Source organism: Streptomyces sp. NPDC017991 (genome assembly GCF_044328075.1).
In the GTDB taxonomy this organism is placed as follows: Bacteria; Actinomycetota; Actinomycetes; order Streptomycetales; family Streptomycetaceae; genus Streptomyces.
The window spans coordinates 657,304-770,034 of sequence record NZ_JBIRGP010000003.1; the positions used below are offsets into that span (position 1 = coordinate 657,304).

The 112,731-nt window shown below is 70.3% G+C and carries 100 protein-coding genes, 2 tRNA genes, 1 pseudogene and 1 riboswitch (1 of these 104 only partly in view); of the genes and pseudogenes, 59 read left to right on the forward strand and 44 right to left on the reverse strand.

Features of this window, described 5'->3' with window-relative positions; all coding sequences use genetic code 11:
* Window positions 1–167: 167 nt before the first annotated feature.
* The 5 genes from ACH4DZ_RS11440 (at window position 168) to moeZ (ending at window position 6,840) form a co-directional block, all read left to right on the forward strand.
* Complete coding sequence (locus ACH4DZ_RS11440; RefSeq protein WP_398286797.1) at window positions 168–2,012, forward strand: DUF3492 domain-containing protein; 1,845 nt, start codon at window positions 168–170, stop codon at window positions 2,010–2,012.
* A 563-nt stretch (window positions 2,013–2,575) separates the two neighbouring features.
* A complete protein-coding gene (locus ACH4DZ_RS11445) occupies window positions 2,576–3,730 on the forward strand; it encodes a hypothetical protein (RefSeq protein WP_398287077.1) in 1,155 nt (384 codons plus the stop codon).
* Window positions 3,731–3,901: 171 nt separating this feature from the next.
* A complete protein-coding gene (locus tag ACH4DZ_RS11450; protein ID WP_398286798.1) occupies window positions 3,902–4,861 on the forward strand; it encodes an NAD-dependent epimerase/dehydratase family protein in 960 nt (319 codons plus the stop codon).
* On the forward strand, window positions 4,849–5,598 hold the full coding sequence (locus ACH4DZ_RS11455) for a spherulation-specific family 4 protein (protein WP_398286799.1): 750 nt from the start codon (window positions 4,849–4,851) through the stop codon (window positions 5,596–5,598). Before ACH4DZ_RS11450 ends, ACH4DZ_RS11455 begins: the two co-directional genes overlap by 13 nt.
* Before the next feature lie 63 nt (window positions 5,599–5,661).
* Window positions 5,662–6,840 carry an adenylyltransferase/sulfurtransferase MoeZ gene (gene moeZ, locus ACH4DZ_RS11460; protein WP_398286800.1) on the forward strand — a complete coding sequence of 393 codons (1,179 nt, stop codon included), beginning with the start codon at window positions 5,662–5,664 and terminating at the stop codon, window positions 6,838–6,840.
* Between the two features lie 95 nt (window positions 6,841–6,935).
* Here the strand turns inward: moeZ and ACH4DZ_RS11465 are convergent, their stop codons facing one another.
* From ACH4DZ_RS11465 to ACH4DZ_RS11475, 3 genes are all read right to left on the reverse strand, one after another.
* Window positions 6,936–8,495 (reverse strand): alpha/beta hydrolase, encoded by a 1,560-nt coding sequence (locus ACH4DZ_RS11465; protein WP_398286801.1) that lies wholly within the window; start codon window positions 8,493–8,495, stop codon window positions 6,936–6,938.
* A 128-nt stretch (window positions 8,496–8,623) separates the two neighbouring features.
* On the reverse strand, window positions 8,624–10,174 hold the full coding sequence (locus ACH4DZ_RS11470) for an alpha/beta hydrolase (RefSeq protein WP_398286802.1): 1,551 nt from the start codon (window positions 10,172–10,174) through the stop codon (window positions 8,624–8,626).
* Between the two features lie 136 nt (window positions 10,175–10,310).
* Complete coding sequence (locus ACH4DZ_RS11475; RefSeq protein ID WP_398286803.1) at window positions 10,311–13,157, reverse strand: YbhN family protein; 2,847 nt, start codon at window positions 13,155–13,157, stop codon at window positions 10,311–10,313.
* A 185-nt stretch (window positions 13,158–13,342) separates the two neighbouring features.
* Between ACH4DZ_RS11475 and ACH4DZ_RS11480 the strand changes: the two genes are divergently transcribed.
* The 5 genes from ACH4DZ_RS11480 (at window position 13,343) to nudC (ending at window position 23,764) form a co-directional block, all read left to right on the forward strand.
* Complete coding sequence (locus ACH4DZ_RS11480) at window positions 13,343–13,747, forward strand: MGMT family protein (RefSeq protein WP_398286804.1); 405 nt, start codon at window positions 13,343–13,345, stop codon at window positions 13,745–13,747.
* A gap of 266 nt (window positions 13,748–14,013) precedes the next feature.
* Complete coding sequence (locus tag ACH4DZ_RS11485) at window positions 14,014–17,565, forward strand: ATP-dependent helicase (protein ID WP_398286805.1); 3,552 nt, start codon at window positions 14,014–14,016, stop codon at window positions 17,563–17,565.
* Window positions 17,566–17,777: 212 nt separating this feature from the next.
* Entirely contained in the window at window positions 17,778–21,308 is a 3,531-nt protein-coding gene (locus ACH4DZ_RS11490; protein WP_398286806.1) for a UvrD-helicase domain-containing protein, read from the forward strand.
* Between the two features lie 10 nt (window positions 21,309–21,318).
* Window positions 21,319–22,722, forward strand: coding sequence for a dipeptidase (locus ACH4DZ_RS11495; RefSeq protein WP_398286807.1), 1,404 nt, complete (start codon window positions 21,319–21,321; stop codon window positions 22,720–22,722).
* Window positions 22,723–22,816: 94 nt separating this feature from the next.
* Complete coding sequence (nudC, locus tag ACH4DZ_RS11500; RefSeq protein ID WP_398286808.1) at window positions 22,817–23,764, forward strand: NAD(+) diphosphatase; 948 nt, start codon at window positions 22,817–22,819, stop codon at window positions 23,762–23,764.
* 31 nt (window positions 23,765–23,795) lie between these two features.
* Here the strand turns inward: nudC and ACH4DZ_RS11505 are convergent.
* Window positions 23,796–23,876 (reverse strand): annotated as a pseudogene (locus ACH4DZ_RS11505) (NrdH-redoxin); the annotation flags it as partial.
* 20 nt (window positions 23,877–23,896) lie between these two features.
* A complete protein-coding gene (locus ACH4DZ_RS11510; RefSeq protein WP_398286810.1) occupies window positions 23,897–24,151 on the reverse strand; it encodes a mycoredoxin in 255 nt (84 codons plus the stop codon).
* A gap of 226 nt (window positions 24,152–24,377) precedes the next feature.
* Between ACH4DZ_RS11510 and ACH4DZ_RS11515 the strand changes: the two genes are divergently transcribed.
* The 4 genes from ACH4DZ_RS11515 to ACH4DZ_RS11530 all read left to right on the forward strand — a co-directional run bounded on the left by ACH4DZ_RS11515 (window position 24,378) and on the right by ACH4DZ_RS11530 (window position 27,950).
* Window positions 24,378–26,609 carry an ATP-dependent DNA helicase UvrD2 gene (locus ACH4DZ_RS11515; protein ID WP_398286811.1) on the forward strand — a complete coding sequence of 744 codons (2,232 nt, stop codon included), beginning with the start codon at window positions 24,378–24,380 and terminating at the stop codon, window positions 26,607–26,609.
* Window positions 26,610–26,771: 162 nt separating this feature from the next.
* A complete protein-coding gene (locus tag ACH4DZ_RS11520) occupies window positions 26,772–27,086 on the forward strand; it encodes a hypothetical protein (protein WP_398286812.1) in 315 nt (104 codons plus the stop codon).
* 175 nt (window positions 27,087–27,261) lie between these two features.
* Window positions 27,262–27,630 (forward strand): WhiB family transcriptional regulator, encoded by a 369-nt coding sequence (locus tag ACH4DZ_RS11525; protein WP_398286813.1) that lies wholly within the window; start codon window positions 27,262–27,264, stop codon window positions 27,628–27,630.
* A complete protein-coding gene (locus ACH4DZ_RS11530; RefSeq protein ID WP_398286814.1) occupies window positions 27,627–27,950 on the forward strand; it encodes a hypothetical protein in 324 nt (107 codons plus the stop codon). The genes ACH4DZ_RS11525 and ACH4DZ_RS11530 overlap by 4 nt, the downstream gene beginning before the upstream one ends.
* Before the next feature lie 114 nt (window positions 27,951–28,064).
* Here ACH4DZ_RS11530 and ACH4DZ_RS11535 read toward each other — a convergent pair whose 3' ends face one another.
* Both ACH4DZ_RS11535 and ACH4DZ_RS11540 read right to left on the reverse strand, forming a co-directional pair.
* The gene (locus ACH4DZ_RS11535; protein WP_398286815.1) at window positions 28,065–29,453 is read right to left on the reverse strand and encodes an ABC1 kinase family protein; all 1,389 of its coding nucleotides are present in this window, start codon (window positions 29,451–29,453) and stop codon (window positions 28,065–28,067) included.
* Entirely contained in the window at window positions 29,446–30,639 is a 1,194-nt protein-coding gene (locus ACH4DZ_RS11540) for a TOMM precursor leader peptide-binding protein (protein ID WP_398286816.1), read from the reverse strand. Before ACH4DZ_RS11540 ends, ACH4DZ_RS11535 begins: the two co-directional genes overlap by 8 nt.
* Window positions 30,640–30,860: 221 nt before the next feature.
* Between ACH4DZ_RS11540 and ACH4DZ_RS11545 the strand changes: the two genes are divergently transcribed.
* From ACH4DZ_RS11545 to ACH4DZ_RS11560, 4 genes are all read left to right on the forward strand, one after another.
* Complete coding sequence (locus ACH4DZ_RS11545) at window positions 30,861–31,457, forward strand: M48 family metallopeptidase (RefSeq protein ID WP_398286818.1); 597 nt, start codon at window positions 30,861–30,863, stop codon at window positions 31,455–31,457.
* A gap of 151 nt (window positions 31,458–31,608) precedes the next feature.
* A complete protein-coding gene (locus ACH4DZ_RS11550; protein ID WP_398286819.1) occupies window positions 31,609–33,324 on the forward strand; it encodes a TerD family protein in 1,716 nt (571 codons plus the stop codon).
* Window positions 33,325–33,337: 13 nt separating this feature from the next.
* A complete protein-coding gene (locus ACH4DZ_RS11555) occupies window positions 33,338–34,018 on the forward strand; it encodes an AIM24 family protein (protein ID WP_107020137.1) in 681 nt (226 codons plus the stop codon).
* A 17-nt stretch (window positions 34,019–34,035) separates the two neighbouring features.
* The gene (locus ACH4DZ_RS11560; protein WP_398286820.1) at window positions 34,036–34,791 is read left to right on the forward strand and encodes an AIM24 family protein; all 756 of its coding nucleotides are present in this window, start codon (window positions 34,036–34,038) and stop codon (window positions 34,789–34,791) included.
* Between the two features lie 152 nt (window positions 34,792–34,943).
* Here the strand turns inward: ACH4DZ_RS11560 and ACH4DZ_RS11565 are convergent, their stop codons facing one another.
* Together ACH4DZ_RS11565 and ACH4DZ_RS11570 are read right to left on the reverse strand one after the other, a co-directional pair.
* On the reverse strand, window positions 34,944–35,465 hold the full coding sequence (locus ACH4DZ_RS11565) for an NUDIX hydrolase (RefSeq protein ID WP_398286821.1): 522 nt from the start codon (window positions 35,463–35,465) through the stop codon (window positions 34,944–34,946).
* Window positions 35,462–36,913 (reverse strand): zinc-dependent metalloprotease, encoded by a 1,452-nt coding sequence (locus tag ACH4DZ_RS11570; RefSeq protein WP_398286822.1) that lies wholly within the window; start codon window positions 36,911–36,913, stop codon window positions 35,462–35,464. Before ACH4DZ_RS11570 ends, ACH4DZ_RS11565 begins: the two co-directional genes overlap by 4 nt.
* A gap of 190 nt (window positions 36,914–37,103) precedes the next feature.
* Here ACH4DZ_RS11570 and ACH4DZ_RS11575 point away from each other — a divergent pair, with 190 nt between their 5' ends.
* From ACH4DZ_RS11575 to ACH4DZ_RS11590, 4 genes are all read left to right on the forward strand, one after another.
* Entirely contained in the window at window positions 37,104–38,267 is a 1,164-nt protein-coding gene (locus tag ACH4DZ_RS11575; RefSeq protein WP_398286823.1) for an SDR family oxidoreductase, read from the forward strand.
* Window positions 38,268–38,501: 234 nt separating this feature from the next.
* The gene (locus ACH4DZ_RS11580) at window positions 38,502–38,963 is read left to right on the forward strand and encodes a molybdenum cofactor biosynthesis protein MoaE (RefSeq protein WP_398286824.1); all 462 of its coding nucleotides are present in this window, start codon (window positions 38,502–38,504) and stop codon (window positions 38,961–38,963) included.
* Window positions 38,964–39,067: 104 nt separating this feature from the next.
* Complete coding sequence (locus ACH4DZ_RS11585; RefSeq protein ID WP_189773698.1) at window positions 39,068–39,232, forward strand: hypothetical protein; 165 nt, start codon at window positions 39,068–39,070, stop codon at window positions 39,230–39,232.
* Between the two features lie 69 nt (window positions 39,233–39,301).
* On the forward strand, window positions 39,302–40,390 hold the full coding sequence (locus ACH4DZ_RS11590) for a PDZ domain-containing protein (RefSeq protein WP_398286825.1): 1,089 nt from the start codon (window positions 39,302–39,304) through the stop codon (window positions 40,388–40,390).
* A gap of 42 nt (window positions 40,391–40,432) precedes the next feature.
* Here the strand turns inward: ACH4DZ_RS11590 and ACH4DZ_RS11595 are convergent, their stop codons facing one another.
* Window positions 40,433–40,990, reverse strand: a complete 558-nt coding sequence (locus ACH4DZ_RS11595) for a PPA1309 family protein (RefSeq protein WP_199854920.1) — start codon at window positions 40,988–40,990, stop codon at window positions 40,433–40,435.
* A gap of 137 nt (window positions 40,991–41,127) precedes the next feature.
* On the opposite strand from ACH4DZ_RS11595, the gene ACH4DZ_RS11600 reads away from it, so the two are divergent.
* From ACH4DZ_RS11600 to ACH4DZ_RS11615, 4 genes are all read left to right on the forward strand, one after another.
* Complete coding sequence (locus ACH4DZ_RS11600) at window positions 41,128–44,103, forward strand: UPF0182 family protein (RefSeq protein ID WP_398287078.1); 2,976 nt, start codon at window positions 41,128–41,130, stop codon at window positions 44,101–44,103.
* A gap of 54 nt (window positions 44,104–44,157) precedes the next feature.
* A tRNA-Met gene (locus tag ACH4DZ_RS11605) sits at window positions 44,158–44,231 on the forward strand.
* Between the two features lie 240 nt (window positions 44,232–44,471).
* Window positions 44,472–46,277: a sel1 repeat family protein gene (locus tag ACH4DZ_RS11610; RefSeq protein ID WP_398286826.1), complete on the forward strand. Its 1,806-nt coding sequence runs from the start codon at window positions 44,472–44,474 to the stop codon at window positions 46,275–46,277.
* Window positions 46,278–46,506: 229 nt separating this feature from the next.
* Window positions 46,507–46,580: transfer RNA gene (locus tag ACH4DZ_RS11615), tRNA-Met, on the forward strand.
* Between the two features lie 102 nt (window positions 46,581–46,682).
* Here the strand turns inward: ACH4DZ_RS11615 and ACH4DZ_RS11620 are convergent.
* Window positions 46,683–47,099 (reverse strand): Fur family transcriptional regulator, encoded by a 417-nt coding sequence (locus ACH4DZ_RS11620; RefSeq protein ID WP_210880449.1) that lies wholly within the window; start codon window positions 47,097–47,099, stop codon window positions 46,683–46,685.
* Window positions 47,100–47,255: 156 nt separating this feature from the next.
* On the opposite strand from ACH4DZ_RS11620, the gene ACH4DZ_RS11625 reads away from it, so the two are divergent.
* Window positions 47,256–48,707 (forward strand): catalase, encoded by a 1,452-nt coding sequence (locus ACH4DZ_RS11625; protein WP_398286828.1) that lies wholly within the window; start codon window positions 47,256–47,258, stop codon window positions 48,705–48,707.
* Between the two features lie 102 nt (window positions 48,708–48,809).
* Here the strand turns inward: ACH4DZ_RS11625 and ACH4DZ_RS11630 are convergent, their stop codons facing one another.
* The gene (locus tag ACH4DZ_RS11630; protein WP_398286829.1) at window positions 48,810–49,202 is read right to left on the reverse strand and encodes a cyclic nucleotide-binding/CBS domain-containing protein; all 393 of its coding nucleotides are present in this window, start codon (window positions 49,200–49,202) and stop codon (window positions 48,810–48,812) included.
* Between the two features lie 1,077 nt (window positions 49,203–50,279).
* Between ACH4DZ_RS11630 and ACH4DZ_RS11635 the strand changes: the two genes are divergently transcribed.
* Both ACH4DZ_RS11635 and ACH4DZ_RS11640 read left to right on the forward strand, forming a co-directional pair.
* The gene (locus ACH4DZ_RS11635) at window positions 50,280–50,873 is read left to right on the forward strand and encodes a helix-turn-helix domain-containing protein (RefSeq protein ID WP_398286830.1); all 594 of its coding nucleotides are present in this window, start codon (window positions 50,280–50,282) and stop codon (window positions 50,871–50,873) included.
* Window positions 50,870–51,349 carry a hypothetical protein gene (locus ACH4DZ_RS11640; protein WP_398286831.1) on the forward strand — a complete coding sequence of 160 codons (480 nt, stop codon included), beginning with the start codon at window positions 50,870–50,872 and terminating at the stop codon, window positions 51,347–51,349. Before ACH4DZ_RS11635 ends, ACH4DZ_RS11640 begins: the two co-directional genes overlap by 4 nt.
* 140 nt (window positions 51,350–51,489) lie before the next feature.
* On the opposite strand, the gene hisN is transcribed toward ACH4DZ_RS11640, so the two are convergent.
* Entirely contained in the window at window positions 51,490–52,290 is an 801-nt protein-coding gene (gene hisN, locus ACH4DZ_RS11645) for a histidinol-phosphatase (protein WP_398286832.1), read from the reverse strand.
* A gap of 531 nt (window positions 52,291–52,821) precedes the next feature.
* On the opposite strand from hisN, the gene ACH4DZ_RS11650 reads away from it, so the two are divergent.
* Window positions 52,822–53,433: a TetR/AcrR family transcriptional regulator gene (locus ACH4DZ_RS11650; protein ID WP_398286833.1), complete on the forward strand. Its 612-nt coding sequence runs from the start codon at window positions 52,822–52,824 to the stop codon at window positions 53,431–53,433.
* A 94-nt stretch (window positions 53,434–53,527) separates the two neighbouring features.
* On the opposite strand, the gene ACH4DZ_RS11655 is transcribed toward ACH4DZ_RS11650, so the two are convergent.
* From ACH4DZ_RS11655 to ACH4DZ_RS11670, 4 genes are all read right to left on the reverse strand, one after another.
* Window positions 53,528–53,851 (reverse strand): multidrug efflux SMR transporter, encoded by a 324-nt coding sequence (locus ACH4DZ_RS11655; protein ID WP_267027172.1) that lies wholly within the window; start codon window positions 53,849–53,851, stop codon window positions 53,528–53,530.
* Between the two features lie 201 nt (window positions 53,852–54,052).
* Window positions 54,053–55,063 carry a ribosome small subunit-dependent GTPase A gene (gene rsgA / locus ACH4DZ_RS11660; protein ID WP_398286835.1) on the reverse strand — a complete coding sequence of 337 codons (1,011 nt, stop codon included), beginning with the start codon at window positions 55,061–55,063 and terminating at the stop codon, window positions 54,053–54,055.
* A 16-nt stretch (window positions 55,064–55,079) separates the two neighbouring features.
* The gene (gene aroA, locus ACH4DZ_RS11665; RefSeq protein WP_398286836.1) at window positions 55,080–56,396 is read right to left on the reverse strand and encodes a 3-phosphoshikimate 1-carboxyvinyltransferase; all 1,317 of its coding nucleotides are present in this window, start codon (window positions 56,394–56,396) and stop codon (window positions 55,080–55,082) included.
* Between the two features lie 227 nt (window positions 56,397–56,623).
* Entirely contained in the window at window positions 56,624–57,355 is a 732-nt protein-coding gene (locus ACH4DZ_RS11670) for a M50 family metallopeptidase (RefSeq protein ID WP_398286837.1), read from the reverse strand.
* A 356-nt stretch (window positions 57,356–57,711) separates the two neighbouring features.
* Between ACH4DZ_RS11670 and ACH4DZ_RS11675 the strand changes: the two genes are divergently transcribed.
* The 4 genes from ACH4DZ_RS11675 (at window position 57,712) to rsrA (ending at window position 60,551) form a co-directional block, all read left to right on the forward strand.
* Window positions 57,712–58,527 carry an SOS response-associated peptidase gene (locus ACH4DZ_RS11675; protein WP_398286838.1) on the forward strand — a complete coding sequence of 272 codons (816 nt, stop codon included), beginning with the start codon at window positions 57,712–57,714 and terminating at the stop codon, window positions 58,525–58,527.
* Window position 58,528: 1 nt separating this feature from the next.
* Window positions 58,529–59,278, forward strand: coding sequence for an alpha/beta family hydrolase (locus ACH4DZ_RS11680; protein ID WP_398286839.1), 750 nt, complete (start codon window positions 58,529–58,531; stop codon window positions 59,276–59,278).
* Window positions 59,279–59,556: 278 nt separating this feature from the next.
* Window positions 59,557–60,237 carry an RNA polymerase sigma factor SigR gene (gene sigR / locus ACH4DZ_RS11685; protein ID WP_398286841.1) on the forward strand — a complete coding sequence of 227 codons (681 nt, stop codon included), beginning with the start codon at window positions 59,557–59,559 and terminating at the stop codon, window positions 60,235–60,237.
* Entirely contained in the window at window positions 60,234–60,551 is a 318-nt protein-coding gene (gene rsrA / locus ACH4DZ_RS11690) for a mycothiol system anti-sigma-R factor (protein WP_398286842.1), read from the forward strand. The genes sigR and rsrA overlap by 4 nt, the downstream gene beginning before the upstream one ends.
* Before the next feature lie 235 nt (window positions 60,552–60,786).
* Here the strand turns inward: rsrA and ACH4DZ_RS11695 are convergent, their stop codons facing one another.
* Window positions 60,787–61,152, reverse strand: a complete 366-nt coding sequence (locus ACH4DZ_RS11695) for a hypothetical protein (RefSeq protein ID WP_398286843.1) — start codon at window positions 61,150–61,152, stop codon at window positions 60,787–60,789.
* A 163-nt stretch (window positions 61,153–61,315) separates the two neighbouring features.
* Here ACH4DZ_RS11695 and ACH4DZ_RS11700 point away from each other — a divergent pair, with 163 nt between their 5' ends.
* From ACH4DZ_RS11700 to ACH4DZ_RS11740, 9 genes are all read left to right on the forward strand, one after another.
* Window positions 61,316–61,681 carry a hypothetical protein gene (locus ACH4DZ_RS11700; RefSeq protein ID WP_398286844.1) on the forward strand — a complete coding sequence of 122 codons (366 nt, stop codon included), beginning with the start codon at window positions 61,316–61,318 and terminating at the stop codon, window positions 61,679–61,681.
* Window positions 61,678–62,856, forward strand: a complete 1,179-nt coding sequence (locus ACH4DZ_RS11705) for a DUF4388 domain-containing protein (RefSeq protein ID WP_398286845.1) — start codon at window positions 61,678–61,680, stop codon at window positions 62,854–62,856. Before ACH4DZ_RS11700 ends, ACH4DZ_RS11705 begins: the two co-directional genes overlap by 4 nt.
* A 1,026-nt stretch (window positions 62,857–63,882) precedes the next feature.
* Window positions 63,883–64,272, forward strand: coding sequence for a roadblock/LC7 domain-containing protein (locus ACH4DZ_RS11710; protein WP_107021406.1), 390 nt, complete (start codon window positions 63,883–63,885; stop codon window positions 64,270–64,272).
* A 266-nt stretch (window positions 64,273–64,538) separates the two neighbouring features.
* Window positions 64,539–65,942 (forward strand): HD-GYP domain-containing protein, encoded by a 1,404-nt coding sequence (locus ACH4DZ_RS11715; protein ID WP_398286846.1) that lies wholly within the window; start codon window positions 64,539–64,541, stop codon window positions 65,940–65,942.
* Between the two features lie 185 nt (window positions 65,943–66,127).
* The gene (locus ACH4DZ_RS11720) at window positions 66,128–67,381 is read left to right on the forward strand and encodes a metal-dependent phosphohydrolase (protein WP_398287079.1); all 1,254 of its coding nucleotides are present in this window, start codon (window positions 66,128–66,130) and stop codon (window positions 67,379–67,381) included.
* A 117-nt stretch (window positions 67,382–67,498) separates the two neighbouring features.
* On the forward strand, window positions 67,499–68,506 hold the full coding sequence (locus tag ACH4DZ_RS11725) for a tetratricopeptide repeat protein (RefSeq protein WP_398286847.1): 1,008 nt from the start codon (window positions 67,499–67,501) through the stop codon (window positions 68,504–68,506).
* 161 nt (window positions 68,507–68,667) lie between these two features.
* The gene (gene def, locus ACH4DZ_RS11730; protein WP_398286848.1) at window positions 68,668–69,318 is read left to right on the forward strand and encodes a peptide deformylase; all 651 of its coding nucleotides are present in this window, start codon (window positions 68,668–68,670) and stop codon (window positions 69,316–69,318) included.
* 360 nt (window positions 69,319–69,678) lie between these two features.
* A complete protein-coding gene (cyc1, locus tag ACH4DZ_RS11735; protein ID WP_398287080.1) occupies window positions 69,679–70,734 on the forward strand; it encodes an epi-isozizaene synthase in 1,056 nt (351 codons plus the stop codon).
* The gene (locus ACH4DZ_RS11740; protein ID WP_398286850.1) at window positions 70,731–72,101 is read left to right on the forward strand and encodes a cytochrome P450; all 1,371 of its coding nucleotides are present in this window, start codon (window positions 70,731–70,733) and stop codon (window positions 72,099–72,101) included. The genes cyc1 and ACH4DZ_RS11740 overlap by 4 nt, the downstream gene beginning before the upstream one ends.
* Before the next feature lie 35 nt (window positions 72,102–72,136).
* Here ACH4DZ_RS11740 and ACH4DZ_RS11745 read toward each other — a convergent pair whose 3' ends face one another.
* On the reverse strand, window positions 72,137–73,102 hold the full coding sequence (locus ACH4DZ_RS11745) for a helix-turn-helix domain-containing protein (protein WP_398286852.1): 966 nt from the start codon (window positions 73,100–73,102) through the stop codon (window positions 72,137–72,139).
* Window positions 73,103–73,195: 93 nt separating this feature from the next.
* Between ACH4DZ_RS11745 and ACH4DZ_RS11750 the strand changes: the two genes are divergently transcribed.
* A complete protein-coding gene (locus ACH4DZ_RS11750; RefSeq protein ID WP_398286853.1) occupies window positions 73,196–73,450 on the forward strand; it encodes a hypothetical protein in 255 nt (84 codons plus the stop codon).
* Here ACH4DZ_RS11750 and ACH4DZ_RS11755 read toward each other — a convergent pair.
* The 9 genes from ACH4DZ_RS11755 to ACH4DZ_RS11795 all read right to left on the reverse strand — a co-directional run bounded on the left by ACH4DZ_RS11755 (window position 73,363) and on the right by ACH4DZ_RS11795 (window position 84,464).
* Window positions 73,363–74,409 (reverse strand): ribonucleotide-diphosphate reductase subunit beta, encoded by a 1,047-nt coding sequence (locus tag ACH4DZ_RS11755; RefSeq protein WP_398286854.1) that lies wholly within the window; start codon window positions 74,407–74,409, stop codon window positions 73,363–73,365. The two genes, ACH4DZ_RS11750 and ACH4DZ_RS11755, sit on opposite strands and share 88 nt — an antisense overlap.
* Window positions 74,409–76,835, reverse strand: a complete 2,427-nt coding sequence (locus ACH4DZ_RS11760; protein ID WP_398286856.1) for a ribonucleoside-diphosphate reductase subunit alpha — start codon at window positions 76,833–76,835, stop codon at window positions 74,409–74,411. Before ACH4DZ_RS11760 ends, ACH4DZ_RS11755 begins: the two co-directional genes overlap by 1 nt.
* A gap of 137 nt (window positions 76,836–76,972) precedes the next feature.
* A riboswitch (cobalamin riboswitch) is annotated at window positions 76,973–77,194 on the reverse strand.
* A 40-nt stretch (window positions 77,195–77,234) separates the two neighbouring features.
* Window positions 77,235–77,813, reverse strand: a complete 579-nt coding sequence (locus ACH4DZ_RS11765) for a GNAT family N-acetyltransferase (protein ID WP_398286857.1) — start codon at window positions 77,811–77,813, stop codon at window positions 77,235–77,237.
* 66 nt (window positions 77,814–77,879) lie between these two features.
* Window positions 77,880–78,869, reverse strand: a complete 990-nt coding sequence (locus tag ACH4DZ_RS11770; protein ID WP_398286858.1) for a nucleoside hydrolase — start codon at window positions 78,867–78,869, stop codon at window positions 77,880–77,882.
* Between the two features lie 155 nt (window positions 78,870–79,024).
* Window positions 79,025–80,653, reverse strand: a complete 1,629-nt coding sequence (gene mctP, locus ACH4DZ_RS11775) for a monocarboxylate uptake permease MctP (RefSeq protein ID WP_398286859.1) — start codon at window positions 80,651–80,653, stop codon at window positions 79,025–79,027.
* A complete protein-coding gene (locus ACH4DZ_RS11780; RefSeq protein WP_398286860.1) occupies window positions 80,650–80,943 on the reverse strand; it encodes a DUF3311 domain-containing protein in 294 nt (97 codons plus the stop codon). The genes mctP and ACH4DZ_RS11780 overlap by 4 nt, the downstream gene beginning before the upstream one ends.
* A 136-nt stretch (window positions 80,944–81,079) precedes the next feature.
* A complete protein-coding gene (locus tag ACH4DZ_RS11785; RefSeq protein WP_398286861.1) occupies window positions 81,080–81,289 on the reverse strand; it encodes a YbdD/YjiX family protein in 210 nt (69 codons plus the stop codon).
* Complete coding sequence (locus tag ACH4DZ_RS11790; protein ID WP_398286862.1) at window positions 81,261–83,414, reverse strand: carbon starvation CstA family protein; 2,154 nt, start codon at window positions 83,412–83,414, stop codon at window positions 81,261–81,263. Before ACH4DZ_RS11790 ends, ACH4DZ_RS11785 begins: the two co-directional genes overlap by 29 nt.
* Window positions 83,415–83,699: 285 nt before the next feature.
* Window positions 83,700–84,464, reverse strand: coding sequence for a GntR family transcriptional regulator (locus ACH4DZ_RS11795; RefSeq protein WP_398286864.1), 765 nt, complete (start codon window positions 84,462–84,464; stop codon window positions 83,700–83,702).
* 418 nt (window positions 84,465–84,882) lie between these two features.
* On the opposite strand from ACH4DZ_RS11795, the gene ACH4DZ_RS11800 reads away from it, so the two are divergent.
* The 4 genes from ACH4DZ_RS11800 (at window position 84,883) to ACH4DZ_RS11815 (ending at window position 89,597) form a co-directional block, all read left to right on the forward strand.
* On the forward strand, window positions 84,883–86,160 hold the full coding sequence (locus ACH4DZ_RS11800) for an extracellular solute-binding protein (RefSeq protein ID WP_398286865.1): 1,278 nt from the start codon (window positions 84,883–84,885) through the stop codon (window positions 86,158–86,160).
* A gap of 87 nt (window positions 86,161–86,247) precedes the next feature.
* Window positions 86,248–87,270, forward strand: coding sequence for a carbohydrate ABC transporter permease (locus tag ACH4DZ_RS11805; RefSeq protein WP_398286866.1), 1,023 nt, complete (start codon window positions 86,248–86,250; stop codon window positions 87,268–87,270).
* On the forward strand, window positions 87,267–88,097 hold the full coding sequence (locus ACH4DZ_RS11810) for a carbohydrate ABC transporter permease (protein ID WP_398286867.1): 831 nt from the start codon (window positions 87,267–87,269) through the stop codon (window positions 88,095–88,097). Before ACH4DZ_RS11805 ends, ACH4DZ_RS11810 begins: the two co-directional genes overlap by 4 nt.
* Window positions 88,098–88,106: 9 nt before the next feature.
* Window positions 88,107–89,597: a glycoside hydrolase family 3 protein gene (locus tag ACH4DZ_RS11815; RefSeq protein WP_398286868.1), complete on the forward strand. Its 1,491-nt coding sequence runs from the start codon at window positions 88,107–88,109 to the stop codon at window positions 89,595–89,597.
* A 324-nt stretch (window positions 89,598–89,921) separates the two neighbouring features.
* Here the strand turns inward: ACH4DZ_RS11815 and nagB are convergent, their stop codons facing one another.
* Window positions 89,922–90,707: a glucosamine-6-phosphate deaminase gene (nagB, locus tag ACH4DZ_RS11820; RefSeq protein WP_398286869.1), complete on the reverse strand. Its 786-nt coding sequence runs from the start codon at window positions 90,705–90,707 to the stop codon at window positions 89,922–89,924.
* A 561-nt stretch (window positions 90,708–91,268) separates the two neighbouring features.
* Here nagB and ACH4DZ_RS11825 point away from each other — a divergent pair.
* Window positions 91,269–92,735 (forward strand): sensor histidine kinase, encoded by a 1,467-nt coding sequence (locus ACH4DZ_RS11825; RefSeq protein ID WP_398287081.1) that lies wholly within the window; start codon window positions 91,269–91,271, stop codon window positions 92,733–92,735.
* Window positions 92,736–93,001: 266 nt separating this feature from the next.
* On the opposite strand, the gene ACH4DZ_RS11830 is transcribed toward ACH4DZ_RS11825, so the two are convergent.
* Together ACH4DZ_RS11830 and ACH4DZ_RS11835 are read right to left on the reverse strand one after the other, a co-directional pair.
* Window positions 93,002–93,259, reverse strand: a complete 258-nt coding sequence (locus ACH4DZ_RS11830) for a WhiB family transcriptional regulator (RefSeq protein ID WP_016639615.1) — start codon at window positions 93,257–93,259, stop codon at window positions 93,002–93,004.
* Window positions 93,260–93,576: 317 nt separating this feature from the next.
* Window positions 93,577–94,545 carry a diacylglycerol/lipid kinase family protein gene (locus ACH4DZ_RS11835; protein ID WP_398286870.1) on the reverse strand — a complete coding sequence of 323 codons (969 nt, stop codon included), beginning with the start codon at window positions 94,543–94,545 and terminating at the stop codon, window positions 93,577–93,579.
* 158 nt (window positions 94,546–94,703) lie between these two features.
* On the opposite strand from ACH4DZ_RS11835, the gene ACH4DZ_RS11840 reads away from it, so the two are divergent.
* Window positions 94,704–95,153, forward strand: coding sequence for a hypothetical protein (locus ACH4DZ_RS11840; protein ID WP_398286872.1), 450 nt, complete (start codon window positions 94,704–94,706; stop codon window positions 95,151–95,153).
* A gap of 117 nt (window positions 95,154–95,270) precedes the next feature.
* Here ACH4DZ_RS11840 and ACH4DZ_RS11845 read toward each other — a convergent pair whose 3' ends face one another.
* The 3 genes from ACH4DZ_RS11845 to ACH4DZ_RS11855 form a co-directional block, all read right to left on the reverse strand.
* Window positions 95,271–96,416 carry an RNA polymerase sigma factor SigF gene (locus ACH4DZ_RS11845; protein WP_398286874.1) on the reverse strand — a complete coding sequence of 382 codons (1,146 nt, stop codon included), beginning with the start codon at window positions 96,414–96,416 and terminating at the stop codon, window positions 95,271–95,273.
* The gene (locus ACH4DZ_RS11850) at window positions 96,413–96,826 is read right to left on the reverse strand and encodes an anti-sigma regulatory factor (protein WP_055512819.1); all 414 of its coding nucleotides are present in this window, start codon (window positions 96,824–96,826) and stop codon (window positions 96,413–96,415) included. The genes ACH4DZ_RS11845 and ACH4DZ_RS11850 overlap by 4 nt, the downstream gene beginning before the upstream one ends.
* Window positions 96,827–97,077: 251 nt before the next feature.
* Window positions 97,078–97,338 (reverse strand): UBP-type zinc finger domain-containing protein, encoded by a 261-nt coding sequence (locus ACH4DZ_RS11855; protein ID WP_387326983.1) that lies wholly within the window; start codon window positions 97,336–97,338, stop codon window positions 97,078–97,080.
* Between the two features lie 61 nt (window positions 97,339–97,399).
* Here ACH4DZ_RS11855 and ACH4DZ_RS11860 point away from each other — a divergent pair, with 61 nt between their 5' ends.
* Window positions 97,400–98,995 carry a Na+/H+ antiporter gene (locus ACH4DZ_RS11860; protein ID WP_398286875.1) on the forward strand — a complete coding sequence of 532 codons (1,596 nt, stop codon included), beginning with the start codon at window positions 97,400–97,402 and terminating at the stop codon, window positions 98,993–98,995.
* A gap of 15 nt (window positions 98,996–99,010) precedes the next feature.
* On the opposite strand, the gene ACH4DZ_RS11865 is transcribed toward ACH4DZ_RS11860, so the two are convergent.
* From ACH4DZ_RS11865 to ACH4DZ_RS11875, 3 genes are all read right to left on the reverse strand, one after another.
* A complete protein-coding gene (locus tag ACH4DZ_RS11865; RefSeq protein WP_398286877.1) occupies window positions 99,011–99,943 on the reverse strand; it encodes a 1-aminocyclopropane-1-carboxylate deaminase/D-cysteine desulfhydrase in 933 nt (310 codons plus the stop codon).
* Between the two features lie 89 nt (window positions 99,944–100,032).
* Window positions 100,033–100,623, reverse strand: coding sequence for an N-acetylmuramoyl-L-alanine amidase (locus tag ACH4DZ_RS11870; RefSeq protein WP_398286879.1), 591 nt, complete (start codon window positions 100,621–100,623; stop codon window positions 100,033–100,035).
* Between the two features lie 119 nt (window positions 100,624–100,742).
* Entirely contained in the window at window positions 100,743–100,976 is a 234-nt protein-coding gene (locus tag ACH4DZ_RS11875) for a hypothetical protein (protein WP_149511585.1), read from the reverse strand.
* A 243-nt stretch (window positions 100,977–101,219) separates the two neighbouring features.
* Here ACH4DZ_RS11875 and ACH4DZ_RS11880 point away from each other — a divergent pair, with 243 nt between their 5' ends.
* The 3 genes from ACH4DZ_RS11880 to ACH4DZ_RS11890 all read left to right on the forward strand — a co-directional run bounded on the left by ACH4DZ_RS11880 (window position 101,220) and on the right by ACH4DZ_RS11890 (window position 104,701).
* The gene (locus tag ACH4DZ_RS11880) at window positions 101,220–102,626 is read left to right on the forward strand and encodes a family 2B encapsulin nanocompartment shell protein (RefSeq protein ID WP_398286881.1); all 1,407 of its coding nucleotides are present in this window, start codon (window positions 101,220–101,222) and stop codon (window positions 102,624–102,626) included.
* 132 nt (window positions 102,627–102,758) lie between these two features.
* Complete coding sequence (locus ACH4DZ_RS11885; RefSeq protein WP_398286882.1) at window positions 102,759–103,901, forward strand: family 2 encapsulin nanocompartment cargo protein polyprenyl transferase; 1,143 nt, start codon at window positions 102,759–102,761, stop codon at window positions 103,899–103,901.
* A gap of 191 nt (window positions 103,902–104,092) precedes the next feature.
* Complete coding sequence (locus ACH4DZ_RS11890; protein ID WP_398286883.1) at window positions 104,093–104,701, forward strand: GNAT family N-acetyltransferase; 609 nt, start codon at window positions 104,093–104,095, stop codon at window positions 104,699–104,701.
* 54 nt (window positions 104,702–104,755) lie between these two features.
* Here ACH4DZ_RS11890 and ACH4DZ_RS11895 read toward each other — a convergent pair whose 3' ends face one another.
* Window positions 104,756–105,346, reverse strand: coding sequence for a TetR/AcrR family transcriptional regulator (locus ACH4DZ_RS11895; protein WP_398286884.1), 591 nt, complete (start codon window positions 105,344–105,346; stop codon window positions 104,756–104,758).
* Window positions 105,347–105,465: 119 nt separating this feature from the next.
* Between ACH4DZ_RS11895 and ACH4DZ_RS11900 the strand changes: the two genes are divergently transcribed.
* Together ACH4DZ_RS11900 and ACH4DZ_RS11905 are read left to right on the forward strand one after the other, a co-directional pair.
* Window positions 105,466–106,050: a dihydrofolate reductase family protein gene (locus tag ACH4DZ_RS11900; protein WP_398286886.1), complete on the forward strand. Its 585-nt coding sequence runs from the start codon at window positions 105,466–105,468 to the stop codon at window positions 106,048–106,050.
* A 55-nt stretch (window positions 106,051–106,105) separates the two neighbouring features.
* The gene (locus ACH4DZ_RS11905) at window positions 106,106–106,324 is read left to right on the forward strand and encodes a hypothetical protein (protein ID WP_398286888.1); all 219 of its coding nucleotides are present in this window, start codon (window positions 106,106–106,108) and stop codon (window positions 106,322–106,324) included.
* 78 nt (window positions 106,325–106,402) lie between these two features.
* Here ACH4DZ_RS11905 and ACH4DZ_RS11910 read toward each other — a convergent pair whose 3' ends face one another.
* From ACH4DZ_RS11910 to ACH4DZ_RS11920, 3 genes are all read right to left on the reverse strand, one after another.
* Window positions 106,403–106,813: a VOC family protein gene (locus tag ACH4DZ_RS11910; protein ID WP_398286889.1), complete on the reverse strand. Its 411-nt coding sequence runs from the start codon at window positions 106,811–106,813 to the stop codon at window positions 106,403–106,405.
* Between the two features lie 4 nt (window positions 106,814–106,817).
* Window positions 106,818–107,231 carry a helix-turn-helix transcriptional regulator gene (locus ACH4DZ_RS11915; RefSeq protein ID WP_210889873.1) on the reverse strand — a complete coding sequence of 138 codons (414 nt, stop codon included), beginning with the start codon at window positions 107,229–107,231 and terminating at the stop codon, window positions 106,818–106,820.
* A gap of 120 nt (window positions 107,232–107,351) precedes the next feature.
* Window positions 107,352–108,110, reverse strand: a complete 759-nt coding sequence (locus tag ACH4DZ_RS11920) for a GAF and ANTAR domain-containing protein (RefSeq protein ID WP_398286891.1) — start codon at window positions 108,108–108,110, stop codon at window positions 107,352–107,354.
* Window positions 108,111–108,694: 584 nt separating this feature from the next.
* On the opposite strand from ACH4DZ_RS11920, the gene ACH4DZ_RS11925 reads away from it, so the two are divergent.
* On the forward strand, window positions 108,695–109,081 hold the full coding sequence (locus ACH4DZ_RS11925) for an STAS domain-containing protein (protein ID WP_398286893.1): 387 nt from the start codon (window positions 108,695–108,697) through the stop codon (window positions 109,079–109,081).
* A gap of 417 nt (window positions 109,082–109,498) precedes the next feature.
* Here the strand turns inward: ACH4DZ_RS11925 and sodN are convergent, their stop codons facing one another.
* Window positions 109,499–109,894: a superoxide dismutase, Ni gene (gene sodN, locus ACH4DZ_RS11930; protein ID WP_030790542.1), complete on the reverse strand. Its 396-nt coding sequence runs from the start codon at window positions 109,892–109,894 to the stop codon at window positions 109,499–109,501.
* A gap of 144 nt (window positions 109,895–110,038) precedes the next feature.
* Here sodN and sodX point away from each other — a divergent pair, with 144 nt between their 5' ends.
* A complete protein-coding gene (gene sodX / locus ACH4DZ_RS11935; protein ID WP_398286894.1) occupies window positions 110,039–110,473 on the forward strand; it encodes a nickel-type superoxide dismutase maturation protease in 435 nt (144 codons plus the stop codon).
* On the opposite strand, the gene ACH4DZ_RS11940 is transcribed toward sodX, so the two are convergent.
* Complete coding sequence (locus ACH4DZ_RS11940; RefSeq protein ID WP_398286895.1) at window positions 110,377–111,006, reverse strand: CGNR zinc finger domain-containing protein; 630 nt, start codon at window positions 111,004–111,006, stop codon at window positions 110,377–110,379. The genes sodX and ACH4DZ_RS11940 overlap by 97 nt on opposite strands.
* 96 nt (window positions 111,007–111,102) lie before the next feature.
* Here ACH4DZ_RS11940 and ACH4DZ_RS11945 point away from each other — a divergent pair, with 96 nt between their 5' ends.
* Window positions 111,103–111,861 carry a class I SAM-dependent methyltransferase gene (locus ACH4DZ_RS11945; protein WP_398286897.1) on the forward strand — a complete coding sequence of 253 codons (759 nt, stop codon included), beginning with the start codon at window positions 111,103–111,105 and terminating at the stop codon, window positions 111,859–111,861.
* Between the two features lie 307 nt (window positions 111,862–112,168).
* On the opposite strand, the gene ACH4DZ_RS11950 is transcribed toward ACH4DZ_RS11945, so the two are convergent.
* A protein-coding gene (locus ACH4DZ_RS11950; RefSeq protein WP_398286898.1) for an amino acid ABC transporter ATP-binding protein crosses the window boundary here: on the reverse strand, window positions 112,169–112,731 show its 3' portion. The gene runs 235 nt beyond the window's last position; only the last 563 of its 798 coding nucleotides appear in the window; the start codon falls outside the window, past its right edge; the stop codon is at window positions 112,169–112,171.

Sequence of the window (112,731 nt, forward strand, 5' to 3'; positions counted from 1 at the left end):
GCCCGGCCCCGCCCCCCCCCCCTCTGCTTTCCCCCTGAGCCCCGGGGTCCGCGCTCGTCGCCCCCCCCCCCCCCCCCCCCCCCCACCGCCATGTCCGCATACGTTCTTCCCGCTGCGAGCCGCCGGGTCAACGGCGGCTCCCCACACGGGAGATCGGGAGTGCGGTCGTGCGCATAGGACTGCTTACGGAGGGTGGCTATCCGTATGTGAGCGGTGAGGCCAGGCTCTGGTGCGACCGGCTCGTGCGCGGGCTCGGACAGCACGAGTTCGACATCTACGCGCTGAGCCGCAGCGAGCAGCAGGAGGACGAGGGCTGGATCCAGCTCCCCTCGCAGGTGAGCCGTGTACGCACTGCCCCGCTCTGGACGGCGAACGACGACGGCGTCGCCTACGGGCGCCGGACCCGGCGCCGATTCGCCGAGTGCTACGGAGAGTTGGCGGCGGCCCTGTGCGCAGCCGACGCGCTCGGCGGCGCCGCGTCCGGTGCGGTGTCCGGTGCGATGCCCTATGCGGTGTCCGGTGCGGTCTCCGATGCGGCGCCCGGGGGTTTCGCCGGAGCCGAGGAGCGTGCCGAGGGTGCCTCGGCCGGCACGGCGGACCGTTTCGGCAGCGCGTTGTACGGGCTCGCCGAACTGGCCCGGGACGAGGGCGGCATGGTCGGCGCCCTTCGCTCCGAGTCCGCGGTGCGCGCCCTCGAACGCGCCTGCCGCGCGCCCGGCGCACTGCGCGCCGCGCGCACCGCCCGCGTGCCGGATCTGCTCACCGTCGCCGCCCAGGTGGAACGCGCCCTGCGCCCCCTCTCCCTCGACTGGTACGGCGACGACGGGCTCGGCTCGGTCGACCTGTGCCACGCCACGTCCGGCGGCGCCGCGGCCCTGCCTGGGCTGCTCGCCCGCCACTTCTCGGGCGTACCCCTGCTGGTCACGGAGTACGGGGTACAACTGCGGGCGCACTATCTGGGCCCGCGCGAGGATCTTCGGGGGCACGCCGCGTCGGCACCGGCGAGGGCCCTGCTCGCGGCGTTCCACGGCCGGCTCGCCGCGGAGGCCTACCGGCAGGCCGCGGTCATCACACCCGGCAACACGCACGCCCGCCGCTGGCAGGAGCGCTGCGGCGCCGACCGGACCAGGATCCGTACCGTCTACCCCGGCATGGAGGCGTCCCGCTTCTCGGAGGTGGGCGAGAGCGCCGAACACGCCGACCCGTACACCCTGGTGTGGGTCGGGCGCATCGAGCCCGCCAAGGACCTGATCTCGCTGCTGCACGCCTTCGCCGGGATCCGCAAGGGGGAGCCGAAGGCGCGGCTGCGGATCGTCGGAGCGCCCGCCGAGGGACCGGAGGGCGCGACCTACCTGGCGCAGTGCAAGGCCCTGGCCGCCCAACTCTTCCCCGACGAGACCGCCGGTGTGCACGCCGTCGGCAACAACCCGGTCTCCTTCGAGGAGATCGGCGGACCGGATGTACCGACCCTTCCCGAGGCCTACGCGGCGGGTGCCCTCGTCGTCCTGTCCAGCGTCGTCGAGGGCTTCCCCATCAGCCTCGTCGAAGCGATGTTCTCCGGCCGTGCCACGGTGTCCACGGACGTCGGCGCGGTCGTCGAGGTCATCGGCGGTACGGGACTCGTGGTCCCGCCGCGCAATCCGCGGGCGCTCGCCGAGGCCTGCGTCGCCCTGCTGCGCGACCCGGAACGCCGGTCGCGCCTCGGCGCCGCGGCCCGCGCCCGGGCCCTCGAACTGTTCACCGTCGAACAGAACATCATGGCATTTCACAGCATTTACCTCGATATCGTCTCGCGCTGTCCGGTCCAGCGGGTCGTGGTCGACGCATCGGGCGAGCCCCTCCCGTTCGCCATACCCGTCGAGGCACAGGTGCCGGGCCGGTGGCCGGAACCGGGGACACGGCCGGCCACCGGGAGACCGAGCCCGGGCTGGGCGACAGGACCGCCGGTGCGGAGCCTCCCGCTGGGCCCGACTCCGGGCGAGCCGGTGCCCGCGGGGGAGGGGGCATGGTGAGCGCGCGACGGATCGGAGCAGCGGACCGGACCACCGGCGGCGCCACCGAGGACACGAAGGCCGGGCAGCCGGGAGACCTCGGTGACCTGCGGGGCACGAACGCCGAGGTGGGCGAGATCAAGGTGGTGGACATCCAGCCCGGCGAGACCCGCGTGGTCGACGTACAGCTGGGCGAGTCGAGAATCGCGGACACCCGCCCGGGCGAACCGGGTCCGGCGACCCCGCGGCCCAGTTGGTCGAAGGACTCGGCCACCGAGCCTGACGGGACGCGCGTCGCGCACGCGCGGCAGGGAGCGCAGCAGGGGTCCTCGACGGCGACGTACACCCGGCTGGCGTGGGACGCCGTCACGGTCACGGCGGAGGCTTCCCCCTCGGCCGCCGACCGGCAGGTTTCCGACCAGCGGGGTCCCGACCAAGAGGGTCCCGACCCGCGGGTTCCCGAGCGGCAAGCTGCCGTCCAGCAGGACTTCGACCGGCAGATCCCCGACCGGCAGATCCCCGACCAGCAGATCTCCGACCGGCAGGCTTCCGGTCCGGTGGATACGGCCGCCGCCCCCGGCCCGGTGCACGACCAGGCCGGCGAACAGCTCGGCGAGTCGGTCGCAGTCGACCGCGCGCCCTCCGCTCCTCGCGGCGCCGCCGACCCGGTGAAGGCCCTGATGCACCGCCATCGACAGCTGTGCGAGCGCGCGGTGGACCCCCTGGAGATCGCGGCGGCCCTTGAGGCGCACGGTGTGACCGACCGGACCGCCACCCACTTCCGGCACCGGGACGTCTTCTCCCTCGCGGAGGAGATGTACGCGCGAGTACCCCGCGCCGGCGACACCGCACCGCGGCCCGGGACAACCGACGCCCCCAAGGCGCGCGCCGACTGGGCCGTACTCACACTCCTGCCGGGCGCCCTGTGCGCGGCGGTCGTGACCGGACTGCGGTACACCGAAGGCCGGCCGCGCCTCGCGGTGACCGTCGTCGGCGTACTCGCCGTGGCCCTCGCCGTGCGCGCGGCCCGCAGCCGAGGCCCGCTGCACGCCACGCGGCCGTGGTCCCCGACACCGTCCACCCGCGCGTGGACCTACTGGCTCGTCGCCTACGCCCTCCTCGGCGACGGCCTGCTCGCCGCCGCCATCGAGGGCGGCCCCGACGGGCCGCCCACCGGCAGCTCGGGCAGTTCCTGGCCGATCGCCCTCGCGTCCGTCCTGGCCCTGAGCGCGGCCTGCGCCCCGGCGGCCTGGTGCGCCCACCTCTTCGCCGTACGCGCCCGCCGCCGCCTCGCCACCAGCCGCGCCCTGGAGGAGTTCGCATCCTCCGTGAAACCCCTGCTCCTGGGCGTGTTCACCCTGTTTCTCTGCGTCCTCGGCGGCCTGCTCGCCCTGTGCGGAGCGGTACTGGACGAGCCCGTCGCGTACGCCGGGACCGGCGCCCTCGGCGCGCTCCTCCTGCTCGCCCGACTTCTCACCGTGCACGGATTCAGGCACGCCCCCGCGGTCATGCTCGCGACCGCGGGCGTGGCCGAGGCGGCGGCCCTCCTGAGCGTCTTCGGTAGCCGCCTCCCCGGCTGCGACGCGCTGGCCGTGCCCGTAGAGACCGTGACGGACGCCTGGGGCGCGGGCGCGATCCCGGCTCTCGTGTGCGGGGCCGCGGCGCTCGTCCTGCTGCTCCACGCGACCAGGACCCTCACCCGGGCGTCCGCCCACACGGCACACGGAGACGCACCGTGAACCGCCACCGGCTCTCGGCCCCAGAAGGTTCGTGATGGATCTCCGCGCCGAGCCCACCCCTTCCCGCGGAGCCGACACCGCGGGCCTTCCGTACGACCCAAGGCAACACCCTGAAGGAGAACGCCAGATGATCACCCTCCGCATCGGAGAGTCCGCCCCGGGAGCCGCCCGATGAGGGTGCTGCTGATCGGTGCCAACGGATACCTGGGCCGTTTCGTCGCCGACCGTCTCCTCGCCGACCCGGCCGTGCAGCTCACCGCGCTCGGCCGGGGTGACGACGCGGACGTGCGCTTCGACCTCGCCAGCGGCAGCCCGGGGGCGCTCACCCGCTTCCTGGACGCGGTGCATCCCGGGGTCGTCGTCAACTGCGCCGGTGCCACCCGCGGCGGCGCCCGCGAGCTCACCCGGCACAACACCGTCGCCGTCGCCACCGTCTGTGAGGCACTGCGCCGCAGCGGGTGCGGGGCGCGCCTCGTACAGATCGGCTGTGGCGCGGAGTACGGGCCCAGCCAGCCCGGATCCTCCACCGCCGAGGACGCCGTGCCCCGACCCGGTGGCCCCTACGGCGTGAGCAAGCTCGCCGCCACCGAGCTGGTCCTCGGCTCCGGCCTGGACGCCGTCGTCCTGCGGGTGTTCTCGCCGTGCGGACCTGGCACCCCGGCGGGCTCCCCGCTCGGACGCCTCGCCGAAGCCATGCGCCGCGCCATGCAGTCCGGCGACGGCGACCTCAAACTCGCCGGCCTCGGTGTCCAGCGCGACTTCATCGACGTACGCGACGTTGCCCGTGCCGTCCATGCCGCCTCCCTCTCCGCCGCACAGGGCGTCATCAACATCGGATCCGGTCGTGCCGTACGTCTGCGCGACGCCGCCTCCGTCCTCGCACGCGTCGCCGGTTACGGGGGAGCCCTCCACGAACTCGACGGACTTCCCGGCTCCGCCAGGCCGTCCATCGGCCACCCCCGGTCCGAGACGGAGCACACCGCCCCGGCCGCGTACCCCTACCCGGACGGCTGCGGCAGCTGGCAGCAGGCCGACGTGCGCACCGCCCGCGACCGGCTCGGCTGGCGGCCCCGGATCGGCCTTGAGGAATCCCTCGCCGATATCTGGATGGAGGCCGCATGCCGTATCTGACGAGCACACCCACGGGCACCGCGAGCACGGACCTGAGGATCGGCTTCGGCGTCCCCGGCTATGCGCACCCCTTGGTCGCCCCGGTCGAATGGGGCGGGCTCACCCGCCCCGGGACCCCCTTGCACTGGGTCGTCCTGAACGTCTCCGACGGCCCCGGCGCCCGCCCCGACCCCCACTGCCTGGAAGCCGCCGGACGTCTGCGCAACGCGGGCGTCCGCGTGCTCGGCCACCTGGACGTGACCCACGGCGCACGCGCCTTCGGTGAAATCGTCTCCGAGGCACACCGCTATCTCGACTGGTACCAGGTCGACGGCTTCTTCCTGGACCGCTGTCCCACGGAGCGGACAGCGCTGCCGGAGATCCGGCGCACCACCGACACCCTGCGGGCGCTCCTCGGCGACGGCCACATCGTCCTCGGCCACGGCATCCACCCGTATCCCGGTTACGCCGAGACCGCCGACCAACTGGTGACCTTCTCCGGGCCCTGGAGCGACTACCGCTGGTCGCAGGTGGCGGAGTGGACCGCCGAATACCCGCCCGAGCGCTTCTGCCACTTCGTCCACGGCATGCCCCGAGGGCATCTCGACGAGGCTCTGCGCATCGCCCGCTGGCAGGGTGCCTCGACGATCTACTTCACCGACCGCACGGACCGCGGAGGTTCGGCCGACCCCTGGGAGAGTCTGCCCGGCTACTGGGACGAACTCGTCTCGCGGATCGGAACGGGTGTCTCGGAATGAAGGAGGGCGTGGCAGTGTTACGGGGAGAACAACTGTAGTGATTGACCGACCAACGGAGTCCCCGTGTCGCTGCCACCCCTGGTCGAGCCAGCTGCTGAGCTCACCGTAGACGAGGTCCGCAGGTACTCCCGCCACCTGATCATCCCCGACGTGGGCATGGACGGGCAGAAGCGGCTGAAGAACGCCAAGGTGCTCTGTGTGGGCGCCGGCGGCCTGGGCTCGCCGGCGCTGATGTACCTGGCCGCCGCGGGCGTGGGCACGCTCGGCATCGTGGAGTTCGACGAGGTCGACGAGTCGAACCTGCAGCGCCAGATCATCCACAGCCAGGCGGACATCGGCCGCTCCAAGGCGGCGTCGGCCCGCGACAGCGTGCTCGGCATCAACCCCTACGTGAACGTGGTCCTGCACGAAGAGCGGCTCGAAGCCGAGAACGTGATGGACATCTTCAGCCAGTACGACCTGATCGTCGACGGCACGGACAACTTCGCGACCCGCTACCTGGTCAACGACGCGTGCGTACTGCTCAACAAGCCTTACGTCTGGGGCTCGATCTACCGCTTCGACGGCCAGGCCTCCGTCTTCTGGTCCGAGCACGGGCCCTGCTACCGCTGCCTCTACCCGGAGCCCCCGCCCCCCGGCATGGTCCCCTCCTGCGCCGAGGGCGGCGTCCTGGGCGTGCTGTGCGCGTCCATCGGCTCCATCCAGGTCAACGAGGCCATCAAGCTCCTCGCGGGTATCGGCGAGCCGCTCCTCGGCCGCCTGATGATCTACGACGCCCTGGAGATGCAGTACCGCCAGGTCAAGGTCCGCAAGGACCCGAACTGCGCGGTCTGCGGCGAGAACCCCACCGTCACCGAACTCATCGACTACGAGGCCTTCTGCGGCGTCGTCTCCGAAGAGGCCCAGGAGGCGGCGGCCGGCTCGACGATCACTCCCAAGCAGCTCAAGGAGTGGATCGACGACGGCGAGAACATCGAGATCATCGACGTCCGCGAGATCAACGAGTACGAGATCGTCTCGATCCCCGGCGCCAAGCTGATCCCGAAGAACGAGTTCCTCATGGGCACCGCCCTGGCGACCCTCCCGCAGGACAAGAAGATCGTCCTGCACTGCAAGACCGGCGTCCGCAGCGCGGAGGTCCTCGCGGTCCTCAAGTCGGCCGGATTCTCCGACGCCGTGCACGTGGGCGGTGGCGTGATCGGCTGGGTCAACCAGATCGAGCCGGCGAAGCCGATCTACTAGCCGTACCCCGTAGGAACAGACGCTGTACGGAGAGGGGCTCGGCACCGCGTGTGCCGGGCCCCTTCCCGTCACCCGGGCGGGAACGGCCGAGGCCGCTACGAACCGCAGACCTTGCCGTCGTCCGGTACCGATCCGTCCAGCAGGTAGTCGTCCACCGTGCTGTCGACGCAGTCGCTCCCGCTCCCGTACGCCCCGTGGCCCTGGCCCTTCCAGGTGAGCTGCACACCCACGCCCTTGCCCAGCTCGTCCGCCATCTTGCGAGCGCCCTCGTACGGCGTCGCCGGGTCGCCGGTGTTGCCCACCACCAGGACGGGGTCCGCGCCGGGCGCGCTCACCTCCGGTGTCTCGTACTGCCCGGCCACCGGCCAGTCGTGGCACCAGCCGGCCGTGTCCCAGCCCATCGAATCCCCGAACACGGGCGAGATCTTCCGGAACTCGGGGAGCCGCTTCTTCGCCTCCTCGGGCGTCGGCCGCTCCTTGTCGTCCAAGCACGATATGACCCGTTGGGAATGCGTGGTCGTGCCGTAGCGGCCCGAGGCGTCACGGTCGTTGTAGCTGTCGGCCTGCGCGAGCAGTTCCGTACCGTCGCCGTCCTCGGCCGCTTCGAGTGCGCTGGTGAGGGCCGGCCAGGACGACTTGCTGTAGAGCGGGTAGACGATGCCGGTGAGGGCGAGCTGCTGTGTCAGATCGCGGCCGCTCGTGGTCTCCAGCGGGTCGGAGTCGATCCGCTTGAGCAGGGCCGCGATTTTCTCGGAGCCCCGCTCGGGGTCCTGGCCCGTGGATTCGAGGTAGTCCTCCAGGGCGCGCTGGAAACCCCTCGCCTGGTTCTCCGCGTGGCCCACTGTGCCGGCGCTCGGGTCGACGACCGCGTCCAGGACCAGCCGCCCCGCGTTCTTGGGGAACAAGTGGGCGTACACGCCGCCCAGTTCGGTGCCGTACGAGATGCCGAAGTAGTGCATTTTCCGGTCACCGAGGACATGCCGCATCAAGTCCATGTCCCGGGCCGTGTCGGTCGTCGAGACATGCCCCAGGAGCTTGCCCGCGGACTTCTGGCAGCCCTCGCCGAAGTCAGTGGCGTCCTTGAGGAACGCGGTCTCCTCGGTGGAGGTGTCCGGCGTGGTGTCGACCGACTCGGCCGCTTGGACCCCCTTGTCGCTGCGACAGCGCACGCCCTCGCTGGCGGCGACACCGCGCGGGTCCCAGCTGACCAGGTCGTACCGCTCGTGGAGCTTCGCGAACGTCGGCCCGTACGGCGGCAGATAGTCGACGCCCGAGCCGCCGGGGCCGCCGAAGTTGAACAGCAGTGAGCCGATGCGGTCGTCCGAGGATCCGCTCGACTCGCTGCGGATCAGCGCCAGCCCGATGGTCTCGCCCGCCGGCTTCGCCCAGTCCAGCGGCACCTTGAGCGTCGTACAACGCCAGTCCCCGCCCGGCGCGGGGCCGGTCTCGGTGGCCTTGCACCTGCCCCAGTCGAGCTTCTGCGAGGTGAGTGAGGCGGGCAGCCCCGGCATGGCGTCGGAGGAGGAGGCCGCACCCGGCGGCCTGCCCGCGTCGTCGTTCTTGTCGTTCCCTCCGTCGTCCTCGGACGAGCCGCTGCAGCCGGCCACCAGCAACGCGGCGGCGGCCAGTGCCGTCCACCGTGCGATACGCGCCATGAACTTCCCCCCTCGCATCGTCGTCCGCCGATGTCGCGGATGACAGTCAGGCCATAGTAGGCAAATCTCCGCGAGCACCGCGGAGCCCTGTGGATAACCCTCTGACCTGCTGCTTTGTGAGTCTCACCTCAGGAGCAGACCGTGCCGGCCGCCGGGACCCTGCCGTTCAGCAGATAGCCGTTCACCGCGTCACGCACGCACTTGTTCCCGCTGTCGTACGCCCCGTGCCCCTGACCTTTGTACGTCAGCTCGACACCGACCCCCTTGCCCAGTGAATCCACCATCTTCCGGGCTCCCTCGTACGGGGTCGCCGGGTCGCCGGTGTTCCCGACCACGAGGATCGGAGCCGAACCGGGCGCGCTCACATCGGGGTGGTCGGCGTCGCCCGCCACCGCCCAGTCGGTGCAGCCGACCATGCCCCACGCCAGATAGTCGCCGAAGACGGACGAGGCCTTGCGGAACTCCGGGAGCTTCGCCGTCACGTCGGCGGCGGTGTAACGGGGTCTGTCGTCCGCGCAGTTGATGGAGACATTGGCGGCACTGATGTTGCTGTACTCGCCGTCCTGGTTGCGCCCGTTCATCGAGTCGGACAGCAGCATCAGCACCTTGCCGTCACCGTCGTACGCCTGCTGGAGTCCTTCGGTGAGGTACTCCCAGAATTCCTTGGAGTACAGGGACTGTGCGATGCCGCTCGTGGCGGCGGTCTGGGTGAGCAGGCGCGGGAAGATGCCCGGGATCGGTTTGCTGTCGAGGTCCTTGAGCAGTTTGGCGATCCGGTCCTTCACGTCCTGCGCGCTGCCGCCGAGCGGGCACTCCTCCGCCTTCGAGGCGCAGTCCTCGGCGAAGTTGTCCAGCGCCAACTGGAAGCCCCTGGCCTGTCCGAGGGACCCTTGTTCGGAGTTCTGCGTCGGATCCACGACCGCGTCGAAGACGGCCCGCCCGACCTTCCGGGGGAACAGGTGCGCGTACACGCCGCCCAGTTCGGTGCCGTACGAGATGCCGAAGTAGTGCAGCTCGTCGTCTCCGAGGACCTGGCGCATCAGGTCCATGTCGCGGGCCGCGTCGGTGGTGCGTACGTGCGGGAGGAGCTTCCCGGAGTTCTTCTCGCAGGCCTTGTTGAAATCCTTCGTGCTGTCCAGAAGAGTCCGCTGCTCGGCGGCGTCGTCCGGGGTCGCGTCCTGCTGGAAGTACTCGTCGAGCTGTTCGCTGTCCTCGCACTTCACACCGGCGCTGCGGCCGACACCGCGTGGGTCGAAACTGACCAGGTCGTAGCGGGTGCGCAGCTCGTCGTAGTCCTTGCCGAAGGCGGGAAGCGTGGTGACGCCCGAGCCGCCCGGACCGCCGAAGTTGAAGAGCAGCGAACCGATGCGCCGGTCCTTGGCGCCGCTCGCCTGCGCGCGGATCAGCGCGAGACCGATGGTGTCCCCCTTGGGCTTGTCCCAGTCCAGGGGCGCTTTCAGGGTCGCGCACTTCCAGTTGTCGCCGTCCGGCAGGGGCGACGGAGCGTCCCCGCCGCCCTCGGACTCGGACGGCTCCGGGCAGTCCTTCCAGCTGAGCTTCTGCGCCGGCAGGTCCTCGTCCGCGGAGCCGCCGTCGTCGCCGCATCCGGCGAGGGCCGCCAGCAGCAGGAGGGCGGTGGCGGTCAGAGCGGCGGCCCGCGGCGGGGAAGGGTTCGGCATAGACCCATCCTGAGGTCGACCAGGACGGGCCGCCCGGGGCGCGGGCCGTGCGGGTGAGGATCCCGCGTCCGACCCTACGGAGTGCCGCCGGCCGTCCGGCGGTACAGGGAGATCGCCGGACAGTCCTGGGACCGACCTAGAGCGCGCCCTTGCGTGTCAGGTGGTTGAAGAACAGCCATCCCGGCAGCACGGGCAGCCACAGTGTGAGAAGGCGGTACAGGAGCACGGCGGGCGCCGCGACCTCCTTGGGGAGCCCGACGGCGATCAGGCCGACCGTCAGGGTGGCCTCGACCGCGCCCACCCCGCCCGGGGTGGGCGCCGCGGAGCCGAGCGCGTTTCCGGCGAGGAAGACGACGGCCACACTGGCGATGCTGATCGCGGGCATGTCCTCGCTGCCGAACGCCCGGATCGACGCGTCGAGGCACATCACGAAGCAGGCCGTCAGCAGAAGCATGCCGCCGATGCCGGTGATCAGCTTCTGCGGTCGCTGGAGGACGTCCAGCATGCGCGGGATGACACCCGCGAAGAGCGACCGCACGCGCGTGACCACGAATTTCCTCAGGAACGGCACCGAGGTCACGACGAGGACGAGGACCGCGACGGTCAGCAGACCCGCGATGACCGTCCGGGACGGCGACAAGGAGGGCGTCTTCTCGGTACCGGTCAGATAGCCGAACGACAGCAGCATCAGGATGTGACAGCCGAGCCCGAACAGCTGCGACGCGCCGACGCTCGCCACCGCGAGCCCCGGCCGTACCCCCGCGCGTTGGAGGAAGCGCGTGTTGAGCGCGACACCGCCCACCGCCGCGGGCGCCACGATCTTCACGAAGGACCCGGCGACCTGCGCCGCCACGGCCCGCATGAACGGCACCCGCTCGGGCACGAAGCCCAGCAGGCTCATGGCCGCGGCGAAGTAGCTCAGCATGGAGAAGAGCGCCGCCGCTGCGACCCAGCCCCACTGGGCACTGTCGAAGAGCGTGCCGAACTCGATGTGCGTGAGCTGCGTCAGCAGGAAGTACGCGCCGAACGCGCCCGCGATGAAACTGATCAGCGTACGCGGACGGATGCGCTCAAGACGGGCCGGCTCGACCGGTGCCTGCGGCCTGATCAGCAGCACCTGGTGCCGGATCTGGGTGAGCAGGTCCTCCTCACGGGCCTCGTCCAGGGCCTCGTCGATCGCCCGCTTCTCGGCCCGCTGCTCGGCACGTACGGTTTTCTTGTCGGGCTTCTCCAGGACGGGCCTGGTCTCCTCGGGCGTGGCCGCGTGCTCCTCGGCGCGGGCCAGTTTGGCCTGCCGGGAGGCCTCCAGGACCGCCTCGCGCTCACGCTCCGAACGCTCCCGGGCCAGTTTGCGCAGGGTGGCGCGGTGGGAGCGGGTGAGCGCGATGGGCTGCAGCATGGGCAGGCAGTCGGCGACCGCGTCCGGGCCGAGCACGCCCACGGCCGAGGCCACCGCGCGCTCCGCGCCCACGCGCAGACCGAGCGTGGTCACCAACTGGGCGACGTCCATGCGCAGCAGCAGCTCACCGGCCGCGATCTCACCGTTGCGCAGGTCCGTGAGGATCACCGTGCCGGAACGATCCACCAGAACGGCGTCACCGGCCAGTCTGCGGTGGGCGATGCGCCGCGACTGCAGCGCCTGCACCTGGTGCCAGGTCTCGCGCAGCAGGTCGTCGGTGATGTCCTCGTCCGGCAGCGCGTCGAGGGTGCGCCCGCCGATGTGCTCGTAGACCAGCATCACGGCGTCCGGACCCAGCTCGGAGGTCGCGATCAGCTTCGGCGCGTTGGCCCCGGCCGCGATGGCCGCGTACGCGAGGAGCGCCTCCTGTTCCAGGGCCTGGCGCAGCGACTGGAGGCTGCGGCGTGTGGTGATGCCGCGCAGCGTCAGACGGCGCCACACGCGGTAGAAGAACCCCTGCGCCTGCTGTTCCCGGTCCACCACCGTGACGTCCAGTGGGGCGCCGTCCTGGAGCGTCACGAAGTACCGGCGGCCACGGTCACCGTCCGCGGCCTCCGGGGTCTCGTCCCGCGCCGCGCTCACCGGGTGGAAGCCGACGTGCCGCAGTCCGGCCATCAGGGTCCGGCCCGTGGGCCGTACGTTCGGGGAGCCGACCGCGTACAGCGTCCCGTAGGCCACGCTCCAGCCGATCAGCACGGTGAGGATGATCGAGAAGGGGGTCGTGTAGCCGGTGACCAGCATGGAGAAGGCGTCGAGCATCAGCACGACCCACAGGACCGCACGCCAGCGCGGCCGTCGCGACATGCCGACGGCCGTCATATAGGCGATGACCGGCGCGAGGTAACCGTGCACCGGGTCGGTCAGGGCGTGGATGTCTCCGGGGGAGGGCTGCGTGAGCGCCTTCTGGATCGAGTCCGGGGCGCCCTTGGCGACCCACAGGTCAGTGGCGAGCGTCACACCGTGGGCGAGGACCGCGGCCAGCACGCCGTCGGCGATCCGGAGCCCGTCCCGCTTGATGAGCCGCTCGATGGCGAAGGCGACCGGCACCAGGAGAATCGCGATGCTCGACGCGAGCCCGGCGATCTTGATCAGCAGGTCGGGCGCCTCGTCGGTGCCCTTGTTGATGTCCTGCGCCAGCCCCGACGTCGTGCCGTGCGCGAACGCGGCGATCGACAGCAGCACGGCGATCGCGAGAACGCCCACCAGCAGGCGCATCAGGTCGGAGGGACGGTGCACGCGCGCGGGGAGCAGGGGCTCGTCGCCCTCGACCGCTTCGGCCGGGGCGTCGTCGCAGGCCGCGCGGTCGGTCTCCTCGGCTCCGCTCTCCTTGCGCATGTCCTTCTTCTGGGACGTGTCCGGACTCCCGGACGTCACACCCGTCTCGGACGCAATGCCTGGCACTGACGTCACGGGCGCCTCTGTCTTCTCCGGAAGGCTCTCGTCCGTATCGTCGCCGGAATCCGGGCGCGACGAAACCTCAGAGGTGCCCTCCGCGTCTTCGGGGTGCACACCCTGCTGTTTCATCGTCTCTTCTTGGTCTCGTATCACCAGTAACCGCCCGCACGATGGTGGCATGCCCCGCTGACACAGGGGGGCATCAGGGTGCAGTGCGGGGGCGCACAGTCTGCCCGAAGCGCTGTTCTTGGGCGAGGGAAACGTAAAGTCACCGCCGCGTCACGTTGTCCGAGGGGTGGTGCAGGATGGACCGGATGAGCGAGCAGAGCCTCCCGGCGGACGCCTTGCCGGAGTACGCGGAGCGGGTCCTCGACGTCGCCGAGCAGATTCCTCCGGGGAGCGTCATGACGTACGGAGATGTCGCGGAATGGCTGGAAGAGGGCGGTCCGCGACAGGTCGGACGGGTGATGGCCCTCTACGGAGGAGCCGTTCCGTGGTGGCGGGTCGTCCGCGCGGACGGCGCGTTGCTCCCCGGCCACGAACTGGAGGCGCTGGAGCACTACCGGGTCGAAGGCACGCCCCTCAAAGCGGCGAGCAGGGCCTCCGAAGGGCACGTTCCGCGCATCCACATGAAACAGGCCAGATGGGACGGCGGGGATCGCGCGGAGGGTCACACCCGACAGCTTCCGGCACGGGACCGCCAGGAGGGGGACAGGTGACCCGTACGGGGGAACGCGGGCACGCCCGGGACATGCCGTACGTTCGTGAAGCGGGAGACACCGGTGCCGGGAGGGAACACGAGGAAGCGCCGCTTCCACGGCATCCACCGGCGTAGCGTCGACGGCACGCGTCCCGTTCATCCCGCGGTCACCGCCCGCCTCGCGCCGCCGGTCTCCCACCCGTCGCCCGAGCACGATCCCTCACCGACGGCGTTCCGCGCCGACAGTGACAATCCCCAGCACACCCACCAGGACCGGCGAACCACGTGAGCTCCTCTTCCTCCACCAGGCGCCTGTCGTACCCCCAGGGTCGACAGGGGACCCGTGGCGCTTACCGGCTGGTACGTACCCCGCCGGAACGGGTGGCTCCCCCTGTGCTGGACGCAGCCCAGCGCGCGGCGGTTGACCACGAGGGCGGCCCGCTGCTCGTTCTCGCAGGTCCGGGGACCGGCAAGACGACCACGCTCGTCGAGTCCGTGGCGGCCCGGATCGCCCGCGGCGCGGACCCCGAGCGCATCCTGGTGCTGACGTTCAGCCGCAAGGCCGCCGTGGAACTGCGGGACCGCATGGCGCTGCGCATGGGAGCGGCCCGCGCGCCCCAGGCGACGACCTTCCACTCCTTCTGCTACGCCCTGGTCCGGGCCCACCAGGACACCGATCTGTTCGTGGAACCGATGCGGCTGCTCTCCGGCCCCGAACAGGACGTGGCGGTGCGGGAATTGCTCGCGGGCCAGCCCGGCCTGGAGCGGCTAGGCCTCGCCCATGTGCGCTGGCCGGACGAACTGCGCGCGTGCCTGACGACGCGCGGCTTCGCCGACGAGGTCCGCGCGGTCCTCGCCCGCAGCCGTGAGCTGGGCCTCGGCCCCGACGCCCTCCAGACCTTCGCCCGGCGCATCGGCCGCCCCGACTGGCTGGCTGCCTCCGCCTTCCTCGCCGAGTACCTCGACGTGCTCGACATGCAGGGAGTGCTCGACTACGCGGAACTGGTGCACCGCGCGGTGCTGCTCGCCCGGCGCCCCGGCGTGGCCGAGCGGCTCGCCGAGCGGTACGACGCGGTCTACGTCGACGAGTACCAGGACACCGATCCGGCGCAGCTGCGGCTCCTGGACGCGCTCGCGGGCGGCGGCCGCACCCTGGTGGCCTTCGGCGACCCCGATCAGTCGATCTACGCGTTCCGGGGCGCCGACGTGAACGGCATCCTGGAGTTCCCGGACGTCTTCCCGCGCGTGGACGGCACACCGGCGCCGGTCGAGGTCCTGCGGACGTCCCGCAGGTCGGGCGCAGACTTGCTGGCGGCCACCCGGCTGCTGACCCAGCGCATGCCCCTGACCCGCCTCCCGGCGGAGAAGGTACGCGCCCACAGGGGACTCGCCCCCGTACGGGACGGCGGTCACGTGGAGGTCTACACGTACCCGACCCCCGGTACGGAACTGGACAACATCGCGGACATCCTGCGCCGTGCCCATTTGGAGGACGGCGTTCCGTGGAAGGACATGGCCGTCCTGGTACGCGCCGGCTCCCGCACCATCCCGACGATCCGCCGCACACTCACCGCGGCCGGCGTCCCCCTCGACATCGACGGCGACGACCTGCCCCTGCGCCACGAACCGGCGGTGACGCCCTTGCTGACGGCCCTCAAGGCGGTGGCCGTGGCGGAATTGGGGGAGCCTCCCTCCCGCGAGATCCCCTCCTCCGAAACCCTTTCCCCGCAGCCCCTTTCCCCTCAGCCCCCTTCACCCGAGACCCCTCCCTCTGAAGAGGCGACTTCGGAAAGGGCCCTCTCCGGGGGACCCACCTCGGTCGAGGAGACGTCGGAGGGACCCGCCTCACAGGAGCAGGCCGTCCAGAAGGCACCGTCCGTCTCGGAGGAGCGGGCCGTCCAGGAGGTGTCGAGCGTCCAGGAGGTGCCATCCGTCCCGGAGGAGCAGGTCGCACCGGAGAGGCCGTGGCTCGACGTCGAGACCGCGCTCACGCTCCTCGCGTCCCCGCTGGCCGGTATGGACGCCGCCGACCTGCGCCGGCTGGGCCGTGCCCTGCGCGATGAGGAGCGCGCCGCGGGCAACCACGTGCCGCCGCCCTCCGACGACTTGCTGGCGCGGGCGCTGGCCGAGCCGGAGCGGCTGGTCGCCCACGACCCCTCGTACGCGCGCGGGGCCCAGCGCCTGGGCGCCCTCCTGCGCAAGGCACGGGAGCGCCTCGCGGGGGGCGGCACGGCCGAGGAGGCGCTCTGGGAGCTGTGGGACGGCACACCCTGGCCCCAGCGCCTGGAGCGGGCCGCCCGGCGCGGCGGCGCGGCCGGCCGCAACGCGGACCGCGACCTCGACGCCGTGTGCGCGCTGTTCGCCACCGCGGCCCGCGCCGAGGAACGCACCGGAGGCCGCGGCGCCCTCAACTTTCTGGAGGAGGTCGACGCCCAGGACATCGCCGCCGACACACTCACCCGCAGGGCCGTGCGCCCCGACGCCGTGCGTCTGATGACCGCGCACCGCTCCAAGGGCCTGGAGTGGCGCCTGGTCGTCGTCGCGGGCGTCCAGGAGGGTCTGTGGCCGGATCTGCGCCGTCGCGGCTCCCTCCTGGAGGCCGACCGCATCGGACGGGACGGTCTCGCGGAGCCACTCACCCCCGGAGCACTCCTCTCCGAAGAGCGCCGCCTGTTCTACGTGGCCGCCACGCGCGCGCGTGAACGGCTCGTCGTCACCGCCGTGAAGGCCCCCGCGGACGACGGCGACCAGCCTTCCCGCTTCCTCACCGAACTCGGCACGGAGCCCAAGGACATAACGGGCCGCCCCCGCCGCCCCCTGTCCGTCGCGGCGCTCGTCGCGGAACTGCGGTCCACCACGGTCGACCCGCGCGTCTCGGCCCCCCTCAGGGAGGCGGCCGCCCGCCGCCTGGGCAGACTCGCCGCGCTCGGCGACGAGGACGGCCGCCCGCTGGTGCCGTCCGCGCACCCCTACCGCTGGTGGGGCATGTACGAACCCACCGAGAGCAAGGTGCCGCTGCGCGACCGCGACCATCCCGTCGTGCTCTCCGGCAGCGCCCTTGACCAGCTCGCCAACACCTGCGCCCTGCAGTGGTTCCTGGGCCGCGAGGTGAAGGCGGACGCCCCCGCCACCGCCGCCCAGGGCTTCGGCAACGTGGTGCACGTCCTGGCGGACGAGGTCGCCTCCGGCCGCACGCCCGCCGACCTCGCCGTCCTCATGGAGCGCCTCGACTCCGTGTGGGAGGCGCTCGCCTTCGACGCGCCCTGGAAGTCGGCCCAGGAGAAGGAGCACGCGCGCGTGGCGCTCGAACGCTTCCTGAAGTGGCATGTCATGGACCGCGCCGAACGCACTCCTGTGGCCAGCGAGCACGACTTCGACGTCACCCTCGAAGCGGGCTCCTACGAAGTCCGCATCCGCGGCTCCATGGACCGCGTCGAGCGGGATGCCGAGGGCCGCGCCTACGTGGTCGACTTCAAGACCGGCAAGCAGGCACCGAGCGCCGCCGACGTGGCCCATCACCCGCAGCTCGCCGTCTACCAGCTCGCGGTCAGCGAGGGCGCCGTGGACGAGGCCTTCGACGGCGAACGTCCCGAGCCCGGCGGCGCCGAACTCGTGCAGCTCCGCCAGGGTGCCCCCAAGAAGGACGGCGGCGAGACCCTGCCCAAGGTGCAGGCCCAGGAGCCGCTGGAGGGGGAGTGGGTCGGCGACCTCCTCGCCACCGCCGCGGGCAAGGTCCTCGACGAACGGTTCACACCGACGACCGGCCAGCACTGCACGCACTGCGCCTTCCGGGCCTCGTGCAGCGCCCGACCGGAGGGACGTCACGTCGTCGAGTGACGGGGCGCACGGCCCCGGGCAGCCGTCCGCAGGGTGTCCGCCGCGGGTCCGCCGCGTGTGCGTCAATGCGGGCCAATGCGGGCCAAAGAGTGTCTGCCGTGTACGAAGTGACGCGAAGTGACATACAGCACCACGTGTGCTGACCTGCGCATCCTTCGACCCTGCCGCCGAATCGGCACCGACTGTCAGTGGGCGCGGCTAGCCTCTCAGACGTGCCAGCCCGTATCTCCGATCCCGAACAGCTCAAGGAGCTCCTCGGCATCCCGTTCACCCCGGAGCAGACGGCCTGCATCATCGCCCCGCCCGCCCCGCAGGTGATCGTGGCCGGCGCCGGCTCCGGCAAGACCACGGTGATGGCCGCGCGCGTGGTGTGGCTGGTCGGCACCGGACAGGTGGCCCCCGAGCAGGTCCTGGGCCTGACGTTCACCAACAAGGCGGCGCGCGAACTCGCCGAGCGCGTACGCAAGGCACTGATCAAGGCCGGAGTCACCGACCCGGACGTGATCGACCCGGACAACCCGCCGGGCGAGCCGGTGATCTCCACGTACCACGCCTTCGCCGGTCGTCTGCTGACCGACCACGGGCTGCGCATCGGACTCGAACCCACCGCGCGCCTCCTCGCCGACGCCACGCGCTACCAGCTCGCCGCCCGCGTCCTGCGCGAGGCACCGGGCCCCTACCCCGCGCTCACCCGCTCCTTCCCCGACCTGGTGAGCGACCTCCTCACCCTCGACTCCGAGCTGGCCGAACACCTCGTACAACCCGAGGAACTGCGCGCGTACGACGCCCGGCTGCTGCACGACCTGGAGGGCGCCAAGCTCACCAACGCCGACCTGCGCAAGGTCCCGGAGACGGCCGCCGCCCGGCGTGAACTGACCGAGCTGGTGAGCCGCTACCGGAAGGCCAAGCGCGAGCGCGACCTTCTCGACTTCGGCGACCAGATCGCCCTCTCGGCGACCCTCGCCCGCACCCGCTCCGAGGTCGGCGGCATCCTGCGCGACGAGTTCCGGGTGGTCCTCCTCGACGAGTACCAGGACACGTCCGTGGCCCAGCGCATCCTCCTGGCCGGACTGTTCGGCGGCGGCACGGGCCACCCGGTGACCGCCGTCGGAGACCCCTGCCAGGCCATCTACGGCTGGCGCGGCGCCTCCGTGGCCAACCTCGACGACTTCCCCGAGCACTTCGCGCACGCCGACGGCCGCCCGGCGACCCGCCAGTCCCTCAGCGAGAACCGCCGCAGCGGCGGCCGCCTCCTCGACCTCGCCAATGGCCTCGCGGAACCCCTGCGCGCCATGCACGCGGGCGTGGAGGCCCTTCGCCCGGCCCCCGGCGCCGAGCGCGACGGCATGGTGCGCTGCGCCCTGCTGCGTACCCACGCCGAGGAGATGGACTGGCTCGGCGACTCCATCGCCCATCTCGTACGCACCGGCAAGGCCCCCGGTGAGATCGCCGTCCTGTGCCGTACCGCGACCGACTTCGCGCAGATCCAGGGTGCGCTCGTCGCCCGCGACATCCCGGTGGAGGTCGTCGGGCTCTCCGGGCTGCTGCACCTGCCCGAGGTCGCCGACCTGGTCGCCGTCTGCGAGGTCCTCCAGGACCCCGGCGCCAACGCCTCGCTGGTCCGCCTGCTCACCGGACCGCGCTGGCGCATCGGGCCCCGCGACCTCGCCCTCCTGGGCCGCCGGGCCCGCCTGCTCGTGTCCCACGCGCGCGTGGGGGCTGACGGCGACCCCGACCTGCGGCTCGCAGCAGCCGTCGAAGGCGTCGACCCGGCCGAGGTGATCTCCCTCGCGGACGCGCTCGACACCTTCCTGGAGACGCCCCTCGGCGGTGACGGGGACGACGACGGCCTGCCGTTCTCGGCCGACGCCCGCGTACGGTTCGCGCGGCTCGCCACCGAACTGCGCGATCTGCGCCGCTCGCTCGCCGACCCGCTCATGGACGTCCTGCACCGGGTCCTCGCCACCACGGGCCTGGAGGTGGAGCTCTCCGCGTCCCCGCACGCGCTGGCCGCCCGCCGCCGCGAGACCCTGTCCAACTTCCTGGACGTCGCCGCCTCCTTCGCCGCGAACGAGGGCGAGGCCAGCCTGCTCGCCTTCCTCGGCTTCCTGCGCACCGCGGCCCAGTACGAGAAGGGCCTCGACAACGCGCTGCCGGGCGGCGAGAACACCGTCAAGGTGCTCACCGCGCACAAGTCCAAGGGTCTGGAATGGGACGTCGTCGTGGTCCCGGGGCTCGTCACCGGCACGTTCCCCAGCGGCCAGGGCCGCGAGAAATGGACCGCCCAGGGCAAGGTCCTCCCGCACGAACTGCGTGGCGACGCCGACACCCTGCCCGACATCGAAGCCTGGGACTCCCGCAGCATGAAGGCCTTCCACGAGGCCATGAAGGAGCACCAGCACACCGAGGAACTCCGCCTCGGCTACGTCACCTTCACCCGCCCCCGCTCCCTGCTGCTCGGCTCCGGCCACTGGTGGGGCCCCTCCCAGAAGAAGCCCCGCGGCCCCTCCGACTTCCTGCACGCCCTGTATGACCACTGCGCGGCCGGGCACGGCGAGATCGAGGCCTGGGAGGACGAACCCGAGGAGGACGAGGAGAACCCCGCGCTTCAGGCGGCCGGCGGCGACCACGCCTGGCCGCTCCCGCTGGACGACCTGGCGATGGCCCGCCGCCGCGAGGCCGCCCGGACGGTGCTGGCCCACCTGGAGTCCGGCCACTCCCACGAGGCGGCTCACCCCTCGGCTCCTGACGCCCCGGGCCCGTACGACGACCCGGACTGGCCGCCGCCGGAGGAGGACGAGCCTCCTTACGAAGAGGCCGATTTCACGGACGCGGCCCCGGACGACTGGGACTCGTGGACAGCGAACCGCCCGACGGCCCCTGACCGTCCGACGACCCCCGACCGCCCGACGGTCCCGCACCCCAGCCCCGCCCCGGACGCCCGTCCGCATCCTTCCGGGACCACGCGCCTCACCCCGGAGGAAGCCCGCACCATCGCCTCATGGGACCGCGACCTGGACGCCCTCACCGGGGAACTCCTGCGCGCCCGTGAGAGCGTCACGGACGTCCCCCTGCCGGCCTCCCTGACCGCGTCCCAGCTGCTGCGGCTGGCCGCGGACCCGGAAGGGTTCGCCCAGGAACTGGCGCGACCCATGCCGCGCCCGCCCCAGCCCGCCGCCCGCCGCGGCACCCGCTTCCACGCCTGGGTCGAAGCCCGCTTCGAAGAGCTGCGGCTCCCGATGCTGGAGCCGGAGGACCTGCCCGGCAGTGAGGCCGAGATCGCCGACGAACGCGACCTGGAAGCTCTCAAGAACGCCTTCGAGCGCACCCCCTACGCCCACCGCACGCCCTACCGGGTAGAGGCCCCCTTCCAGCTCGCCATCGCCGGCCGTGTCGTACGGGGCCGGATCGACGCGGTCTACAAGGAAGAGGTCCACAAGGAAGAGGGCGACGAGCACGGAGAGGGGCAGGCGACGACGACGTACGAGATCGTCGACTGGAAGACCAGCCGCACCCGCACCGCCGACCCCCTCCAGCTCGCCCTCTACCGGCTCGCCTGGGCCGAGCAGCACGGCATCCCCCCGGAATCCGTACAAGCCGCCTTCCTGTACGTGCGCAGCGGCGAGGTCGTACGCCCCAAGAGCCTGCCGGGCCGGGCCGCGCTGGAACGCCTCCTCCTGGAAGAACCACCCGAAGGGGTTCCCGACGAACCGCCGGACCAGCACGCGCGCGTGGACGGATAGGCTCGTGACCATGAGCAAGACTCCGGACAGCGCCGTCCGCGCGTACACCGAGCGGCACCGCGCAGCCTTCCTCGACGACCTCGCCGAGTGGCTGCGCATCCCGTCCGTCTCGGCCCAGCCCGAGCACGCCGCGGACGTACGGCGCAGCGCCGACTGGCTCGCCGCGAAACTGCGGGAGACGGGCTTCCCGACCTGCGAGGTCTGGGCGACTCCCGGCGCACCCGCGGTCTTCGCCGAATGGCCCTCGGACGATCCGCGGGCACCCACGGTCCTCGTCTACGGCCACCACGACGTACAGCCCGCCGCCCGCGAGGACGGCTGGGACACCGACCCCTTCGAGCCCGTCGTCCGCGGAAACCGACTCCACGCGCGCGGGGCCGCCGACGACAAGGGGCAGGTGTTCTTCCACACACTCGGCGTGCGGGCCCACCTCGCCGCCACGGGCCGCACCACTCCCGCGGTCCATCTGAAGCTGCTGATCGAGGGCGAGGAGGAGTCCGGTTCCCCGCACTTCCGTGACCTCGTCGAAGCCCGCAGGGACCGGCTGACCGCCGACGCGGTGATCGTCTCCGACACCGGCATGTGGTCCGAGGACACCCCCACGGTGTGTACCGGTATGCGCGGCCTCGCCGAGTGTGAGATCCAGCTGTACGGACCGGACCAGGACATCCACTCCGGTTCCTTCGGCGGCGCCGTGCCTAATCCGGCCACCGCCGTCGCCCGCCTCGTCGCCGCCCTGCACGACGAGCACGCGCGCGTGGCGATTCCCGGCTTCTACGAAGGCGTCACCGAACTCACCGACCGGGAGCGGGAACTCTTCGCCGAGCTGCCCTTCGACGAGGAGCGCTGGCTGCGTACCGCACGGTCCACGGCCGCCCACGGAGAGAGCGGCCACACCACCCTGGAGCGCGTCTGGGCCCGCCCGACCGCCGAGGTCAACGGCATCGGCGGCGGCTACCAGGGCCCCGGCAACAAGACGATCGTGCCGTCCTCGGCGATGGTCAAACTCTCCTTCCGGCTCGTCGCCGGACAGGACCCCGACCACATCGAGAAAGCCGTCCGCACCTGGACCGCCGAGCAACTGCCCGCCGGAATCCGTCACGAGATCACCTTCGGCGCCGCCACGCGCCCGTGCCTGACGCCGCTCGATCATCCCGCCCTGCAGTCCGTCGTACGCGCCATGGGCCGCGCGTTCGAGAAGGAGATCCGCTTCACCCGCGAAGGCGGATCAGGGCCCGCCGCGGACCTCCAGGATGTGCTCGCCGCCCCGGTGCTGTTCCTCGGCATCTCGGTCCCGTCCGACGGCTGGCACGCCCCGAACGAGAAGGTCGAGCTCGACCTCCTCCTCAAAGGCGTCGAGACCTCCGCCTACCTGTGGGGCGATCTGGCCCGGAACTGGCGAGATGCACACTGAACAAGCCCCGCCGCACACGCCCTGCCGTACATCCGGACATCCGGCTGAACAGCCCGCCGAACCAACCGTTTCACCGGGGGAGTTGGAAGCACCCGTGACCACCTGGACCGACCGCACCGCCGACCGTCCCATCTCGCTCACCGCCCCGAGCGGCATCGACCGGGCCGCCCACCACCGGCTCGACGAGGCCTGGCTCGCCGCGGCGTGGAGCCACCCCACCACCCGCGCCTTCGTGGTCTCCGGCGGTCAGGTCCTCATCGACGAGACGTCCGACGGCACCACGGAACTCGTCATGACCCCGTCCTTCGAAGCGCCCCTCACCGAGGCGCACCGCTACTTCCTCGGTACCGACGACGACGGCGTGAGCTACTTCGCCCTCCAGAAGGACACCCTGCCCGGCCGCATGGACCAGTCCGCGCGCGCGGCGGGTCTGCGCGAGGCCGGCCTGCTCCTGTCACCCCGCGACGCGGGCCTCATGGTGCACGCGGTCGCCCTGGAGAACTGGCAGCGCCTGCACCGCTTCTGCTCCCGCTGCGGTGAACGCACGGTGATCGCCGCGGCCGGTCACATCCGCCGCTGCCCCGCCTGCGGTGCCGAGCATTACCCCCGTACCGACCCGGCCGTGATCATGGCCGTGACGGACAACGAGGACCGCATCCTGCTCGGCCGCCAGGTGCACTGGCCCGAAGGACGCTTCTCCACCCTCGCGGGCTTCGTCGAGCCCGGCGAGTCCATCGAGCAGTCGGTCCGCCGCGAGGTGTTCGAGGAGGCCGGCATCACCGTCGGCGACGTCGAATACGTCGCCAGCCAGCCCTGGCCGTTCCCCTCCAGCCTCATGCTGGGCTTCATGGCCCGCGCGACCTCGGCGGAGATCAATGTCGACGGCGAGGAGATCGAGGAAGCACGCTGGTTCTCCCGTGAAGACCTGCGGGCCGCCTTCGAGTCCGGGGAGGTCCTGCCTCCGTACGGCATCTCGATTGCGGCCCGTCTGATCGAGCTCTGGTACGGCAAGCCCCTGCCGACGCGCGGAGCGGCCACCTGAGGCAACCGCGGCCGGGGACCGGGAACAGCTCCTAGGCGCCGATCTTCTGCTTCACCTGGGCCAGCGAAGGGTTCGTCAGCGTCGAACCGTCGGGGAAGAGGACGGTGGGCACGGTCCGGGGTTCCTCGGCTCCTACTTGGCGAGCGCGTCCTTCACCTGGGCAAGGCTCGGGTTGGTCATGACCGATTCGTTGCCCGAGGAGGCAACAATCAAGACCGTGGGCACTGTCTGGTTTCCGCCGTTCGCCTTCTCCACGAACGCCGCGGACGCCGGGTCGTGCTCGATGTTGATCTCGTCGTACGTGATGCCCTCACGGTCCATCTGGCTCTTCAGCCGACGGCAGTAGCCGCACCACGTGGTGCTGTACATCGTCACAGTGCCCGGCATGTCTCTCATGCTCCTTCGCTGCAGGGAGGTGCGTGTTCGCAGTCAGGGGAACGTACGCGACCGGGCTGCCATTCCCGTGCGAGGGCGGGCAGGCGCGACGCGGGGACAGGCGGCGCCTGCCCGCGCGACGCGGGGACAGGCGGCGCCTGCCGTATTAGTACGACTGCGAGCGGCTCCCTGTGGACAACCGGCGCATCCGTCCCGGCCGACCTGGCAGCATGGCGGGGTGACAGCAGCATCGCACTCCACCCTTTTCCCACAGGGCACCCACGGCTCTCAGTACCCGGCAACGCCGAGTGGGGCCGACGCGGTGCTCGAAGGGCTCGACCCCGAGCAGCGCGAGGTCGCCACCGCCCTGCACGGCCCGGTCTGCGTGCTCGCGGGAGCCGGGACGGGCAAGACCCGTGCCATCACCCACCGCATCGCCTACGGAGTGCGGGCAGGAATCCTCCAGCCCTCCAGCGTGCTCGCCGTCACCTTCACCGCACGTGCCGCGGGCGAGATGCGCGGCCGTCTCCGCCAGCTCGGCGCCTCCGGGGTCCAGGCCCGCACCTTCCACTCCGCCGCCCTGCGTCAGCTCCAGTACTTCTGGCCGAAAGCAGTCGGTGGCAGCCTGCCCCGCATCGTCGACCGCAAGATCCAGCTCGTCGCCGACGCCGCGGCCGCCTCCCGCATCCGTCTCGACCGCGGTGAACTGCGTGACGTCACCGCCGAGATCGAATGGTCCAAGGTCACCCAGACCATCCCCGCCGACTACGCCGCGGCGGCTGTGAAGGCCGGACGCGAGGCCCCCCGCGACCGCGCCGAGATCGCACAGCTCTACGCCGCGTACGAGGACATCAAACGCGGTCGAGGCGTCATCGACTTCGAGGACGTCCTGCTGCTGACCGTCGGCATCCTTCAGGACCAGCACCACATCGCGGAAGCGGTCCGCGCCCAGTACCAGCACTTCGTGGTCGACGAGTACCAGGACGTCAGCCCCCTCCAGCAACGCCTCCTGGAACTGTGGCTCGGCGAGCGCGACAGCCTCTGCGTCGTCGGCGACGCCAGCCAGACCATCTACTCGTTCACCGGCGCGACCCCCGACCACCTCCTCGACTTCCGCACCCGCCACCCCGGCGCCACAGTCGTCAAACTCGTCCGTGACTACCGCTCCACCCCCCAGGTGGTCCACCTCGCCAACGGCCTGCTCGCCCAGGCCCGCGGCCGTGCCGCGGACCACCGGCTGGAGCTGATCTCCCAGCGTGCCGCAGGCCCCGAGCCCGGCTACGCGGAGTACGCCGACGAGCCCGCCGAGGCCGAAGGCGCCGCCCGCCGCATCCGCGACCTCATGGCCTCCGGCACCCCCGCGAGCGAGATCGCGATCCTCTTCCGTACGAACTCGCAGTCCGAGATCTACGAGCAGGCCCTCGCCGATGTAGCCGTTCCCTATCAGCTGCGCGGCGCCGAGCGTTTCTTCGACCGCCCCGAGGTCAAGCGAGCCATCCACGCCCTGCGCGGCGCGGCCCGCTTCGGAGGCAACGACTCACTCCTCGACGACGCCCCCGACCTGCCCTCGCAGGTACGGGCGGTGCTCTCGGGAGACGGCTGGACCCACCAGCCGCCGGCGGGCTCCGGCGCCGTCAGGGAGCGCTGGGAATCCCTCGCCGCCCTCGCGAACCTCGCCCAGGACTTCGCCGCGGCCAGAGCCGACGCCACCCTCGGCGACCTCGTGGCCGAACTCGAAGAACGCGCAGGCGCCCAGCACGCCCCGACCGTCCAGGGCGTCACCCTCGCCTCCCTCCACTCCGCCAAGGGCCTGGAATGGGACGTCGTCTTCCTGGTCGGCGTCGCCGAAGGCATGATGCCGATCTCCTATGCCAAGACCGACGACCAGATCGAGGAGGAGCGTCGCCTCCTCTACGTCGGTGTCACCCGAGCCCGACAGCACCTCTGCGTCTCCTGGTCGCAGTCGCGCTCACCCGGTGGCCGCCCCAACCGGCGGCCCAGCCGTTTCCTCGACGGTCTGCGACCCGGCTCCGTCACCACCGCGGGCCGCAGGGGCGCGACCGGCCCGGGCGGGCCCGGCGGCATCGAGCGCGGAGCCCAAGGCAGTGCCCCCGACGCACCTCGGCGGACCAGCCGCACCCCGGCCCGCTGCCGGGTTTGCGGTCGAACCCTCAACGAGGCCGGCGAGATGAAGCTGATGCGCTGCGAGGACTGCCCCTCCGACATGGACGAAGGGCTCTACGAACGGCTGCGCGACTGGCGAGCGGTCCAGGCCCAGGGGAGCGGGCAACCGGACTTCTGCGTCTTCACGGACAAGACGCTGATGGCGATCGCGGAAGCGGTGCCGTCCACTCCGGTTGAGCTGGCCCGCATCCCAGGCGTCCGCGCCCGCAAGCTCAACCGCTACGGAACCGACGTACTCGCCATCTGTGCAGGTCAAGAGCCTGATACCGGTGAAGACGAGGAATGATTCAAACTCGTCGAGAAAATAGTTTGCGCATGCCCCAGCAATCCCCATAAGTTCTAGAGCACGGAAACGGCGGCCTTCTCGAAGGCCCAGGTTTCGTGCTGTACTTAATAACCGACGGACCGGCTCGCCCGGTCCCAGAGACGCCGAGAGGAGGCGATTCCAGTGATCAGCATCACCACCAGCTCAGTCAGCACCGCCAAAATGACCGATCGCTCGGTCGTCTCCACGTGCCTGCTCGGCTTCTCGAACCTGGGCACCGGTCTGTCCGGCATCGCCGCCGTTCGGCCGGCGTCCCCCGTGTCTCTCGCGACACTCCCTGTCCGCGAGCGCAATGAGCGACCGATGAAGGCACTGGAAGCAGTAGAGGCACAGGCGAAGGCCTATGCCTTTGGGGCGGCCGGTGCCGGAGCCAACAAGCAGACGCATCACACGATGTGGGCCTTCCGTGGGCCTGACCCCTGGAGTGATCCAGCCTGATCGACGATCAGGCCGGCGCCTTCAGGGCCGCGGAACCCCACCCGGGATCCGCGGCCCTTCTGTTTGTCCCCGACCGGGGACGGCGGAGCGAAGGGGCCTCGGGACAAGAAAAAACCCCGGTACCAGCCGCCAACCGGCCAACCCGGCCGGCACGACCAGACGAGGAAGACCAACCGTGCAACTCGAAGCGCACGCCCCGTCCGTACCGCCTTCCGAAAAGATCACCCCGCCCGGCTCCACGGAGGACTCCACCTTGACCCCGCTCACTGCGCTGACCGCGCTCGACGACGCCATCGAGAACCTCGGCGTGCCCGTCCCCTGCCGTTCGTACGACCCGGAGGTCTTCTTCGCCGAGTCGCCGGCCGATGTCGAGTACGCCAAGTCCCTCTGCCGCACCTGCCCGCTGATCGAGGCCTGCCTCGCCGGCGCCAAGGAGCGGCGTGAGCCCTGGGGCGTCTGGGGCGGCGAGCTCTTCGTCCAGGGTGTCGTTGTCGCCCGGAAGCGGCCGCGTGGCCGTCCGCGCAAGAACCCGGTTGCGGCATGAACATCACAGGAACGATCGATCGCCCCCTGACGCACGACCCCAAGAAACAGGCCCCGATGAAGCCGTCCACCGGCGAGCCCACCGGCTCCGCGATCCCAGACTTCACTGCCACCGGCGCGAACGACTCGCGTCAGAACAGGACCCGAGAGATGCAACTCATTCCAGAAGCCCTCGCGCGTGCGCATATGCACGAGCGAATCCAGGAGGCGGAGAGAGAACGCCGGGCGATGCGCCTGGTGACGGCCCGCCGTATGCAGCGCCGGGCCGAGCGCGCGTCGCTGCGTGCCCGCCGCGCCCTGGCCATGGCGGTCATGCAGTAAGGCGCACCGGCCGGGAGGCCACACGAAGCAACCGCTGATCGCGGGGGCCGGTCCGAACGGACCGGCCCCCGCGGTGCGTTGTGCCTCCCGTCGCGGCGTCCCGCGCGGGGAAATTCATGCCCCGGCTGCGGAGTCCTCCTCGTCCAGATCCGGCTCCGCGTCCCACAGGAAGCCGGGAAGCCATTCTTCGAGCTCCTGCCGTAGCCGGACGGTCGCTCCCAGCTGGCACAGCACGCCGATCGTGCTCAGGGTCACCCGGTGGATCAGCAGATACGCCGGGGGCAGATTGAGCTGCTTGCCCAGTTGGTGTGCGGGGGAGCGGGGGTCGGCGACCCGGGCCGCCTGGCTCCGCATCCAGCCCCGGCTGAAGGTGAACTCGTCGACCTGGGCCGGCTCGATGATGGGGAGCAGGTAGTCGAGGACGGCGTCCGGGTCCAGTTCTATGGATTCCTTGACGAAGCCCTCCTCGCGGAGCAGTTCGTAGACGGCCTCCGCCTCGCCGTCGAGGGTCATGCGGAGCGATTCGCCGATCGTCGGCGGCAGCCCGTCCGGGAGGCGGTCCACCGTGCCGAAGTCCAGGACCCCCAGCCGCCAGCCGCTCCTGTCGGCGGAGCTGCCGGAACCGTCGGCCGGCACGAGGCGGAAGTTCCCCGGGTGCGGGTCGGCGTGCAGCAGGCCGGTGCGGGAGGGGCCCGAGAAGAGGAAGCGGGCGAGGAGCTGACCGGCTCGGTCCCGCTCCTCGGGTGTGCCGTCGGTTATCACCTCGGACAGAGGTATCCCGTCGATCCACTCCGTCACCAGCACCTGCTCACGCTGGTGGACCACCGCCGGCACCAGCACATCCGGGTCGTCCGCGAACTCCTCCGCGTGTTCCTGCTGCGCCTGTGCCTCCAGGCCGTAGTCGAGCTCCTCGGACACCCGGTCGCGCAGTTCCGCGATGAGGGGCTTGATGTCCATGCCCGGGATCAACGGTCCCAGCAGCCGGGCGAAACGGCTCAGCTGGTTCAGATCGGACAGCAGGGCTTCGCCCGCCCCGGGGTACTGGACCTTGACCGCGACCTGCCGGCCGTCGTGCCAGACCGCTCGGTGCACCTGTCCGATCGAGGCCGCCGCAGCGGGTTTGTCCTGGAACTCCAGGAACAGATCCTGCCAGTCCTCGCCGAGCCGCTCGGCCAGCACGGTGTGCACCGTGCGCGTCGGCATCGGCGGGGCCGCTTCCTGAAGCTTCGTGAGCGCTGCGCGATAGGGGCCCGCGACCTCCTCGGGGAGAGCCGACTCGAAGACGGACATGGCCTGCCCGAACTTCATGGCGCCGCCCTTGAGCTCGCCGAGCACCTTGAACAACTGCTCAGCCGTGCGCTGCTGCAGCTCGCGACCCACGAGTTCCGCGGACTTGCCGCCGATTCGTTTGCCGAGTCCCCAGGTGGCGCGTCCGGCGAAGCCGAGCGGGAGCGCGGCGAGCTTGGCGGTCCGGGTGACCGCCTTCCGGGGAAGATCAGACATGCGCCCTCCAAGTACCGGACAGCCGTGCCGCGTGCGGCTGTTGTCCGGCCATTGTCTCGTGCGGCCCTTCGTCTTCCGAGGTCTGCTCCCCCTTACCTTTCTCCCCGGGCCCGCAGGGGCATGCGGGATGCTGCCACACCGGGCGGGCGTGCCAGTCGAAACCGGGTACCGAGACCTCCCAGCGGGTTCCCGCACTCGACGGTAGACCCCCGTCCAGGAACGCCAGCGCGTGCCCCGCGGCCAGCCCCGCGACCGTGGCCGCCAGGGTCAGATCGCACGCCGGAACCTGGCGGGGCCGCCCGGAGCGCCATTGTGCGAGAAGGCGAGGCCAGGCAGGGTCCCGGTCGGTGCGTCCGAGGTCCAGACAGCCCACGCAGGCGGTGTCCCCGGGCAGGACCAGCGGGCCGACGACGCCCGTCCCTTCCACGACCCCGGCGAAGAGATGAGGCGTACCGGAGTCGATCAGTGGCTCGAAGGCCGCCGGGTCGGGCGCGTGGACGGCCAGGCCGTCCCGAGGCGCGACGATCACCAGGGAGAGACCCGGGTCGTCCTGTACGGGAGCGGAGCGGGCGCCTCCTCGGCGGGGTGGCCGACCAGGAGCCGCTCTGCGCACCGCGCGCCGTGCGGCCTCGTCCCTGCGCTCGCCGACGGACTCCACGGGCAGTCCGCCCGGCGCCACGTCCCAGGGTTCGACGCAGCCGCCGTCCTGTACATCGACCCGGCCCACGCCCGCACCCGCCAGCGCCGTGGCCAGGACGGCCCCGACTCTGCCCGCGCCCCGCACCTGAACGCGCAGCGAGTGGCGGGCCGCCAGCCGGCGCATGGCCTCGCCCGGTTCGGGAGCGACGAGGGAGAGCGAGGCGGCGTCGGGCCGGAGCCGGTCCAGGACGGCCGGTTTTCCGCGCAGTGCGTCGGCCGCCGGGCCGCCGCCCGTGGCGTCGTCCAGCAGCCCGGCCCGGGACAGCCGCTCCACCAGACCGTCGACGTGACCGTCGGGCAGGCCCATCCGGCGCCCCTCGTCGCGCAGCAGAGGCAGCCCGCGTGTTCCGTCGAACAAGGTCAGGAGGCTGCCCGTCGCCGTGTCCATCGGGCCGAGCACCATCGCGTGCGCGGGTGCCATCCCGAACTGCACGGTGTTCAGATTCCGCCAGCCGCGCCGCAGCGCGGGTTTCACCATCGGATGCATGCAGCGACCCCCGTACGTCCCCGTTGTCGTCCCCGTGCGCCGGCGGAGTTCGTCCCGCTCCGTCGGTCGAATGCCAGGATGCCCGCATTGCCCGGCGCGTGCCGAAAGTTATCCACAGGCGGTGGATGTTCGTCATACAAATCGAGCGCGTGGGGTGCGGTTCGGCATCGATGCGTACCGGAGACGGGACTTCCACCGTGCGCAACGGGTAACGTCGGGGCGTGCCCGCCGACCCACTGCACCGTGCCGGAAACCCACAGCGCAGCACGACGAGCCAGCCCCCGAGCGGCTCGGGGGCGAGCGCGATCGAGGTCCGCAGGAGCGCGCGACGGCGCAGAACGGTCTCCGCGTACCGCGAGGGCGATCGTACCGTCGTGCTCATTCCCGCCCGGATGTCCGAGGCGGAGGAGCAGCGCTGGGTCAGCGTCATGCTCGACAAGCTGGCCGCCCAGGAGAACAAGCGGGTGCTCGGCGACACGGAACTGTCCGAGCGTGCCGCGCGGCTCTCCGAGCTGTACTTCGACGGCCGGGCCCGGCCCACCTCGGTGCGCTGGGTCACCAATCAGAACACCCGCTGGGGCTCGTGCACCCCTGCCGAGGGCAGCATCCGCCTCTCGCACCGCTTGCAGGGCATGCCCGAGTACGTCGTCGACTACGTCCTCGTCCATGAGCTGGCGCATCTGCTCGTACCGGGCCACGGGGCCGATTTCTGGCGGCTCCTGGAGGCCTACCCGCGCACCGAGCGGGCCCGTGGCTACCTCGAAGGAGTGGTCGCCGCCGACCGGCTGCCCCACCTGCCCGCGGCGCGCGGCGAGTGAGGCACGTCCGACGGCCTGACGCCGAACCCCCTGCCCGGACCGCCGGAAGCAGGTTTGTGTACCGGGTCTGTACCGGCTTCCGCCACGGCTGGATTTTGCCGTTAGCCTGACGCGACGCACTTGTATTCGGGATGGGGGACGGTCGTTACGCATGGCCAGGGAATTCCAACGCGGCCACAAGGCCAGGATCAGTGACCTCACCGCGGGCACCGATCTGTACGTAGGTGTACAGATCACCGGCCCGGGGCTGACCTTCGACATCAGCTGCTTCGGTCTGGACGCCGACGAACGGCTGTCGGACGACCGGTACTTCATCTTCTTCAATCAGCCGAAGTCTCCCGAGGAGTCCGTTCAGCTTCTCGGTGCGCAGGCGGGCGACACGGAGTCCTTCCGCGTCACCCTCGACAGGATCCCTCCGCAGATCCAGAAACTGTCGTTCACGGCGACCGTCGACGGCGTGGGGCAGATGTCCCAGGTCGCGCCCGGGTACATCCGCATCGTGGCGGGTGGCGAGGAGGTGGCCCGGTACTCGTTCACCGGCGCCGAGTTCTCCACCGAGCGTGCCGTCATGCTGGGTGACTTCTATCTGAAGGACGTCTGGCGGTTCGCCGCGGTCGGACAGGGCTTCGACGGCGGACTCGACGCACTGCTGCAGAACTTCGGCGGCGAGGTCGCCGAGGAGGAGCCGGCCGCCGCGCCCGCGCCGCAGGCCGGTGCCCCGTCGTTCGCGCCGCCTGCCCAGGCCTCCGCGCCGCCCGCGTTCGGGGCCCCGGCGGCCCACGCCGCGCCCGCCTCTCCGGCGCCGCAGCCCGCTCAGGGTTTCGCGCCGCCTCCAGGTCAGACGCCTCCTCCGGCGCCCGCGCCTCCGGTGCACGCCGCGCCGACCATCATCGCGCCCATGACTCCGCCCGGTGGCGCCCCCGTACCGCCGCCCGCACCCGCCCCGGCGCCGTACGGCCAGCCGGGCCAGCAGCCCCCGTACGGCCAGGCCCCCGGCCAGACCGCACCCCTGCCGCCCGGTTACGGACAGCCCCAGGCACCCCAGGCACCCGCCCCGCCTCCGGGCTACGGCGGCCAGCCGGCTCAGCCGCCGGGCTACGGACAGCAGCCACCGTTCGGCCAGGTGCCCGGTCAGCCCGGTGCGCCCGGTGCGCCCGGTGCGCCCGCCGGATACGGAGTCCCGCAGGGCGCTCCCCAGGGCGGTGCCGGTGTCACCGCGGCGCTGCAGGCCTACAAGGAGACGCCCACCGGGCAGCGCTGGACCCAGCAGAACAAGAAGATGGTCCGTGTCGATCTCGGCATGGGCGGCGACCAGGCCGTACTGGCCCGCCAGGGCAGCATGGTGCTCTACCAGGGCAAGGTCGACTTCAGCTACAAGGGCGCCGGGTTCTCCGGCCGGATCGTGGGCAACGCGACCGGCCAGGAGATGCAGCTCATGCGCTGTTCGGGCCGTGGCCAGGTCTTCCTCGCGGAGAACGGCGCCATGTTGCACCCCATCGAGCTGCAGGGGGACGCCGTCTGCGTCTCCGCGGAGAACGTCCTGGCCTTCGACGAGACGCTGCAGTACGAGGTGCGTCGCGTCGAAGGGCACGGCATCCCCGGAGGCGCCCTGTTCACGATGCAGTTCCAGGGGACCGGCACGATCGTCGTCAAGACGCGTGGCGTGCCCGTCGTGCTGCCCGTGACACCGACGACGTTCGCCGACTGCAACGCCGTCGTCGCCTGGTCCGCCGCCTCACAGGTGATCGTCTCCAGCCAGGTGCGCATGCGCCGCAACGCCTATCCGGGCGACACCGGGGAGAGCGTGAACCTCCAGTTCCGCGGTGCGCCCGGCAATTTCATCGTCGTCCAGCCGTACGAGGTCTGAGGGAGCCCGTTTCATGATCCAGCAACTCGCGGGCTTCGCCCCGGCACCCGTCGCCGCGCGCATGGAGAACCACGGCAATCACATGCTGAAGGTCGCCATGCAGACCGGAAACGACCTCCTCGCGCGCGTGGGGTCGATGGTCGCCTACGAAGGCTTCGTCCAGTACGAGCCCAATCCACCGGCCGTGCGCCAGATCGCCAAGGACTGGATGACCGGCGAGGGCGCACCCCTGATGAAGTGCTCCGGAGACGGCCTGCTCTACCTCTCCGACTACGGGGCGAACGTCGTCGTCATCAACCTCAACGGTGACGCGATCTCCGTCAACGCCACCAACCTGCTCGCCTTCGACGCCCACCTGACGTGGGGTGTCGAGCGGGTCAAGGGGCTGGCGAAGTTCGCCGGCCAGGGCCTGTGGAACACCAAGATCTCCGGACAGGGCTGGGTCGCGCTGACCTCCCGGGGCAAGCCCATCGTCGTCGACTGCGGCGGCGGCGAGGACGAGACGTACGTGGACCCGGACGCGCTCGTCGCCTGGTCTCCGAACCTCAAGGTGAAGGGCAAGCGCAGCTTCAAGGCACAGTCGCTGATAGGGCGGGGCAGCGGCGAGGCCTTCCAGATGGCCTTCTCCGGACAGGGCATCGTCGTCGTCCAGCCCAGCGAGGACAGCACCGACCGCCTCCGGGTGCGGGGCTGAGGGGGAGGACACACATCATGCAGAGCTCGCTTTTCGCCTACAACGACCAGCAGTCCCAGGACCGCTACAGCCTGCAGAACAAGCAGATGCTGCGCGTCCTTCTGGAGGGCCACGACGACGTGCTCGCCCGCAAGGGCACCATGGTCGCCTACCAGGGCCTCGTGGAGTTCGACGCCGAGTACCAGAACTCCGGCCAGCAGCGGTCGCGCGCCCACACCGGGGAGGGCCTCGACCTGATGCGCTGCCACGGGCAGGGCACCGTCTTCCTGGCCAACCTCGCCCAGCACATCCATGTGGTGGACGTGGACCAGGACGGTCTCACCGTGGACAGCAGTTACGTCCTGGCGATGGACTCCGCGCTGCACCACGAGGTGATCGCCGTGGACAGCCAGTACGGCATCTCCGGCTCCGGCAAGTACCAGCTCAACATCACCGGGCGCGGCAAGGTCGCCCTGATGACGTCGGGCATGCCCCTGATGCTGCAGGTCACGCCGGACAAGTACGTCAACTGCGACGCGGACGCGATCGTCGCCTGGTCCACGAGTCTGCGCGTACAGATGCAGGCCCAGACGCATTCCTCCGGGGTGTTCCGCCGCCGTGGCAACACGGGGGAGGGCTGGGAGCTCAGCTTCATGGGCCAGGGCTACGCGCTCGTCCAGCCCAGCGAGATGCTGCCGCCGCAGAACGCGGTCATCGGGTCCGGGGTCGCCGCGCAGTACGGGATGGGGCAGCAAGGGGTTCGCCAGCAGAACCAGGGCAACGCCTGGAGCTAGGCGTTCCCACTCCGGGGCCGGTGGATGACTGCCGGCCCGCCGTGGCCGGTCGCGCAGTCCCCGCGCCCCCAGGGGCGCGCCTGAAGGGCACGACTCAGGGACGTATGTGTAAGGGGCGAGCGCTGCTGCGGTCGCCCCTTACACGTGCCTCGTCAGAGCCTCGTTCGTGTGGCGCCGAGCAGGCGGACGACCGAGTCGTCGGCCACCTGTGCCACCTCGTCGTAGGCGAACCAGCGCAGGTCGAGGGACTCGTCGCTGATCTCGTGGACGGCGCCAGGCTCGGCCACGACCGCGTACTGGACGTCGAAGTGCCAGTGGCACGGCGCCGGGATGGGATGCCGGTCGAGCCGTACGGGTCCGCCCGCGAGCAGCGTCAGACCCGCGATGCCCGACTCCTCCGTGGCCTCACGCAGGGCCGCTGCCTCCAGGGTGGTGTCCCCGGGCTCGCAGTGGCCTCCCATCTGGAGCCACATCCGAAGCTTCCTGTGGAGCGTGAGCAGCACCCTGCCCTGCTCGGGGTCGATCACCAGGGCGCTCGCCGTGACGTGCCCCGCAGTGCAGGCCTTCCACATGCCGTCCGGATGAGCCTCCAGATGGTCGAGGTAGGCCTGGCGCAGCTCCTCCTGGCCCTCGATGCCCTTCAGGACCAGGACGGCGTCGTCGTACAGGCTCACTTGTCGTTGTCGCCCTTGTCGTCGTTCCTGTCCTCGTCCTTGTCCTTGGTCTCGCTCTCGTCCTTCGTGAGATTGGGCTTTTCGGGTGAACCGCCCGCTGCCTCGCCGAGCATCTTGTCCAGCTCGGAGAAGTCCAGCTGCTCGCGGTGCACGAAGCCGTCCGGGTCGTCCAGGTCGGAGGCGGTCGGCAGCATGTCCGGGTGCTCCCACAGGTTGTCCCGGCCGTCGACCCCGCGTGCGTCCGTGAGCGAGGCCCACAGGCGCGAGGCGTCCCGCAGCCGGCGCGGACGCAGCTCCAGGCCGATCAGGGTGGCGAAGGTCTGCTCGGCCGGGCCGCCCGTGGCGCGTCGGCGGCGCAGGGTCTCGCGCAGCGCGTCGGCGGACGACAGACGGGGCTTCGCGGCCGAGTGGACCACCGCGTCGACCCACCCCTCGACGAGTGCGAGAGCCGTCTCCAGACGGGCCAGCGCGGCCTTCTGCTCCGGCGTGTCCTCCGGCTGGAACATGCCCTGCTGGAGAGCCTGCTGCAGCTCCTCGGGGTTCTGCGGGTCGAACTGGCCGACCACGTCCTCCAGCTTCGCCGTGTCGACCTTGATCCCGCGCGCGTACCCCTCGACCGCGCCGAACAGATGCGAGCGCAGCCATGGCACGTGGGCGAAGAGCCGCTGGTGGGCGGCCTCGCGCAGGGCGATGTAGAGGCGGACCTCGTCCTGCGCGATCCCCAGGTCCTTGCCGAAGGCCTCGATGTTCAGCGGGAGCAGCGCGGCCTTGCCGGCCGGGCCGAGCGGCAGGCCGACGTCGGACGAGCCGACGACCTCGCCCGCGAGGACGCCGACAGCCTGCCCGATCTGCGTACCGAACATGGCGCCGCCCATGGAGCGCATCATGCCGAGCAGCGGGCCCGCCATGGCCTGCATCTCCTCGGGCAGGACATCGCCCATGGCCGCGCCGACGCGCTCGGCGACCGGATCGACGAGCTCCTTCCACACCGGCAGGGTGGCCTCGACCCACTCCGCGCGGCTCCAGGCCACCGCGGAGGTGGCGCCGGACGGCAGTGACGTCGCGTCGTCCAGCCAGAGGTCGGCCAGCCGCACCGCGTCCAGGACCGCGGCGCGCTCGGCGGGGCCGACGCTCGCGTCCTTCGTGCCGTCGGAGGTGCCCTGGGACACCGTCTGGCGGGCGATCTGCTTGGCCATGTCCCAGTTCACCGGGCCGCCCTCGTACGAGAGCATCTGGCCCAGCTGCTGGAACGCGGCGCCCAGGTCGTTGGGGTTCAGCGAACCGAACATGGCTGCGAGCGGGTTGTCGCCGCCAGGTCCGCCGGGCCCGAAACCGAACGGGTTGGCAGGTCCCTGACCACCACCGCTCTGCTGGTCCTTCTTCTTGCCCTCGTCGCCGTTCTCCGGCTCCTCCGGCGGAAGGCCGAATCCGAATGGGGTGTCACTCACGGGATTCCTCGGCTGTTAAGGCCGCCGGTTCGCTCCGACGGCGGCTGCCCTGCATCACCACCCAGCGTAGACACCACAACCGGTTCGGGCCTCGGTGCGTCGCCGACTCGGCGGCTGCGGCAGGATGGATGCCACCTGGTACGTACGCGTCACTCGCGTTCTTACTGAAGACAACCGCTGGAGACGCCTGGTGAGTTCCCCAGATCCACAGGTTCGCGCAGCGCGAAACCTCTCAACCCACCCGTCACCCGAACATCGGCCCGCACCGGCGGCGCAGCGCGCCGACGGGACCTCCGCCGCGCGCGGCCCCGTCGTCGCGATCACCGGTGCCGCGGCCGGGATCGGCGCGATGCTCACCGAGCGGCTCGTCGCCAACGGCGAGATCAAGCAGGTCATCGCCATCGACGAGCGGCGCGGCGAGTGCGCGGGCGCGCAGTGGCACATCCTCGACGTCCGGGACCCGGCCATCGCGGAGAAGCTGCGCGGGGCGGACGTCGTGGTGCACCTGGCCCTCGACCTCGATCTTGAGACGGATCCGGCGGCGCGTACGGCGTACAACGTGCGGGGTACCCAGACCGTGCTCACGGCCGCCGCCGCTGCCGGGGTCCACCGAGTCGTGCTGTGCACGTCGGCCATGGTCTACGGAGCGCTGCCCGACAACGAACTGCCCCTCTCCGAAGACGCCGAACTGCGGGCCACCGCCGAGGCCACGGGGGTCGGGGACCTGCTGGAGGTCGAGCGGCTCGCCCGGCGGGCGCCCCGCGCGCATCCCGGGCTCAACGTCACCGTCGTACGCCCCGCCGTGCTCGTGGGAGGCACCGACACCGCGCTGACCAGGTACTTCGAGTCGCCTCGCCTTCTGGTCGTCGCCGGTTCCCGGCCCGCCTGGCAGTTCTGCCACGTCGAGGACCTGTGCACCGCTCTGGAGTACGCCGCCCTGGAGAAGGTCGACGGAGAGCTGGCCGTCGGGTGCGACGGATGGCTGGAGCAGGAGGAGGTCGAGGAGCTCAGCGGGATCCGGCGGATGGAGCTGCCGTCCGCCGTCGCCCTGGGCGCGGCGGCCCGGCTCCACCGCATCGGGCTCACCCCGTCGCCGGCCGGGGACCTCGCGTACACGATGTATCCCTGGGTGGTCAGTGGGAGCCGGCTGCACGATGCCGGGTGGCGCCCCCGGTGGACCAACGAGGAGGTTCTCGCCGAACTTCTGGGGGAGGTCGCCGGGCGGCACACGCTCGCCGGACGGCGGCTCGGCCGCAAGGACGCCACGGCGGCGGGAGCGGCGGGGGCGACGGTCGCCCTGCTGGGCACGGCCGCGCTGGTACGGCGGGCGCGGAAGGCCCGGCGGCGGATCTGAGCCGGCGCCGGATCCGCGACGCCTGCCGGATCCGCGACGCCTGCTGGGTCCACGACGTCTGCTGGGTCCACGACGCCGTCGGATCCGGGCCGGTGCCATACCGGTGCCGGATCCGTGGGGCTTCGGAGGCCCGGGCCCCTGAAGGCGGTTCTGTAGAGAGCTCCAACGGCATACCCGCGCGTGCGGGTGAAAGTGCCGTTTCACGGTGTAGGCGGGGTGGGGCACGATGGGGGTATGGCACCCATGAGCGACCATCCCGGTGAGCAGGCGGCACAGGACCCCATCAAGCTTCTGGCGATCCGGGAGACCGGCCTCTCCCTGGACGAGGTCTTCCGGGCGGTCGGTGACGACGCCTCCGGAGGGACCGCGCTCTTCGTGGGGACCGTGCGCAACCACGACGGGGGAGCGGACGTCGACGCCCTCGGATACTCCTGCCACCCCAGTGCCGAGGCCGAGATGCGGCGGGTCGCGGAGAAGGTCGCCGCGGAGTACCCGGTACGGGCGCTCGCCGCCGTGCACCGGATCGGTGACCTGCGGGTGGGCGACCTCGCGGTGGTCGTCGCCGTCTCCTGCCCGCACCGGGGGGAGGCCTTCGAGGCCTGCCGGAAGCTGATCGACGACCTGAAGCACGAAGTCCCGATCTGGAAGCACCAGACGTTCTCCGACGGCACGGAGGAATGGGTCGGGGCCTGCTGATCGCTCCGGTTGCGTAACCCGACCCCTGCCGTGAGCGTTGGACAAGCGGATGGTTAATCTGCTGATCAGTCAGTTGCGGTGGTTCATGGGGTTGGGAGGTCGGCATGGCAGCGCTCGCCTGGTTGCTGATTCCGCTTTTCGCCGCGATCGGTGCCGGAGCCTGGGGCAGTTGGGCGGGACGGAACCGCAAGACCATCGGTGACGGCCATGAGCTCGCCGGCTACACACGCTTCCGCGAGGCCATGGAGAAGTCCCACTCCGACGCCTGACCGGCCGTCGGACCCCCGGACGGGCGGCCCCGACGGTGCGTTGACAGTGCTGTCCCGTACTGTCGTTCCATGCCACGCCGCACCGCGACGATGCTCGCCTCCACCCTGATGCTGATCGCGCTCCTGTGCGCGGGAGTCTTCATCAATGTGCCGTATTCGGAGATGTCACCGGGTCCGACGGTGAACACGCTGGGCGAGCACGACGGCGAGCCCGTGCTCCGGATCACCGGCCGCAAGACCTACCCGACGAGCGGTCATCTGAACATGACAACCGTCCGGGTCACGAGCGCCGACTACAACATGAACCTCGTCGAAGCCGTGTACGGCTGGCTGGCACACGACAACAAGGTGGTTCCGCACGACACGCTCTACCCCGACGGCAAGACGGAGGAGCAGTCGACGCAGGAGAACGCCGAGGAGTTCAGCCAGTCCCAGGAGAGTGCCAAGGTCGCGGCGCTCAAGGAGATCGACGTCCCGGTGAAGTCCTGGGTGATCGTCTCCACCGTCGTCAAGGACACCCCCGCCGAGGGCAGGCTGCACGCCGGTGACGTGATCAAGGCCGTCGACGGCACGCCGGTGAAGGCGTACGAGGACGTCGCGAAGCTGGTCACCAAGCACAAGGCCGGCGAGAAGGTCGTCTTCACGGTCGTGCCCGCCAAGGAGCAGGCCGCCGCCGAGAAGGAGAAGAAGACGGCGACCAGAACCGAGGACGTCACGCTCACCACCGCCAAGTCCCAGGACAGTGGCGAGGACCGCGCGATCGTCGGCATCGAGGCAGGGACCGACCACAGCTTCCCGTTCACCATCGACATCAAGCTCGCCGACGTCGGCGGCCCCAGCGCCGGTCTGATGTTCGCCCTCGGCATCGTCGACAAGCTGACCCCGGGGAGTCTCACCGGCGGCAAGTTCGTCGCCGGCACCGGCACGATCACCGACGAGGGCAAAGTGGGCCCGATCGGCGGTATCGAGATGAAGACCGTCGGCGCCCGCGCCAAGGGCGCCCAGTATTTCCTGACCCCCAAGGACAACTGCGCGGCCGCCGCCCGTGACGTCCCCGACGGGCTCACGCTCGTCAAGGTCGACACCATCGACGACGCGGTGAGCGCCCTCAAGGACATCCGCGGCGGCGACACGGACGACCTGCCGAAATGCGCCTAGGACACCAGGTCCGGGCGCACCGGCAGGCCGTGTCCGCCCGGACTACTCCGCGAACGTCGCCGTGAGCGCGTCGGCCAGCCCCGGCACCAGGTCGGAGCCGGTGAGCACGTCGTTCGCCGAGTCCTTCTCGCGCAGCCGCAGCGCCGAATCGCGCTTCCCGCCACGCAGCACCGCGACGGTCATCCGGACCTCCTGGCGTTCCGGGTGCTCGGCGACCCACTTCGCCAGCCGCTTCTCATCGAGGCCGTCCGGAACGGACGCCTCCGCGGACGGCGGCAGCATCAGCCGCTCCACGGACAGCGCGCAGCCGACCACGGAGTCCGGCCAGGCGATGGTGCCCAGGAACTCGTCCAGCGGGCTGCCCGCGGGAATTTCCTCCTGCTCGATAGGGGTGAGGGTGCCGTCGGGCACGTCTTCGGTCAGACCCAGCCGCTCGGCGAGTCCGGGTTCCTGAGAACGCAGTCGGCCGGTGTCGACCAGGGCGAAGAGCCGGGCGGGCTGATCCCAGCCGAGCCCCGCGACGTACTCGTCGATTTCGAGTGCGGCGCGGGTGAGCGGCCCGGCCGCCATGGGGGTGCCTGAGGAGGCGGTGTTGGACATGGTCACAATCCTGCCTCGTTCGGCCCCGGAACCGGGAACCGAGTAAAGCATCAGTAAGTTGCATAGATGTGGCCCGGCGTTTGCGGGGCCCCCAGATTCCAACAGCGAACTTCGAGGTGCGCACCTTGGCTTTCCAGATGCCGGACCGCGGCGGAGGCCCGACAGGGCCGCGGATGAGAGTGGGCCGACCGTCCCGGCGCGTCCGGACCCTGCTCATGACACTGGGCGTACTGGCCGTGCTGGCCATGGCCTTCGTCATGTTCGCGGGGTTCTGGACGGACTGGCTCTGGTACCGGTCGGTGAAGTACTCGTCGGTCTTCACCACCACGCTGTGGACCAAGATCGGTCTGTTCTTCGTCTTCGGACTGCTGATGGCCGTGGCCGTCGGAGTGAACATCTGGCTGGCCCACCGTCTGAGGCCGCCGCTCAGCGCCATGTCGATGGAGCAGCAGAGCCTCGACCGGTACCGGATGAGCGTGGCCCCGTACAAGAAGTGGATTCTTCTCGGGCTCACCTCGCTGGTCGGGCTGATCGCGGGAGCCTCCGCGGCCGGCCAGTGGCGTACGTGGCTCATGTGGGTGAACGGAGTGCCCTTCCACCAGAAGGACCCCCAGTTCCACCTCGATGTGTCCTTCTACGCCTTCGACCTGCCCTGGTACCGCTTCATGCTGGGCTTCGGCTTCGCGGCCGCGATCCTCTCCCTGATCGCCGCGGCGCTGACGCACTACCTGTACGGCGGACTGCGCGTCACCAGCCCCGGAGCGCGCGCCACGGCAGCGGCCACCGGCCATCTGTCGGTGCTGCTGGGCATCTTCGTCGCACTGAAGGCGGTGGCGTACTGGCTCGACCGGTACGGCCTCGCGGTGAAATCCAGTGACTTCAAGGCGACCGGCAACTGGACGGGCCTGAGGTACGTCGACGCCAACGCCTACCTGCCGGCCAAGACGATCCTGTTCTGCATCGCGGTCATCTGCGCCCTGCTGTTCTTCGCGACCCTGTGGCGGCGCACCTGGCAGCTGCCCGTCATCGGCTTCGGCCTGATGGTGCTCTCGGCGATCCTCATCGGCGGTCTGTACCCGGCGATCGTGCAGAAGTTCCAGGTCCAGCCGAACGAGCAGGCCAAGGAAGCGCCGTACGTCGAGAAGAACCTCGCGGCGACCCGTGACGCGTACGGGATCAACGGCACCGAGGTCAAGGAGTACGCGGGCACGAGCACGACCAAGGACAAGAGCAAGCTGCGTGACGACGCCGACGGCGCCGCGAGTATCCGGCTCCTCGACCCGAACGTCGTCTCGCCCACGTTCCAGCAGCTCCAGCAGGTGCGTAATTACTACGCGTTCCCGTCGAACCTGGACGTCGACCGCTACAGCAAGGACGGCAAGGACCAGGACACCGTCATCGGTCTGCGCGAGCTGAACCTCCAGGGGATCCCGAAGAACAACTGGATCAACGACCACTTCCGCTACACGCACGGCTTCGGAGTGGTCGCGGCCAAGGGCACCAACGCCGACGCCGAGGGACGCCCGGAGTTCACCGAGTACGACCTGCCGTCCAAGGGCGACCTCGGCGAGTACCAGCAGCGGATCTACTACGGCGAGAAGACCAGCCAGTACTCGATCGTCGGCGGTCCGCAGAAGGAGATCGACTACTCCGACGACACCGGCGAGAAGACGACCAGCTACAAGGGCAAGAGCGGTGTCAACCTCTCGAACCCGGTCAACCGGGCGGCGTACGCGGTGGCGTTCAGCGAGCCGCAGATCCTCTACTCCGGCGCGATCGGTGAGGGCTCGCGGATTCTCTACAACCGCACGCCCAAGGAGCGCGTCGAGGCGGTGGCCCCCTGGCTGACCATCGACGGCGACGCCTACCCCGCGGTCGTCGGCGACAAGATCGAGTGGATCGTCGACGCCTACACGACGACGAACGGCTACCCGTACGCCTCGCGCACCACGCTCGGTGACACGACGGCCGACTCGTTGACCGCCGCCAACAACCAGCGGGCGGTGGTGGCCCAGCAGAACCAGGTCAACTACATCCGCAACTCGGTGAAGGCGACCGTCGACGCGTACACCGGCAAGGTCACGCTCTACGAGTGGGACACCAAGGACCCGGTGCTGAAGACCTGGAAGAAGGCCTTCCCCGGGACGGTGAAGCCGAAGGGCGACATCCCGCAGGCACTGATGGACCATCTGCGGTACCCGCAGGACCTGTTCAAGGTCCAGCGCGAGCTGCTGACCCGCTACCACGTGAAGGACGCCGAGACGTTCCTCAGCGGCAGCGAGGTGTGGCAGGTGCCGGACGACCCGACCAACAAGTCGGGCAACGCGGTACCGCCGTACTACCTCAGCATGAAGATGCCGGGCGAGCAGTCGCAGGCGTTCTCCCTGACGACGACGCTGACTCCGAACGGCCGCGACAACCTGAGCGCCTTCATGTCGGTCAACGCCGAAGCCGGCACGAGCGACTACGGCAAGATCAACATTCTCAAACTGCCCACGGGCAGAACGGTCGACGGACCGAAACGGGTGCAGAGCCAGTTCAACTCCGAGCCGTCCATCGCCGAGTCCATCAGACTCCTCAGAGGTGGTGACTCGGAAGTCGAGTACGGCAACCTGCTGACGGTGCCGCTCGACGGCGGACTGCTCTACGTGGAGCCCGTCTACGTACGCGGTGGTGGACTGAAGTACCCGCTGCTGCGGAAGGTGCTGGTGACGTACGGAGGCGCGACGGCCTTCGAGGACACGCTGGGGCAGGCGCTCGACAAGGTCTTCGGGGCGGAGGGTTCGACGGCCGAACCGCCGGACGAGGACGAGACGAATCCGCCACCGACATCCAGTGACCCGACGGTCCAGGAAGCGCTCGACGACGCCCAGAAGGCCTTCGACCAAGGCCAGGAAGCCCTCAAGAAGGGCGACTGGGAGGCGTACGGAACGGCGCAGAAGGACCTGGAGGACGCGCTTGAGCGGGCCGAGGACGCCCAGGCCGCTGCCGACAAGAAGGCGGGCGGCGGCGACAAGGCCGGCGACTCGGGCGACAAGAACGACAAGAACACCGAGGAGAGCGGTAAGCCCAGCAGCAGTCCGAGCAGCAGCAAGAGCCCGGACAGCGGCTGAGCAGAGCTGAGTCAGGAGCTCCCCTCGCGCCGTGGTACGGTTTGAACACAACGGCGCGGGGTGGAGCAGCTCGGTAGCTCGCTGGGCTCATAACCCAGAGGTCGCAGGTTCAAATCCTGTCCCCGCTACTGATGTCGAAGGACCCGGATCCTCACAGGATCCGGGTCCTTCTGCGTGTGCGGACCGTCAGCCGAGTATGCGAAGACGCCCCTCGTTCATGAGTGCTGCCGCGGTGAAGGCCGCGCCGGACGGAGGGAGTTGGGGTAACTGTGTTTCACTTGTCTCTCTGTGGGCATGTCGACAAAACGCTGAAGTGACCTCACTGGCTGCGGTATACCAGGTGTACCCAGGTTGCAGGTGGTGCGACGATGGACGTTATGGGGGACAAGGCAACTCTGTTGGATACAGGGCGGTTTGTGCAGCCTTCCGACCGGGACGAGACCGGTGAGGCTGTGGAGGAGGCTCGTCAACGGCTCGCCGCGGAAGAGGGCGACGCCGAGGCGATGAGTGTCCTCGGAGCCATGCTGCTCCGCCGTGGTGATCTCGACGGAGCCGAGCCGCAGCTGCGCGCTGCCACCGCGGCCGGTGACCGGGCCGCCGCCAACAACCTCGGTGTCCTCCTGCACCAGCGCGGATACGCGGAGGAGGCCGCCGGATGGTGGCGGATCGCCGCCGTCGCCGGCTCCGCGGCCGCCGCGCACGCGCTGGGCCGCCACCACCGTGAGCGCGGTGACGAGCCCGCCGCCGAGTACTGGCTGCGTCAGTCCGCGGAGCAGGGCCACGCACTGGGCGCGTACGCGCTCGCCGATCTGCTGGAGCACCGCGGCGACCCCCGCGCCGAGGACTGGATGCGTGCCGCCGCCGAGCGAGGGCACCGCGAAGCGGCCTACCGGCTCGCGCGGGCACTCGACCGCACCACCGCGCGGGCGGGCGGGACCGACACCGGCGGCGCCGGCTCCGAGGTGGCCGGCGAGGCGGCCGAGCAGTGGTACAGGCAGGCTGCCGCGCGAGGCCACCGCCGGGCCGCACTGCACCTCGGGGCGATCCTGGAGAGGCGCGGGCAGCTCAAGGAGGCGGGGCGCTGGTATCTGACCTCGGCGAAGGACGGCGAGGCACGGGCCGCCTGCGCGCTGGGGTTCCTGCTGCGGGACGCGGGCGACACCGAGAGCGCGGCCGTGTGGTGGCTGCGCGCCGCGCAGGACGGCGACGGGAACGCCGCCAACGCGCTGGGCGCGCTGCACGCCGAGCGGGGTGAGACGCAGACCGCCGAGCGGTGGTACCGGGCCGCGATGGACGCGGACGATGTGAACGGCGCGTACAACCTCGGACTGCTCTGCGCCGAGCAGTCGCGGACCGCCCAGGCCGAACAGTGGTACCGGCGGGCGGCGTACGCGGGACACCGCGAGGCGGCCAACGCCCTGGCCATCCTGCTGCTGCAGGTCGGTGACGCCGCCGGGGCCGAGCCGTGGTTCTCCAAGGCCGCGGAGGCCGGCAGTGTCGACGCCGCGTTCAACCTCGGCATCCTGCACGCCGGGCGCGGTGAGGACGCGGCGGCGCTGCGGTGCTACGAGCGGGCCGCCGCGGCCGGGCACACCGAGGCCGCGCTCCAGGTCGGCATCGCACGGCTGCGGGACGGGGACGAGTCGGCCGCCGAGCGGCATCTTCGGTGCGCCGCGGGCGGCGGCAGCGCGGAGGGGGCCTACCGGCTGGCGACCGTGCTCGACGCGCGGCGCCCGCCCGCGCCCGAACACGAGCTGGGCGAGCCTGCCACCGAGAAGAGCGAGTGCGAGGAGTGGTACGAGCGGGCCGCGTCCCAGGGGCATCGGCGGGCCCAGGTACGGGTGGGGATGCTGGCGTCCGCGCGCGGGGACGTCGTGGAGGCCGCCCGGTGGTACCGGGAGGCGGCGGAGGCGGGGTCGCGGAACGGGGCGTTCAATCTGGGACTGCTGCTGGCGCGGGAGGGGAGCGAGCCCGAGGCCGCGCTGTGGTGGGCCCGGGCCGCCGACGCGGGGCACGGGCGGGCGGCGTTGCGGCTCGCCCTTGTCTACGCGCGTCGTGGGGAGCTTGCCGAGGGGCAGCGGTGGGCTGATCGGGCGGTGTCTCTCGGGCCGGGGGAGGTCTCTGAGCGGGCTGCTCGGTTGCGGGATGCTTTGCGGCAGGAGTTGTCGGCGTGACCCCTCCGGGGGGCGGGTGGGTTGAGGCGGCGGGGGTGAGGGTTTCGACCCCGCCGCCCTTGCCCTTCCCGTCCACGCATGGGGGCTGCGCCCCCTTGCCCCCTTGTCGCGCTTCGCGCTTGTCCTCAGACGCCGGACGGGCTGAAGGGGCATTGAGACGCCGGAGGGGCTGAAGGGGGATTGGTGATTTGCGCTGGTCGGGCGGGGTGGCGTACTGTTCAGTCATCGCCGCGGGGTGGAGCAGCTCGGTAGCTCGCTGGGCTCATAACCCAGAGGTCGCAGGTTCAAATCCTGTCCCCGCTACTGAAGACCGAAGGCCCGGAACCAGATCACTGGTTCCGGGCCTTCGGTGTTTTGCGTGGCTCTGATCCGCCAGGGACCGGGGCCACGCGGAAGACGCGGTCGTCAGGCCGCCGCGCAGTTCGGGCAGAGGCCGCGGTACGTCACCTCTACGTTCGAGACCGTGAAGCCGAAGCGCTCGGAGTCGGGGAGGTCCGCCAGCGGGTTGCCGTCCGGGTGCACGTCCTTGATCGCGCCGCACTGGGCGCAGACCAGGTGGTGGTGCGGCCGGTGGGCGTTCGGGTCGTACCGCTTCGCGCGCTTGTCCGTGGCGACTTCCAGCACCTCGCCGAGCGAGACCAGCTCGCCCAGGGTGTTGTAGACGGTCGCCCGGGAGATCTCCGGGAGCCGCACCACGGCGCGTGCGTGTACCTCGTCGGCCGTCAGGTGGACGTGATCCCCGTTCAGGACCTCGGCCACGACGCGCCGCTGTGCGGTCATACGCCATCCGCGTCCGCGCAGTCGTTCCAACAGGTCGCTCATGGGCACAGCTTAACAGCCTGCTGGACCAGAACCCGAACAGGTGTGACTTTGGAGCGTAGCTTGACTTAGACAATGTCTATTGTAGGATCGAGCTCGGCTCTGGCCAATGGTCAAGCCGGGAGACAGGACCCGCAAGGAATGACGCAGGAGGCGCACGTGACGCAGGGACCGCTTACGACGGAGGCCGGCGCGCCGGTGGCCGACAACCAGAACAGCGAGACCGCGGGCATCGGCGGCCCGGTCCTCGTCCAGGACCAGCTCCTGCTGGAGAAGCTCGCCCACTTCAACCGCGAGCGCATTCCGGAGCGGGTCGTGCACGCCCGCGGCGCCGGCGCCTACGGCACGTTCACCGTCACCGCCGATGTCACCGGGTACACGCGCGCCGCGTTCCTCTCCGAGGTCGGCAAGCAGACCGAGACCTTCCTGCGCTTCTCCACCGTGGCCGGCAACCTCGGCTCGGCCGACGCCGTCCGTGACCCGCGCGGCTGGGCGCTGAAGTTCTACACCGAGGACGGCAATTACGACCTCGTCGGCAACAACACCCCGGTGTTCTTCGTCAAGGACGCCATCAAGTTCCCCGACTTCATCCACACGCAGAAGCGCGACCCCTACACGGGCTCGCAGGAAGCCGACAACGTGTGGGACTTCTGGGGGCTGTCGCCCGAGTCCACGCACCAGGTGACCTGGCTCTTCGGCGATCGCGGCATCCCGGCCTCGTACCGCCACATGAACGGGTACGGCTCGCACACCTACCAGTGGAACAACGAGGCCGGCGAGGTCTTCTGGGTCAAGTACCACTTCAAGACCGATCAGGGCATCAAGAACCTGACGACCGAGGAAGCGGTGAAGGTCTCGGGGCTCGACCCCGACTCGCACCAGCGCGATCTGCGGGAGTCGATCGAGCGCGGCGAGTTCCCGTCCTGGACCGTGCAGGTGCAGATCATGCCTGCGGCCGACGCGGCCGGCTACCGCTTCAACCCGTTCGACCTCACCAAGGTGTGGCCGCACGAGGACTACCCGCCGATCGAGATCGGGAAGCTGGAGCTCAACCGCAACCCGGAGAACGTCTTCGCCGAGGTCGAGCAGAGCGTTTTCAGCCCCGCGCACTTCGTGCCGGGCATCGGACCCTCGCCCGACAAGATGCTCCAGGGCCGCCTCTTCGCGTACGGCGACGCCCATCGCTACCGCGTCGGCGTCAACGCCGACCACCTGCCGGTGAACCGTCCGCACGCCACCGAGGCGCGTACCAACTCCCGTGACGGCTTCCTGTACGACGGCCGTCACAAGGGTGCGAAGAACTACGAGCCGAACAGCTTCGGCGGGCCCGTCCAGACGGACCGGCCGCTGTGGCAGCCCCTCCCCGTGACCGGCGTCACCGGCAACGGCGAGGCGCCCGTCCACGCCGAGGACAACGACTTCGTACAGGCGGGCAATCTCTACCGTCTGATGTCCGAGGCCGAGCGGGAGCGGTTGATCGACAACCTGGCGGGCTTCATCGCCCAGGTCTCGCGCGACGACATCGCGGCGCGGGCGATCGACAACTTCCGTCAGGCCGACGAAGACTTCGGCAAGCGGCTGGAAGCCGCGGTCCAGGCCCTGCGCGGCTGACACCAGCACTGGATCGCTTGCCGTAGAGAGCGGGCCGGATTCCCTCGTACCGGGGAGCCGGCCCGCTCACCTCTGTGCCGCGTCGGGGGTGGCGAGGTCTCCTCAGGCCGGGGCGGGCTGACGGAGTGGTGCCCAGCAGCGGATGATGTCGCGGACCGAGACGATGCCGATCGGCTCGTCGTGGTCGAGGACGATGAGATGACGGAAGCCGCCGTGGGCCATCGCCTGAGCGGCCTCTTCCAGCGTCCAGGTCGGGGCCGCGAACACCACGTCGGTGGTCGTGTGCGCGTGTGCCCGCTCGGTGTCCGGGTTCTGGCCCAGGCCGACGGAGTTGAGGATGTCGCGCTCGGTGAGGATGCCGATCCCGATGCCGTCGGGATCGAGGACCACGGCCGCGCCGATGCGGCGCGCGGCCATCAGGGTGGAGGCCTTCCGGAGAGTGTGGGCGGGGCCGATGGTGAGGACCACCGTACTCATGGCGTCGCGAACGAGCATGGACCGAGCCACCTCCTACGAATCCGTTCGTTAACGAATTCACAAGTTCACAAGTGGGGGAGCTCTCAGAGTCGCAGTTAAAGGGAGGGTCAACAAGAGGGCGTACGCGGCTGGTTCGGGGCGCGTGGTCGCAGCACGTGCGCCTCGAACGGTTGCGCGTGTCTCGGTAGTGCTGGTGACGGCCGGTTCGGTCGGTGGGGCGCGACCGGCCCGCCTGAGGTCCGGCGGGGGTGGTGCCGCCGTGACGGGTGCCGGCGCAGTCGAACGCGTAATGCCCCCGCGCTGTCGGGCGGTTGGGGCTGTGTCCTGCTTGTGTGCGCTGTGGGTGCCCATTTCGCGATGCCCGATGCGCGCCAACTTCCGAATCCTTGAGCGGAGTACTGCTCTGGCGTGCGGTGCAGGCGGTCTGGATACGCGCACCTACCGTCACGACAGGAGCAGGAACGCGCAGTGGACTAACACGAACGGGCTACGTTCGGCGTTAACCCTCACTGTTCTTGCGTCGACGGCTAGCGTTACCCGCATGCCGTCCCTGTGTTGCTGCACTTCCGTCGGGGGTTTAGAGCGACAAAGGTGACTCGGTGTCGGCTGAGCCAGAAGGATCTAGGTAGGAACACGCAGATCCTAGGCCTTGTCGACCCTTGGGGTGGGGGGTACAGTTATAACTGGACTGAATCGTCAGGAGTGCATCGAGTGTGGGCGGGTCGTTTTAGAAAAGGGCCGCTTGCGTGTGATCGAGGCCGCCAGGACGTCAAATGGACGATCTCTGGCAGACGAATTTCTGAGGATTCTGGAAGACTCAAAACGGAAGAAGGATCGTAGGCGACTTGCTGACACATTAATAGTCTTGGAAGATTTTGCCCATAGGCGCGAGCTCATGTTTCCACGGGAAATCAACAATCTCGAAGACGGAATCAAAGAGCTCAAGTCCGGAGATGTGAGATTGCCGTTCTTTGATGTCGTCGGATCGACGGTAGGCGCCGTCAGGTTGACTCACGGGTTCATCAAGGGCACGCTGCGATCCCCTCGTGGTGAAATTCGCAAGGCTGTTTGGGTTCGAAAGGAGGACTCAGTGTCATGAAAGCACTCTATGACCGCTTTGCCAGTAGCGAAGATGGTGGTCGGCTATTGGCCGCGGCGAGACTTCGCCGAGAAGTTCTTCGCGTTCTGTATCGAACCCTGAGCGCTTGTGGCGTAAGTCAGACAGAGCTCGCATCGCGTCTCCGTATAAGGAAATCTGCGGTAAATCAGGTTTTCAACGGAGATGGAAACCTCCGGGTGAACACACTCGCCAACTATCTCAGTGTACTGGGGTACGAGGTGGAGCTTCGTGTTGTGCCGGCCGGTGAACCGCGCAAGGCGATCGTTGAGGGTCGAGAAATGATCCCAGCGTTCGACCGGGAATGGACCAAGGTCGAGGCATTCCCTGACACCTCGTGTGATGAGGGAGAACAGGCCGACCTTTCTGGTGCATTCGGTGGCGCGGGCGGCATCCAGGTCCAGCTGAGTAAGTCCGAGCTGAGCAGTACCTTGGTTGAGATGCGATGCACCGATGCTCGCGGATTCAGTGAATCTCTGTATGACTTCACGGGAAATGCAGAGGTAACTGTCCCTGTGATCTCGCCTACCCGAGAATTCCGCTCGATTCGAAACGAGGCTAGTCGCTCGTGACGGAGCGTGTGGGGAATCTTCAAGAGCTGAGTGAGTTCGTGGCCCGGGTGGATCTTCGCGGTATAATCGCGCAAGAGTGTCATGCCGTTAGACATTCTGGGGATGCTCCGCAGCGTGCTACTGCCTCGCTGGACACAGGATTCTCCTCGCGTGCGGGTGCTGTCGACTATCGCTTTACTCTGGAGTGCCAGGCACTTTCCGAAGCGGGAGACGCCGTCGCCGACCTTACGGTGGTTCTCCTCGCGAGCTTCACCTTTGAAGGTGAAGACGTAGGAGATCCTGTATACCAATCCTTTGGTGCCAACGTTGCGATCATGACCGCGTATCCCTACCTGCGTCAGCACATCCATGATCTCGCCGGGCGAATTGGTCTGATGAATTTCACACTCGGCTTGCTGAAGCAGCCGAATAGGCAACAAGGGTTCTCGATTGTTTCTTCCGGCTCCTCATCTGTAAATCCAGAGGAGGAAAAGTAGTGCGTCCGACGCGGAACCGCCGCGGCGGAGCGCAGCACTGCCCCACACATCTGACGGGCTGCACGGCAGCCGTGCTGACTGGGCGTCGTGGCGACCTCTGCCGCCCGTGATCGAAGCTCGTCAGGGGTGTCGGCTGCGCGTCAGTAGCGCTGGTTCAAGTAGCCCAGCAGCTCGTCGTGGAGGATGCCGTTCGAGGCTGCCGCGTTGCCGCTGTGCGGGCCAGGGCGGCCGTCGAGGCCGGTGAAGGAGCCGCCCGCCTCCGTCACCACGATCGCGGTGGCCGCCATGTCCCAGAGCGAGAGTTCGGGCTCCGCGCAGATGTCGACCGAGCCCTCGGCGACCATCATGTACGGCCAGAAGTCGCCGTACGCGCGCGTGCGCCACACCTCGCGGGACAGGTCCAGGAAGCCGTCCAGGAGGCTGCGTTCCTCCCAGCCGCCGAGCGAGGAGTACGCGAAAGAGGCGTCCTTCATCCGCGAGACCTGGGAGACCTTCAGGCGGGACGCGGACGACAGACTGCGGCCGGTGAAGGCGCCGTGACCCTTCGAGGCCCACCAGCGACGGGCGAGCGCGGGTGCGGAGACCACGCCGACGACCGGCTGGTAGCCGCCCTCGCCCGCCTCCATCAGCGCGATCAGCGTGGCCCAGACGGGCACTCCTCGTACGTAGTTCTTGGTGCCGTCGATCGGGTCGATCACCCAGCGGCGGGGGCCGGTGCCCTCGACGCCGTACTCCTCGCCGAGGATCGCGTCCCGTGGCCGTGCCCGTCCGAGGTGGCCGCGGATCAGTTCCTCGGCGGCTTTGTCGGCCTCGCTCACCGGGGTCATGTCCGGCTTGGTCTCGACCTTGAGGTCGAGCGCCTTGAACCGGTCCATCGTCGCGGCGTCGGCGGCGTCCGCCAGGACATGGGCGAGGCGCAGGTCATCGCGATAGTCGGGCATGACCGAACGGTACCGCTCCGCGGGGTGCGGCTATAGGGCTGGGGTTGTGGAGAGGGTGCGGGGTGGTTGTGGCTGAGCGCGCGCGTCTGGGGGACCTCGGGTCCGTTCGTCGGGTGCGGGTCCGTCGTGGTCGGCCGCGCAGTTCCCCGCGCCCCTAAAAGATTGCGCCGTTCCCCGCGCCCCTGAAGGGGGGAGGATGCGTCCTTCCCCGCGCCTGAGGGGAAAGGCTGGGGCGCAGCCCCGCCTTTCAGGGGCGCGGGGAACTGCGCGGCCAGCCACAGCGGACCCGCACCCTCCCACGGACCGGACCGGACCGGACCGGACCGGACCGGACCGGACCGGACCGGACCGGACCGGACCGGACCGGACCGGACCGGACCGGACCGGACCGGACCCGCCCCAGACGCGCCCAAGGGCGCACACCCCCGCTTCCGCGGGCCTCGCGCGCCCCGTAGGTCGTGCGAAGTCTTGACAGTGCCCCCGTGCGCGTCAACTCTGATGCGCAGAGCCGATCGCCCCAGGGAGGCGACGATGCCTGCAGCGCGGGAATCCCTACTGGACGCCGCCTACACGGCACTCGGACGCCGTCCGTGGTCCGCCGTGCGGATGGTCGATGTCGCCGCCGTCGCCGGGGTGTCCCGGCAGACCCTGTACAACGAGTTCGGGAGCAAGGAAGGCCTCGCCCGCGCGCTCGTACGGCGGGAGGCGGACGCCTATCTCGCCGGAGTGGAGCGGGCCCTGGTGAGCCGGCCCGAGCCCCGGGAGCGGCTGGCCGCCGCGGCGGAGTGGACGGCGTCCGCGGCCCGGGGGAACGTGCTGGTGCGGGCGATGCTCACGGGCTGCTGGGGGGAGCGGCTGCCCTCTCCGACCCTGTCCGCCGTGCCGTCGTCCTCGGCCGTGCCCGCCCAGCGCCGGGCCGACGGGCCGCTGCCCTCACCCGGCGACTTCGTGGCGTTGGTGCGGGACCGGGCCGTCGCGTCGCTCGCCGCGCACGGCGGGTCGAAGGCGGAGGCGGCGGAGCTGGCCCGGGCCTGTGAACTCGCGGTGCGGCTGGGGGTGTCGTGCGTGCTGGCCCCGGCGGGTGAGGGGAGCACTGCGGGGCTCGTCCGCAACGCCCTCGCCACGGTGCGGTCCGTGGTCTGAGGCGCCCGCGCGGCCGGGCGGCCGGGCGCGGAGGCCGGGACGGGGTCGGGAGGTGGCCGAGAGGGTGCCGGGAAGGGGTCGGGAAGGAGTCGGCTCAGTGGGAGGAGCCGGACAGCTGCAGGCCGATGACTCCAATGATCACGAACGAGATCGAGACGATCTTCAGCGTGGACACCAGGTCGTCGAGGAAGATCATGCCGTAGATGGCGGTGCCGGCCGCGCCGATGCCGGTCCACACCGCGTAGGCGGGACCCACGTCGAGCTTCTTCAGGGACAGGGTGAGCAGGCCGAAGCTGCCCAGCGCGAAGACGCAGAAGGCGATCGTCGGCCAGAGTCTCGTGAAGCCGTGGGAGAGCTTGAGACAGACGGCGAAACCCGTCTCCAAGAAGCCCGCCACGACGACCAGCAGCCACGCCATGTGATGCCCTCCCACGCTCCGTGACCGCTTGGTATGCGCTTCCTGATGCCGCGTGATCGCTCGTGATCGCTCGTGATCGCTCGGGTTCGCTTGGATCCGGTCGTCTCGGCCGGACGAGCCTGATGAGCCGGATCCGACTTGGTGCGATTATGCCTTTACCATCGCGACAGGGATGCAAACAACACAGAGCTCATGTCGCGATCAGTCGCCCTCGTGCCGCTCCCTGGTCGAGAGCAGGCGGCGCAGCGAGTAGAGGCGGGCCGGGTCCGCGTGGCCCTCGGCGACCCACGCGTCCAGCGCGCAGTCCGGCTCGTCGTGGCTGCACGCGCGCGGGCAGCCCTCCGTGCCGGGCTCCAGGTCGGGAAACGCCTTGATGACCTGCGAGGGGTCCACATGGTGCAGCCCGAAGGACCGCACGCCCGGCGTGTCGACGAGCCAGCCCTCGTCGCCCGGCAGGGGGACCGCGCGCGCCGAGGTCGTGGTGTGCCTGCCGCGTCCCGTGACCGCGTTGACGACACCCGTGGAGCGCCGCCGCTCCGTCGACACGAGCGCGTTGACCAGCGTCGTCTTGCCCACGCCCGAGTGCCCGACGAACGCCGTGATCTTGCCGTCCAGCTGCTTGCGTACGCGGTCGACGGCCTCGCCGCTCTCCAGCTCCTCCCGGCTCGTCACGACGTAAGGGACGCCCAACGCCCCGTACAGCTCCAGGAGTTCGTCGGGGGAGGCCAGGTCCGACTTGGTGAGGACGAGGAGCGGGTCGAGGCCTCCCGCGTACGCCGCGACCAGGCAGCGGTCGATCAGGCGCGGGCGGGGCTCCGGGTCGGCGAGGGCCGTGACGATGGCCAGCTGGTCGGCGTTGGCGACGACCACCCGCTCGTAGGGGTCGTCGTCGTCGGCCGTGCGGCGCAGGACCGAGGTCCGCGGCTCGATGCGGACGATACGGGCGAGGGTGTCCTTCTTGCCGGTCAGATCGCCGACGATGGCCACCCGGTCGCCGACGACCGCCGCCTTGCGGCCCAGCTCGCGTGCCTTCATGGCGAAGACCACGCGGTCGTCCACGAGGCAGGTCAGCCGGCCGCGGTCGACGGTGAGGACCATGCCCTCGGCCGCGTCCTCGTGCTTGGGCCGGATGCTCGTCCGGGGGCGGTTGCCCTTGCGGTTGGGGCGCGAGGGGATGTCGTCCTCGTCGGTGTGCTTGCCGTAACGGCGCATGATCCCGGTCCGCCCGTCAGTTCCCGAGCATTCCGGTCCACAGAGCGGGAAAGTCCGGCAGGGTCTTCGCCGTCGTCGCCACGTTCTCGATCTGTACGCCCTCCACCGCGAGGCCGATGATCGCGCCCGCGGTCGCCATGCGGTGGTCGTCGTAGGTGTGGAAGACCCCGCCGTGCAGCGGGCGCGGGCGGATGTGGAGGCCGTCGGCGGTCTCGGTGACGTCACCGCCGAGTTCGTTGATCTCCTTGGTGAGCGCCGCCAGCCGGTCCGTCTCGTGCAGCCGCAGATGGGCCACGCCGCTGAGGGTGGAGGGCGAGTCGGCCAGGGCCGCGACCGCCGCGATGCCCGGGGTCAGCTCGCCGACCTCGCCGAGGTCCACGTCGATGCCGTGGATCGAGCCGGAACCGGTGAACTCAAGGCCCCGTTCGGTCAGTTCGCAGGAACCGCCCATCTCGGTGAAGATCTCGCGCAGCCTGTCGCCCGGCTGGGTGGTGCGGGCCGGCCAGTCGGGGATGACGACGGTGCCGCCGGTGACCAGCGCGGCGGCCAGGAACGGCTGGGCGTTCGACAGGTCCGGCTCGACCGTCAGGTCGCGGCCGAGGAGCGCGCCCGGCGTGACCCGCCAGACGTTCGGTTCGCCGCCCGACTCGGGAGTGTCCACCTGGGCGCCGATCGAGCGCAGCATGTCGACGGTCATCCGGATGTGCGGCATGGACGGCAGCGTCGAGCCGGTGTGCCGTACCTCCACGCCCTGGTTGAAGCGCGGGCCGGACAGCAGCAGCGCCGACACGAACTGCGAGGACGAGGACGCGTCGATCTCCACGGGGCCGCCCTCCAGCGCCCCGCCGCCCTGCACGGTCAGCGGCAGCGCGCCGCGGTTGTCGTCGTCGATACGGGCCCCGAGGGCGCGCAGGCCGTCGATCACGCCGTTCAGCGGTCGCTCGTACGAACGGGGGTCGCCGTCGAAGCGGATGGGGCCGTCGGCGAGCGCGGCGACCGGCGGCAGGAAGCGCATCACGGTGCCGGCGTTGCCCACGTCGACGGTGGTCGGGCCGTGCAGGCCCGAGGGGATGACACGCCATGCCTCGCCGGAACCGTCGGGGCCCACGCCCTCCTCGATCCCCACGCCCATCGCCCGCAGTGCACCGGCCATCAGGAGAGTGTCGCGGGAACGCAGCGGGCGGCGGAGCCAGCCGGGCTCGGCCGCGAGTGCCGCGAGGACGAGCGCGCGGTTGGTGACCGACTTGGACCCGGGCACGTGGACCGTCGCGTCGACGGCTCCGCTCGCGTGCGGGGCGGGCCAGAGGGCGGTGGGGGCGGGGTTAACGGGCATGCCCTCACTTTAAGGGTTCGCCCCTTGCGGAGATCTTGATCGAAAGCGGCGGGACCACTCCGTGGGGGTGTTGTGTGCGCGTGAGAGCTCGGAGGGCTGGTGTGGTCGGGCGGCTGCGGGGCGTGTGTGGCTTGTCGCGCCCACGCGGCAAAGCCGCATATCGATACGGCCCCGCGCCCCTCAGGAAGGGCTGCGCCCCATCCAGAGCCTCACACGCCTCACATGCCTCACACGCCTTGCAGGTCCAGCAGCCAGTTGGCGCCGGCCAGCAGCGAGCACAGGGACACCGAGTGGAACAGGAACAGCCACAGGCCCGCCGGTATGTGCGTCAGTCGTGACAGCTGGTCCGCGTCCGAGTCGCCCGCTCCGCCGCGCGAACGCTTGACCTGGAGTTCGAAGGCCGGACGGACTCCGCCGAGGAGCAGGAACCAGACGACGGCGTACGCGAACGCCGCCTGGACCTGGGGGCCGGTCAGCCAGGACACCGCCACGAACGTGCCGCCGGTGACGAGGACCGTGAGGGCGCCGTACGCGTTGCGGATCATCACCAGCACGGCCACGAGCAGCAGGGTCGCCAGCCAGAGCAGGGCGGTGATGTGACCGCCCGCCAGCAGCGCGGCGCCGCCCAGGCCGAGCAGCGGGGGAGCCGTGTAGCCCGAGGCCGCGGTGAGGATCATGCCGAGGCCGGTCGGCTTGCCGCGGCTGACGGTGAGACCGCTGGTGTCGGAGTGCAGCCGGATACCGCTGAGGCTGCGGCCCGTGAGCAGCGCGACCAGACCGTGGCCGCCCTCGTGGGCGATGGTGATGGCGTTGCGCGAGAACCGCCACACCGGGTGCGGCACGATCACGGCCAGCGCGGCGGCCATCGTGGCGACGACGACCCAGGTGTCGGGGTCGGGCTGGCTCCCGAAGACCTCGTCCCAGACGGTCGCCAGCGAGGTGGCTGCGGTGCTGTCCATTGGTGGCTCGGGCTCCCTTGGGACGCTGTCGACAGGGCTTTGCGCGTGGGCGAGGCAGTCTGACATGTATGAGCGGACGGTAGGTGAGACGCGGGAGGGGCGGGGATCGTTCCTGACGGCGAAGGTGCAGGTCGCTGCCGTAGCCACAGCCGTAATCACAGTGGTGGTCGCAGCTGCGATGACCGCGGTGAGGGCCCGAAATGGTCCGGGGTACCCGCTCTACCCTTGGCAGCTGTGCGCAGGCCCGGAGACATCTGTGAACCGCTCCGGACCGGGGCGGGGTCCCGGAAGCCGTCGGGACGGTGACTGCGACGATGTAGGTTCACGATTGCGTCAGGGCGGAGGGGTGGTTCCAGATGTGCGGACGGTACGCGGCCAGTCGTGGGCCCGAGGACCTCGCGGGAGTCTTCGAGATCGAGAAGTGGGAGCCGGAGGACGCTCTGGACCCCGATTTCAACGTGGCCCCGACCAAAGAGGTGTACGCGGTCCTGGACCGTCCCCTCAAGGGCACCGAGGACCCCGAGCCGGTCCGCCAGCTGCGCCGCCTGAAGTGGGGCCTGATCCCCTCCTGGTCGAAGACGCCCGAGGGCGGCGCCCGGATGATCAACGCCCGTGCCGAGACCGTCCACGAGAAGCCCTCGTTCCGGCGCTCCTTCACCTCCCGGCGCTGCGTCATCCCGGCCGACGGCTACTACGAGTGGGTGACCGGCACCGGCGAGCGCGACCTGGAGGTGGAGGGCAAGAAGAAGCGGCCCCGCAAGCAGCCGTACTTCGTGCTCCCCGCCGACGGCTCCGTCTTCGCGATGGCCGGGCTGTACGAGTTCTGGCGGGACGGGACGCTGCCCGACGACCACCCCCGCGCCTGGTGGGCGACGTGCTCCGTCATCACCACGGAGGCGGAGACCTCCCCGCTCGCGGTCGGTCCCGGGGAGGGACCGCGCTCCCTCGCCGACATCCACCCGCGCATGCCGCTCATGCTCACCCCGGACCGCTGGGACGCCTGGCTCGACCCCTCCCGTACGGACGTCGAGGACCTGCGCTCCCTGCTCGCGCCGCCGCCGGAGGGGCTGATGCGCGCGTATCCCGTCTCCACGGCGGTGAGCAACGTCCGCAACAACGGGCCGGAGCTGCTGAAGGAGCTGGAGGGGCCCGAGGAGGGCACACTCTTCTGACGTGACGCATGTGACGGAGATCATCGAGACGGTCCAGACGGTCCAGACGGTCGAGACGGACGCGGGCACGGCCCGGATCACCTGGCACCGGGCCGCGAAGGCCGGCAAAGCCGCGAGGGCCGCTAAAGCCGAGACGGCCGGTAAAGCCGCGAAGGCCGACAGAGCCGTGAAGGCGGCAGGGCTGGTGCTGGCCGTCAGCCATGGCGCCGGTGGCGGGATCGAGGCGCGCGACCTGCGCGCACTCGCCGCCGTACTCCCCGCGCACGGAGTGACCGTGGCCCTCGTCGAACAGCCCTGGCGGGTCGCGGGCAAGAAGCTCGCGCCCGCTCCGAAGACGCTGGACGTGGGCTGGCGGGACCTGTGGCCGGCGCTCGCCGCGCCGGGCCTCCCCGTCGTCGCGGGCGGCCGTAGCGCCGGCGCCCGTGTCGCCTGCCGCACGGCCACCGAGCTGGGCGCCCACGCCGTCCTCGCGCTCAGTTTTCCCCTGCACCCGCCGGGCAGGCCGGAGAGGTCCCGCGCCGGCGAACTGCTCGGCGCCGGGGTGCCCACACTCGTCGTCCAGGGCGGCAACGACCCGTTCGGACGCCCCGAGGAGTTCCCGGAACAGGCCCGGCCGGGCTCGTACGAGCTTGTCGAGGTGCCGTACGGCGATCACGGGTTCGCCGTGCCGAAGCGTGCCCCGGTCGGCCAGGAGCAGGCGTTGACGGTCATCACGGACGGCGTCCTGAAGTGGGTTTCGTCACTCGGGTGACCCCGGGAATGTTGCGCTCCGGACCACTGTTGTGCGGATCAGACAGCACGGAAGGTGTGCTGGGAGACGTCGTACGAGAGGAAGTCCGCCGCATGGGTTCGACCATCTGCCCGAGCCGTGGCAGCAGCACAGACCTGGAGTGGTCGGTGCTGCACGCGGCGAAGACCGCCCCTGTTCGGGTGGCGGGCGGACCGGATCGGCAAGCCGCCGCGACCGCCGGTCGTCTATTCTCCGATTCAGGTGGGACCGGTTTCGGCCCCGCCCAGACTCTGGAGGAGGTGGGTCCGGTCACAGGGACCGACGCAGGGACCGAAAACGGCCAGGCGGAGCAGCCCGAGGGCACGGGCAGCAGCGAGTCCACCGCCGAGCGCAATGTGCGCTTCGAGCGGGACGCGCTGGAGTTCCTCGACCAGATGTACTCGGCCGCGCTGCGCATGACGCGGAACCCGGCCGACGCCGAGGACCTGGTGCAGGAGACGTACGCCAAGGCGTACGCGTCCTTCCACCAGTTCCGTGAGGGCACCAACCTCAAGGCGTGGCTGTACAGGATCCTCACCAACACCTTCATCAACTCGTACCGCAAGAAGCAGCGCGAACCCCAGCGGTCCGCCGCCGAGGAGATCGAGGACTGGCAGCTGGCGCGTGCCGAGTCGCACATGTCGACCGGTCTGCGTTCCGCCGAGTCGCAGGCGCTCGACCACCTGCCCGACTCGGACGTCAAGTCGGCGCTGCAGGCGATCCCCGAGGAATTCCGTATCGCCGTCTATCTCGCGGACGTCGAGGGCTTTGCGTACAAGGAGATCGCGGACATCATGGGGACACCAATCGGTACGGTGATGTCCCGCCTGCACAGGGGCCGCCGTCAGTTGCGCGGCATGCTGGAGGACTACGCCAAGGACCGCGGCCTGGTCCCGGCGGGCGCCGGAGAGTCGGACGGAACGAAAGGCTCGGGCTCATGAGCTGCGGAGAGCCGCACGAGACGGACTGCAGTGAAGTACTCGATCATCTCTACGAGTTCCTCGACCACGAGATGCCCGATGCCGACTGCACCAAGTTCGAGGTGCACTTCGAGGAGTGCTCACCGTGCCTGGAGAAGTACGGACTTGAGCAGGCCGTGAAGAAGCTCGTCAAGCGGTGCTGCGGTCAGGACGACGTGCCGACCGATCTGCGGGCGAAGGTCATGGGCCGCATCGAGCTGATCCGCTCCGGGCAGGCGGTGCCCGAGCACGAGGTCACGACCGCGGACGCCCGCGGCGCCACCGCCGAGGGCTGAGAAGAACCTCGAAGCGCTGAAGCCCCGAAGCGCTGAAGCCCCGAAGCGCTGAAGCCCCGAAGCGCTGAAGCCCCGAAGCGCTGAAGCCCCGCAGCTCAGAAATCCCGCAGCTCAGAGATCCCGAGGCCTTGAGGGGCATCTGGTACCCGACGCCGGACCGGTTCAGCCGGTCCGGCTTCTGGGTTTCACGGGTGTTACTGGCGTTACGGGTGACCGCGGTGTGGCGGGCGTGGCGTCAGATCTCCAGTGCCGTTTCGATCCTCTTCAGGCTGTGCCGGGCCAGCGCCAGGTTGCTGCGGCCACGGTCGAGGGCGAGGTACAGGAAGAGCGTGCCGCCGCTGGCGGTGAGCGGGCGTATCAGGTGGTACTGCTTGCCCAGCGTGATCAGGATGTCCTCGATGGTGTCGTCCATGGCCAGCGAGGAGAGCGTCCGCATCTTCGCGCGCATCACCTCGGTGTTGCCCGCCGACGCGAGTTCCAGGTCGAGCGTCGGTCCGCCGCCGAGCGTGCCGAGCGCCATGCCGCTCTCGTAGTCGACGAGGGAGACGCCGATGGCACCTTCCACGGACATGGCTTCCTTGAGCGCGGTCTCGATGTTCATGCTGCTGCCCCAATTCCTCGGTGACGCTGTCCGGTCGTTGTCTGTACAACTACGATCGAACACAAGCGACTAGTGCGCCACAAAATACAAAATATGACGTCTGTTGCGTAAGTTGAAGCTCAAAGTAGTGTGCGACGTCAAGACGTGAAGGGGGAACGGGGTAATGACGACGGCCGTTGATGCCTCCCTGGTCCGGCTTCTCGACTCCCCCGGAGTCACCGGCGTCGCCCTGGTCGACGCGGTCACCGGCCTCACCTACGGGGTGGCCGGGAACGCGGACGAGGCGGGGGACGGCGCCGAGTGCGCCGAACTCGCGGCCCTCATCGCCGAACGACTGGGGCGGGCGGGCGCCGAGGGGGAGTTGGAGAGTGTGATCATGACCAGCACGCGGCGCCATCAGGTGCTGCTCGCCGTCGAGCGGCCGGTCGGCGACCCGCTGCTGCTGACCGCGGGGATGGACCGGGAACGGGCCAACCTGGCGCTCGCCACGCGGAGTCTGGCCGACCGGGCCGCCGAGGTGCTCGCATGACGACGGCCGAGGCGCGCAATCTGCCCGCGCTGCTGCAGGGGTTGCACGAAGAGGGTCACAGCGGCACCGTCCGGGTCTCCGGATCCCCAGGAGGAACGATTCACCTGAGGGGCGGACTGATCGCCGCGGTCGAGACCCCCGGCGCCCCGTCCACCACCTCGGTGCTGCTCACACCGGGCCGTATCGACGACGAGACCTGGCTGGCCGCCTGTGCGGCGGAGCCCGACACGGACCGGCTGGGCGGGTACCTGGTGTCCGCCGGCCTGATCGGCGCCGCCGAACTGGAGGTCGTGTGCACCGCGTCGGTGTTCGACGCGGCCTTCGCCATGGCGGTCGGCCCGCCCGGCGGCTGGACGCTGGACGGCCCGGAACCCGCGCTGCACGCGGGGCCCGGCGTGGAGCCGCGGCGGCTGACCGAGGAGACCACCCGGCGCATCGTGCGGCTCTCCGGCCCGTGGGGGGCGCCGGGTGAACTCGCCCGGATACGGCCCGCGGCGGTTCCGGACGCCGGTCTGCGCCGTGGTCTCTCGGACCGCCATCGCTCCGTACTGAGCACCGTCAACGGCCGCCGCACCGCCCGGGACATGGCCTTCACCCTCGGGCGCGGGCTGTACGCGATCATGCTGGACCTGACGCGTCTGGAGGCGCAGGGTCTCATCCGCTGGGAGACGGGCGGCCCGTCCGAGGGCCGGCCCAGCACGGCGCCGCGGGTGCTGCCCGGACGCGGCGCTCCGGACGTGCCGGCGTCGAGCCCTCCGTCGGCCGAGCCGGCCGCGAAGGCCGCGCCGCTGCCGAGGCGTACGCGGGGCGGTGGCTCATGGCCGGGGGAGACCCGGACGCGTGAGAGCCGGTCGCGCGACGGCCAGGCCCCTGAGACCCCAGCCCGTGAGGGCCAGGTCCCTGAGACCCCAGCCCGTGAGGGCCAGGTCCCTGAGACCCCGGCCCGCGAGGGCCAGGCGCATGAGGACCGGGCCCGTGAGGATGAGATCCGTGAGGGCCAGGCGCACGGGGCCCTCGTGCGGGATGGGCAGACGCGAGAGGCCCACCTGCTGGGTGGGCAGACGCGGGAGACTTTCGTGCCGGACGGACAGGCGCGGGAAAGCCCGCCGGGGCAGGCGCCCGCTGAGGGAAGCGACGCTTTGCCCGCGGGGACGACCGGGGGGCACGGGGGCTAGTGAGTTCAAGCAGACGTCGGGCGGCGAAGCGTCTTCGACGGGGGACGGGCGCCGAAGCCCGGCGCACCGCGAACCGTCGGACGCGGGGCCCGGACATCGTGCCGGGCCCGGACGGCGTACGGGCAGGTGACACGGAGCCGGCACGGGACACCGAGCAGGCCCGGGGCGCCGGACCGGGATCGGACACGGCATCGGTGTCGGATGCCGTATCGGGTTCGGACACCGCACCGGCGCCGGGCGGCGCACCGGGATCGGGTGCCGGGCCGGAGCGGGATGGCGTACCGGGACCGGACGCGGCATCGGTGCCGGGCGCCGTAGCGGGTTCGGACGCCGCACCGGCGCCGGATGGCGTACCGGGTTCAGGTGCCGGGCCGGAGCGGGATGGCGTGTCGCAATCGGACATGGCATCGGTGCCGGGCGGCGCACCGGGATCGGGTGCCGGGCCGGAGCGGGATGGCGTACCGGGACCGGACGCCGCACCGGCGCCGGGCGTCGTACCGGGGTCGGACACCCAGCCGGCACGGGACGGCGTACCAGGATCGGACGCGGCACCGACGCCGGGCGCCGTACCAGGACCGGATGCCGGGCCGGGGCCGGGCAGCGCGCCGGGAACGGATTCCTCGCCAGCGCCAGCGCCAGCGCCGGGGCCGGACGCCGAAGCCGGAGCGGACGGTGGGGCAGTTCCCGGTGTCGGGAGGCCGTGTGCGGACGCCGGGGCCCGGGGCGGGGCGGCGGCGCCTGGTCCGGGGGACGTTCGTGGCGCGGGAGCGGAGCCGGGCCGGGGGGCGGACAGCCCGCCGTCGGCGTCCGCGCACCGACCGCCGCCGTTGCCGGTGCGGGGTGCCGACCCGTCCCCCTCCGCGCCGCCGTTCGCCATGCCCCCGCTGTCGCCCGAGCAGCTGGCCGCCGACCAGCCCTCTCTCGACATGCTGCGCCGGGTCCGCCGGGGCCTGGGCGCACTTCCGGAAGCCGACTGACACCGCTCCGACGGCACCACGACCACCCATGCACGCAGCAAGGAGCGCCATGAGCGACACGTCGCAGCCCAATCCCCTCACCGAGATCCTGACCTCTCTGCGCGACCGGGTGATGGGGGTCTCCGAAAGTGTCCTGTCCACGGCGGACGGACTGCTCGTGGTCGCCGACACGGACTCCTCCCACGCCGAGTCCGTCGCCGCGCTCGCCGCCGCGACCCTCGGTGTGGCCCGCCGGATGGCCGACCAGACGGGCGTCGGCGCGCTGCGCGAGGTCGTGGCGAGGTGCGGCTCGGGGCACGTCATCGTGATGGCCGTGGGCGACCGCGCCCTGCTGACCGTGATGGGGGACGACGGCCTCGACCTCGCCGCGCTCCAGCGGGAGTCGCCCGCCACGGTGGAGCAGCTGACCCAGGCGCTCGCGGCCGACGTGGCGCGCTGAACCGCCGGCCCGGAGAACGATCCGGGCGCCTACGAACTCGTACAGGCGTCCGGTCCTGGCTGGACGCGAGGCCTCGTACGAATACGCGGCTCACTCGAACGGGCGAATCTGCTCCCTCGGCCCGGTGAATCGGCCCATGCCTCCCCCGAGCCCCACCCGACCGCCCTATCGTCCATGTCCCGAGGGCTGTGCTGAGCCTGCACGGGCCTGTGCCGGATCTGTACGGGGCTTGTGCGAGGTGGTTCGTGCGGGAGGGGAGCTGCGCCATGCGGTCGGTCCCGCCGTGGGCGCGTGTCTACGTCGTCTGCACCGCGCTCGCCGCGGCGTTCTGTGCCGTGCCGGTTCCGGACACCCGCGCCCCCTGGCCGGCGGTGGCGCTGTTCGCGGTGCTCTGCGCGGCATGCGAACTACTCGCCGCGAGCCGCTTCGCGGGCGACGGGGGGCCCGAGGGCGCGGGCGCGTCCCGGGAGGCCGGCGAGGCCGGGGCGTCCCTCAGATGGCATACGCCGGTGATGCTCGCCGCCGCCTTCCTGCTGCCGCCGCCCGCCGCCGCGCTCGTGCCGTTGCCGGGGGCGCTGCTGGCCCGGGTCGAGCGGCGACCGCGGTGGCTGCGCCGGGTGTGGCGGGCCGCGCAGCTCGCGCTCAGCACCTGGGCGGCCTCGAAGGTCCACTGGTCGCTGGGCGGCCGGGACGCGGTCGTCATGTCCGACTTCCCCTACGCCCTGGTGGCCGCCGGCGCGGCCGTGGTGGCGTTCTGCCTGGTACTGACCGTGCTGGACGGAGGGATCCTGGCGCTCGCCGAACGGGTGCCGGTACGGGCCGCCTGGCGCGGGCTGTTCCTGCGCTCGCTCGCGCCCGTCGCCGTGCACGGGCTCGCCGGGCTGATGATGGCGGTGCTCTGGCGCAGCCCGTACGGGCCGGCCGCCGCGCTGCTCGTGCTGTTGCCGATGTACGTGTCGTGGTGGGTGTTCGCCCAGTACCACCGGGAGCGGGCCGCCCACCGGGCCACCATCCGGGCGCTCGTGCAGGCCGTCGACATCAAGGACGGCTACACCCGCGGGCACAGTGAACGGGTCGGGCACGCGTCGATGATGATCGCCCGTGAACTGGGCATGGACGACGAACGCGCCGAGGTGCTCAGGTTCGCGGGCATCCTGCACGACGTGGGCAAACTCGGGGTCCCCACCCGGCTGCTGCGCAAGGACGGGCCGCTGACGCCCGAGGAACGCCGGGTGATCGAGCTGCATCCCGAGTACGGGCACGAGATGGTCCGCGGGATCGGGTTCCTCGGGGAGGCCAGGTCGGCGATCCTGCACCACCACGAACGGCTGGACGGGAGCGGCTATCCGTACGGGCTGAAGGGGGGCCAGATCCCGGAGTTCGCCCGGGTGGTGGCGGTGGCGGACGCGTTCGACGCGATGACGTCGACCCGCTCGTACCGGCGGGCGCGGCCGGTCCCGGTGGCTCTGGAGGAACTGGAGCGATGCGCCGGGGCCCAGTTCGATCCGCGGATGGTGGAGGCCTTCGTACGGGCGCTGGTCCGGCAGGGATGGCATCCCGCGGTGACGGCGGACGAGACACCGCCGCACACCGGGCCCCACCCACCGGCTCCCCGCGCGCCCACGAACCTGGACCCCCACCGCGGAGCCGTCGGCGGGCCCGGCCCATGAACACGACGAACAACGGCCCGTCCCCGTCGGCCCACGGCGAGACCGGCGGATTCGCCTCGGCCGGCGGCAGCACCGGGCCCTCCCTCTCGCCCGGCGGCGACGGCCCGTCCCCCTCGCCCGGCGGCGGCGGTACCGGGCCGCTTCCGTCAGTCGGCCGCGACGACGTCTTGCCGGTGGTCGTCGACGTGGACACCCCTCGGGCCCCGCTCGCCCTCACGGCAGTGCGGGCCGTCGCCGCGCTGGTCGCCGTGGTCGCTCTCGCCGTCACGCTCCGGGGCGGGATCGACGAGCGGGGGGCCGCTCTTGCCTTCGCCGTGCTCATCTGCGTGGGAGAACTCGCCCGGTGGAGCGGAGCCGAGGAACGTGAGTCGGCGCCGCTGGCCGCCGCCGGGGCCCTCGCCTACGCGCTGCTCGGCGAGAACGCCGGTCACCCCACCCACGACGGGGTCCCGCAGATCGTCGCCGTGGTCACGGCCGCCTCCCTGCTGGGCTGTGTGCCGCACGTGGCGAAGGGCCGCGGGCCCACCGCGGACCATCTCACCCGGCGCGTCCTGACCGTCGGCTTCGCCGCGGTGTGCTTCCAACCCCTCTACAACCAGGGCAGGCCGGCGGAGTGGGCCGAGACCGGACCCGCGTACGCCGTGCTCGTCGTCGCGCTGCTCCTGCTGACCACGCTGTGGGACGCCGTGCTCGCCGCGGCCATGGCGCGCGCACGGACCCGGTGGCCCTTCGGACCGCTGCTGCGGGACGAGCTGCGCGGCACGCTCGGCATCGGGTCGGCGGTCTGCGCGACCGGGGCCGTGATGGCGCTCGCGGTCGCCGTCGCGGGTCTGTGGGCGCTGCTTGTCTTCTCCCTGCCGTTGCTGCTCACCCAGCTGTCCTTCCGGCGGTACGCGGCCGTACGGACCACCTACCGCCAGACCATCGCCTCCCTCGCCCGGGCCACCGAGATAGCCGGCTACACCCCGGCGGGGCACGCCCGGCGCGTGGCGGCGCTCAGCCGGGCCGTCGGGCGCGAGCTGGGCCTCTCCGGACCCGAGCTGACGGTCCTGGAGTACGCGGCCCTGATGCACGACATCGGCCAGCTCTCGCTCGTCGACCCCGTACCCGCCGGTGCCACGGCCGCCCTGGCCCCCGCCGAACAGCGGCGCATCGCCCTGCTCGGCGGTGCCGTGGTGCGCCAGACGGGGGTGGCCGCCGCGGTCGCCGTCGTGGTGGAACGGCAGGCGGACCCGTACCGGGAACAACCGGTCAGCGCGTCGATCGTGAGGGCCGTGAACGCGTACGAGGAGATAGCCCGGGAAGCGGGCCCCGGTGGGCCGCTCAAGGCGCTGGAGCAGCTGCGGCTGGGCACCGCGCGCGACTACCGGCCCGAGGTCGTCGAGTCGCTGGCCAGGGTGCTGGCGAGAGACGGTCTTACCTTGCCTCTGGTTGGGTAACCCATGGGTAATGAGCGCCCTTCCGACGGTCCGTGGTTGGATGCGAGGAAGAGGACATCAGGGGGCACAGTCCAGCCCGAGGCTGCACGCTCTTCAACGAACTGGCAGGCGGGAATCGTGAGGATCTTCGGCAAGGGACGGCACCGGCCCTCCGCCTCATGGCGGCAGGCCACCGACCGTGCGTTCACCCTCATCGGCGACGGCCGGTACGAGGACGCGGGGGCGCTGCTGACACGTGCGGCGGACCTGGAACCCTGGCTTTCCGAGTCCTGGTTCAACCTCGCGCTGCTGCACAAGTTCCGGCACGACTGGGAACAGGCGCGAGCGGCCGGTCTGCGCGCCGTGGCGCTGCTCGACCGGGAGACCGGGGCCCCCGATTGGTGGAACGTCGGCATCGCGGCGACCGCCCTGCAGGACTGGCCGCTGGCCCGGCGGGCCTGGCAGGCGTACGGCCTGCGGGTGCCCGGCGGTGCCTCGCGGCCCAAGCCCGGCGCGGGCGCCGGCGCCTCCGGCGAACCGGTGGGCATGGACCTCGGCAGCGCGGCCGTGCGGCTGTCGCCGGAAGGCGAGGCCGAGGTCGTGTGGGGGCGGCGGCTGGACCCCGCCCGTATCGAGGTCCTCTCCATCCCGCTGCCGTCCTCCGGGCGGCGCTGGGGCGAGGTCGTCCTGCACGACGGAGTACCCCACGGGGAGCGGACGACCGCCGCGGGGCACGCGTATCCCGTCTTCGACGAGATCGAGCTGTGGGCACCCTCGCCGGTGCCCACCTGGGTCGTGCTCCTTGAGGCGGAGACCGAGGACGACCGGGACGCCCTGGAGCGGCTCGCGGCCGACGCGGGGTTCGCGGCGGAGGACTGGTCGTCGTCCGTGCGGCTGCTGTGCCGGATGTGCTCCGAGTCGCGGATGCCGTCCGACGAGGGGGACGGGGAGCATCTCGATCCGCACGATCACAGTGAGCCGGGGCATCCCGGGCCGCTCGGTCACCGGACCGACGGACAGTTGTGGGTGCCCGAGCGTGAGTGCGGGCTCGCGGCGCCGGCCTCGCTGGTGCGGGGGCTGCTGGACGGGTGGGTCGCCGACAGTCCTGACTCCCGGGACTGGCGTGATCTCGAAGAGGTCTGTTAACCGGCGGGCGCGGTTGCGCGGTCGCGGGGCTGCGGGGGTCGTTCTTCGGGTGCGGGTCCGCCGTGGCTGGTCGCGCAGTTCCCCGCGCCCCCAGGGGACGCGGTGCCCCCGTACCCTGTATCAGCATCAACCCCGTTTTCCGAGGAAGGCTTACGTCGGTCATGGCGCAGCAGGACACTGAGCAGCAGCACTCCGGAGTGCTCCCCGTGGACGACGAGGGCTTCGTCATCGACACCGAGAACCCGCAGGAGCGCGAGGCGGCCTACCGCGGGCGCGGGACCTCCCGGCCCATCACGGTCGTCGGGAACCCGGTGCTGCACAAGGAGTGCAGGGACGTCACGGACTTCGGGGACGACCTCGCCCGGCTGGTCGACGACATGTTCGCCAGCCAGCACACCGCCGAGGGTGTGGGCCTGGCCGCGAACCAGGTCGGTGTCGACCTCAAGGTCTTCGTCTACGACTGCCCGGACGACGAGGGCAAGCGGCACACGGGTGTGATCTGCAACCCCGTGCTCGTCGAGCTGCCCGCCGAGCGGCGCCAGCTGGACGAGAGCAACGAGGGCTGCCTGTCGGTGCCGACCGCGTACGCGCCGCTGGCCCGTCCCGACTACGCCGAGGTCACCGGGCAGGACGAGAAGGGCAACCCGATCAAGGTGCGCGGCACGGGCTACTTCGCACGCTGCCTCCAGCACGAGACGGACCACCTGTACGGGTACCTCTACATCGACCGGCTCTCCAAGCGCGAGCGCAAGGACGCGCTGCGGCAGATGGCCGAGAACGAACCGCGCTACCCCGTCGTCGCGAACGACTGAGAACGTCCGCGACAACCTCTGCGAACGTCTGGGACGGAGAACGGCAACCGGGGCGTGAGCGTCCCGCCCCCACGGCGCCTGGTCGGATTCCCTTCCGACCAGGCGCCGTTCGTCTGTGCGTTGCACGTTCGATCCCTTGTGCGCCTGTAGTGATCCATATTCAGTCACACATAGGGAGATTCTCGGCACCGTGGGGTAGTGAGCGAAGCAAATCCGTTCCCAGAACGGTCAGTTGTGGTGCTGAATGGGAAGCGCGGGGATACGCAACGGCGCACGCCCAGCACAGCGGGAGGGGCGTGTCGTCAACAGGCGGCTGAGAGGGGTTTGTTCGTGCCTGCTTTCTCACAGAGCACCTCAACGATGTACACCTCGGCCCTCGTTCCACCGGCGCTCTCTCTTCCGGTGATCGAGGCCGAGTTTCCCCGTCAACTCCATCCGTATTGGCCCAGGCTGCAGGAGAACACCAGGGTCTGGCTCCTGGAAATGCGCCTCATGTCGGCGGCGAAGGTGGAGGCATATGCCGACGGGCTTTGCTACACCGACCTCATGGCGGGCTACTACATTGGCGCGCCCGACGAGGTCCTCCAGGCGATAGCGGACTACAGCGCGTGGTTCTTCGTCTGGGACGACCGTCACGACCGTGATGTCATCCACGGCCGGCCGGCGGCCTGGGAACGGCTCAGGGGTCAACTGCACGCGGCTCTGGACTCCCCGCGGGAGCACCTGCACCACCAGGACCCGCTGGTTGCGGGGTTCGCGGACAGCGTGGTGCGGCTGTACTCGTTCCTGGGCGAGGGGTGGAACGCGCGGTTCGCGGAACACTTCCACGCGGTCATCGAGGCGTACGACCAGGAATTCCGCAACCGTACGTCGGGCATTGTCCCGACCGTCGAGGAATACCTCGAACTACGGCGGAACACTTTCGCGCACTGGATCTGGCTCGACCTGCTCGAACCGAGCGCGGAGTACGAACTGCCCGTCGCCGTGCGGGAGAACCCCGCGTACCGCAGGGCTGCTTTGCTGTGCCAGGATTTCGCCGCCTGGTACAACGATCTTTGCTCTCTGCCCAAGGAAATCGCGGGCGACGAGGTGCACAATCTCGGCATCAGTCTCATTCATCACGAGGGAATGCGACTGGAAGAATCGGTCAAGGAAGTCAGGCGGCGGGTCGAGGAGTGCATAACCGAATTCCTCGATGTCGAACAGGAGGTATTGAGGTACGCGGAAAGGATCGACAACGGGTCCGCCCGTGGCGCCGAACTAGCGGCTGCCGTACGGGCGTGTCTTTTCAATATGCGGAACTGGTTCAGCTCCGTGTACTGGTTCCACCACGAGTCGGGACGGTACATGGTGGACAGCTGGGACGACCGCACCACACCCCCGTACGTCAACAACGAAGCGGCAGGTGAGAAATGACCGTCGAGTCGGTACGGTCCGCTGCACACCAAGCGGCAGAACTGTCCGTCCCGCCCCTCGCCCAGGGCGGCTTCCCCGGCCTCGGACACGGCCTGAAACTGGTCCGCGACCCGCTGGGTTTCCTGTCCCGGCTGCGCGACCAGGGCGATGTCGTCCGGCTGAAGCTGGGACCCAAGACCGTGTACGCCGTCACCACGCCGGCCCTCACCGGGGAACTGGCCCTGAGCCCCGACTTCAAGATCGACGGACCCCTGTGGGAGTCCCTGGAAGGCCTGCTCGGCAAGGAGGGGGTGGCGACCGCCAACGGCTCGCGGCACCGGCGTCAGCGCCGGACGATCCAGCCCGCCTTCCGGCTGGACGCCATCCCCGGCTACGGGCCGATCATGGAGGAGGAGGCGCACGCCCTCGCGGAGCGCTGGCGGCCCGGCGAGACGATCGACTGCACCGCGGAGTCGTTCCGCGTCGCCGTCCGTATCGCCGCCCGCTGCCTGCTGCGCGGAGATTTCATGGACGAGCGGGCCGAGCGGCTGAGTATCGCCCTCGCCACCGTGTTCCGCGGCATGTACCGCCGCATGGTCGTTCCGGCGGGACCGCTCTACAGGCTTCCGCTTCCGGCCAATCGTAAATTCGACCGCGCATTGGCCGATTTACACCTCCTGGTCGACGAGATCGTGGCCGAGCGCCGTGCATCCGGTCAAAAGCCGGACGATTTGCTGACAGCATTGCTGGAAGCGAAGGATGAGAATGGCGAGCCCATCGGGGAACAGGAGATCCACGACCAGGTGGTCGCGATACTCACCCCGGGAAGCGAAACCGTCGCTTCCACGATCATGTGGCTTCTGCAGGTCCTCGCGGAACACCCGGAACAGGCGGACCGAGTACGCGAAGAGGTCGAGTCGGTCACCGACGGCCGTCCTGTCGCATTCGCGGACGTGCGGAAGCTGTCCCACACCAACAATGTCGTCGTCGAGGCCATGCGGTTGCGTCCCGCCGTATGGATATTGACACGCCGGGCCGTGACCGAAACCGCACTCGGCGGGTATCGCATTCCGGCCGGGGCCGACATCGTCTACAGCCCGTACGCGATACAGCGCGATGAGCGTTCGTACGGCGGGCATCTGGAGTTCGACCCCGATCGCTGGCTTCCGGAACGCGCCAAGGACGTGCCGAAGTACGCGATGAGCCCGTTCAGTGTGGGCAACCGGAAGTGCCCGAGCGACCATTTCTCGATGGCCCAGCTCGGGCTCGTCACGGCGGCGGTGGCCTCGCGCTGGCGCCTGGAACAGGTGTCCGAGTCGAACGACACCACCCGCGTCGGCATCACACTGCGACCGCACCGGCTGCTGCTGAGGGCGGTGCCGAGGTGAGCGCGGCCGTACCGCGCTGACCGCTCCGCGCACGTTCAGGCGGCCTGCGGGCCCCTGAACGTGCGCCGGTACGCGTTCGGTGTCGTCCCCAGCGAGCGGACGAACTGATGGCGCAGCGCGGCCGCCGTCCCGAACCCCGTGCGGTCCGCGATGAAGTCCATCGTCTCGTCCGTTCCTTCCAGCAACTCCTGTGCCAGCAGCACCCGTTGGCGCAGCAGCCAGCGGTACGGGGTGGTACCCGTCTCCTGCTGGAAGCGCCGGGCGAAGGTGCGCGGCGACATGTGCGCGCGGGCGGCGAGCTGTTCGACGGTCACCTCCTCGCCGAGGTGGCTCTCCATCCAGACGAGCACCGCACCGACCGTGTCGCACTGCGAGCGCGGCAGCGGCCGCTCGATGTACTGGGCCTGGCCGCCGTCGCGGTGCGGCGGCACGATCATGCGCCGCGCGATGCTGTTGGCGACCTCGGGGCCCTGCTCCTTGCGGACGATGTGCAGACAGGCGTCGATGCCGGAGGCGGTGCCCGCCGAGGTGATCACCGGGTCCTCGTCCACGTACAGCACGTCCGGTTCGACCTTCGCGCGCGGGTGGCGCTCGGCCAGTGTCCCGGCGTGCCGCCAGTGGACCGCGCAGCGCCGCCCGTCGAGCAGGCCGGCCGCGCCGAGCACGAAGACCCCGGAGCAGACGCTGAGCACCTTGGTGCCGCGGTCGGCGGCCCGGACCAGGGAGTCGAGCAGCGCGGGCGGATAGGTGCGCCCGATGTAGTGGCTCCCGGCGGGCACGACGATCAGGTCGGCCTCCTCCAGCCGGTCGAGACCGTACGGGGTGGAGAGCGTGAAGCCCGGGACATGGGTGGCGAGCGTCGGCCCCTCGGCCGAGGCGACCGCGAAGTCGTACACCGGCAGCCCCTCGTCGCTGCGGTCGAGGCCGAACACCTCGCACACGACGCCGAGTTCGAAGGGATGCACGCCGTCGAGCAGGACGGCGGCCACGTTGGTCAGCATCCTGACAGTGTGCACCCGAACTGGCAGGAAATCGAGGGTGTGCGGCAGTCCTGCCACTCACGGTAAGGAGTATTCGGCGCAACAGTGGTGTCCATGAACACGACACAGCTGGAAGGCCTGATCGGAATGCTCTTCGTCCTCGGAATCCTCGTCCTGCTCGTCCTCCCCGCGGTGTTCGGCATCGTGCGCGACCGGCGCGTCGACCGTCAGCTCAGGCAGGCCGAACAGGGCCCCGCGAAGGAGCGGGGCCCCGCGAAGGGTCAGAAGTCCTCGTCGAGGTCGACCGTCCCCTCCACCGCCACCTGGTACGCCGAGGGCCGGCGCTCGAAGAAGTTGGTCAGCTCCTGAACCCCCTGCAGCTCCATGAACGAGAAGGGGTTCTCGGAGCCGTACACCGGGGCGAGGCCCAGGCGCTGCAGCCGCTGGTCGGCGACGCACTCCAGGTACTGCCGCATCGACTCGGTGTTCATGCCCGGCAGGCCCTCACCGCACAGGTCGCGCCCGAACTGCAGCTCGGCCTCGACGGCCTCGCGCATCATGTCGGTCACCTGCTGCCGGAGCTCCTCGTCGAAGAGCTCCGGCTCCTCCTTGCGGACCGTGTCCACGACCTCGAAGGCGAAGCTCATGTGCATCGTCTCGTCGCGGAACACCCAGTTGGTGCCGGTCGCCAGGCCGTGCAGCAGGCCCCGGCTGCGGAACCAGTAGACGTACGCGAAGGCCCCGTAGAAGAACAGGCCCTCGATGCACGCGGCGAAGCAGATGAGGTTCAGCAGGAAGCGGCGTCGGTCGGCCTTCGTCTCCAGCCGGTCCAGCTTCTCCACCGAGTCCATCCACTTGAAGCAGAACTCGGCCTTCTCACGGATGGACGGGATGCTCTCGACGGCGTCGAAGGCCGCCGCCCGGTCCGCCGGGTCGGGCAGATAGGTGTCGAGCAGCGTCAGATAGAACTGGACGTGCACGGCCTCCTCGAAGAGCTGGCGGCTCAGATAGAGCCGCGCCTCGGGGGAGTTGATGTGCTTGTACAGCGTCAGCACCAGGTTGTTCGACACGATCGAGTCGCCCGTCGCGAAGAACGCGACCAGCCGGCCGATCATGTGCTGCTCGCCCGGCGACAGCTTCGCGAGGTCGGAGACGTCCGAGTGGAGGTCGACCTCCTCGACGGTCCACGTGTTCTTGATCGCGTCCCGGTAGCGCTCGTAGAAGTCCGGGTAGCGCATGGGGCGCAGGGTCAGCTCGAAGCCGGGGTCGAGAAGGTTCTTCTCGGTCTTCCCGGTGGTCTCTCCGGCCTTCTCAGGTGCGGTGTTCATTACTGGCAGGCCTCGCAGGACTCGGGGTTCTCAAGGGAGCAGGCGACCGCGTCGGGGTCGGCGGCCTGCTGGACGGGAATGGTCTTCTCGGGCTGCGCCGGGACGGGCGGCTGTGCCTGCCCCTGTGCCTGGCCCTGGGCGGCGCGGGCGATGCGGGTCGCCGGGCGCGAGCGCAGGTAGTACGTCGTCTTCAGGCCCGACTTCCAGGCGTACGCGTACATCGAGGAGAGCTTGCCGATGGTCGGCGTCTCCAGGAACAGGTTCAGCGACTGGGCCTGGTCCAGGAACGGGGTCCGGGCGGCGGCCATGTCGATCAGGCCGCGCTGCGGGATCTCCCACGCCGTGCGGTACAGGTCGCGCACGTCCTGCGGGACCCAGGTGAAGCCCTGCACCGAGCCGTTGGACTCGCGCAGCGCCTCCCGGGTCTGCGCGTCCCACACGCCGAGCTTCTTCAACTCGGCCACCAGGTAGGAGTTGACCTGGAGGAACTCGCCGGACAGCGTCTCGCGCTTGAACAGGTTGGAGACCTGCGGCTCGATGCACTCGTACACGCCCGCGATGGACGCGATGGTGGCGGTCGGTGCGATGGCCAGCAGCAGCGAGTTGCGCATGCCCACCGCGGCGATCCGCTCGCGCAGGGCCGCCCAGCGCTCCGGCCAGTTCAGCTCGACGTCGTAGTGGTCCGGGTGCAGCACGCCCTGGGCCGTACGGGTCTTCTCCCAGGCGGGCAGGGGGCCGTTGCGCTCGGCGAGGTCGGCGGACGCCTCGTACGAGGCGAGCATGATCCGCTCGGCGATCCGGGTGGAGAGGGCGCGCGCCTGCGGGGAGTCGAACGGCAGCCGCAGCTTGAAGAAGACGTCCTGCAGTCCCATGGCGCCGAGGCCCACCGGACGCCACTTGGCGTTGGAGCGGCCGGCCTGCTCGGTCGGGTAGAAGTTGATGTCGACGACCCGGTCGAGGAAGGTGACGGCGGTACGGACGGTCGCGTCCAGGCGCTCCCAGTCGATGTCGCGGGCGTCCGCGTCCACGAAGGCGCCCAGGTTGACCGAACCGAGGTTGCAGACCGCGGTCTCCCCGTCGTCCGTGACCTCCAGGATCTCGGTGCACAGGTTCGAGGAGTGGACCGTGTGGCCGGGCAGCGCCGTCTGGTTGGCCGTGCGGTTGGCGGCGTCCTTGAAGGTCATCCAGCCGTTGCCGGTCTGCGCGAGGGTGCGCATCATGCGCCCGTACAGATCGCGGGCGGGGATGGTCTTCCTGGCGAGCCCGGCGGCTTCCGCCTCGCGGTACGCGGCCTCGAACTCCCCTCCCCACAGGTCGACCAGCTCGGGCACGTCCGAGGGCGAGAACAGCGACCAGTCGCGGTCCTCGTTCACCCGGCGCATGAACTCGTCCGGGATCCAGTGCGCGAGGTTCAGGTTGTGCGTGCGCCGGGCGTCCTCACCGGTGTTGTCGCGCAGCTCAAGGAACTCCTCGATGTCGGAGTGCCAGGTCTCCAGGTAGACCGCGGCCGCGCCCTTGCGCCGGCCGCCCTGGTTCACCGCGGCGACCGAGGCGTCGAGGGTCTTCAGGAACGGGACGATGCCGTTCGAGTGCCCGTTGGTGCCGCGGATCAGCGAACCGCGCGAACGGATCCGGGAGTACGAGAGCCCGATGCCGCCCGCGTGCTTGGAGAGGCGGGCCACCTGGTGGTAGCGGTCGTAGAGGGAGTCCAGCTCGTCCAGCGGCGAGTCGAGGAGATAGCAGGACGACATCTGCGGATGCCTCGTACCGGAGTTGAAGAGCGTGGGGGAGGAGGGCAGGTAGTCGAGGCGGCTCATCAGCCGGTACAGGGAGGCGACCTCGTCGACGGACCTGGTCGTGTCGTCCTCGGCGAGACCGCTCGCCACGCGCAGCATGAAGTGCTGGGGCGTCTCGATGACGGACCGCGTGATCGGGTGCCGCAGCAGGTACCGGCTGTGCAGGGTGCGCAGGCCGAAGTAGCCGAAGCGGTCGTCGCCCGCCAGGTCGATCAGCGTGTCGAGCCGGGCCGCGTGGAGGCGTACGAACTCGGCTGTGCGGTCGGCGATCAGGCCCTCGCGGTGGCCGACGGCGACCGACTCGGAGAAGGAGCGCACGCCCTGCGAGGCGGCCTCCGCGGCGATACCGACGGTCAGCAGGCGGGCGGCCAGCTTCGAGTAGACCGGGTCCTCAGAGATGAGACCGGCGGCCGACTCCGTGGCCAGCTCACGCAGCTCCGCGGTGTCCGCGGCGGCGGACCGGCCGCGCAGGGCGGCGGCGGCGACCCGGCCGGGGTCGGCGCCGGGGAGGTCGGCGGTGAAGTCGGTCAGGATCCGCAGCAACGCGGTTCCCGGTCCGTCTGCCTCGGCCCTGTCCTGCTGGTCCCGGCTCGCTGTCGCGGAGACCGGATCGGCTGGCGCGATGGTCACGTGGGGCTCTCCCTCGCTCGGCACGGGGCCTCGGCGGGAGAGGGTTCGGGGCACACGGGGGTACGCGCCCTGGGCAGCGGTACGCCGCGTCCACCGGCCCACTCCACGAGGCCCGGACGTCATGCGCCCGGGCCGGTCGGCCTGGGCGCGCTGTCGGCAGGTCCTCGGACTGACTCCCGTACGCGGCCTGCGGGCATGCGGACATCCGATGTCGGACATCTGGGCATGCGGGCATATCACGTACAAGTACACCGTTGCGGGACAGTTCCGGATTCGCACCGGATTCCCCTGCGACGACAGCGAGCATGAGCATACATCTTGTGCCGGGCTCCGGAAGCACCCCCACATGTTGTGTCGTATCGGCTCCGGGCGCTGTGACGGAGGGTGTAGCGACAGGCTCTAGAGGGTCAACTCGTAACTGAGGAGCATGATGTCGTCCAGGTGCGGCACGGGGTTCCAGTCACGGCCCGGGGCGCGGGTGAAGCCGAGGTGCTCGTAGATGCGGTGGGCGCTGTGCATGGTGCGCTGGGTGGACAGCACGATGCCCCCGCAGCCCTCCACGGCCCGCGCGCGGTCGATGCAGGCGCGTACGAGGGCGGTGCCCACGCCGTGGCCCCGGGCCTCCTTGGTGACCGCCAGCATGCGTATCTCGGCCTCGTCCGCGCGTGAGATCTCCGCCATGGGCCCGCCGCGGGGTACGAAGGTCACACCGCCCAGGAGCCGGCCACGAGGCGCGCCTCCGCCCCGAACGGCCGCGCCGGCCGGATCCGCCGCATCGAACGCCTCGACGGCTGCGACCGCTTCCACGGCCACCAGTACGTCGGCCGCGGCGGCACGCTTGGCCACGTTCCGCAGTTCGCCGAGGTACTCGTCGCTCTCCCCGAAGTCGAGCAGCCCGTCCCCGAGATACGCCTGCGCGGTGATGTCCCCCAGTGCCGGGTACTCCTCGGGCTCCGCCCGCCTGATCACGATGTCCATGCCCGGCAGTGTGCCCGAGGAGGCCCACGAGGGCCGCCGGATTTCTCGCGTCGCCGTGTGCGGGGCTTAGCCGGCCGCCGGCCACAGGGGCAGGGTCGAGACGAAGTCCTTCGTGAAGTCGCGCGGGCCCGGGCCGAGGGCCACCCGGCCGGTGAGGCGGACCCGCGCGGTCAGGGCGGGCGACTCGGGATAGTAGATCCGCCCGGCGGCCGAGGGGACGAACACGGTCTGGCCGCGCGTGAGTTCGGCGGCCGACTCCACGACGACCGCCCCCTCCGCGAGCGTCACGAACGACTCGTCGGCGCACACACCGACGGCGAGCGGATCGTGCAGCGGACAGGTGCCGTCCCCGCCGCTGCGACGGTACGCCTCCATGTAGACCCGCAGCAGCCGGGCGGCGAGCGCGGTGCCGGGGCCCGCCGCCTCCAGGGCCGCGAGGTCGGCGGGCCTGAACAGCCAGCGGTGCGAGGCGTCCAGGTCGACCATGGTGAACGGGATTCCGGAGGACAGGACCAGCTCGGCGGCGTCCGGGTCGGCCCACATGTTGAACTCGGCGACCGGTGTGATGTTCCCGGGCACGCGGGCGGCGCCGCCCATGAACACGAACTTCTTCACGCGCCGGGCGAAACCGGGGTCCTCCAGGAGCGCGATCGCCACATTGGTGAGGGGTCCCGTCGCGCACACGGTCAGCTCGCCCTCGTACTCCCGGGAGAGCCGCAGCAGCGTCTGCGCGGAGGACTCCGTCGGGTGCGCCGCGGTCGAGTCGGGCAGTGTCTCGTCGCCGAGTCCCGCGGGGCCGTGGAAGTCGGCGGCGACGCGGTACGGCAGGCGGGTCAGGGGGCGGCCCGCGCCGCGGTGGACGGGGACGTCCGCGTCGATGCGGAGGGTTCGCGCCAGGGCGCGGGCGTTGAGGTAGGTCTGCTCCGCGGGGAGGTTGCCGCCCACGGAGGTGTAGGCCTTCAGCTCCCACAGGCCTGTGCCGAGCAGGTACTGGAGGGCTACGGCGTCGTCGATGCCGGGGTCGCTGTCGAGGACGATGGGGGCGCGTGGGGTCACCTGTCCACGGTATCGGCCCCTGTCCCCGGGGGCTGCGCCCCCAGACCCCCTTGTCGCGCCTGCGCGCTCGTCCTCAGACGCCGGACGGGCTGGTTTTCCAGCCCGTCCGGCGTCTGAGGACCGGGGGTTCGGGGGCGGAGCCCCCGAGTACACCCCTAGTGGCCCGCCCCCGCCGTCGCCGGCGGCAGCTCCACCTGGACGCCCTTGTCGCCGGCGTCGGCCGTGTAGTCCTCGGCAGAGGTCTCGTCGACCCCGTCCGGCGCCTTGACCGCCTTCAGGACGAACGTCAGCACCACCGTCACCACCAGGTTCAGGACGAACGCGGTCAGCCCGATGTACCCGATCTCCCCGATCCCGGGAATCTCCTTCGACGACCCCCCGAAGTGCTTCTGCGTGGGCGAAGCCACCCCGTACGCGGCGACCGTGCCGTACAGCATGCCGACCGCCCATCCCGCGAGCAGCGCCCACCGGTGGAACCACCGCGTGAACAGTCCGCCGACCAGCGCCGGGAAGGTCTGCAGGATCCAGATCCCGCCGAGCAGCTGGAAGTTGATGGCCACCGTCTTGTCCATGGTCAGGACGAAGACCAGCGCGCCGACCTTCACCAGGAGCGAGACCAGCTTGGAGACCTTGGTCTCCTGCGCGGGCGTCGCGTCGGGCTTGATGAAGTCCTTGTAGATGTTGCGGGTGAAGAGGTTCGCCGCCGCGATGGACATGATGGCCGCCGGCACGAGCGCGCCGATCCCGATCGCCGCGAACGCCACGCCCGCGAACCAGTCCGGGAACATGGTCTCGAAGAGCTGCGGGATCGCCAGCTGCCCGTTGTCCACCTTGATCCCGGCCGCGATGGCCATGAAGCCGAGCAGCGCGAGCAGGCCCAGCATCAGCGAGTACAGGGGCAGGATCGTGGTGTTGCGCCGGATCACCTCACGGCTGCGCGAGGACAGCGTCGCCGTGATCGAGTGCGGGTACATGAACAACGCGAGCGCCGAACCCAGCGCCAGCGTCGCGTACGTCCACTGCCCCGCCTCGCCCGGCACCAGGGAGCCGCGTGGCGCGCCGGTCGCCGGGTTGGTCTGGTTGTACGCCTCGCCCGCCTTGGCGAAGATCTCGTCGAAGCCGCCCAGCTTGATCGGGATGTAGATGATCGCGACGGCGATGACGATGTAGATCAGCGTGTCCTTGACGAACGCGATCAGGGCGGGCGCACGCAGCCCCGACGAGTACGTGTACGCGGCCAGCACACCGAAGGCGATGAGCAGCGGCAGGTCCTTGACGAACCAGTTGGTGTCCTCTCCCCCGCCGACGCCCATCACGTCGAGGACGGCCTGGATGCCCACCAGCTGCAGCGCGATGTACGGCATCGTCGCGAGGATGCCCGTCACCGCGACGGCCAGCGAAAGACCCTTCGAGCCGAAGCGTCCGCGCACGAAGTCCGAGGTCGTGACGTACCCGTGTTTGTGCGAGACCGACCAGAGGCGGGGGAGGAAGGTGAAGATCAGCGGGTAGACCAGGATCGTGTACGGGACCGCGAAGAAGCCGGCCGCGCCCGCCGCGTAGATCGCCGCCGGGACCGCCACGAACGTGTACGCCGTGTAGAGGTCGCCGCCGAGCAGGAACCAGGTGACCCAGGTGCCGAACGACCGGCCGCCCAGGCCCCATTCGTCGAGGGTCTGCTCGCCGTCGGCCCGGCGCCAGCGCGAGGCCAGGAAGCCCATGACCGTGACGGCCACGAAGAAGAAGATGAAGACGGCGAGTGCCACGCCGTTCACGCCGTCCTTCATGCGGACGCGCCCCCGTTCTGTGCCCGGCGGGCGGCCTTGCGGGCGCGCTGCTCACGGTTCCACAGCGTGTACGCGGTCATCGTGAGCGCGGTCGAGATGAGCACCCACAGCATCTGGTACCAGTAGAAGAACGGGATGCCGATGAAGGTCGGGTCGACCTTCGCGTACGACCCCACCCAGAGCATCGCCACGAACGGCGCGATCAGGCAGAGGGCGATCACCGCCCGGACCGGTGTCACCACCGGCGGTTTCCCTTCGGACGCTCTTGGCACATCCGGTGTTTCCGACATACGGCGGCTCCGTCCCCTCACTGATCACCTGTGCAACGCGCAGGAAATCTAAGGGACGGTTCCGCTTTATGGAACCCCTGTCCGCATAACGGATGTGCCGTGTCGGGCGACAGCGGGGCGGTGCACAGGAACAGCGTCAGCAGCAGCGGAAGCCCTGCCGCGGATCAGCCTCCTGACGGTCCGTGCGCATCCGCTCGAACTCCCGCCGCGAGGGCACCTCCGCGTCGGCCCGCTCCTCGCGCAGATGCGCCACGTACCGGTCGTACGCGGACTCGTCGGTCAGCTCCCGCACGTACCAACGCACGCCCCTGGCAGCCCTAACCGCGTGGTTCAGCGCCGACCGCATCGCGCACCTCCTCCTTCTCCTCCCTGGTCGGGATCAGCCCGGCCGGAGCGACGATCTGCGACTCGACGTACGGCGCCTCGCTGAGCGTGGAGAGCGCGGGACGGCGTATGTGCCGGATGCACACCCTCGTCGCGTCCGCGATCACCACGACGATGAGCAGGGCGAGAACCGCCGTGAGGACACCGTCGACCGTGGAGTTCGTGACGATCGTGTGCATGTCGTCCATGTTCTTCGCGGGTGCGACGAGTTCACCCCGGTCGATGCCGTCCTGGTAGATCGAGCGCTGCTTGAAGAAGCCGACGCGCGGGTCGCTGGAGAAGACCTTCTGCCAGCTCGCGGTCAGCGTGACCGTGGCGTCCCAGACGAGTGGGACCCCGGTGATCCAGGCCCACTTGAGGCGTCCGGACTTCACCAGCAGGGTCGTGCAGACGGCCAGGGCGACCGCGGCGAGCAGCTGGTTGGAGATGCCGAAGATCGGGAACAGCTGGTTGATCCCGCCGAGCGGTTCATGGACGCCGACCCACAGGAAGTAGCCCCACAGACCGCAGACGATGCCGCTCGTGATGACCAGACCGGGCTTCCAGCTCACATCCTTGAAGGGTTTGTAGAGATTGCCCAGCGTGTCCTGGAGCATGAAGCGGCCCACCCGGGTGCCCGCGTCGAGCGCGGTCAGGATGAACAGCGCCTCGAACATGATCGCGAAGTGGTACCAGAACGCGCGCAGGCCGTCCCCGGTGACGTCGGAGAAGATCTCCGAGACACCGATCGCGAGCGTGGGCGCGCCGCCGGTCCGCGACAGCAGGGACGCCTCCTCGACGTTCTTCGCCGCGGCGGCCAGGTCTCCCGGGGAGATCTGGTAGCCCCAACTGCCCACCACCTGGGAGGCGTTCTGGACCGTGTCGCCGATGACACCGGCCGGCGCGTTCATCGCGAAGTACAGGCCCGGGTCGATGACGGACGCCGCGATCAGCGCCATGACCGCCACGGACGACTCCATGAGCATGGAGCCGTACCCGATCATCCGGATCTGCGTCTCCTTCTGGATCATCTTCGGCGTGGTGCCGGAGGCGATCAGGGAGTGGAAGCCGGAGAGCGCCCCGCAGGCGATGGTGATGAAGACGAACGGGAAGAGCGCGCCCGCGAAGACCGGCCCGTCGCCCCGCGAGGCGAAGTCCGTCACCGGGTCCATCTTCAGGGTCGGCAGCGAGACGACTACCCCGACCGCGAGCAGCCCGATCGTGCCGATCTTCATGAACGTGGAGAGGTAGTCGCGGGGCGCGAGCAGCATCCACACGGGCAGGATCGACGCGATGAACCCGTACGCCACCAGCCAGATGACCAGGGTCGAGGGTGCGAGCGTGAACGTGTCGGCCCAGGACGACTCGGCGACCCAGCGGCCCGCGACCAGCGCGAACAGCAGCAGCGCCACACCGATCAGCGAGACCTCGGCGACCCGGCCGGGCCGCAGGACCCGCAGGTAGAAGCCCATCAGCAGGGCGATCGGGACCGTCATCGCGATGGAGAAGGTGCCCCAGGGGGACTGGGCGAGCGCGTTGACGACGACCAGCGCGAGCACTCCGAGCAGAATGATCATGATGGCGAACGCGGCGATCAGGGCCGCCGCGCCGCCGAACGGGCCGATCTCCTCGCGCGCCATCTGCCCCAGCGACCTGCCGTCGCGCCGGGTGGAGAAGAACAGCACGACCATGTCCTGGACCGCGCCCGCGAGGATCACGCCGACGATGATCCAGATGGTGCCGGGCAGATACCCCATCTGCGCGGCCAGTACGGGCCCCACCAGCGGCCCCGCGCCCGCGATCGCCGCGAAGTGGTGGCCGAGCAGCACGCGCCGGTCGGTGGGATGGAAGTCGATGCCGTTGTTGAGCCGCTCGGCCGGGGTGGCCCGGTTCTTGTCGACCCGCAGGACCTTGTGGGCGATGAACTTCGCGTAGAAGCGATAGGCGATGGCGTACGAGCCGAGGGCTGCCGCCACCATCCAGGCGGCCGAGACCTCCTCGCCCCGCGAGAGAGCGAGCACGGACCAGCCGGCCGCGGCGATCAGCGCGACAAGGGTCCAGATGACGATGCTGCGGGGACTTGCCTTGCGGGGGCTGTCGGTGTGCACCGGTCGTCCTCCCGTCCATGAGTGACGGGAGGACCGTAGACCAGGATCCCACCTGGCGCTATACCACCTGCAGGCTCAACTGGCTTGCCCGGCAATGAAGTTCGCGGAGAGCGGCCGGTTTTTCAGGGGCGCGGGGAACGGCGCAGTCTTTTCGCTTTCTGGGGCGCGCAGTCTTTTGCCTTCAGGGGCGCGGGGCCGTGTCGATATGCGGCGCGCCGCCGCGTGGGCGCGACCAGCCACGACGCACCCGCACCCGACAACGCACCGCAACCCACCCCGACCCACCTAATCCACAGGCCTCTTCAGCCGCGCAACGAACTTGTACCGGTCACCCCGGTAAACGGACCGCACCCACTCCACCGGCTGCTGATCCTGATCGATCGAGTGCCGGGACAACATCAACATCGGCAACCCCACATCCGTCCCGAGCAACCCCGCCTCCCGAGGAGTGGCGAGCGACGTCTCGATCGTCTCCTCGGCCTCCGCGAGCCGCACGTCGTACACCTCGGCCAACGCCGTGTACAGAGACGTGTACTTCACCAGCGACCGCCGCAACGCGGGAAACCGCTTCGCGGACAGATGCGTCGTCTCGATCGCCATCGGCTCCCCGCTCGCGAGCCGCAGCCGCTCGATCCGCAGCACCCGCCCCCCGGCGGTGATGTCGAGCAGCTCCGCGAGCGTGTCGTCGGCGGTGATGTACCCGATGTCCAGCAACTGCGAGGTCGGTTCCAGCCCCTGCGCCCGCATGTCCTCGGTGTAGGACGTGAGCTGCAGCGCCTGCGAGACCTTCGGCTTCGCGACGAACGTGCCCTTGCCCTGGATACGTTCGAGCCGCCCCTCGACGACCAGCTCCTGCAGCGCCTGACGCACGGTCGTGCGCGAGGTGTCGAACTCGGCGGCGAGCGTGCGCTCGGGCGGTACCGGCGTACCGGGCGGCAGGGTGTCCGTGATGTCGAGCAGATGCTTCTTCAGGCGGTAGTACTTGGGCACGCGCGCGGTACGGATGGGGGCGCCACCCTCGTTCTCCGCACTGCTGACGTCGGTGCTCATACTCTGCCTTCCCGGCTTCGAGTGCCGATGCGGCCGACGTACGCGCCGGCCACGGCTCACATCGTGGCACGCCCAGCCGTGCGAGTGTCCTCCCGCACGCTGCGTGATCCCCTCTATATACCGTCGGCGTCCTTTTTGGTCTAGTCCATAGCGTGTGCGGGCCCCGCCGGAGGTGCCGCCGCGACCTGGGCGAGCGCCCGCCCGATCTGTCACCCGTGTAGTGAAAGGTCCCTGCATATGTAGGTCGCGTAACGGACGGTCGGGAGCGGCTTTTTCACCCTTGACACCCCTCTAGGTCTAGGCCAAGCTCCCCGTACTGGTCTAAACCATTGAGGACCAGGTCCCAGCCCCACGGGCAGTACTCGTCGTAAGTCACGCGGTGGGCAGGGGGGTTGCTGGCATCCCTGAGGAGGATGACGTGAATCGCAAGCTCATCGCGGCCGTCGGTGTCGCGGGCATGTTGATGTCGGTCGCTGCCTGTGGCGGCGACGACGGTGACGACGGTGGCAAGGCGGGGGCCGACGGCTACAAGGGCCAGACCCTGACCGTCTGGGCCATGGACGGTTCCACGCCGGACGGCTGGACCAAGGACCTCACGGCCGCCTTCGAGAAGAAGACGAAGGCCAAGCTGAAGTTCGAGACGCAGCAGTGGAACGGCATCCAGCAGAAGATCACCACCTCGCTCTCCGAGGACAACCCGCCGGACGTCCTTGAGGTCGGCAACACCCAGACCCCGGCCTACGCGGCCACCGGGGGTCTCGCCGACCTGAGCGACCTCAAGGAGGAGATCGGCGGCGACTGGACCAAGGCCCTCAACGAGTCCTCGGTCTTCGACGGCAAGCAGTACGCCGCGCCCTGGTACTTCGCCAACCGCGTCGTCATCTACAACAAGAAGGTCTGGGCCGACGCCGGCATCACGGACACCCCCAAGACGCGCGCCGAGTTCTTCGACGCCCTGAAGACCATCGACAAGAAGACCGACGCCGAGCCGATCTACCTGCCCGGCCAGAACTGGTACTTCTTCGACGGTCTGACGATCGGCCAGGGCGCCGACCTGGTGAAGAAGGAAGGCGACAAGTACGTCTCCAACCTCGCGGACCCGAAGGTCGGCAAGGCCATGGACATCTACAAGGAGTACCAGTCCTACTCCAAGGCCCCCAAGGACAAGGACGAGGCGACCCCGCAGCAGGCCGAGGTCTTCGCCAAGGGCAACGTCGGCGCCTTCATCGGCATGGGCTGGGAGGCCGGCACGGCCATCGCGGCCAACAAGAAGATAGAGAAGGACATCGGCTACTTCACCATCCCCGGTGAGACGGCCGACTCGCCCGAGGGTGTCTTCCTCGGCGGTTCCAACTTCGCGGTCGCCGCGGGCAGCAAGAAGCAGGAGCTCGCCAAGGAGTTCCTGAAGCTCGCCCTGTCCGACAAGTTCGAGGGCGCGCTCGCCAAGGAGAACGGCGTCATCCCGAACAAGGAGGCGCTGCAGATCCACCTCGCGGGCAACGGCGCCGCCGAGGCCGCCGCTCCGGCCGCCGCCGGCGGTGGCACCACGCCGCTGATCCCCGAGTGGGCCGCCGTGGAGAACGACCCCAACCCGATCAAGGCCTACATGACCGCGGTCCTGAAGGGGAAGTCGCCCGCCGCCGCCGCCAAGCAGGTCGAGGCGGAGATCAACAAGCGGCTCGCGCAGAGCAGCTGATCACCTCCGTGCCGGGGACGGCATCCTCCGTCCCCGGCACGCCGGCGCATTCAACTGCGAACCCCGATGGTGGAAGAGATGGCGAGCATGTCAGTGCAGACCGACCGCACGGACACAGGCACGGCCGCCGCGCCCGGTGTCCGTAAGACCGACGTACCCCCGCCCGACGACACAGGCATACGCAAGGGCAACGGCAAGGGCAAGCGCCCGGCCGGAAGCCGCGGCGGCGCGTCCGCCCCGTACGCGCTCCTGCTGCCCGCCCTGCTCGCCACGGTGATCCTGCTCGGCTGGCCGCTGATCAAGAACGGCATGCTGTCGTTCCAGAATCTCAACCCGCGCCAGCTGATCCTCCACCTCACCGAGTGGAGAGGGTTCGACAACTACACGGACGTCCTGAGCAGCGCGGACTTCTGGAAGGTCGTCCAGCGCACGGTCGTCTTCACCGCCGTGAACGTCGTCCTCACCATGGTGTTCGGCACGCTCGTCGGCCTGCTCCTCGCCCGGCTGGGCAAGCGCATGCGGCTGGTGCTGCTGCTCGGCGTGGTGCTCGCCTGGGCGATGCCGGTGATCGCCGCGACCACGGTCTACCAGTGGCTGTTCGCCCAGCGCTTCGGCGTCGTCAACTGGCTGCTCGCCAAGGCGGGCTGGACGTCGATGGCCGACTACAACTGGTTCGGCACCCAGCTCTCCACCTTCTCCGTGATCACCCTGCTGATCGTCTGGCAGTCGATCCCGTTCGTGGCGATCAACCTGTACGCCGCCACGACCACCATCCCCAAAGAGCTGTACGAGGCCGCCTCCATCGACGGGGCCGGCACCTGGAAGAGCTTCACCTCCGTGACCTTCCCGTTCATCCGGCCGTTCCTGTGGGCGACGACCTTCCTTGAGGTCATCTGGATCTTCAAGGCGTTCCCGCAGATCTTCGCCATGAACAAGGGCGGGCCGGACCGGCTCACCGAGACCCTGCCGATCTACGCGTTCGTCGAAGGGCCGGGCAACCAGCACTACGGGATGGGAGCGGCGATCTCGTTCCTGACGATCCTCATCCTGCTCGCCCTGACGGCCTACTACCTGCGTACCGTTCTCAAGCAAGAGGAGGACGAGCTGTGAAGCGCTCCCCGATGGCCAGGCTGTGGCCCAACGCGACGGCCCTCGTCCTCTTCGTGGTCTTCACGTTCCCCGTCTACTGGATGTTCGCGACCTCGCTGAAGCCGACCGGCGACATCATCGCGGACACCCCGGTCTTCGTACCGACCGACATCACGTTCGACCACTTCCGGAAGGCGCTCGACGCCGACCACTTCTGGACGCTGGTCGGCAACTCCCTGACGGTGACCGTCCTCGCGGTGGTCTTCTCCCTCGTCATCGGGCTGCTCGCGTCCTTCGCGCTGGCCCGGATGCGGTTCAGGGGCCGCCGCGGCTTCCTGCTGACCTTCATGATCGCGCAGATGGCCCCCTGGGAGGTCATGGTCATCGCGATCTACATGATCGTGCGCGACGCGGACCTCCTCAACAGCCTCGTACCGCTCACGGCCTTCTACATGATCATGGTGCTGCCCTTCACGATCCTGACGCTGCGCGGCTACGTCGCCGCCGTGCCGAAGGAACTGGAGGAGTCGGCCATGGTGGACGGCTGCACCCGCCGGCAGGCCTTCGTGAAGGTCATCTTCCCGCTGCTCGCCCCGGGTCTCATGGCGACCTCGCTCTTCGGCTTCATCACGGCGTGGAACGAGTTCCCGCTGGTCCTGATCCTCAACAAGGACGCCGAGAAGCAGACGCTCCCGCTGTGGCTCTCCAGCTTCGAGACGACGTTCGGCGACGACTGGGGGGCCACCATGGCCGCGGCCTCGCTCTTCGCGATCCCCATCCTGGTCCTGTTCGTCTACCTCCAGCGCAAGGCCGTCAGCGGACTCACCTCCGGCGCCGTGAAGGGATAACGCCACCCGATGACCACCATTGCCTCCGGCACGGACACGCTGACCCGTGACGCCCTCGCCGTCCTGCAGCCCGGCTTCACCGGGACCTCCGCACCCTCCTGGCTGCTCCGGCGGCTCGGCGAGGGCCTCACCTCCGTCGGCCTCTTCGGCCGCAACATCGCCTCTCCCGACCAGCTCGCCGCCCTCACCGCCCAGCTGCGCGCGGAACGCGACGACGTCCTGGTCGCCATCGACGAGGAAGGCGGTGACGTCACCCGCCTGGAGGTGCGTACGGGATCGTCGTTCCCCGGCAACCACGCGCTCGGCGCGGTCGACGACGTGGCGCTGACCGAGGCCGTCGCCCACGAACTGGGCCGCCGGCTGGCCGCCTGCGGCGTGAACCTCAACTGGGCGCCGTCCGCGGACATCAACTCCAACCCCTCCAACCCCGTCATCGGCGTACGGTCCTTCGGCGCCGACACCGACCTGGTGGCCCGGCACACCGCCGCGTACGTCTCCGGGCTGCAGTCCGCCGGGGTCGCCGCCTGCACCAAGCACTTCCCGGGGCACGGCGACACGGCGGTCGACTCCCACCACGCGCTGCCGCGCATCGACGCCGACCTGTCGGTGCTGCACTCCCGCGAGCTGGCCCCCTTCCGCGCGGCGATCGCCGCCGGTTCCCGGGCCGTGATGAGCGCGCACATCCTGGTACCGGCCCTCGACCCGGCCCACCCCGCGACCCTCTCCCGCCGCGTCCTCACCGGGCTGCTGCGCGAGGAACTCGGCTTCGACGGGCTGATCGTCACCGACGGCATGGAGATGCAGGCCATCTCCGCGACCTACGGCATCGAGCGGGGCAGCGTCCTCGCGATCGCCGCGGGCGCCGACGCGATCTGCGTGGGCGGCGGACTGGCCGACGAGGCGACGGTCCTGCGACTGCGGGACGCGCTGGTCCGGGCGGTCCGCACCGGCGAACTCCCCGAGGAACGCCTGGCGGACGCGGCGGCCAGGGTCCGCGCACTGGCCTCCTGGACGACGTCGCGCGAGGACACGCCACCGCCATCCTCCGTCTCCACCCCCGAGATCGGACTGGCAGCGGCCCGCCGCGCGCTGACCGTGACGCGCGGCAGGCACCGCACACCCCTCACCGGGGCCCCGTACGTCGCCGCCCTCACCCCTGTCGCGAACATCGCGGTCGGGGACGAGACCCCCTGGGGCGTCGCCGCCGAGCTGCGGCGCCTGCTGCCGGGCACGGAGACCGGCAGCTTCACGGGGGAGGGGGCCGGGGCCGAGGTGCTCAAGGCCGCCGGCCCACGCCGAGTGGTCGCCGTGGTCCGCGACGCCCACCGCCACGCCTGGATGGCCGAGGCCCTCGACACCCTGATCGAGGCCCGCCCCGACACGATCGTGGTCGAAATGGGCGTCCCCCAGGCCCCACCCCGAGGCGCCCTCCACATCGCCACGCACGGCGCAGCCAGAGTCTGCGGCCTGGCAGCAGCGGAAGCCATCACAACGGCCTAGCCACGAGGTTTTTAGGGCCGCGGAAACGGCGCGCGCAGCGGGGCGCTTTTCAGGGGCGCGGGGAACGGCGCGACCAGCCACGACGCTCCCGCACCCGACAACGCACCGCCGCCAGCGAGGCTTTTTAGGGGCGCGGGGAACGGCGCGACCAGCCACAACGAACCCGCACCCAACAACGCACCACGGCCAGCGCGGCACAAGAAGGGTCCGGGTTCACCACGGGGGAACCCGGACCCTTCGTATGCCGCGCGGGCTACCGCAGGCGCGTCGCCGACCGCAGCCACGTCGCGGCCGGCCGCACAGTTCCCCGCACCCCCAAGAGCGCTAAATCCCCTGCCAGGCCGGCTTATTGGCATACGTATGCCGGAAGTAGCCCGCCAACTTCAACTTGGACGCGGCAGCCTCATCCACCACAACCGTCGCATGCGAATGCAACTGCAGCGCGGACGCCGGACACACCGCGGCCACCGGCCCCTCCACCGTCGCCGCCACGGCATCCGCCTTGCCCTCACCCGTCGCCAGCAACACCAGATGCCGCGCCTCCAGGATCGTCCCGATCCCCTGCGTGATCACGTGGTGCGGCACCTGCTCGATGTCGCCCTCGAAGAACCGCGCGTTGTCCACCCGCGTCTGCTCGGTCAGCGTCTTGATCCGCGTACGGGAGGCCAGCGAGGAACACGGCTCGTTGAACCCGATGTGCCCGTCGGTCCCGATCCCGAGCAGCTGCAGGTCGACCCCGCCCGCCTCGGCGAGCGCCCTGTCGTACGCCTCGCACGCCGCCCGTACGTCCTCGGCCGTCCCGTCCGGCCCCATGAACGCGCCCAGGTCGAGCCCCAGCGGCTCCAGCACCTCGCGCCGCAGCACGGACCGGTACGACTCGGGATGCTGGGCCGGCAGCCCCACGTACTCGTCGAGCTGCGCGACCCGCGCCCGCGAGGCGTCCACGCCGCCGGCGCTCACGGTCGCCGCCAGCGCCTGGTAGATGGGCAGCGGCGTCGAACCGGTGGCCACCCCGAGCAGGGCGTCGGGCTTGTGCCGGAGCAGCTCCGCCATGGCCCCGGCAATGAGCTCGCCACCCGCCTTGGCGTCCGAAACGATGACAACTTCCACGCTGGGCCTGCCGTTCTGAAGGGGGAACTCACCTGCGTATGTGGTATAGACCAATCTAGCAGAGCACTCCTCTCCAGTCGCGTCTTCGCGGGCCGCCGTCTCCCGGCGCCGGCACCGGCGCAACTCGCCCCGCGAATCCGGCCCCGCCCGTGAACCGCCCGGGGTTAGGCTGCGTGGTGGAAGTAGGACGCGAGTTGTTGGATTGACGGACAACAACAAACATCCGACAACGCATGGACAGCCGAAGTGGTCTAGTCCAGAATCGTAGGCAAAGCTGTCATAGGCAAAGCTCACATGCGCATCTGAACGAACAAGCCTCCGCCTTCCCCGCACAGGAAGGCGGATCGAGGAGCCGGCGCTCTCTGCCCTGACTGCACCGGGTCCTCATCCTCGGCCGATCGGGACCGCACACCCCGCGGCCGATGTTGCTCCGGGCTGCGGTGCCGGGAGGGTCGAGGGTCCCTCCCAGGCGCCGCGGCCCGCGGGTGTCTCCGGGCCCTTACGGGTGGCTGATTTCGGGTCTTGTCGTACCTGACGGGTACGCTCGCACATGTGCCCTCAATGAACGACCTCGTACGCCAGCACACCGCGCTCGGTGCCTCCGACCTTGAGTGGCTGCATCTGCTGGTCTCGGAGTGGCAGCTGCTCTCCGACCTCTCCTTCGCCGACCTCGTCCTGTGGGTCCCCACCCGCGACGGCACCCGCTATGTCTCGGTCGCCCAGATGAGGCCCAACACCGGCCCCACCTCGTACCAGGACGACATGGTCGGCCACCTCGTCCCGCGCGGCCGGCGCCCCATGCTGGACGCGGCCCTGGACGAGGGCCGGATCGTGCGCGAGGGCGACCCGGAGTGGCGCGAGGAGGTCCCCGTACGGGTGGAGTCGATCCCCGTACGAAGGGAGGGCCGGATCCTCGGGGTCATCGCCCGCAACACCAATCTGCTCACGGTCCGCACGCCCTCACGGCTCGAACTGACCTATCTGCAGAGCGCCTCCGACCTCGCTCAGATGATCGCGGCGGGCTCCTTCCCGTTCCCCAACCAGCAGGTCGACATGGACGCCTCGCCGCGCGTGGGCGACGGCCTGATCCGGGTGGACGCGGACGGCGTCGTCCAGTACGCGTCACCGAACGCGCTGTCGGCGTACCACCGGCTCGGTCTCGCCGCCGACCTGGTCGGCCATCACCTCGGCCAGACCACCGCCGAACTCGCCCCGTCCCGGGGGCCGGTGGACGAGGCGCTGGAGAAGGTCGCCAGTGGCTGGGCGCCCCGCGAGTTCGAGATCGAGAGCGACGACGGCGTGATCCAGCTGCGCGCGATCCCGCTGAAACCCAAGGGGACGCGCGTCGGTTCCCTGGTCCTCCTGCGCGACGTGACCGAACTGCGCCGCCGCGAGCGTGAGTTGATCACCAAGGACGCGACCATCCGGGAGATCCACCACCGGGTGAAGAACAACCTCCAGACGGTCGCGGCCCTGCTGCGCCTCCAGGCCCGCCGCATCGAGTCCGACCGGGGCCGCGAAGCCCTCGAAGAGGCGGTGCGCCGGGTCGGCTCCATCGCCATCGTCCATGAGACGCTCTCCCAGAATCTGGACGAGCGTGTGGAGTTCGACGAGATCGCCGATCGGGTGCTCGCCATGGTCGCCGAGATCTCGCCGGGCAAGGTCGTCGGCCGGCGCACGGGCCGCTTCGGCATACTCGACGCCGAGGTCGCGACCCCGCTCTCCATGGTCCTCACCGAAATCCTGCAGAACGCCCTGGAGCACGGCTTCCGCGAGGGCGAGCGGGGCACGGTCGAGGTGTCCGCGGTCCGCGGCGGCACATCGAAGGAGAACCGACTGCTGGTCACGGTCCAGGACGACGGGGTGGGTCTGCCCGAGGGCTTCGACCCGCATCGCTCGGGCAACCTCGGCCTGCAGATCGTACGGACGCTGGTCGAAGGCGAGTTGGGCGGCTCCTTCGACATGGTCCCCGCCCCCGAACGCGGCACCCAGGTCGTACTGGACATCCCGGTACGGACCCCGAAGTAGCCCGAGCCCCCATCAGCCCCTTTCGTACCACCAGCCCCTCCCGTACCACTGACACCTTCCGCACCACTACTTCACGAACACGCTGCGTAATCTTCACCGCGGGGAGCGCGGCCTGAGCACAGCAATGAGCCCCGGACCACTGAGTGGTCCGGGGCTCAAAGTGTCATTCGGTTGCGCATCGGGGGTACTGCGCGCTGCGGCTCGGGGGCGGGAGATGCGTACACGCTGTACGCGCCGCCAAGCTCAGGCTGTTGCGGGGTGGGTTGTCAGGCGGAAGCCTGACGGGCCCGGTTGCGGGCGGCGCGGCGCTTCATTGCGCGGCGCTCGTCCTCGCTGAGACCACCCCAGACGCCGGAGTCCTGGCCGGACTCAAGCGCCCACTGCAGACACTGCTCCATGACGGGGCAACGACGGCAAACGGCCTTGGCTTCCTCGATCTGCAGCAGCGCAGGACCGGTGTTGCCGATGGGGAAGAAGAGCTCGGGGTCTTCCTCGCGGCAAACGGCGTTGTGACGCCAGTCCATGGCTGCTACCTCTCCTTGGTATTACATGCACGTTGCTTGTGAATGTGAACGCTTTCACGAATCCCTCAACAAGTGAAGGGCCGACTACCAGACGGACTGGTGTGGTCCTTTGAGTGAGGAGGGGTTCCGGCGCTCTGTGGGGGCGATGTTGCGGCCCGTCCCGAGCGCCACGTAGAGACTCGCAAACCTCAGCGGCGGATACAACCCCTACCGGAAAGTTTTTTTTGATTCCTCGGTGTCGACTAGGTCACAGCCGTACTTCCATGGGGTGGATCCTGGCCTAAACGTTCGAGTGGAAGGACTTTAGCCCGTTCCGCTCACACAATCACACGCAGTGCACGGCGAACGCCTGTGAACGCGACGCTCGTACGCAGTCCGAGGTGGTCGCCGTCCATCTGGAGGGGGAGTGGGACCTTCGAATGCAAGGTGAAGTCGGTCAGATCATGCAGGGACACCGCGTGCTTGCCATGGGGTCCGCGTTCGGGGGACGAAGTGAGCAACTGGGTGCCATACCGGGCAACCGCGGTCGTCGACATGCGGCTGAGACCGAGTACGTCGAGGCCGGTATCGAACGAGGCCTTAGGTGACGCGTACACCGGGCGATTACCCAGATACGTCCACGGTGAGGTGTTGCAGACTATCGACAGCACCAGATCGGTCACCGGGTCCGCGCCCGGCCGCTCCAGCGTGATGGTGCCGCGGCGGCGGTGGGTCTCCCCGAAGAACTGACGCATCGCCTGGCGCAGATAGAGCGAGTGCGTGGAGCGCTTGCCGCGCTCCCGGTGCTGTTCGACCCGGCCGACCACGCCGGCGTCGAAGCCGAGTCCCGCGTTGAAGGTGAACCAGCGCGAGGGGACGCCTTCGTCCTCGGTGCCCGGGGTGCCCGCGGCGAGGCCGAGACCCACCGTGCGCTCCCGGCCCTCGCGCAGGGCGTCCAGGAGGGCCCCCGTCGCCTCGACGGCGTCGTTGGGCAGGCCGAGCGCGCGGGCGAAGACGTTGGTGGAGCCGCCGGGGACGACGGCGAGGCCGGGCAGCCGGTCGGGGTCGGGGCCGTTGTGCAGCAGACCGTTCACGACCTCGTTGACCGTGCCGTCGCCGCCTAGGGCCACGACCAGTTCTATGTCCTTGCTCTCCGCGGCCTGCCGGCCGAGGTCTCTGGCGTGGCCGCGGTACTCGGTGGTGACCGCTTCGAGTTTCATCTCGCTCGCGAGCGCGTGGATCAGGACGTCACGCGTGCGTGCGCTGGTGGTGGTAGCTGCCGGATTGACCACAAGAAGTGCACGCATGCGATGCAGCGTACCTACCGCGTGGTACTCGTCCCATACCGAGGTGAGGATCAGGTGAGAGCGGCAGAGCCCGCCGGTCGCCCGTCGCTCGGGCGCGGATCGTCCGGTGGGAGCCCCGGGGCCGAGGGCGCACAAGGGGCGAGGGCTACCCTTCAGGGGTGAGCTCTGAGCAGAATCCCACTCCGGAAAACGTCGGCGCCGAACCCCGCCCCGGGCGGCTGACCATGGCAGCCGCGCTCGTCGCGCTGGAGGGGACCGCCCTCGTCGCCGGGGGCGTCTACCTGCTGGTGATGGGCCTCACAGGCCATCCGGACGACCGGAGTCAGGCGGTCACCGGGGGTGTGACGCTGATCGCGCTCGCCCTGCTGCCTCTGCTCGCCGCGCGGGGGCTGCTGCTGCGGCGCAGCTGGAGCCGGGGGCCCACGATCATCACGCAGATCATGGCGCTGCCCGTCGCGTACAACCTGCTCCAGGCCGACAGTCTCGCCATCCCCGGGGGGATCGCTCTGGCGGTGGTGGCGGTCGCGACGCTCGTACTGATCCTGAACCCCGAGACGACGCGGGCCCTGGGGATCACCGGGCCGGGCGCGGTGCGTGACTCGGAGTGACGGGAGTCGCGCTGAGCGCTGAGCGCCGAGCGTGAACCGGCGCGCGGGTCGCACGGGCCGGGCGCCCCGTCAGGGTCGCCGCGCCCCTGACGGGGCGCGAGCCGTGTGACGTGCCGCCTACTCCTCCACCAGCAGCTTCTCGCGGAGCTGGGCCAGCGTCCGGGCCAGCAGCCGGGAGACGTGCATCTGCGAGATGCCGACCTCCTGGGCGATCTGCGACTGGGTCATGTTCGCGAAGAAGCGCAGCAGCAGAATGCGCTTCTCGCGCGGGGGCAGGTCCTCCAGGAGCGGCTTGAGCGACTCCCGGTACTCGACGCCCTCCAGGGCCTCGTCCTCGGAGCCGAGCGTGTCCGCGACGGCCGGGGACTCGTCGTCCGTGTCGGGGACGTCCAGGGACAGCGTGGAGTACGCGTTGGCCGACTCCAGGCCCTCCAGGACCTCCTCCTCCGAGATGCCCAGCTTCTCGGCCAGCTCGTGCACCGTGGGGGAGCGGCCGTGCTGCTGTGAGAGCTCCGCGGTCGCCGTGGTCAGCGCGAGCCGCAGCTCCTGCAGCCGGCGCGGCACGCGCACCGCCCAGCCCTTGTCCCTGAAGTGCCGCTTGATCTCACCGACGACCGTCGGGGTCGCGTACGTCGAGAACTCGACACCGCGCTCCGGATCGAACCGGTCGACCGACTTGATCAGGCCGATGGTCGCGACCTGCGTGAGGTCGTCCAGCGGCTCACCGCGGTTGCGGAAACGGCGCGCGAGGTGCTCCACGAGCGGCAGATGCATGCGGACCAGCTGATTGCGCAGCTCCGCGTACTCCGCGCTGGCGCCGTCCAGCTTGCGCAGCTCGATGAACTTGGCCCGCGCACCCGCACGGTTGTGCGGGTCGTGCTGTGCTCCCGACGCGCCGTTGTCGGCATTTCGCTCGTGTTCGTGCTGCTCGCTCATGATCCCGCCCGTCACCCGCCGCCGCCCTTCCAAGGACGTCCCCCCAGACTCCGTCCGGGGGGACCCCCACTGCGCGGCAACGTCTGGATCCTGTCGCCCGTCACTGCCGGAGAGCGCCACGCGCTCGTCCTGGTCGATCGGCTCTCTCCGAGCCGCCCCGGCCGCCGGGGAACTCCCGTCCTCCGGGTGCGGCCGGGCCTGCTGCTCGGGGATGCCGTCGACGCCCTCCGCCAGACGCCGGGGCCCGCCCGGGCCGCCTTCGCCCGCCGCGGAAAGTTCCCGTGTGCCGCGCTCTTCGTCCCGCACCGGCCCGTCCCCGTTCCTCACGCCGGCCCGGGTCCCGCGCCGCGCTGTTTGTAGAGGCTGATCGAAACGGTTTTGTCATCGGCCACCGAGGAGGAGACCTTGCCTGCGAGGGCCGACAGCACGGTCCAGGCAAAGGTGTCCCGCGCGGGGGCGTGGCCGTCGGTGGTCGGGGCCGAGACAGTCACCTCAAGCGAGTCGTCGATCAGGCGGAAGACACAGCTGAGCACGGAGCCCGGCACCGCCTGTTGCAGAAGGATCGCGCACGCCTCGTCCACGGCGATACGCAAATCCTCGATCTCGTCGAGGGTGAAGTCCAAGCGCGCCGCGAGGCCGGCCGTGGCCGTACGCAGCACCGACAGGTAGGCACCCGCAGCCGGCAGCCGGACTTCCACGAAGTCCTGGGTCGCGGGCTCGCCTGCGATCTGGGACACCCTCACCTCCAAGGTGGTACAAGCTCTTTCGGGGGCCGAGGGTCGCCCCCCGGGGTAACGCGCTACGTGTTTCAGCGGTGACGCTATCGCGCTCTCAGGTTTCCTGTCCCCGGGACCCCAACCCCTTGCTGTCACTCATAGTAAACCTATGTATACGCACAGTGGCTAGGGGTCTGCGGGCCCAATTGGGAAGAGGGCGCGCCGGATTGACGTACCCAGACGTCAGAGCATCGAACCGTCCGGAACCCACGTCACACCAGCACGTGGTCGACGAAGCACCAGCGCCAGCTCTCACCGGGCTCGAAGGTCCGCATGATCGGATGCCCCGTCTCCTTGAAATGCTCTGTGGCGTGCCGCAGCGGCGAGGAGTCGCAGCAGCCCACGTGACCGCAGTCCAGGCACAGTCGTAGCTGCACCGGGTGCGAGCCCACCGCCAGGCATTCGAGGCAGGTGTCGCTCAGCGGCGCGGGTTCCGGCTGCGGCAGCGCGTCGGCGTGCGTGCACTGTTTCATGATTGCCAGATTACGTCGGGTGTGCGGGAATCCGCGCGGAAATGAAAGCGGGCCGATACCGATGCATGTGATGCCCCTGCTCCTGCTGATCGCGGGCAGCGCCGCGGTGGCGGGCGCCGCGCGCCGTACTCCGGTGCCCGCGCCCCTGCTCCTCGTGGCGGCGGGCCTGATCGTCTCGTACGTGCCCGGGGTGCCCGACTACACCCTCGACCCCCATGTGGTCCTGCCGCTGCTGCTGCCTCCGCTGCTCTACACGGCCGCCACGGACAGCTCCTACCTCGATCTGCGGGCGCAGATCCGCCCGGTCGCGCTGCTGTCGGTCGGGTACGTGCTGTTCGCGACGTTCGCCGTCGGCTGGGCCGCGTACATGATCGTGCCGGACCTGTCGCTCACCGCGGCACTGGTGCTCGGCGCGGTCGTGGCGCCGCCGGACGCGGTCGCGGCCACCGCGGTGGCCCGCCGGGTGGGGCTGCCGTCGCGGGTCACCACGATCCTGCAGGGCGAGTCGCTGGTGAACGACGCCACCGCGATCACCGCCTACAAGGTGGCGCTGGCCGCCGCCGTCGGCGAGGGCGCGACCTGGGCGGGCGGCATCGGCGAGTTCCTGCTCGCGGCGCTGGGCGGCATCGGCGTGGGACTCGTCCTGATGGTGCCGATCCACTGGATGCGCACCCACCTGAAGGAGGCCCTGCTGCAGAACTCCCTGTCGCTGCTGACCCCCTTCTTCGCGTACGCGGTCGCCGAACAGGTGCACGCCTCCGGAGTGCTCGCCGTGGTCGTCGTCGCGCTCTACCTGGGCCACCGCAACTGGGAGGTCGACTTCGCGACCAGACTCCAGGAGGAGGCCGTCTGGAAGATGGTCGCGTTCATCCTGGAGTCGGCGGTCTTCGCCCTCATCGGCCTGCAGCTCCCGGTGATCCTGAAGGGCCTCGGCGAGTACGAGGGGGCGAGCGCGGCCTGGTACGCGGTGGCCCTCTTCGTGATCGTTGTCGCGACCCGCTTCGCCTGGGTGTACCCCGCGACCTACCTGCCGCGCCTGCTGTCCGCGCGGATCAGGAAACGGGAGGAGAACCCCACCTGGAAGGGGTCCTTCGTCATCAGCTGGGCCGGCATGAGAGGCGTGGTCTCGCTCGCCATCGCCTTCTCGATCCCGCTCACCGCGGACGGCGGCGAGGACTTCCCCGGCCGCAACATGATCCTCTTCCTGACCTTCACGACGGTGATCGGAACGCTCGTCGTGCAGGGACTGTCGCTGCCGCCGCTCATCCGCCTGCTGAAACTTCCCGGGCGGGACCAGCAGGCCGAGACACTCGCCGAGGCGAACGCCCAGGCGCAGGCCTCCCGGGCCGCCGAGCGGCGCCTGGAGGAACTCCTCTCCGACGAGCGCAACGCCCTTCCGACACCCCTGGCGGACCGGCTGCGCACGGTCCTGGAGCGCCGTCGCAACGCCGTCTGGGAACGCCTCGGCCAGGTCAACACCGTCACCGGCGAGACCGCGGACGACACGTACCGGCGGCTGTCCCGGGAGATGATCGGCGCCGAGCGCGCGGTGTTCGTGAAACTGCGCGACGGCCGCTTCATCGACGACGAGATGCTGCGGACCCTGCTGCGCCGCCTGGACCTGGAGGAGGCAGCCGCGTTCCGCGAGGGGACCTGATCCAGAAGAAACGCCCTAGGGGGCGCTGTCCGGCCTGCCCGTGATCACGGCCGCGACCGTCGTCCCGCGCGGGAACGCGCCCTCCGCCGCGAGCGTCACGAGTCCGTACAGCGACTTGGCGACATAGAGACGTTCGACGGGCAGGCCGTGGCGCTGCTCGAAGTCGTCCGCGAACGCGTCGAGTTCGGGAGATGTACGGGCGTAGCCGCCGAAGTGGAAACGGTCGTCGAGGGACCAGTCGCCGCGCGGGCCGCCGAACGCCTCCTCCTGGAGAGCGCGTATGTCGGCGCCGAGGAAGCCGCCCTTCAGGACCGGTATGCCCAGCGCGCGGCGGCCGGGAGGGAGACCGCCGACCAGCCCCGCCAGGGTGCCGCCCGTGCCGCAGGCCAGCGCGACGACGTCGGCGTGGTCGCCCAGCTCCTCGCCCAGCGCCGTGCAGCCGCGCACGGCAAGGGCGTTGCTGCCGCCCTCCGGCACCACGTACGCGTCCTCGCAGGCGGCCGAGCGCAGGAGCGCGGCCAGGGTCTTCGGCTCGCTCTTGCGGCGGTATGTCGATCTGTCGACGAAGTGGAGTCGCATGCCGTCGGCGGCGCACCGGGCGAGGGACCGGTTAAGCGGCCGGTCGGCGAGCTCCTGGCCGCGGACCACACCGACGGTGGGCAGGCCCAGGAGCCGCCCGGCCGCCGCGGTGGCCCGCAGATGGTTCGAGTACGCGCCGCCGAACGTGAGCACCGTGCGGCCGGCCGCCGCGCGCAGGTTCGGGGCCAGCTTGCGCCACTTGTTGCCGATCAGCTCCGGGTGGATCAGATCGTCCCGCTTGAGCAGCAGCCGCACACCGCGGCGCGCGAAGCGCTCGTCGGCGGCCTCCCGCAGCGGCGACGGCAGCCGCGGGCGCAGGACGCCGAGGTCGACTGCTTCAGGGGCGTCGGGGGTGTCGGGGCCGGTCACACCCCCATTGTCGGACACGCGTCCGAGCGACACGCGGGCTGCGCCGACACCGCCCCGTCAGCCGCGGCCCCGCGAGGGCGGCCCTGCCGTCACCGCAGGAGGGCGCGGACGCGGGTCCGCATGGCGGCCATCGTGAAGCCGCGGGGGTCGATCTTGCCCGGCTGCCATTCCAGGTGGCCGATCACCGAACGCTCCGTCCAGCCGTGGTGGCGGCAGATCGCCGCCGCGGCCCGCGCGGCGGCCGTCAGCTGGGCCTCGGGCCACGGGTCCTCGCCGTCGCCGAGGTTCTCGCACTCGAAGCCGTAGAAATGGCGGTTGCCGTCGGTGTTCGCCTCGTTGTCCGACGGCAGGGCCGTCTCGGCGATGACCGCGCGCAGGACGTCGTCGTCACCGAGTCCCGCGTGATTGGAGCGGCCGTAACCGACGAGGTGGACGCGGCCGTCCTTGGTGATGACACCGTGGCACAACGGGCCCGGCAACCCGCTGTAACCGTCACGGCAGATCTCGACCGTGCGCTGACTGCCCGACGTCACCGTGTGATGGATCATCACGCCGTGCACCGGGCCCCACGGCCCCTTGTGGTTGCGGTTGTGATGCTCCCAGTCGCCGACCTCGACGACAGTGATCCCCTCCGCCTTGAGCCGGCTCAGAAAGCTGCCCGCGGACATGGGTGAGGCCATGGCCGCCTCCTCACAGGGCGCGACGGCCACCCGCCGTGGCCGCCTCGTACCGCTGCTTGTACCCGCAACTCCCGTGCGGCGACCACCTGTTCGCAAGGCCAGGTGCCGCGTGCCGGGCCCTAGGCGCGCAGGAAGCCGTCCCCGTGGGTCGCGATGTGGCTCTCCACCGCCTGGAGCGCCTGCTGCGTGGCCTGCGGGGAGCCGCTGCCGCGCCGCTCCGCGAGGTAGGCCGCGCCGAGGGTCTTCAGCAGATCGCCGCCGGTCCGCTGCGCCTGGACCTCGTCGATCTTCTGCTTGCCTTGCGTGAGACCGCGCTGTGCTTGTTCCTTCGCGCGGTCCAGGAAGCCTGCCATGGCCGTCTCCTCCGTCGTCGTGCGTCGTGCCTGTTCAACGGGCCGCCCGATCTTGGAGTTCCCGGTCGGAACGGCCCGCGGACCCGTCGGACTGGGCCGCCCGGGCTCCCCGGCCCGATCGGGCGCCCGCAGTATGCCCCGCTTCGCGAAGATCCATTCCCCCTCTTTCGTGTAATGGCACCAGCACGGTCCGTGATGGAAGTGTGGGCGCCACGCTCGTTGCACGATGGGGAGGACATTTTCATGTCGGTAGGCGAAGAGATCCGCGCTGACCAGGATCAGCCGCAGAAGAGTCTCGGCACATCCGCGGCGCGGAACCTGGCCACGACCACCAAGTCCGTACCGCAGATGCAGGAGATCAGCTCACGGTGGCTGCTGCGCATGCTGCCCTGGGTGAACGTGCAGGGCGGCACGTACCGGGTGAACCGCAGGCTCAGCTACTCCGTGGGAGACGGCCGCGTCACCTTCGTGAAGACCGGTGACCGCGTCCAGGTCATTCCGGCGGAGCTCGGCGAACTGCCGGCGCTGCGCACCTACGAGGACCAGGAGGTGCTCGCCGAGCTGGCCGCGCGCTGCGAACAGCGGGAGTTCGAGCCGGGCGGCGTGCTCGCCTCCTTCGGCAGCCCGGCCGACGAGGTGTTCCTGCTGGCCCACGGCAGGGTCGAGAAGATCGGCACGGGCCCGTACGGGGACGACGCGGAGCTCGGAACGCTCGCGGACGGCGCCTACTTCGGCGACCAGGCGATCCTCGACCCGGACGCCATCTGGGAGTACACGGCCCGCGCGACCACCGCGTGCACGGTCCTCGCACTGCCCCGCACACACTTCGACACGATCGCGGAGCGCTCCGAGTCGCTGCGTGAGCACCTCGCGCAACTGCGGGCGATCCCGCACCAGCGCGCCAACAAGTACGGCGAGAAGGAGATCGACCTCGCGGCCGGCCACACAGGGGAGCCCGCCATCCCGGGGACGTACGTCGACTACGACGCGGCGCCACGGGAGTACGAACTCAGCGTCGCCCAGACCGTGCTGCGCATCCACACCCGCGTGGCCGACCTCTACAACCAGCCCATGAACCAGACCGAGCAGCAGTTGCGGCTCACGGTGGAGGCGCTGAAGGAGCGCCAGGAGCACGAGCTCATCAACAACCGGGAGTTCGGGCTGCTCAACAACTGCGAGTACGACCAGCGGATCCAGCCGCACGACGGCGTACCGAGCCCGGACGACCTCGACGAACTGCTCACCAGGCGGCGCGGCACCAAGCTGCTGCTCGCCCACCCCCGGGCGATCGCCGCGTTCGGCCGTGAGCTGAACAGGCGGGGCCTCGTCCCGGAGACCCTGGACGTGGCCGGCAACCGCATCCCCACCTGGCGCGGAGTGCCGATCTACCCGTGCAACAAGATCCCGGTGACCGAGGCCAGGACGACGTCGATCATCGCCATGCGTACGGGCGAGGCGGAGCAGGGAGTCATCGGACTCCAGCAGGCGGGCATCCCGGACGAGATCGAGCCGAGCCTGTCCGTGCGGTTCATGGGCATCAGCGAGCAGGCGATCATGTCGTACCTCGTGACGACGTACTACTCGGCCGCGGTCCTGGTGCCCGACGCGCTCGGCGTCCTGGAGAACGTCGAGATCGGCCGTTGGCGGTGACCTCCGGGACCTCCGGCGCACCGCGTGCCGTGTCCCCGTCCGCCGGACCGGGTGGACCACAGGGGTACGCGCCGGCTTCGGCGGAACCGCCACCGGCAGTGCGACCTTCGAGGCGGACCCATGGGTGACTTCATGACGGACACGCGCACGGGGACGCGTACGGAGGTACGGACGGAGAGGCGGCAGAGCCCGTTGTCCGCGGTGGGAGGGGCCGTCCCCGAGCAGGGGCCGGCACCTGCCGGGCCGCACGGCTCGCCCGACGGACAGGAGGCGGCTACCCTCCTCGACAGGGCCCGGGTCTCGGTCGAACCGGAACTGCGCCGGGCCGTCGAGTCGCTGCCCGGCCCGATGCGCCGGGTCGCGCTCCACCACTTCGGGTGGGAGCACGCGGACGGCACTCCGGCGGCGGGGAACGCGGGCAAGGCCATCCGGCCCGCGCTCGTACTGGCCGCGACCGGAGCACTCGGCGGGCACCGGACGACGGCCGTACGGGCCGCCGCCGCGGTGGAGTTGGTGCACAACTTCACACTGCTGCACGACGACGTGATGGACCGGGACACCACCCGCAGGCACCGGCCCACCGCCTGGGCCGTGTTCGGTGACGCCGACGCGGTCCTCGCGGGGGACTCCCTGCAGGCGCTGGCGCACCGGCTGCTCGCCGAGGATCCCCATCCGGCGTCCGCGGCGGCGTCCGCGCGGCTCGCCGGCTGTGTCGTCGAGCTCTGCGCGGGCCAGCAGGCCGACACCGCGATGGAGCGTCGTGCTCCCGACGACATCACGCTCGACGAGGTGCTGGCCATGGCCGAGGCCAAGACCGGTGCGCTCCTGGGGTGCGCGTGCGCGTTGGGGGCGTTGTACGCGGGCGCGGACGACGCGGATGTCGCGGCGTTGGACGCGTTCGGGCGCGAGGCCGGGCTCGCCTTCCAGCTCATCGACGACGTGATCGGTATCTGGGGGGATCCGGGGCGCACCGGCAAGCCGGCCGGGGCGGACCTGATGGCCCGCAAGAAGTCCCTCCCGGTGGTCGCGGCACTCGCCTCCGGCACCCCGGCCGCGGCCGAACTCGCCGAGCTGTACCGGGCTCCCTACCGCGACGGCGATCTGGAGCGCACGGTCCTCGCCGTCGAGCGGGCGGGCGGTCGCGAGTGGGCCCAGATCCAGGCGGCCGACCGGATGGCGCGGGCCCTGGGCCATCTCTCCCGTGCGGTCCCGGACCCGGAGGCGGCGGAAGGCCTGCTGTCGCTGGCGGAGTTCGTGACCCGGCGAACCTCATGAGGAGGGCCGTCTGAGACGCCGGAACTCTCTGTCGCGTGCGGCACCTGACGGCGCGGCGGGGCGGAGAGGTTCCGGTTTCGGCGGGCCCCGCGCATCCCCACGGTGCGCGGGACCCGCCACCCCTCGCCCGGGTGATCGCCTAGGCTGCAACGGCCATATGGACAGGGGCCGTTGAGGCGAAGGGGCGGGACATGGGCGTGGCGATCCGAAGAGCGGGCGAGGTCGACCGGGAGGACGTGACACGGCTCCTGGACGAGGCCTTCCAGGACGACCCGGTGAGCGGCTGGGTCTTTCCCGACGCGGACCACCGGCGGCGTAAGCATCCGCTGCTGATGGGGGCCTTCCTCGACATCGTGCTCGACGCGGGGTACGTGGACGTCACGGAGGACGGCTCGGCCTGCGCGCTGTGGCTGTCGATACCGGCGGGGGCGCCCGAGGAGGACGAGGAAGGGCCGGTTCAACTGCGTGAGGCCGTCGATCCCGGCAACGAACGCGTCGAACTGATCGCCCGGCTGACCGCCGAGGCGCATCCGGCGGACGCGGCCCACGAATATCTGTGGATGATCGCCGTCAGGCCGGACCGGCAGGGGGAGGGGCTCGGGACGGCTCTCATCCAGCATGTGCTCGAACGGTGTGACGGGGAGGGGCTGGCCGCGTACCTGGAGGCGAGCGGGGTGCGGAGTCGGGGGCTGTACGAGCGGCTCGGGTTCGCCTTCACGGGCCGGGCGGTCGCGTTGCCCGCGGGGCCTGCGATGTGGCCGATGTGGCGCGAACCGTTGCGCGAGCCGCTCCGTGACTAGGGCGGTTCTTCGGGTGCGGCGCCGTGGGGGCTGGTCGCGCGGTTCCCCGCGCTCCTAAGGGCGGGGGACGATCGTGTCGACGATTCGTTCCACCAGGCCGTCCGGGACGCTCACGCCCGGGAGTACGCCGTCCAGTACTCCCGGCAGGGTCAGGTGTTCCAGGATCAGGCCGAGCATGGCGACGTAGAGGATCGTCACGGTCTCGTCGCCGCCAGGGAGTCCCGCGGCGCGGTGGAACTCCATGCCGTACTCAAGGTCGGCGCGGATGGTCTTCGTGTACGAGGCCCGCAGCTCGGGGCGGCGCGTGGCCTCCAGGCGCATTTCCAGGAGGCCCAGGTAGCCCGTGCGGTCGCGTTGGGCGCGGGCCATGAGGTCGTGCATGAAGGCCGTGATCAGCGCGCGGTTCCGTGGTGCCTTCAGCAGCTCGGCCAGCACCTCCGGGTCCGGGGCCAGTCGCTCGTGCAGCCGGGCGTCGATCTGCCGGAGCAGGTCGTCGCGGCCGGTGAAGTAGTTCGAGGCGGTGCCCACCGGCACCCCGGCCTCGGCGTCCACCGCGCGGAAGGTCAGCCCGCGGGCCCCCTCGCGGGCCAGGACCTCCACTCCGGCGTCGACCAGCGCGGCTCGGCGCTGCGGGTTGCGCACCATCCGGAATCCTCTCCCTCACTTCGGTCCCGTAGGGGAAGCAGTCGGTCATCGCCTTGCAACCACTACAAGTGAAGCACTATGAATGGAGTGGTTTAGTCAGCCTACGGAAAGAGACCGGCTTGCGAAAGCTCACGTATTTCATCGCCTGCTCGATCGACGGCTTCATCGGTGATCCGAGCGGCGACGGGTCGATGATGATCCCGTTCGTGGACGAGGAGTTCTTCGAGTTCCTCCAGACCGAGTATCCGGAGACGCTGCCCACCCACGGCCGCCGCGCGCTCGGCATCGACGACCTGGCGAACCAGAAGTACGACACGGTCGTACAGGGCCGCGCCAGTTACGACCTGGCGCTGCAGATCGATGTCACCAGCCCCTATGCCCATCTGCGTGAGTACGTCGCCTCACGCACGCTGAAGGAGTCGCCCGACCCGAACGTCGAGATCGTCGCCGACGACCTGGTCGGCAAGGTCCGTGCGCTCAAGGCGGAGGACGGCGACTTCGGTGTCTATCTGTGCGGTGGTTCGCAGATCGCGGGCGAGCTGATCGACGAGATCGACGAGCTGGTCGTCAAGACGTACCCCATCGTGCTGGGTACCGGCATGCCGATGTTCGGCTCCGGCTTCGCGATCAGTGAGTTCACACTCGGCGAGGTGCGTACGTTCAAGAACGGGGCGATCGTGCGGACGTACCGCAGGAAGCGCTGATTCGGGGGCTGCCGCCCGGCTGTCGGCCCGGCTCCTCCCGCAATATTCTGGAGGCATGGCCAGCGATGAGTCCCTCTGTCCGGTCTGCGAGCAGTCCGTCGACACGGTCGTGCGTCGGCACAAGACCCTGGGTGTCTTCGTGCCTGTCTGGGGCCCCGGTCCCTGCCGCAACCCCCGCTGCGCGAGCTACGAGGCGGGGGAGGAGCCCGTACTCATGACCGAGCCGGGGCCGCCGCCCGGGGAGTCCCGCCCCGGCGCGAAGCGGGAATCCTGACCGGCGACACCCGACACCCGACACCCGACACCCGACACCCGACACCCGACGCCCCCCGCCAACCGGTGGCCGGTCCCGTCATTTGCGCTGCGTGAAGCGCAGCAGGTTGCCCGCGGGATCGCGGACCGCGCAGTCACGGACTCCGTACGGCTGGTCCATCGGTTCCTGGATGATGTCGGCATCCGCCGCGAGCAGCCGTTCGTACGTCGCGTCGCAGTTCTCCGTGGTGAAGATGACGCCTCGGAGCAGTCCCTTGGCCAGCAGTTCGGCCACGGTGCGCCGGTCCGCCTCCGGTGCGTTCGGATCGGCCAGGGGCGGTTCAAGGACGATCTCCACGTCCGGCTGGAGCGGGGGGCCGACGGTGACCCAGCGCATGCCCTCGAAACCGACGTCCTTACGGACCTCCAGGCCCAGCACGTCACGGTAGAAGGCGAGCGCCCGGTCGTGGTCGTCGACCGAGATGAAGCACTGCGCGATTTTGAGGTCCATGGCCTCACGCTAGAGGCTTGGCCGCCGCCCGGCGCACCGGTCGCGTGTACATCTTCGCCACGCAGGCCGGGATCGCCGCTCCCGGCTCGTGCGACCGTGCCCGGTACGCGCTAGGCGTCTCTCCGACCAGCTCCGTGAAGCGGGAGCTGAACGAACCGAGCGACGTACACCCCACCGCGAAGCAGACCTCCGTGACGCTCAGGTCGCCGCGCCGGAGCAGCGCCTTCGCGCGCTCGATGCGGCGCGTCATGAGATAGCCGTACGGCGTCTCGCCGAAGGCCGCGCGGAAGCTGCGCTGGAAGTGGCCAGGGGACATCAGCGCGGTGCGCGCGAGCATGGGGACGTCCAGCGGCTCGGCGTACTCACGGTCCATCCGGTCACGTGCCTTGCGCAGTCGGACCAAGTCCTCCGTGGTCATGCCCTCAGCATCCCACGGCCCACTGACAGCGCCCCTGGACCGGTTGCGTCGCGGTCGACGCCGCCGAGATCAGCCGCAGCGGGACCGCGACTCCGGTGGCCGCAGCGGGTCGGACAGCCGTCAGGAAGCTCGGTGCCGGCGCGGGAAGGGCGAGCTGCCGGACGGGTCGCCGACGATCAGGGCGGCCAGGGCGGCGAGCTTCATCCGCTTCGCACGGGCATGGCCGCGCAGCCGCTCGAACGCCTCCTGAAGGTCGCAGTCGAGGCGTTCGGCGAGGATGCCCTTGGCCTGCTCGATGACGACGCGGCTGTTCAGAGCGCTCTGCAGCTGATCGCCCCGGACGAGCGCGTCGCGCAGCACATCGCGATGGGCCAGACCGACGGCCGTGGCGTCGGCGAGGAGCCGGGCCCACCGGAGCCCCGACGGCTCCAGCCGGCCGTGCTGGTGGTAGAGATCGAGCGCGCCCAGGGGCCGGTCCCGATGTGTCAGAGGCAGGGCCGTGACGGCGGTGAAGCCCTCGGACAGGGCACGGCTGGTGAAGCGGGGCCAGCGGATCCGGCTGTGCGGGTGGGACATCGGAATGTTGGCCAGGGGTCCCTTGCCACGTGAGATGTCCAGACGGGGCCCCATCCGCGACTCGGCCTGGACGCACTCCAGCCGGCGAGTGCGTTCGTCCGACGCGGCCATGCGCCAGGGAGTGCCCTCCGGGCCGATCAGACTGCAGGCGGCCGCCTCCACACCGGGCACGAGGGCCGTGACCCGCGCAAGCCGTCGCAGGAGATGTTCCTCGCTCTCACCCCGTGCGGGAGCGTCGACCAGGGCGAGCAGGTTCGCGGCCAGTTCCTGCGACCGGATGGTGTCGAGCGGTTCGGTGCTCATCACTTGGTTCCTGACTGGCTGGGTGGGGCTGCCGAGCCGGAACGGACGGCCCCCGGTGTCCAGGTGTCGCTGCCGGACCGAGGGGTTGTCGTTCGTTCCACACGACAGCCAAGCACATGGCGCCATCGCGCGACTACGGTGCGTCTGTGACGGTGGAATATTCCGGCACCGCGACCGGCGGATCGCGCTGTCGGCAAGGGACATGGTCACGCCCGCCGTACGGAGCCGCGAAGCCGTGTCGGACGGCTACGTGTCCGGTCGGCGGGGAGCGGCCGGCCCGGCGAATGCCTCTCGCCGAGCTGCTCTTCGCGAGGCATGACCGGTGACCGGTCACCGTCTCCTTCGCCGCCGGCCCGTACGAGCCGTCGCGCACGCCCCCTGCGCCACGGCGGACGCAGGGGGCGCCCGATCCATGCACCCACCACCAAGAACCATCCCGTGTACGGCGTACGACCGTGTGTGACCGGGCACGATGGTGAGTATCACTTCGGTGCCGCCCAAGACCCTGGTGGCATCCGCCGCGCGTCCCCCCAGCCGCGCCCTCGCGTTTGCCGTCATCTCTGGAGAGAGCACTGAGGTGGGCCATGGGCACCCATCACGTCACCTTCGGCCTGCGCCACCGGACGGCGGGAGACACGCTGTTACTCCTGCCGCGCGGCGAACTGGACGCCTGGGCCGACCAGGAACTGTTCCCGCGGATGGTCGAACTCCTCGACCGCCCCCGGGACCCGGCCCTGTCCGGTGTCGTCGTGGACCTCGGCGCGGTGACCTTCCTGGACGCCGGCGGTCTGCGCCTGCTGGTCCGCATCAGGAACCGGACGTGCCTGAGCGGCATCGAACTGCGGCTCGCCCGCACCCCCGCCAAGGTCCGCCGCGTGCTGCGTCTCTCCCGGCTCGAACGCACCTTCACGTTCCTCGACGAGCCGAGGTCACCGTGCGACAAGGCCTCCGGGCGAGGTGTGCCCGCCTGACCGGACAGCGTCCTGTCCGGGCTCCTTCGCCGTACGAGAGTGGGAACGCGCTCGCGTGCCGGCCGCCGGACCGGCTGTCAGCCGCGGTGGTCTGCCCCGTGTCGAACTGGTCGGGCAGGTCCACCTCGGCGGCGAACCGGTCGGCTGGACGAGCAGGGCGTGATCGTTCCCGTGCGGTCGGCCGGCGGTCAGCGGCCCGCTCCGCAGCCAGTTCGGTGATCATGCCGTCACCCCACCCGCGTCATCGTTCTCCATACTCCACCGACCACAGGATGGACAACGATCAGTACGCGCGAGGCGGGGAAAACGACCGCACCCGGACCGCGACGGACGCCGTGTTCGGCGGCCCGCGGACCGGGTGCGGTCAGGAAGGCGCTGCGATCGGAGCGATCGCAGATCAGAGGGCGTGACGCGAGGTCAGGCCTTCTTCGTCTCCCAGAAGATCTTGTCGATCTGGGCGATGTAGTCGAGAGCCTTCTGGCCCGTCGCCGGGTCGGTCGACGCCTTCGCGGCCGAGAGGGCCTTGAGGGCGTCGTTGACCAGCTGGTGCAGCTCCGGGTACTTCTCGAAGTGCGGGGGCTTGAAGTAGTCGCTCCACAGCACCGAGACGTGGTGCTTGGCGAGCTCGGCGCGCTGCTCCTTGATGACGGTGGCGCGGGCCTGGAAGTGCGCGTCGTCGTTGGCGGCCATCTTCTCCTGGACGGCCTTCACCGACTCCGCCTCGATGCGGGCCTGGGCGGGGTCGTACACACCACAGGGCAGGTCGCAGTGTGCGCTGACCTTGACCTTGGGGGCAAACAGGCGGGAAAGCATTGAGCTGTCCTTCCTCGTGATCGTCTTCTCAGGTGGGACATTACTCCGTGAGGGACGGGTTTTCGCGAGTGCCCCCATGGGCTTAGGACAAAAGTCCAGGGTCAGACTGGTACTCGTGGAGGATAGGACCGGGGAGGTGCCGGGATGCCGGAGCTGTCGCAGGAGACCGAGCGCGGGAGGGGCGTCCTGCCGTTCGGGGCCGCCGAGGTGATGGGGCCGTCCATGGCGCCCACGCTGCTGCACGGAGATCAACTCGTCGTGCAGTACGGGGCCAGGGTCAGGCCCGGTGACGTGGTCGTCCTGCGCCATCCGTTCCAGCAGGACCTGCTGGTCGTGAAACGCGCGGCCGAGCGGCGCGAAGGCGGCTGGTGGGTGCTCGGCGACAACTCGTTCGCCGGCGGGGACAGCAGGGACTACGGAACCGTGCCCGAGGAACTGGTCCTCGGGAAGGTGCGGTTCCGCTACCGGCCGCCGGAGAAGGGTCAGCGCTCGCCGTTCGCGGTCGCGCGCTGGGTGTGGTCGGCCGCCCGGCCGGTGCTCTCCGGCCGGTCCGCCTCCAGGCGCTTGCGGGCGCGGTAGGCGGCGACGTTCGCCCGGGTCGCGCAGCGGTCCGAGCAGTAGCGCCGGGAGCGGTTCGTCGAGGTGTCGAGGTAGGCGTTGCGGCACGGCGGCGCCTCGCACAGGCCCAGGCGGTCCACGCCGTACTCGGTGAGGTGGAAGGCCAGTCCCATCGCGGCGATCGCGGCGTAACCGGCGGTCGCGTTCGACGGGTGGTCCGCCAGGTGCATGTGCCACAGCGGGCGGCCGTTGTCGTCCCGGAAGTCGTGGCCCGAGATCTGCGGGCTGACCGGGAACTCCAGCAGCAGCGAGTTCAGCAGGTCCACGGCGAGCGTCTCGTCGCCGCCGTCGGCCGCCTCGAAGACCGCGCGCAGCCGGGCCCGTACGCCGCGGAAGCGGGTCACGTCCGAGTCGTTGGCGCGACGGGCCGCCGACGAGTTGCCCCCGAAGAGGTCCCGGACGGCATCGACCGAGGTGAGCGTGTCCTTGCCCCGGGCCGGCTCCTCGCTGTTGACGAGACGGACGGCGTAATCCGAGTAATAGGCCAGTTCCACTTGTAGTCCTTACGAGGGCGCTCTATGGTCGTGGTGCGGGCACGTAATGGCTGATGGTGCTTCCAGGGTATTACATCCTGGGGGAAAGGGGCGTACATGACGACCACCCTCGGGTCCGACTGGCAGGCGTGGCAGGAGAGCTGGGACCGGCAGCAGGAGTGGTACCTGCCGGACCGGGAAGAGCGGTTCCGGGTGATGCTCGACATGGTCGAGGCACTGGTGGGCCCCGAGCCACGGGTCCTGGACCTCGCGTGTGGTACGGGAAGTATCACGGCCCGGCTCCTCGAAAGGTTCCCGAAGGCGGTCAGTACCGGTGTCGATCTCGATCCGGCGCTCCTGACCATCGCCGAGGGCACTTTCGCGGGTGACGAGCGGGTCGCGTTCGTCACGGCGGACCTCAAGGACCCCGAGTGGGTCTCGCTGCTGCCGTACGAGTCGTACGACGCCGTCCTGACCGCGACCGCGCTGCACTGGCTGCACAGTGAGCCGTTGGCGGTCCTGTACGGGCAGGTCGCCGGGGTCGTCCGGGAGGGCGGCGTGTTCATGAACGCGGACCACATGGTCGACGAGGCGACTCCGCTGATCAACGCGGCGGATCGGGCGCAGCGGCATGCGCGGATGGAGGGGGCGAAGGCGGCGGGGGTGCTCGACTGGGCGTCGTGGTGGCAGCTTGCGGCTCAGGACCCCGTGCTCGCCGAGCCGACGGCGCGGCGCTTCGCAATCTACGGTGAGCATGCGGACGGGGATACTCCGTCTGCCTCGTGGCATGCGGGGGCCCTGCGGGCGGCGGGGTTCGCGGAGGCGCGGGAGGTGTGGCGGTCGCCGTCCGACGCGCTTGTCCTGGCCGTCCGGTAGCCGACTCTCCTTCGCCCCCGCCGCCCCTTCCCTCCCCCAGTCTCGGCTTCGCTCGACCGGGGGGACCCCCATCGTCCACGCATGGGGGCTCCGCCCCCTCGCCCTCGTATCGCGCTGCGCGCTCGTCCTCAAACGCCGGACGGGCTGAGAGGCGGTGGTCGGGCTGGAAGTCGGGGCGTAGCCCCACTTCCAGGGGCGCGGGGAACTGCGCGGCCGGCCCCCACCGGACCCGCAGCCGAAGAACGCGGAGGGGCGGTACGGAAAACCCGTACCGCCCCTCCGCGTAGCAACCGCACCCGCCGGACGGCTAAAGCACCTTCGACAAGAACGACTGTGTCCGTTCATGCTGCGGGTTCGTCAGGACCTCCCGCGGGTGTCCGGACTCGACCACCACACCCTCGTCCATGAAGACCAGCGAATCGCCGACCTCCCGGGCGAAGCCCATCTCGTGGGTGACGACGACCATCGTCATGCCCGACTCCGCGAGGTCGCGCATGACGTCGAGGACGTCACCGACCAGCTCCGGGTCCAGCGCCGACGTCGGCTCGTCGAACAGCATCAGCTTCGGTTCCATCGCCAGGGCCCGGGCGATCGCGACCCGCTGCTGCTGACCACCGGAGAGCTGCGAGGGGTAGTTGCCCGCCTTGTCGGCCAGACCGACCCGCTCCAGGAGCTGCCCCGCACGCTCGCGCGCCTGGGCCCTGCTCACGCCCTTGACCTGGACCGGCGCCTCCATGACGTTCTCCAACGCCGTCATGTGCGGGAACAGGTTGAACCGCTGGAACACCATCCCGATGTCCCGCCGCTTCAGCGCGACCTCGCTGTCCTTGAGCTCGTACAGCTTGTCACCCTTCTGGCGGTAGCCGACCA

What these genes read in the sequence shown, in the direction of transcription:
- ACH4DZ_RS11450 (WP_398286798.1), top strand. Translation starts at nt 3,902, where the DNA reads ATGAGGGTGCTGCTGATCGGTGCCAACGGATACCTGGGCCGTTTCGTC.
- ACH4DZ_RS11455 (WP_398286799.1), top strand. Translation starts at nt 4,849, where the DNA reads ATGCCGTATCTGACGAGCACACCCACGGGCACCGCGAGCACGGACCTG.
- ACH4DZ_RS11465 (WP_398286801.1), bottom strand. Translation starts at nt 8,495, where the DNA reads ATGGCGCGTATCGCACGGTGGACGGCACTGGCCGCCGCCGCGTTGCTG.
- ACH4DZ_RS11470 (WP_398286802.1), bottom strand. Translation starts at nt 10,174, where the DNA reads ATGCCGAACCCTTCCCCGCCGCGGGCCGCCGCTCTGACCGCCACCGCC.
- ACH4DZ_RS11475 (WP_398286803.1), bottom strand. Translation starts at nt 13,157, where the DNA reads ATGAAACAGCAGGGTGTGCACCCCGAAGACGCGGAGGGCACCTCTGAG.
- ACH4DZ_RS11480 (WP_398286804.1), top strand. Translation starts at nt 13,343, where the DNA reads ATGAGCGAGCAGAGCCTCCCGGCGGACGCCTTGCCGGAGTACGCGGAG.
- ACH4DZ_RS11495 (WP_398286807.1), top strand. Translation starts at nt 21,319, where the DNA reads ATGAGCAAGACTCCGGACAGCGCCGTCCGCGCGTACACCGAGCGGCAC.
- ACH4DZ_RS11510 (WP_398286810.1), bottom strand. Translation starts at nt 24,151, where the DNA reads ATGCCGGGCACTGTGACGATGTACAGCACCACGTGGTGCGGCTACTGC.
- ACH4DZ_RS11530 (WP_398286814.1), top strand. Translation starts at nt 27,627, where the DNA reads ATGAACATCACAGGAACGATCGATCGCCCCCTGACGCACGACCCCAAG.
- ACH4DZ_RS11535 (WP_398286815.1), bottom strand. Translation starts at nt 29,453, where the DNA reads ATGTCTGATCTTCCCCGGAAGGCGGTCACCCGGACCGCCAAGCTCGCC.
- ACH4DZ_RS11540 (WP_398286816.1), bottom strand. Translation starts at nt 30,639, where the DNA reads ATGCATCCGATGGTGAAACCCGCGCTGCGGCGCGGCTGGCGGAATCTG.
- ACH4DZ_RS11550 (WP_398286819.1), top strand. Translation starts at nt 31,609, where the DNA reads ATGGCCAGGGAATTCCAACGCGGCCACAAGGCCAGGATCAGTGACCTC.
- ACH4DZ_RS11555 (WP_107020137.1), top strand. Translation starts at nt 33,338, where the DNA reads ATGATCCAGCAACTCGCGGGCTTCGCCCCGGCACCCGTCGCCGCGCGC.
- ACH4DZ_RS11560 (WP_398286820.1), top strand. Translation starts at nt 34,036, where the DNA reads ATGCAGAGCTCGCTTTTCGCCTACAACGACCAGCAGTCCCAGGACCGC.
- ACH4DZ_RS11580 (WP_398286824.1), top strand. Translation starts at nt 38,502, where the DNA reads ATGGCACCCATGAGCGACCATCCCGGTGAGCAGGCGGCACAGGACCCC.
- ACH4DZ_RS11585 (WP_189773698.1), top strand. Translation starts at nt 39,068, where the DNA reads ATGGCAGCGCTCGCCTGGTTGCTGATTCCGCTTTTCGCCGCGATCGGT.
- ACH4DZ_RS11590 (WP_398286825.1), top strand. Translation starts at nt 39,302, where the DNA reads ATGCCACGCCGCACCGCGACGATGCTCGCCTCCACCCTGATGCTGATC.
- ACH4DZ_RS11595 (WP_199854920.1), bottom strand. Translation starts at nt 40,990, where the DNA reads ATGTCCAACACCGCCTCCTCAGGCACCCCCATGGCGGCCGGGCCGCTC.
- ACH4DZ_RS11600 (WP_398287078.1), top strand. Translation starts at nt 41,128, where the DNA reads ATGCCGGACCGCGGCGGAGGCCCGACAGGGCCGCGGATGAGAGTGGGC.
- ACH4DZ_RS11610 (WP_398286826.1), top strand. Translation starts at nt 44,472, where the DNA reads ATGGACGTTATGGGGGACAAGGCAACTCTGTTGGATACAGGGCGGTTT.
- ACH4DZ_RS11620 (WP_210880449.1), bottom strand. Translation starts at nt 47,099, where the DNA reads ATGAGCGACCTGTTGGAACGACTGCGCGGACGCGGATGGCGTATGACC.
- ACH4DZ_RS11630 (WP_398286829.1), bottom strand. Translation starts at nt 49,202, where the DNA reads ATGCTCGTTCGCGACGCCATGAGTACGGTGGTCCTCACCATCGGCCCC.
- ACH4DZ_RS11635 (WP_398286830.1), top strand. Translation starts at nt 50,280, where the DNA reads ATGAAAGCACTCTATGACCGCTTTGCCAGTAGCGAAGATGGTGGTCGG.
- hisN (WP_398286832.1), bottom strand. Translation starts at nt 52,290, where the DNA reads ATGCCCGACTATCGCGATGACCTGCGCCTCGCCCATGTCCTGGCGGAC.
- ACH4DZ_RS11650 (WP_398286833.1), top strand. Translation starts at nt 52,822, where the DNA reads ATGCCTGCAGCGCGGGAATCCCTACTGGACGCCGCCTACACGGCACTC.
- ACH4DZ_RS11655 (WP_267027172.1), bottom strand. Translation starts at nt 53,851, where the DNA reads ATGGCGTGGCTGCTGGTCGTCGTGGCGGGCTTCTTGGAGACGGGTTTC.
- rsgA (WP_398286835.1), bottom strand. Translation starts at nt 55,063, where the DNA reads ATGCGCCGTTACGGCAAGCACACCGACGAGGACGACATCCCCTCGCGC.
- aroA (WP_398286836.1), bottom strand. Translation starts at nt 56,396, where the DNA reads ATGCCCGTTAACCCCGCCCCCACCGCCCTCTGGCCCGCCCCGCACGCG.
- ACH4DZ_RS11670 (WP_398286837.1), bottom strand. Translation starts at nt 57,355, where the DNA reads ATGGACAGCACCGCAGCCACCTCGCTGGCGACCGTCTGGGACGAGGTC.
- ACH4DZ_RS11675 (WP_398286838.1), top strand. Translation starts at nt 57,712, where the DNA reads ATGTGCGGACGGTACGCGGCCAGTCGTGGGCCCGAGGACCTCGCGGGA.
- rsrA (WP_398286842.1), top strand. Translation starts at nt 60,234, where the DNA reads ATGAGCTGCGGAGAGCCGCACGAGACGGACTGCAGTGAAGTACTCGAT.
- ACH4DZ_RS11695 (WP_398286843.1), bottom strand. Translation starts at nt 61,152, where the DNA reads ATGAACATCGAGACCGCGCTCAAGGAAGCCATGTCCGTGGAAGGTGCC.
- ACH4DZ_RS11700 (WP_398286844.1), top strand. Translation starts at nt 61,316, where the DNA reads ATGACGACGGCCGTTGATGCCTCCCTGGTCCGGCTTCTCGACTCCCCC.
- ACH4DZ_RS11705 (WP_398286845.1), top strand. Translation starts at nt 61,678, where the DNA reads ATGACGACGGCCGAGGCGCGCAATCTGCCCGCGCTGCTGCAGGGGTTG.
- ACH4DZ_RS11710 (WP_107021406.1), top strand. Translation starts at nt 63,883, where the DNA reads ATGAGCGACACGTCGCAGCCCAATCCCCTCACCGAGATCCTGACCTCT.
- ACH4DZ_RS11715 (WP_398286846.1), top strand. Translation starts at nt 64,539, where the DNA reads ATGCGGTCGGTCCCGCCGTGGGCGCGTGTCTACGTCGTCTGCACCGCG.
- def (WP_398286848.1), top strand. Translation starts at nt 68,668, where the DNA reads ATGGCGCAGCAGGACACTGAGCAGCAGCACTCCGGAGTGCTCCCCGTG.
- cyc1 (WP_398287080.1), top strand. Translation starts at nt 69,679, where the DNA reads ATGTACACCTCGGCCCTCGTTCCACCGGCGCTCTCTCTTCCGGTGATC.
- ACH4DZ_RS11740 (WP_398286850.1), top strand. Translation starts at nt 70,731, where the DNA reads ATGACCGTCGAGTCGGTACGGTCCGCTGCACACCAAGCGGCAGAACTG.
- ACH4DZ_RS11745 (WP_398286852.1), bottom strand. Translation starts at nt 73,102, where the DNA reads ATGCTGACCAACGTGGCCGCCGTCCTGCTCGACGGCGTGCATCCCTTC.
- ACH4DZ_RS11750 (WP_398286853.1), top strand. Translation starts at nt 73,196, where the DNA reads ATGAACACGACACAGCTGGAAGGCCTGATCGGAATGCTCTTCGTCCTC.
- ACH4DZ_RS11755 (WP_398286854.1), bottom strand. Translation starts at nt 74,409, where the DNA reads ATGAACACCGCACCTGAGAAGGCCGGAGAGACCACCGGGAAGACCGAG.
- ACH4DZ_RS11765 (WP_398286857.1), bottom strand. Translation starts at nt 77,813, where the DNA reads ATGGACATCGTGATCAGGCGGGCGGAGCCCGAGGAGTACCCGGCACTG.
- mctP (WP_398286859.1), bottom strand. Translation starts at nt 80,653, where the DNA reads ATGAAGGACGGCGTGAACGGCGTGGCACTCGCCGTCTTCATCTTCTTC.
- ACH4DZ_RS11780 (WP_398286860.1), bottom strand. Translation starts at nt 80,943, where the DNA reads ATGTCGGAAACACCGGATGTGCCAAGAGCGTCCGAAGGGAAACCGCCG.
- ACH4DZ_RS11785 (WP_398286861.1), bottom strand. Translation starts at nt 81,289, where the DNA reads ATGCGGTCGGCGCTGAACCACGCGGTTAGGGCTGCCAGGGGCGTGCGT.
- ACH4DZ_RS11795 (WP_398286864.1), bottom strand. Translation starts at nt 84,464, where the DNA reads ATGAGCACCGACGTCAGCAGTGCGGAGAACGAGGGTGGCGCCCCCATC.
- ACH4DZ_RS11805 (WP_398286866.1), top strand. Translation starts at nt 86,248, where the DNA reads ATGTCAGTGCAGACCGACCGCACGGACACAGGCACGGCCGCCGCGCCC.
- ACH4DZ_RS11815 (WP_398286868.1), top strand. Translation starts at nt 88,107, where the DNA reads ATGACCACCATTGCCTCCGGCACGGACACGCTGACCCGTGACGCCCTC.
- ACH4DZ_RS11825 (WP_398287081.1), top strand. Translation starts at nt 91,269, where the DNA reads ATGAACGACCTCGTACGCCAGCACACCGCGCTCGGTGCCTCCGACCTT.
- ACH4DZ_RS11830 (WP_016639615.1), bottom strand. Translation starts at nt 93,259, where the DNA reads ATGGACTGGCGTCACAACGCCGTTTGCCGCGAGGAAGACCCCGAGCTC.
- ACH4DZ_RS11835 (WP_398286870.1), bottom strand. Translation starts at nt 94,545, where the DNA reads ATGCGTGCACTTCTTGTGGTCAATCCGGCAGCTACCACCACCAGCGCA.
- ACH4DZ_RS11855 (WP_387326983.1), bottom strand. Translation starts at nt 97,338, where the DNA reads ATGAAACAGTGCACGCACGCCGACGCGCTGCCGCAGCCGGAACCCGCG.
- ACH4DZ_RS11860 (WP_398286875.1), top strand. Translation starts at nt 97,400, where the DNA reads ATGCATGTGATGCCCCTGCTCCTGCTGATCGCGGGCAGCGCCGCGGTG.
- ACH4DZ_RS11870 (WP_398286879.1), bottom strand. Translation starts at nt 100,623, where the DNA reads ATGGCCTCACCCATGTCCGCGGGCAGCTTTCTGAGCCGGCTCAAGGCG.
- ACH4DZ_RS11875 (WP_149511585.1), bottom strand. Translation starts at nt 100,976, where the DNA reads ATGGCAGGCTTCCTGGACCGCGCGAAGGAACAAGCACAGCGCGGTCTC.
- ACH4DZ_RS11880 (WP_398286881.1), top strand. Translation starts at nt 101,220, where the DNA reads ATGTCGGTAGGCGAAGAGATCCGCGCTGACCAGGATCAGCCGCAGAAG.
- ACH4DZ_RS11885 (WP_398286882.1), top strand. Translation starts at nt 102,759, where the DNA reads ATGACGGACACGCGCACGGGGACGCGTACGGAGGTACGGACGGAGAGG.
- ACH4DZ_RS11890 (WP_398286883.1), top strand. Translation starts at nt 104,093, where the DNA reads ATGGGCGTGGCGATCCGAAGAGCGGGCGAGGTCGACCGGGAGGACGTG.
- ACH4DZ_RS11895 (WP_398286884.1), bottom strand. Translation starts at nt 105,346, where the DNA reads ATGGTGCGCAACCCGCAGCGCCGAGCCGCGCTGGTCGACGCCGGAGTG.
- ACH4DZ_RS11905 (WP_398286888.1), top strand. Translation starts at nt 106,106, where the DNA reads ATGGCCAGCGATGAGTCCCTCTGTCCGGTCTGCGAGCAGTCCGTCGAC.
- ACH4DZ_RS11910 (WP_398286889.1), bottom strand. Translation starts at nt 106,813, where the DNA reads ATGGACCTCAAAATCGCGCAGTGCTTCATCTCGGTCGACGACCACGAC.
- ACH4DZ_RS11915 (WP_210889873.1), bottom strand. Translation starts at nt 107,231, where the DNA reads ATGACCACGGAGGACTTGGTCCGACTGCGCAAGGCACGTGACCGGATG.
- ACH4DZ_RS11920 (WP_398286891.1), bottom strand. Translation starts at nt 108,110, where the DNA reads ATGAGCACCGAACCGCTCGACACCATCCGGTCGCAGGAACTGGCCGCG.
- ACH4DZ_RS11925 (WP_398286893.1), top strand. Translation starts at nt 108,695, where the DNA reads ATGGGCACCCATCACGTCACCTTCGGCCTGCGCCACCGGACGGCGGGA.
- sodN (WP_030790542.1), bottom strand. Translation starts at nt 109,894, where the DNA reads ATGCTTTCCCGCCTGTTTGCCCCCAAGGTCAAGGTCAGCGCACACTGC.
- sodX (WP_398286894.1), top strand. Translation starts at nt 110,039, where the DNA reads ATGCCGGAGCTGTCGCAGGAGACCGAGCGCGGGAGGGGCGTCCTGCCG.
- ACH4DZ_RS11945 (WP_398286897.1), top strand. Translation starts at nt 111,103, where the DNA reads ATGACGACCACCCTCGGGTCCGACTGGCAGGCGTGGCAGGAGAGCTGG.